The sequence below is a fragment of the Pseudomonas sp. UBA1879 genome, from assembly GCF_002338065.1.
Classification (GTDB): Bacteria; Pseudomonadota; Gammaproteobacteria; order Pseudomonadales; family Pseudomonadaceae; genus Aquipseudomonas.
Genome location: NZ_DDHJ01000023.1, coordinates 57672 through 149173 on the forward strand (window position 1 = coordinate 57672; position 91502 = coordinate 149173).

The following is a 91502-nucleotide window of genomic DNA, read 5'->3' on the forward strand; positions in this document are numbered from 1 at the left end:
ACATGATGGCCTTCGGACTCGGTTCCGGCATCGCCGGGTTGGGCGGCGTCGCGCTGAGTCAGATCGGCAACGTCGGTCCTGACCTGGGCCAGAGCTACATCATCGACTCGTTCCTGGTGGTGGTGCTCGGCGGTGTCGGTCAACTGGCCGGCAGCGTGATGGCCGCCTTCGGGCTGGGCATCGCCAACAAGATTCTCGAACCGCAAATTGGCGCAGTGCTGGGCAAGATCCTGATCCTGGCGCTGATCATTCTGTTTATCCAGAAACGTCCGCAAGGGCTGTTCGCGCTCAAAGGACGGGTGATCGACTGATGAACCAGCCAATGATGGTTACCGCCGCGCAACGCGCTGGCACCAAAGTCACGCTCGGAGTGGGCTTGGTCATCCTCGCCCTGTTGATCGCCTTGCCGCTGATGTCGCTACTGCCCGAAAGCAACCCGCTACAGGTCTCGGCCTACACCCTGACGCTGGTGGGCAAGATTCTGTGTTACGCCATCGTTGCGTTGGCCCTGGATCTGGTCTGGGGCTATGCAGGCCTGCTATCGCTGGGGCACGGCCTGTTCTTCGCCCTGGGCGGCTACGCGATGGGCATGTACCTGATGCGCGAAGCCTCGGGCGACGGCCTGCCCGCGTTCATGACCTTCCTGTCGTGGACCGAGCTGCCGTGGTACTGGGTCGGCACCCAGCATTTCCTCTGGGCGATGTGCCTGGTGGTGTTGGCGCCGGGTCTGTTGGCACTGGTGTTCGGCTTTTTCGCCTTCCGCTCGCGAATCAAGGGCGTGTATTTCTCGATCATGACCCAAGCCCTGACTTTCGCCGGGATGCTGCTGTTCTTTCGCAACGAAACGGGTTTTGGCGGCAACAACGGATTCACCAACTTCCGCAGCATTCTAGGCTTCAGCATCACTTCGCAAGGCACGCGGGCAGTGCTGTTTCTGCTCACCGTGGCGTTGCTGGTCGGCAGCCTGTTCGTCGGCTGGCGATTGGCACGCAGCAAATTCGGCCGGGTGCTGACCGCTGTGCGCGATGCGGAAAACCGCTTGATGTTCTGCGGCTACGACCCCCGTGGTTTCAAGCTGTTCGTGTGGGTACTGAGTGCGGTGTTATGCGGCTTGGCAGGGGCGCTGTACGTACCGCAAGTGGGCATCATCAACCCCAGCGAAATGTCGCCGACCAACTCCATCGAAGCCGCGGTGTGGGTCGCTTTGGGCGGTCGTGGCACGTTGATCGGCCCGTTGCTGGGCGCCGGTCTGGTCAACGGCATGAAGAGCTGGTTTACCGTGGCCTTCCCTGAATACTGGCTGTTCTTCCTCGGGGCGCTGTTCATTGTGGTGACGCTGTACCTGCCCAAAGGCGTGATTGGCCTGATGAAAAAAAGGGACGAACAATGAAAAGCACACCGACTCCCGCGTTCGATCCGTTGCTGGACCCGAACAGTGACGCTGGCACCAGCCGCGACGCCATCGGGCTGGGCCAGGTCGCAGGGAAAGGCCTGAACACTCGGCACGGCACCATTCTCACGCTGGAAAACATCAGCGTGAGTTTCGACGGTTTCAAGGCGCTGAACGACCTGAACCTGTACATCGGCGTGGGGGAATTGCGCTGCGTCATCGGCCCCAACGGTGCGGGCAAGACCACGCTGATGGACGTCATCACCGGCAAGACCCGCCCCAGCCACGGTACCGCCTGGTTCGGCGAGACGCTGGACCTGACCAGGATGAGCGAAGTGCAGATCGCTCAGGCCGGGATCGGGCGCAAATTCCAGAAGCCCACGGTGTTCGAAGCGCTGAGCGTGTTCGAGAACCTGGAGCTGGCGCAGAAGACCGACAAGTCGGTGTGGGCCAGCCTGAGGGCCAGGCTCAACGGCGAGCAGCGCGACCGCATCAGCGAAGTGCTGGAAACCATACGCCTGACCGCCTCGACGGAGCGTCCAGCCGGACTGCTTTCCCACGGACAGAAGCAGTTTCTGGAAATCGGCATGTTGCTGGTCCAGGACCCGCAGCTGTTGCTGCTCGATGAGCCCGTCGCGGGCATGACCGACGCCGAAACCGAGTTCACCGCTGAACTGTTCAAAAGCCTCGCGGGCAAGCATTCGCTGATGGTGGTCGAGCACGACATGGGCTTCGTCGGCACCATCGCCGACCACGTGACCGTGCTGCACCAAGGCAGTGTTCTGGCGGAAGGCTCACTGGAAGACGTGCAGGCGGATGAGCGGGTGATTGAGGTGTATCTCGGCAGATAACCCCGCCCCTGTAGGAGTGAGCTTGCTCGCGATGACGATTGCCTAGTCAACACATCATCGCCTGACGAACCGCTATCGCGAGCAAGCTCACTCCTACAGGTCTTGATTAATTGCATGAGAATGTAGCCATGCTCCAGGTTGAAAAGCTTCACCAATACTACGGCGGCAGCCACATCCTGCGTGGCCTGTCTTTTGACGTGAAGATCGGCGAAGTCACCTGCCTGTTGGGCCGGAACGGCGTGGGCAAGACCACGTTGCTGAAAGTGCTGATGGGCCTGCTGCCCGCCAAAGAAGGCATGGTGCAGTGGGAGGGCAAGCCGATCACCGGTTTCAAACCGCACCAGCGCGTGCACGCCGGCATCGCTTACGTGCCGCAAGGCCGCGAGATTTTCGGGCGTCTGACGGTGGAAGAAAACCTGCTGATGGGGCTGTCCCGCTTTCCTGGCTCCGAGGCCAAAGAAGTACCCGCCTTCATCTACGAGCTGTTCCCGGTGCTCCTGCAAATGAAACATCGCCGTGGCGGCGACTTGTCAGGCGGGCAACAGCAGCAACTGGCCATCGGCCGCGCCCTGGCCAGCCGGCCCCGCCTGCTGATTCTCGACGAACCCACCGAAGGCATTCAGCCCTCGGTGATCAAGGAAATCGGCGCAGTGATCAAGAAGCTCGCGGCCCGCGGCGACATGGCAATTCTGCTGGTCGAGCAGTTCTACGACTTCGCCGCCGAGCTGGCGGATCAGTACATCGTCATGTCCCGTGGCGAGATCATTCAGCACGGTCGCGGTGAAAACATGGAAGCCGAGGGCGTTCGTGGTCTGGTGACCATTTGATGCCCCGATCAGCTAAGGTAGACGCCTTCGACGTGCGATTGCGAATTCTATGAATCTTCCTGCCCACACCGCCCTGTTCACGCCCAGCTGGCACGCCGAGCTGGAGCTGGGCTATGGGCGTTTCGACGACACCACGCGCCCGACCCAACGCCGCCATAAAGGCCCCCTGCGGGTGCAAAAACACCTGTACCCCGAAGGGCCGGAAGTCTGTCAGCACATCATCGTTCACCCACCGGGCGGGATCGCCGGTGGGGATCGCCTCGACATCAGCGCCAGCGTTGGTCCCGATGCCTGGGTGCAGCTCACCAGCCCGGGCGCCGCCAAGTGGTATCGCGCCGCAGGCGCCGCTTATCAACAGCTTGAATTGAAGGTCGCCGCAGGCGCGACGCTGGAATGGCTGCCGCAGGAGACGATTGCCTTCAGCGAGGCCAAGGCCGAACTGACCACCCGCATTGATCTGGAGGGCGATGCGCGGCTGTTTTATTGGGACGTCGTCGCGCTGGGGCGCCCGGCCAGTGGCGAGCGTTTCGATCAAGGGCATTTTCAGGCGCATCTGGACATTCGACGGGACGGCAAATTGCTGTGGCATGAACGCCAGCGCCTCACGGGCAATGACGCCTTGCTGGATTCACCGGTGGGCCTGTGCGGTAAACCGGTGTTCGCGACGCTGATCGTGACCGGGGAGATTGACGCGGAGCTGATGGAGCGTTGCCGCGAACGGGCTGAACACTCGCCGGTGCGTGGGGATTTGAGCCAGTTGCCGGGTCTGATCGTGGCGCGCTGCCTGGCTGACGAAGCGCTGCATGCGCGGGCCTGGTTGATTGAATTATGGACACTGCTGCGGCCTGCTCTGCTTGGTCGCGACGCGGTCGCACCCAGAATCTGGAGTACTTAAGCACCGTGGCCCTTGTAGGAGTGAGCTTGCTCGCGATAGCGGTGAGTCAGACAGATATCCTTCTCTGAAGAACCGCTATCGCGAGCAAGCTCACTCCTACAAGATTTGCGGTGGCTTCAACTTATTTGGTTTTGAAACGGAAAAAAACATGGACCTGACGCCACGCGAAAAAGACAAGATGCTGATCTTCACCGCAGGCCTGGTGGCCGAGCGGCGACTGGCACGGGGCTTGAAGCTCAACTACCCGGAAGCCATGGCCTTCATTTCCGCCGCGCTGCTCGAGGGCGCGCGCGATGGGCAGACCGTCGCAGAACTCATGCACTACGGCACCACCCTGCTCACCCGTGAACAAGTGATGGAAGGCATCCCGGAAATGATCCCGGAGATCCAGGTCGAGGCCACCTTCCCGGACGGCACCAAGCTGGTCACCGTCCACCAGCCGATTGCCTGAAACACCCTTTTGAACAAGTGAAAACGAACATGACGTATACGATTCGTGACGCGCTGCTGACTGACATGCCTGCCGTGCTGGACATCTACAACGACGCCGTCCTCAACACCACGGCGATCTGGAACGAACAACCCGTTGACCTGGCCAATCGCGAAGCGTGGTTCGCCGCACGCCAGACCCAGGCTTATCCGATTCTGGTGGTCGTCGATGGTGCCGATCAGGTGCTGGGCTATTCCTCGTTCGGCGACTGGCGGCCCTTCGAAGGCTTCCGCCACACCGTCGAACACTCGGTCTACGTGCGCGCCGATCAGCGCGGCAATGGCCTCGGTCCCTTGTTGATGAAAGCGCTGATCGAGCGAGCCAAAACCTGTGACAAGCACATGATGGTCGCGGCCATAGAAAGTGGGAATGCAGCGTCGATTCACCTGCATGAACGACAAGGCTTCACCACCACCGGCCAAATGCCGCAAGTCGGCACCAAGTTTGGTCGCTGGCTGGACCTGACCTTCATGCAACTGGACCTGTCGCCGGGCGCCAAGGCGCCGCCTTCCCAAGCGCCAGGTCAGTAACCCGTTCGCCAACGCTATGCCCTGATTTCTTTAAAGGAAGCCAAGTCATGAATGCTGCCCAGCTGCGACGCGTCACCGGTGAAAGCTTTGCGCATTACCGTCACGGTCTGGTGGCGTTGTTGCTGGACGCCGTGCACCGAGGCGCGTCCGTGGGCTTCATGGCTGATCTGAGCGCCGATGAGGCCTACGGCTGGTGGGAAAGCGTCAAGACTGAGGTCGAGCTGGGCAAGGTGTTGATGTGGGTAGTGGTGCAGGACGAGCAGGTGCTGGCCACCGTGCAACTGGCGCTGTGCCAAAAGGCCAACGGCCTGAACCGTGCCGAAGTGCAAAAGCTGCTGGTGCTGCATCACGCCCGCCGTCGCGGGTTGGCGACGCAACTGATGCAGGCCGTCGATCAGGCCGCCGCGCAGCACAAACGCGGGCTGCTGTACCTGGACACCCTGGCCGGTTCACCGGCCGAAGATTTCTATCGCGCGCTGGGTTATGAGCTGTGCGGCCAACTGCCGGACTACGCCTGCAACCCGGACGGCGAGTACCACGCCACCGCCATTTATTACAAGTTACTGTCGAGGAAGAGCGCATGATTCCTGGTGAATACCAGATCCAGCCCGGTGACATCGAACTCAATGTCGGGCGCCGGACGATCACCCTCAGTGTCGCCAATAGCGGCGACCGGCCGATTCAGGTCGGGTCGCATTTCCATTTCTTCGAAACCAACGACGCCCTCACCTTCGACCGCGCCGCCGCCCGCGGCATGCGCTTGAACATCCCCGCAGGCACCGCCGTACGCTTCGAGCCGGGCCAGGCGCGAGAAGTCGAGCTAGTGGACCTGGCGGGGTTGCGTCGGGTGTTCGGGTTCGCCGGGCGGGTAATGGGCGACCTGTAGCAGCGCCGAGCTTCAAGCCACAAGCGGCAAGAAACAGCAGTCCGCGGCGTACACAATTCCGCTTTTACTTGAGGCTTGCAGCTTGAAGCTTGCAGCTCAAATTGATTCGAGGAACGAGAATGAAGATCAGCCGACAAGCCTACGCCGACATGTTTGGCCCTACCGTGGGTGACCGCGTGCGTCTGGCCGACACTGGGCTGTGGGTCGAAGTCGAGAAAGACTTCACTACTTACGGCGAAGAAGTGAAATTCGGCGGCGGCAAGGTCATCCGCGATGGCATGGGCCAGGGCCAGCTGTCAGCCGATGACGTGGTCGACACGCTGATCACCAACGCACTGATCATCGATCACTGGGGCATCGTCAAAGCCGACGTCGGCCTCAAGGACGGGCGCATCGCCGCCATCGGCAAAGCGGGCAACCCGGACATTCAGCCGGACGTGACCATCGCCATCGGCGCGGCCACCGAGGTCATCGCTGGTGAGGGCATGATCCTCACCGCAGGCGGCGTCGACACCCACATTCACTTCATCTGTCCGCAGCAGATCGAAGAAGCGTTGATGAGCGGCGTCACGACCATGATTGGCGGCGGCACTGGCCCCGCGACCGGGACCAATGCCACCACCGTCACTCCCGGCAAATGGCACATGATGCGCATGCTGCAGGCCGCCGAGGCGTTTCCGATGAACATCGGCTTCACCGGCAAGGGCAACGTCAGCGTGCCCGAGCCCTTGATCGAGCAGGTCAAGGCGGGCGCCATCGGCCTGAAACTCCACGAAGACTGGGGCACCACGCCGGCCGCCATCGACAACTGCCTGAGCGTCGCCGATCAGTACGACGTGCAGGTGGCGATCCACACCGACACCCTGAACGAGTCCGGCTTCGTCGAAACCACGCTCGGCGCGTTCAAGAACCGCACCATTCACACCTATCACACCGAAGGCGCCGGGGGCGGCCACGCGCCGGACATCATCAAGGCCTGCGGCTTCCCTAACGTGCTGCCGAGTTCGACCAACCCCACCCGGCCGTTCACCCGCAACACCATCGACGAGCATCTGGACATGCTGATGGTCTGTCACCACCTGGACCCGAGCATCGCCGAGGACGTGGCCTTCGCCGAAAGCCGCATCCGTCGTGAGACCATCGCCGCCGAAGACATCCTCCACGACCTGGGCGCGTTCTCGATGCTCAGCTCCGACAGTCAGGCCATGGGCCGCGTGGGTGAAGTGATCCTGCGCACCTGGCAGACCGCCGACAAGATGAAACGCCAGCGCGGCGCCCTGCCGGGTGACGGTGAGGGTAACGACAATTTCCGGGTCAAGCGTTACATCGCCAAATACACCATCAACCCGTCGATCACACACGGCATCAGCCACGAAGTCGGCTCGGTGGAAGTGGGCAAGTGGGCGGACCTGGTGCTGTGGCGCCCGGCATTCTTCGGCGTCAAACCGACGCTGATCCTCAAGGGGGGCTCCATCGCCGCCAGCCTGATGGGCGATGCCAACGCCTCGATCCCGACCCCGCAACCAGTGCACTACCGCCCGATGTTCGCCAGCTACGGCAGCTCACTGCACGCCAGCAGCCTGACCTTCATCAGCCAGGCGGCGTTCGATGCCGGCGTGCCTGAACAGTTGGGTTTGAAGAAACAGATCGGTGTAGTGAAAGGCTGCCGCAGCGTCACCAAGGCCGACCTGATTCACAACGACTACCTGCCCAAGATCGACGTCGATCCGCAAACCTACCAGGTCAAGGCCGACGGCGTGTTGCTGTGGTGCGAGCCTGCGGACGTGTTGCCGATGGCGCAGCGGTATTTCTTGTTCTGACGCGCATACCCTGTGTGAGACGTCGGAGGTTACGACGGCAGCGGACATTCACGTTTGCCCGAACCGCTGACGCCTCACAGCGAGCCCCTCAATCGTCTAACGCTTTATCGACCTTATCTTTGAGATCCTTTGCGGGATACTGCCCCACCAACTGAGGGACAACTTCTTTTCCGTCCTTGATGAACACCATGGTCGGCCCGTGATTAATCCCGTATTTCTTTGAGGTGATGGGGCTCAGGAAGTCGGACAAATTCTTGTCCAACGCAATCTCGACCCTAAAAAACGCGACCTTGCCGGTGTCGCTGTAGCCCTTCGCAACCTCATCGAAGATAGGGTCCATTCTGGCACTGGCATTAGCGGTGCCTTTCGCGGTCTTTTTTTCCCGAGTGGAAAATTCCACGACCGCCAGACGTCCTTTCGCGCCAGCCTGAGTTTCAAAGTTAGAGTCGTCAACAACAATCACGTCCATGGTGAGCTCCTTGCTTCAGTGTTTGAAGGGTTAGATGAACGTATGCCTCGCACGCGTGCACGTCTACTGTCAGAAATGACAGTAGACGTGGCGCAAACCGGTTGTTCTTCCCGTCACGACATGGCGCTAATATGGCTCGCCCTTCACTCAGCGCTTTGCCAGCAAGAGCGAGCACCCCGAGCGGTCTCGAATCCGATTGAATCTCAAGGCATGCGAATGAAAATTTCCAAACAAACCTACGCCGACATGTTTGGCCCTACCGTGGGTGACCGCGTGCGTCTGGCCGACACTGAACTGTGGTCGAAGTCGAGAAAGACTTCACCACTTACGGCGAAGAAGTGAAATCCGGCGGCGGCAAGGTCATCCGCGATGGCATGGGCCGGGGCCAGCGGTCAGCCGATGACGTGGTCGACACGCTGATCACCAACGCACTGATCATCGATCACTGGGCATCGTAAAGCCGACGTCGGCCTCAAGGACAGGCGCATCGCCGCCAGCCTCATGGGCGATGCCAACGCCTCGATCCCGACCCCGCAGCCGGTGCACTACCGCCCGATGTTCGCCAGCTACGGCAGCTCACTGCACGCCAGCAGCCTCGCTTTCATCAGCCAGGCGGCGTTCGATGCCGGCGTGCCCGAACAGTTGGGGTTGAAGAAACAGATCGGCGTAGTGAAAGGCTGCCGCAGCGTCACCAAGGCCGATCTGATTCACAACGACTATTTGCCCAAGATCGACGTCGATCCGCAAACCTACCAGGTCAAGGCCGACGGCGTGTTGTTGTGGTGCGAGCCTGCGGACGTGTTGCCGATGGCGCAGCGGTATTTTCTGTTCTGACGCTGTAGGAGCGCGCTTGCCCGCGATTGCGGTCTCCCGGTGACAGAGATGTCGCCTGACACATCTCTATCGCGGGCAAGCGCGCTACTACTGGTCTACGCCACCAATCAGGAACCTTTGCTGATCAACGCAGGCAAAGTCGTCTTGCCACTAAGCAGCCCCACTTTCTGCAAAATGTCATTGATCGCTCCGACTACACCCAACTCCTGATTGGACAGTTTCTCGTTACTCACACCCTTCTCCAACGCCTGATACACCAGCAGCTTGCCTCTGGACACGTCGTCGTTGGGATCGCTTGGAGCATGTTTGTCGTCTTCGATTTTCTCGGTGAGCAAGGCAACTTGCTCATTGGCGAATAGCACAAATTCCTCTTTCGACATGGTGTCCTCCTTGGACGCACGATTGAGCAGCGTTTTCAGAGCCACGCTAAGCTCCCCTCCGCGCCCTGTCTACTGTCAGAAATGACAGTAGCCCTTGCGTAAAACTGTTGTTCTTCCCGTCACAACATGGCGCTAAGATGGCCCCACTTTCACTCAGCGCTTCGCCAGCAAGGTTGTACCCCCATGCGTCTTTCCGATTTCATCGTTCAGAATGTGGACCGTATCGTCGATGAATGGGAAAAATTCGCCGCGACGCTGACCCCCGCGGCTGATTCGATGAACAGTGTGGAGCTGCGCGATCACGCTCAGTCCATTCTCCTGGCCGCGGCCCGGGACATGAACACGGCCCAGACCAAGGCCGAGCGGATTGCCAAGTCTCAGGGTGAAGAACTCGGCATAACGCCGACGCTGGACGAAGCGGCGGCCAGCCACGGCGAGTTGCGGCACATCGTGGGCTTTGACCTGGTGCAGATGACGTCGGAGTTTCGTCACCTGCGCGCGACAGTGATTCGGTTCTGGGTCGAAAGCCTGACGTCTCCGGAGATCGGTTACTTCACCGACATGATCCGCTTCAACGAGGCGATTGACGAAGCGCTGGCCGAATCGACGGCGGCCTATGCCGAGCGTGTGAATCGCTCGCGCGACATCTTTCTGGCCATTCTGGGCCATGACCTCCGCGCACCGCTGCAGGCCATTGGCATGTCATCCGAAATTCTGATGCGTAAAACCACCATCAGCGACGCGGACATGGCCTACATCAAGGGCATCAAAAGCAGCGGTCGATACATGGCGACCATGGTCAACGATTTACTGGAATTCGTGCGCAGTCGTCTGGGGGCGAGCTTGCCGGTGGAACGCAAGCCCATGGAAATGACCCTGGCCTGCCGCGACGCCATCGATGCAGCCATCGCCGGGCATCCCGACTGCGACCCGACGTTCATCTCCGAGGGGGACACGCAGGGTGAATGGGATCGCGCCCGAATTGACCAACTGCTGCAAAACCTGATCGGCAATGCCCTGCAGCACGGCGCAGCAACGCACAAGATCAGCGTGACGCTGACTGGCGGCGAACATCACATCAGCCTCTCGGTGCACAACGAAGGCGAGCCAATTGCCCAGGAAGCCATCGGCAGCATCTTCGACCCGATGGTTCGCGCCAACAACGAAGAAGCCGGCAACCACAACCCGTCCACCAGCCTGGGGTTGGGACTGTTCATCGTCAAGGAAGTGGTGAATGCACACGGCGGGAGCATCACCGTGACGTCAAACGTCGGCGATGGGACCACGTTTACCGTGGTGTTGCCCAAGAAGGGCTGAAGGCGGTCTGCCGATCGCCCGCCGAACTCCTATCCCCGTGGGGGCCGGCTTGCTGGCGAAAGCCTCAGGTCAGGCACTGCGAAGGTGACTATTACACAGCATTCGCCAGCAAGCCGGCTCCCACAGGGGGTAAGCGGTGTTGCACGTATCGCGATGCACGCTCAATCCTGCAAAAACCTGCCCAATCGCTGCTTGAGCATGCGATTCTCGGCCCGCACTTGCTCAAGCTCGTCCAGCAGGTTCAACGCCAGGGCAACGCCGTCCCACTCCATTGCCAGATCGTGATGCAATTTGGCCGCACGCTTGGCGATCGACAGCGAATACGTATCGAACAGCCAGTCGTCCGGCTTATGCCCCTGGGGTTCGACAATGCCGTGTTCGACAATCTCGATGACATAGGCGACCGGCACGTCGACCACCTGGCAGAACTCTTTCATGTCGATGACCAGGGTGTTGCTCATGATCAGTTACTCCATTGAGCCCTCGGATCGAAAGCGGCCTTCTCGGCCAGTTTCTCCCACAGCGCTTTGGTGGCGTCGTCAGTGGACTTGGGCATGACAATCTTCAGCTGCGCAAACAGATCGCCACGCTCGCCTTTCTTGTTCAACAGACCGTTACCTTTAACCCGCAACCGCTGCCCGCTTTGACTGTCCGGACGAATGGTCAGGTTGATCTTGCCAGTGAGCGTCGGCACCGCGACCTTCGTTCCCAGCGCAGCCTCCCACGGGGCGAGCGGGACGGTGATGATCAGGTCATGACCTTCGACGTCGAAGCGCGGATGCGGCGCCAGACGAATGGTCAGGAACAGGTCGCCGTTTTCACCGCCAGCCATGCCCGGCGCGCCCTGCCCCTTGAGACGAATGCGCTCGCCATCGGAAACGCCGGCCGGAATTTTAACGTTCAGGTTTTTGGTAATGTCCGCCATGCGTTGGCCGTTGGCACTGTGCTGCGGGACTTTGAAGCTGATCTTCTTCGACTCGGTCGAGAGGGTTTCTTCCAGGAAAATCGCCAGGTCCAGTTCCACGTCTTGCCCTCTACGCCCGGTGCTGCGCGGGCGTGCGCCCGGCTGACCGCCACGATTGCCGAAAATCGAACTGAAAAAGTCGGAGAAGTCCCCGCCCTCGAAGCCGCCGTTCCCGAAGCCTCCCCCTGCTGCACCACCGCGTCCCTGCCAGCCCGGAGGCGGCTGGAACCGGCCCTGTTGGCCGTATTTGCGGATGTCGTCGTACTCGGCGCGCTTTTCCGGGTCGCTCAACGCCTCGTAGGCTTCGGACGCCTCTTTGAATTTGTCTTCCGCGCCCGGCTCTTTGCTGACGTCGGGGTGATACTTGCGCGCAAGTTTGCGGTAGGCGGTCTTGATCGTCTTATCGTCCGCCGTCGGCTCTACGCCAAGGATCTTGTAATAGTCTTTGAAGTCCATCTAACGGTCACCCATTCCGGAGTCTTCAGCACAGTTCAGTACCGCGTTATCAGATGAGAACGTCGACCGCGCTGAATGTTGCAAGGTTGTCGGCACACGGCCTCGCGAGCTTGAAACAGGGTCCAAACCGGCCATATGCATTAAGAGTTGCCTTTGAGATTGGGGTGATATGCGCTGATTCAAGCGGCCCGCGTGAAATAGACGCATATGAAAAGAAAAACCGACATCGCGTGCTACGCATCTGTCGTCCACTCGCATACACTGCGCGGCCGTTTTTTTGACCGGAACGTACAGACCATGAGCGATTCATCCCCAGCCCGTGCCCTTGGCATCGATTTCGGCACCTCCAACTCCACGGTCGGCTGGCTGCGCCCCGGAGCGGAAACCCTGATCGCGCTGGAGGACGACAAGATCACCCTGCCATCGGTGGTCTTCTTCAACATGGAAGAGCGCCGACCGGTCTATGGCCGCCTGGCATTGCACGAGTACCTGGAAGGCTACGAGGGCCGCTTGATGCGCTCGCTCAAAAGCCTGCTGGGTTCCAAGCTGATCAAGCACGACACCAGCGTGCTAGGCACCGCAATGCCGTTCAAGGATCTACTCGGGCTGTTCATCGGAGAATTGAAGAAGCGCGCCGAAGCCGCGAGCGGTCAGCCGTTCGAGCATGTGGTACTGGGGCGGCCGGTGCATTTCGTCGATGACGACGCCGCTGCGGATCAGGAAGCCGAAGACACCCTCGCCGAGGTCGCGCGCAAGATCGGCTTCAAAGAGGTGTCGTTCCAGTTCGAACCCATCGCCGCAGCCTTCGACTACGAGTCGTCGCTAGACCGCGAAGAGTTGGTGTTGATCGTCGACATCGGCGGGGGTACGTCGGACTTTTCGCTGGTGCGCCTGTCACCGCAACGGCGTCTGGTCGATGACCGCCAACAGGACATCCTCGCCACCGGCGGCGTACACATCGGCGGCACCGACTTCGACAAACAGCTCAGTCTGCAAGGCGTGATGCCGCTGTTCGGCTATGGCAGCCGGATGAAAAGCGGCGCCTACATGCCCACCAGCACCCACATGAACCTGGCGACCTGGCACACCATCAACTCGGTCTATTCGCAGAAATCGCAATTGGCGCTGGGCAGCATGCGCTACGACATCGAGGACACCCTGGGCATCGACCGGCTGTTCAAACTGATCGAACAGCGCGCCGGGCACTGGCTGGCGATGGAAGTGGAAGAGACCAAGATTCAGCTGACTCACGCCCACAACCGCGTGGTGCCGATGGACCGTATCGAGGTCGGCTTGAACGCCGATCTCACCCGCGAACTGTTCGAATCATCGATCGATGCGTTGCTGGAACGCGTGCGTGAAAGCGTGACGAGCCTGTTAAAGGACGCAAACGTGGGCGTGACCGATGTGGACACGGTGTTTTTCACCGGCGGTTCCAGCGGCATCCCGGCCCTGCGCAACAGCGTCGCAGCGATGCTGCCGAAGGCACGTCACGTAGAAGGGAACATTTTTGGCAGCATCGGCAGCGGATTAGCCATCGAGGCGAAGAAGCGGTACGGCTGAGAACGACCAGAAATTACCGGGTTGCGCCCCCCCTGCTGAGGAGCGTGGCTTGTCCCGCGACCGGCGGGGAACCCGTCGTAAAGCCAGCGGACGCAGTGCAACTGTGACACCGCGGTCTCAGGGTTTGCTGCCGGTTCCCGGCTGGTCGCGGGACAAGCCACGCTCCAACAAGTAGAGGTCGAGCCGTCAGACGAGCTCCACCTTGCGCAATTCGCTCTTCAGATACGCATAGTAAATCGGTCCTGCCACGACCCCTGGCAATCCGAAGGCCGCTTCGAAGATCAGCATCGCCAACAGCAACTCCCACGATTTCGCGCTGATCTGCCCGCCGACGATGCGGGCGTTTAGGAAATACTCGACCTTGTGAATCACGATCAGGTAACCCAACGCCGCCAACGCGACCCAAATCGACAGCGACATGCCGACGATGAAGATCAGCGTGTTCGACATCAAATTGCCCACTACTGGTAGCAAGCCGAGCAGGAAGGTCATGACGATCAGGGTTTTGGTCAGCGGCAAATGCACGCCACATAACGGCAGGATGACGGCCAAAAATACCGAGGTGAACGCGGTATTCAGCAGCGAGATCTTGATCTGCGCGAAGACGATGTTGCGGAAGGCCTGACTCAACAGGTGCAAACGCTCGAACAGCGCGGCCGCCAAGGGCTTGCGCTTGGTAACGTCGGGAATGCGTTGCAGCGCAATGATCGCGCCCAGGACCATACCGATCAGCAGGGTCACGAACATGTGCGCCGCGCCCTTGCCCAGCAGTTGCAGTTCGCCGATGTGTTTGGTCAGCCATGCACTCAGGGAGGCCTGGAACTCAGAAGCGCTGGCTGGCAGATACCCGTCGATGAAGGGCGGCAATTGGCCTCGGGCGCGGTCCACCAGGATCATGAATTTATCCAGCGAGGCACCGGGGTTTTCGGCTTCGTGCAGGATGAAACTGATCGCGCCCGCAAACAGTAACGCCAAGACGCTGACGACCAATGTCCCGAGCAAAGCCACCGCTAACCAGCGTGCACGCTCGCCTGCGATCAGGCGTTGAAGTTGGGGGGTCAGCATGTCGACCAGTTCGTAAACCAGCAAACCTGCGAGCAGACTGGGGAGGAGCTTGAGCGGCAACACCGCCAGCAGACCACCGAACACGAGAATGCAGCTGGCGATGTACACATGACGCGGCGAAAACGTTGGCATACAGCCTCAAAACAAACGGCCTGAAAAGATGGGCAGTCTGCCAGCGTTCCCCGTCCACCACCAGCGCCGGGAGGGGGCGTTAGTCGTATCGCAATGATTTGAAACCGCGTGACTTGCCGAAGTGACGCCCACCTTGTGGGAACCACCCGCAGCAAGCCGGTTCCCACCGGTAAAGTTTGACCGGCGGGTAACGCTCTACAGGCCTATTTTTTTTTCAGGCAATCGCTCATGAACGACTTGCGCGCATCGCCTTTCAGCGCCTGGGTGCTGGCTGTCGCGTTGCAGGTTTTCATCTTTTCCTGCTGGGTTGCGGCGGGGGCTGGCGCGGCCTTCAAGCAAGTGCTCATGAAGGCTTTCCGATCATCGCCTTTCAGGGATTTGGCCGACGCATCGGCATTGCAGGTAGTCATTTTGTTTTGCTGCGCCGTGGCAGCGAAACCTTGAGCGCACATCAACATACCCATGACCAACAATGGAACACGCAGCATTTTCATCGACTCTTCTCCGGGGACGCCGCGATTCACGCAGCATTGAGAAGCAGTGTAGTCAAAGAATGTTGCGATATATTTCGGCGAAACGCCGATGTGAGGTGGACGCGCTGGCTGACAAGCCGATAATGGCGCCTCATTCTTCAACCGGTTTCCCCATGCAATACCTGTATCCCCTGCTCACAGTCATGATCTGGGCAGGCAATAACGTGATAACCAAAGCGGCCGCCGGGCGCATTTTTCCCGCCGAGATCGGCTTTTATCGTTGGCTGCTTGCCGGGTTGCTGTTCACGCCGTTTCTGCTCGGCCCGGTGTTGCGCAATCGCGCTGCCATCAAACCGATCATGGGTAAAGTCGCGATTCTGGGCGTGTTGGGCATGGCCATCTATCAAAGCCTGGCGTATTACGCAGCAAACATCACGACCGCGACCAACATGGGCATCATTCTGTCGCTGGTGCCGGTGATGACCCTGGGCATGTCGATTGCCAGTCTCGGCACCGCGCTGACGGCAGGCGCACTGGTCGGCGCACTGGTGTCATTCGCAGGCGTGCTGCTGGTGGTGTCACAAGGCAGTTGGGCGTTGCTGATCGCGCATGGCGTCAATGTCGGCGACCTGATGATGCTGATCGCGACGCTGGCCTACGCAACCTACAGCGCACTCTTGAAGAAATGGCAGCTGCGCATGCCCCCGCTGCAGTTGCTGTATCTACAGATTCTCGTAGCGATCATTGCGCTGTTTCCGTTGTTCCTGCTGTCGCCAAAAGCCGGCCTCGACGCCAGCAATATTCCACTGGTGCTCTACGCCTGCATCCCGACCTCAATGGTCGCGCCGCTGCTATGGATGAAAGCCATCAGCATCCTTGGCCCGAGCCGAACGACGCTGTTTTTCAACCTGGTACCGATTCTGACCGCCTTGGTTGCAGCCCTGGCCTTGGGCGAGCAACTGGCGTCGTATCACTTCATGGGCGGCGCGCTTACGCTAAGCGGCGTGATCCTTGCGGAACGCTGGACCACCCCGCTGCGCAAAGCCTCCCATCGATAACGCAGCCGCCTACGACGACTCACGCGTCGTCGCGACTTTCCGCGCTGTGGATCGACACGTCGGTAATGCCTGCCACATGGGGCAGACCGACGTGAGGATTACCCGCATCGAGTGGATCGTCCGCTACTGCGACATGGTGTTTGTGCGCCAACTCATGCACAACCTCAATGATCGGGACGTCCAGATTTTCAATCACATCGACGTGATGTTCCCCAGCGAGGGTGTACTCGATTTCATAAAGCTCTTTATCGCTCATCGCACTCTTTCCTTAGTGGCCCGGTTGGGTCCACTGATCACGAACTACGGCTCATAAAGTCAAAGGCCGGCGGCTTTAAGGCGCGCGGCGTGCTCAAGAAACAACCCCACGGGATTGGCCCCCTTGCCCACCAGACCCAGGTGCTGGTTGACGATGTCGAAATGGTCGAGCGGAAAGTCGTCACCGATGACCGTGCCCAGGTGAGAACTCATTCGCCCGACCATGCCATCAGATTGACCCCGCTCTTTCGTGAACGTGCGAGCGAATATTCGGCAGGTGAGATTAGTGGTATCGAAGCGGTTTTTTCCGCGGTCCGTACGCCCCGGCTGCAAGGTGCCGGACCATGAGTAATAGCGCACTCCGTTGACCAATTCTGCGCCCTGCCCGCCCCAGGTTTGCGGAAGACCTTGCGGGAACGACTGATTAAACCGGGCCACGCCGCGGGTGGTCAGTGAGTGATGGGCGGCATCGACATCCGTGGGCAGCCGCGTGCCGCGATAGCCGGTGTCCAGCATCGCGAGCAACCATGAGGTCAGCCGAATCCCGGCATTGACCAAGCGCCCTCTTAGTGTGCTCGATGGAAAATGCGCTTCCAGGTAGTCAGCCAGTTCCGAGCCATGGTTCGGACCTGCAACGGAGGTGACCGAGGCCACCAGGTCAGGGCGTACCCCGGCGACGTAGCGGATCGTCAGCGCGCCTTGGCTATGGCCGATCAGATTGACCTTGGTGGCGCCGGTTTCCTTGAGGATTTCTTCCACTCGACCCAGCAGTTGCTCGCCACGTATCTCGGTGGAGTTCACTGCCGAGACCATCACCGGGATTACCCTCGCCCCACCTCGACGCAAGGCCGGGACGATGCCGAACCAGTAGGGATAGACGATCAGCTTCACGAACCCCAACAAACCCGGCACCAGCACGATCGGATAACGCGTGGCCTGTTCTTGCGTCATGTGCGAATGAGTCCTCATGTGTGGCTGGCCACAGGATTTACATGCATCCAGGTGGTTGAGCGTCAACAGACTTAAACCCTAGCCGCAAACCGTTCAGCAATCATGACAAAACAGGTAATGCCCCATCGCCATCTTTTGATCGAACTCTTTCAATCGGCCAACGCTCATAACTGCAACGGGCCATCAATGGCCTTTCTATGGAGTGATCGGCTATGTACAAGCAATCTTTGGCAGTTCTGTTCGCAATGGCCGCGCTGGCGGGCTGCACCTCGACAACCCTGCAGAACCCGGTGGACTACGCCACCTATCGCAACGAACCGCTGGTCAAGCAAGTGGACACCGGCATGACTGAGCAGCAAGTGCTGACCATTGGCGGCGAGCCGTCCACCCGCGTACACCGCAAGGTTCACCCAGGCACCTGCAACAACTACATCCTGAACAAGGACGGCCATCAGCAGGCCTATTACGTGACTTTTGGCGCGAACGACCGCGTGGACAGCAAGGGCTTCATGACCTGCGAACAGCGTGAAGCGAACGAAAAGGCGATGTGAGCCACACGCAATCTGAACTGAAGGAGTGAGCTAGCTCGCGATGGCGGTCTGTCTCATAAATTGATACAGGCTGACACACCCTGATCGCGAGCAAGCTCACTCCTACAAGGTTTCTGTGGCCCGTGCGGACGACAACAAAACAAATAAAACTTTTCCCCGCGCCTGACACTCACACCATAAGACCCGATCTCACCGGGCATCGACCAGACAGTAACGGTCGGTGCGGCAAGAGCGAGACGGCAAAGAACCGGATTAGCCCTGGAGATGAATGATGAGCGATGTGCAGCAATTAACTGATGTCAGCACCCTGCGCGAACGTGCGCGTCACAACGTGGAAAACGGTGCAGTCACCGAAGGCTATGACGGCGACCGCGAAGAGATCATTCGCCTGCTCAATGCCTCGTTGGCCACCGAGTGGGTGTGCGTTCTGCGCTACAAGCGCCACTACTACATGGCAAAAGGCGTCAAAGCCCAGGTCGCTGCGGCAGAGTTCCTGGAACACGCCGAACAAGAGGCTGAACACGCCGACAAACTGGCCGAGCGCATCGTGCAATTGGGCGGCGAGCCGGAACTGAACCCCGACCTGCTGTCGAAAAACTCCCACGCGCAGTACGTGGCTGGCAACACGCTGAAAGAGATGGTCACCGAAGACCTGATCGCCGAGCGCATTGCAATCGATAGCTATCGGGAGATCATTCAGTACATCGGTGATAAAGACCCGACCACCCGCCGCATCTTCGAAGAGATCCTGGCCCAGGAAGAAGAGCACGCCGACGACATGGCGGACATTCTCGACGGGCTGTGATGCCGTTACGGGAACGCCAAAGCCAGGACATATGTCCTGGCTTTTTTGTGGATCATTAAAAGCAATGTGTCGGCATGTCAGGCGCCTTAGCTGGCGTCGTACCTCCAGCGCCTTCCCCAAGTTAATGCTGCGTTGCACCTACATCCAACAGGGTCCAGACAGTGGATGACTAGCGCAGATACCTGCAACGCGACGGTTCTGTAGGAGACGGCGGAGGTGACGACGGCCGAGAAGCCAGTGGTTCAGCCACATGAAAAATTGGCTAACCCGGCGCTTTCGTCGCAACGCCGCCCGCAACAGGCCGGCTCCCACACATGGAAGGTGTGGGATTCCAGCCTGCAGCGTTTATTGAACAGTCTTCGGTGCCTTGCCTGCGCGCATCTGTTCCAGCAATGGCGCGCATTGGTTCGGTTCGCCGCCACTGGGTGCGACCAATGCCAGCAGACCCGCCGCAGGTCCGACCGCCGCACCGAGCAGGACCATCCCCGCGCCACGCAACAGCAACGGGCCGGATTGCACGCCCGCGCTCGGTTTGACGAATGGCCCACGCACGTACAGCGGCGAACGCAATGAGAAGACACGGAAGCCTTTTGATTCCGGCGTGATCTTGAGGTCGAGCTGCTCGCTCTTCATGTTCGCCGTGCCGTTGATGTAAATGATCGCGTTCTCGGTATCAAAAACGGACAGGTTGCTCGTCGCCAGGCCGTCCTTGAAGCCGAAGTCAGAGGCAGCGCAGTTGATCTTCACGTTCTTGTCGCCAAACAGCGTGCCTACCACGTAGTTACCGACGTTCAGACCGGCAATCTCCATCAGGTCGCGGCTGATCGCACCGTCGTTCACCAGCAGCTTCATCTCGCCATTGGCCGTGCCCAGCAGCGCTGCTACCGAGTTGCCCTTGCCACTGATGTCGGCGTCGCCATTCAACTCGCCGAAGCTGGTTTTCATCGGCTCGAACGTCGGGAACAGTTGCTTGAGTTTGAAATTGCGCGCGCTCAACCTCGCGCGGCCTTCCAGCGGTTGGGAATGCCCATTGAGCTTGATATCGGCGTCGAGCTTACCGCCCGCCACGCCGAAGCGCAGAGGTTGAAGGCTGAGCTGACCATCGTTCAGCACCACGTGGGTGTAGAGGTCAGTGAACGGAAGCTCGGCACTCTGGACAATTTTCTTGCCGGTGAACTCGACATCCGCGTCCATCGCGCTCCAGCGGTCGGTTTTGAACTCCTCGACAGGCAGCACTTTGTCAGCGGGCTGCTTGCTCTCGCCGCCACGGGATTTCTGCTCGGCGTTGGAATCGGCACCAATCAACGGCTTGAGGTCAGCCATCAGCAGTTGATTGGACACCAACGCCCCGCTCAGCTTCGGACGCGGCTGGCTGGCGACAAAACCCAAATCCCCATGAATATCGCTGTTGCCGATCTTGCCGTTGAAGCCTTTGTACTGAAACGACGCCCCGGCCGGGTCATGCAGCTTGGCGATCAGGCGGCCATCGGTGGAATACGGCGGGGAGTCCGGCAGCGTCACCCCAGTCAGCGGATACAGGTTGCCGAGGCTGTCACCGGACAGTTTCAAACTCAGGTCCAGCTCGCCGAGATTCTGTGGATCCGTGACGGTACCCGCCACTGCCACGCGGGTGTTACCTGCACTGACGTCTGCCTGAACCGGAAAAGGCAACGCCGCATCTTTCAGCGCCAGCAACCCGCCTACTTTGCCGGTGCCGTTGAGTTTTTGCCCGTGGTATTGGCCTTTAGCTGTGAAACCAAAGGCGTAGTCCTGAGCGGAGGCGCCTTTGTCCTTGACCTTCTTTGCTTCACCACTGCCCACGATATCGCTGAACGGAATCGGCTTGCCAAGAGGGTCGATCACTACGTCGACCGAGGTGTTGATCTTCTGATCGTTGTAACTGACGAAGCCTTTGTCGAAGCCGATGGAGCCGATGTCCACGACCCAATTCGAGGGTTTTGCGTTCGGGTCACTTTTGGGCAGATCGAACACCCAGTTCGCGCGACCATCGGCCAGACGCTCGATTTTGGCGTTGGGCTCGGTCAGGTCGATGCGCGGAATGACCACCCGTTGCGCCAACAGCGGCAGCGGTGACAGGCGCATCTCTACGCGTTTGAGGGTCACCATTTGAGGTGTTTTCGACCATTCGGGGTTGCCCAGCGCGATGTCTTCGGCGGACATGTGCGGCCACGGCACCCAGGCCCGCCAGCCGCCTTCATCGGGTTCGCGACGCCAGTGCACGGCCAGATTGCCGTTGATGGCGAAAGGTCGATGCAGCTCAGCCGACACTTTTTCGTTAATGGTCGGCTTGAGCCGATTCCAGTCAAAGGTTGCGATCACGATAATCAGTACAGCCAGCAACAGCAGCAGAATGCCGACTGTCCAGGCGAAAATCTTGCGGCCTCGCGTCATTGCGTTATCTCCCCATTTACCGACGGCCCTTCCTGGACCCGTCTCGAACGTCATTACCCCCTCTGACTGACAAAAACCCTGTGGGTTTGATGAAATCGGGAAATCAAGGTCGGAAAAGTTCCGTGCTGTCCCGTCAGAGCGAGGCAAGACGCTTCCAGACAGCCTAGCGCATCATTCTGCAGGCCACGGAAATCAAGGCGTACGCGTCAGAATCAATTCCGTCGATGGTGACCATCAGCCCATTGAACTTCTTTCTGGCCTGCCCGCCAGTAAAATTGCCCTCACGTTCACAACACGCCTTTCCAAGAGCAACCACCATGAAACGCCAACTGATTGCATTGACCTTTTCCCTTCTTGCCTCGAGCGCGTTCGCCATGCCTGCCAGCGAACAACCGGCGTTGGGAGAAGCGAAAATGGCTCAGGACGCAGGTTTGCCGACGTTGGCGCAGGACGACGCGGCGCGTGTGATTCGCCAATGCCAACGCGTGGCGGCGGAAGAGAATTGCAATAACCTGTCGCGTCGTTATCAGCGCGTGGCCGATAACGGCCCTGATCGTCTGGTACGCCAGTATCAGCGCGTCTCCTGACCGGCAGCTGTGTCGCCCAAGCCCGGCCCCAGTGCCGGGCTTTTCAGTGCCTGTCGTCCCGTTCCGCAAAAGCCGGTTCGACGCCGCGCAAAAGCATTTGATAGAGTGCTGCCCATTCCTTCTTTAGATACCGTCGACCTCCATGCTGCCCCGCGCCGAACAGAAACAGCAGACCCGTCACGCCCTGCTCGACGCAGCCCGGGGCTTGATGGAGAGCGGTCGGGGCTTCGGCAGTTTGAGCCTGCGGGAAGTCGCGAAAACGGCCGGGATCGTGCCCACTGGTTTCTATCGTCATTTCGACGACATGGACCACTTGGGCCTTGCGCTGGTGAGTGAAGTCGGCCAGACCTTTCGCGAGACGATTCGCCGGGTCCGGCACAACAGCGACATCAATACCGGCATCATCGATGCATCGGTGCGGATCTTTCTCGAAGTGGTGGCGGCTAATCGCTCGCAGTTTCTGTTCCTGGCGCGCGAGCAGTACGGCGGCTCGCTGAAGGTGCGACAAGCGTTGGGGGCATTGCGGGAGGCGATCATCACCGACCTGGCCACCGACCTTGCGTCGATGCCCAAATTTCACCACCTCAATCCTGATGACCTCGCGGTGATGGCCGACCTAGTGGTGAAAAGTGTATTTGCCATGCTCCCGGAGCTTATCGACCCGCCGCCCCTTACATTGGCGGAACACATGACGCCCCGGGCGAAGATCACGCAGCAACTGCGCTTTATCTTCATCGGCGCCAAGCGCTGGCAGGGGCTTGGGAGCACCGAGTAGCCACCTGCACGTTTGGCAATCCGATGTCCTGTAGAAGTGAGCTTGCTTGCGATAAGAATGAGCCAGCCAATATCAACGACACTGACGCTTCGCTATGGCGAGTAAGCTCACTCCTACAACTCGCCACACGATAGAACCAAAACAGTGCAGCAGCCGCCATCAGGCACCAAAATAACCCACCCCAGCGCCCCACCTTGTACCGTCCGCTCCTGCCCCGCCGCCCATTCCTGACTTCATCGTCAGTTGGCAAGCCCCTTGCTCTGCCTATCCCATTCGCACATTGCTGGAAGTTTTCCAATGCTGGTCATTCATCAACGAATCGACGCTCAGGCTGAATGGGCCGCTGAGCTGCACTTGAATTTCGAAGCACGGAGCAAAAGCCGTCTGCGCTGTTTCAGTGCCGAGGGCGAAGATGTGGGCCTGTTCCTCGAGCGCGGGCAACCGCCCTTGCGGGACGGGGATTTTTTGAAAGCTGAAGACGGCCGCGTCGTGCGCGTCTGCGCCCGCCCGGAACAGCTGCTGCACGTGACCTGTGATAACGCCTTCGAGTTGACTCGCGCCGCGTATCACCTCGGCAACCGCCACGTTGCACTGCAAGTCGGCGATGGCTGGCTGCGACTGCTCGACGATTACGTGCTCAAGGCCATGCTCGATCAACTGGGCGCCACCACCGAATCCATCGAGGCCCCTTTCCAGCCAGAACATGGCGCCTACGGCGGCGGGCATCATCATTCCCGGGCGGGCGAAGAAGATTTCAACTACGCGCCACGCATTCACCAGTTCGGCGTTCGCAAATGAGCACATGCCCATGAACAAAGCATGGGCGCTGTTGCGTCTGGCCAGCCCGCAGTTGCCGATTGGCGGGTACAGCTATTCCCAAGCACTAGAGATGGCAGTAGAGCAGGCCATCGTCACTGATCCGCCCAGCGCCGCCCGCTGGATTGGCGATCAGCTGTTGCTGAATCTTTGCCGTTTCGAAGCGCCGTTGCTTTTAGCTCATTGCACTGCTGCGACCGATGAAGATTGGGCGACGTTGCGGCAACTGAGCGAAAAGCATCGTGCCAGTCGCGAGACCCGCGAGCTGCATCTGGAGAGTCGGCAGATGGGTTACTCGTTGCAGCAGTTGCTCATGGGCCTGCCAGAACTCGACCCGCCCGCACACGATTTCCTTAAGCAAATCGGCGAGCCGCACCTCGCCTTGGGCTGGGCCCTTGCCGCTCGCGCGTGGCACATCGACGCTCAGGATGCGCTCGCCGCCTGGCTCTGGAGTTGGCTGGAAAATCAGTTGGCCGTGTTGATGAAGACCCTGCCGTTAGGTCAGCAAGCCGCGCAACGCCTGACCAGCGAGCTGACACCACTGCTACAGACCGCTCAGCAACACACGACCCAGCTTGCTCCTGAACAGATAGGCAGCGCGCCGTTCGGCCTGGCGCTGGCGAGCATGGCCCATGAGCGCCAGTACAGCCGTTTATTTCGATCCTGACTGTTTTACCTGACACCTGATTCGGACAGCGGCCACCCCCGCAACCGCACAAGAAGATCAATGGAGAGCACTTTATGAACAGCCAACCTCTGCGCGTCGGTATCGGCGGCCCGGTCGGGTCCGGGAAAACCGCATTGACCCTCGCCCTGTGCCTGGCGCTGCGCGAGCGCTACAACCTCGCCGTGGTGACCAACGACATCTACACCCGCGAAGACGCCGACTTTCTGGTGCGCAATGAGGCCCTGGCGCCGGAACGCATCATCGGGGTCGAAACCGGTGGCTGCCCTCATACGGCAATCCGGGAAGACGCTTCGATCAATCTGGAAGCCGTGGATCAGCTGAATCGCCGTTTCGAGGGCCTGGACCTGATCATCGTCGAATCCGGCGGCGACAACCTGTCGGCGACCTTCAGCCCGGAATTGTCAGACCTGACCATTTATGTGATCGACGTCTCGGCGGGGGACAAACTGCCTCGCAAGGGCGGGCCGGGCATCTGTAAATCCGATCTGCTGGTCATCAACAAAATCGACCTGGCGCCGCTGGTAGGCGCGTCGCTGGAGATGATGGACCGCGACACCAAAAAGATGCGGGGCGACAAGCCGTTTGTGTTCAGCAATCAGAAAACCGGCCATGGCCTGGAGGACATCATTGCCTTCATCGAGCGCCAGGGCCTGCTGACCGCTGCCTGATTTCACTCACTAAGGAAGATCATTGATGAATCGCAAAACCTTTTCGGGGACAAACATCCTCGGCGCGCTGGCATTGTTGCTGGTTCCAGCCCTGGCGTTCGCCCATCCGGGCCACGATGAAAGCGGTCTGGTGGCAGGCATCAGCCATCCGCTGGGCGGCATCGATCACTTGCTGGCGATGATCGCCGTGGGCCTGTGGGCTGCGCAGCAGAAAGGCGTCGCCCGCTGGGCGCTGCCCTGCACGTTCGTCGGCACCATGCTGATCGGCGGGCTGCTGGGTTTCGAAGGGCTCGAACTCCCTGCGCTGGAAAGCGGGATCGCCGCGTCGGTGTTTGCGCTGGGTCTGGCCGTCGCGCTGGCGGTGCGTCCTCCGCTGTTCGTGGCAGTGGCCGCGGCCGCCCTGTTCGCGATGTTCCACGGCGTGGCCCACGGCCTTGAGCTGCCGGAGATGTCGAGCCCTTGGGGTTATGCACTGGGCTTCGTCGGCGCCACGGCTGCACTGCATGCGGCAGGTTACGCCGTGGTGCGCTATCTGCCCACCGCTGCCGCGCCCGTTGTGCGGGTTGCCGGCGCGTTGTCGGCTGCGACGGGTGTGTGGTTGTTCGCGGGGTGAAGCCCCCACCTATCTTGTGGGAGATTCTATGCTCGCTGGCAAACCGCATTCGCCAGCGAGCCGGCTCCCACAGGGGTCATGCATAGGTCATAAAATCTGCGACCAACATCGTATCCGTGGGAGCCGGCTTGCTGGCGAATGCGGTGGGTCAGTGCTACCTGAATGAGTTGACACTCCGCTTTCGCCCGACCACGGCCCTCACCAGGACGGCCCCCACAGGGGTCATGCATAGGTCATAAAATCTGCGACCAACATCCTATCCGTGGCAGCCGGCTTGCTGGCGAATGTGGTGGGTCAGTGATACCTGAACGCCCTGACACTCCGCGTTCGCCCGACCACTGCCCTCACCAGGACGGCCCCCACAGGGGTCATGCATAGGTCATAAAATCTGCGACCAACATCGTATCCGTGGGAGCCGGCTTGCTGGCGAATGTGGTGGGTCAGTGATACCTGAATGACTTGACACTCCGCGTTCGCCCGACCACGGCCCTCACCAGGACGGCCCCCACAGGGGTCATGCATAGGTCATAAAATCTGCGACCAACATCGTATCCGTGGGAGCCGGCTTGCTGGCGAATGTGGTGGGTCAGTGATACCTGAACGCCCTGACACTCCGCATTCGCCAGCGAGCCGGCTCTTACAGGGATCTGCGCTGGAAGCCCCCATTTGATCCAGCCGTTCACCCCGCCACCCCCGCCTCCTGCTACCATGTCGCGCCATTTGCCCTCTGCTGCGACGCCATCCGATGCCTGACGTTTCTCTGCCCGCCTCCAAGTCTGAACTGTCCGCTGTGTTCGCCACTGTGCAGCAGCATTTCATGGCAGTGATCGTCCCGTTGTGGCAAGGGCCGGGCTGGAACGCCGAGATGGCGCTGCCGTATGAGGCGCTTGACGCTCATCACCAACCGTTGCCCCCGCAGCGCTACCGGGCCATGGCGTGCGCGCGGCAGCTGTTTCTGTTTTCCAGCTTCATCGGCGATCCGCAGGTCCCCGACGCCGACGTGCGCGCCGCTGCGCTGTTTCGCTCGCTGCAACGGCACTTCCACGATGCCGAACACGGCGGCTGGTTTTACAGCATCGATCCTCAAGGCGCGCCGCTGGACCGTCGCAAAGACCTCTACACCCACGCTTTCATCGTTTTCGCCTGCGCGCATTACTGGGCGAAGGTCCGCGAGCCGTTGGTGGAACCGGTCCTCAATGCCGCCCTGCATGTCGTGGCCGAGCGTTTTGCCGATGGCGATGGCTTGTACGAGTCAGTGCTGGACGAGGATTGGTCATCCCTGGACGCAGGCCCCCTGCAAAACCCGTTGATGCACTTGGCTGAAGCCTTTCTGGCAACGCTTGAAGTGCGCGAAGACGCCGACACCCTTGCCGCCCTCGACGCACTGGCCGAAGCCATGCAGCGGCGATTCGTGGATGTCGAGCATGGCGTGATGCTAGAGAAACCGTTGGACGCTGTGGATAACTGGTCCGAGCCGGGGCATCAGTTCGAGTGGTTCTATTTGCTGGAATCGTCGGCGCACCTGCGCAGCACACCGCTGCATCGGTCGCTGACCACCGCTTTCGCGCATGCCGAGGCGCAGGGTGTCGACGCGCGCTCGGGGGCCGTGGTGGCGACGCTGGATGTGGAAGGCGCGATCAAAGATGGTACTCAGCGCATCTGGGCGCAGGCCGAATACCTGCGAGCGCTGACCTTGCGGCCTGACAGCGAAGCATTGCTCGCTCGCCAGTTGAATGCCCTGCAACAACGCTTCCTGCACCCGACCGGCTGGAACGAATGCCTGGACGATCAGGGTCAGATCAGCCGCCGCGACATGCCCTCGACCACGCCCTATCACTTGGCGACGTGCTACATCGGCCTGGCGGAATATTTCAAGGCCTGATGCCGAACGTGTGGGAGTGAGTTTGCTCACGAATACGTTGGCTCAATCACATCAAAAGTGACTGACGAAAAGCGTCGTGAGCAAGCTCACTCCCACAGAATCAAGAACGCCTCGACACCGCTTTCGGCGGATCGCCGCCCGCAGCAAGCCGGCTCGCGCAGGCACAATGTCGGTCGCCGATTTCACAACACATGCACGATCTTGTGGGAGCCGCCTCGGTGGCGAATGAGGAGTGTCAGGCGATTCACCTGTCACTGGCCCACCACTTTCGGCGGATCGCCGCCCGCAGCAAGCCGGCTCCTCAGGTCATCATTCCAGCCTTACTTCGTCTCACCACGCGAACGATCAATCGCGAACCCGGCCCAGGTCTGGCTGACCGGCATCAGTTCCAGGTTGTTCACGTTGACGTGCGCCGGGGTGTTCATGATCCAGAAGATGGTTTCGGCAATGTCTTGCGGCTGGATCGGCTCGGCGCCTGCGTAAGTGGCGTCGTACTTCGCCTGATCGCCACCAAAACGCACAAGGGAGAACTCGCTTTCACACAGGCCGGGCTCAAGATTGGTCACTCGCACGCCGGTGCCGATCAGGTCGTTGCGAAGGTTGAGCGAGAACTGGCCAACGAAGGCTTTGGTGCCGCCATACACGTTACCGCCCGGGTACGGGTAGTTGCCTGCCACCGAACCCAGGTTGACGATGCTCGCGCCACGGCCGTAGGCGATCAGGCGCGACAGCAATGTGCGCGTGGTGTAGACCAGCCCTTTGACGTTGGTGTCGATCATGGTGTCCCAATCGTCCAGGTCGCACTTCGGCGCAGGGTCGATACCCAATGCCAGACCGGCGTTGTTGATCAGGCCGCGAATCTTTGCAAACTCGGCAGGCAACCCTTCGACAGCCTGCTCAACGGCAGCGCGGTCGCGCACGTCCAGCGTCAAGGTGTGCACCTTGGTCTGCTTCGACAGCTCGGCGCTCAGCGCTTGCAGGCGCTCTTCACGGCGGCCGGTCAACACCAGCGACCAACCCGCTTCTGCAAAGCGTCGTGCGCAGGCTTCGCCAAACCCGGAGGTGGCACCGGTAATAAACACGGTAGATGTCATGTCGTTCTCCTGATGAGGGTTTCGGCTTAGAAAAAAACTTGAAGTGGACGCGACCCAGAGGGTGGCGTGTAGGAAAGTTCTGGAGAATGCCCGCGCAAGCGGCTTGGGATCAAGCCTGTGCGCAACAAACCTCGCATTGCGCTGCGAAAAGCGCACCTGTACAAAAAACAACCAGATCAGCCAAAGCCTTAGCCGGTATGGCCTGGACGCGGTTTTGCCCACCTTATCCACAGCCAGGCACACAAAATCCGGGGGCAACTTCCACTCGCTCAGGCCACGGCTCACGGGGCCTGTGAGCATTTTTAGAGGAATTTTCCTTGACCCGCTGAAACGTATCTGCCGCCTGTCGAGCGACGAGCCTGTCCGAGTGGACAGGACCCATCGCAGCAGGTCAGGGATTGCGCTATCTGCGGCGGTCTTTCCAAGGGTTGCGCACAGAGTTATCCACAGGCACGACGCGAGTAAAAACTGGATAAAAAACCAGCCCTTGAAGCGTTGACAAACACCTCGAAAATACCGGCCGAGATTGCTGATCAATAAATGACCAACAGCCTCAAAGCCACGTCGAATAAGGCCTGTAGCCAACTGCCACCAACTTATTCACAGCCGTCTCCACAGTAAAACTGAACAAGTCAAAAGCGTGACAAAACAACCATTTGTAGCGGCTAAATGTCGCGTTTTGGAAGGTCTTCAAAATTGTTTTCCACAATCGGCAACTTACCGAAAACGGCGCTTACCGGTGCGCTGTGATTTTGCGATGCACGATAGGTGTAGGAGACGACAGAGTCACGACGGCTGCTCCTACAGGGTGATGAGTTGAATCGCGTAGGGCGCGAAAACAAAACGCCCCGGGCGTTTCCACCCGGGGCGTCAGGCATTGCGGGTTAGCGAGCGGGATCAATGCCCGCCGAGATAGGCGTTGCGCACTTCTTCGTTGGTCAGCAGCTCTTGTCCGGTGCCTGTAAGACGAATCTCGCCGTTGACCATCACGTAGGCGCGGTCTGACAGCTTCAGGGCGTGGTTGGCGTTCTGCTCGACGAGGAAAATCGTCATGCCAGTTTGCGCCAGTTCACGCAGGGTGGAGAAGATCTGTTTAACGATGATCGGCGCCAGGCCGAGGCTCGGCTCGTCCAGCAGCAACAGCTTTGGACGGCTCATCAACGCGCGGGCGATGGCGAGCATTTGCTGCTCGCCACCGGACATGGTCATGGCGCGCTGGTTACGACGCTCCTTCAAGCGCGGGAACAGATCGAACATGCGCTGCATGTCTTCACTGGCGTACTTATCCCCAATCGGAATCGTGCCCATCATCAGGTTTTCTTCCACCGACATGTCGGGGAATACGCGACGGCCTTCAGGCGATTGCGCGATACCGTTGGACGCGATGTAGTGCGACGACTTCTGGGTGATATCGGTGCCCTGATAGAAGATCTGGCCGCGAGCCACCCGGGGTTGCCCGAAAATCGACATCAGCAGCGTGGATTTCCCCGCGCCGTTGGAGCCGATCAGGCTGACCGTTTCGCCCGCGTCGATGTGCATCGAGACTTTCTTCAGGGCCTGAATCGGCCCGTAGTACACGTCGATCTCTTTCAGTTCGAGGATCGGCTGACTCATACCAACTCCTCTTCATCAGCACCCAGGTATGCCGCGATCACTTTCGGATCGTTGCGGATCTGCTCCGGTTTGCCCTTGGCAATTACGTTGCCGTGGTCAAGCACCACGATGTCGTCGGAAATGCCCATGACCATGCCCATGTCGTGTTCGATCAGCACGATGGTCATATCGTGTTCGTCGCGCAGGTGACGGATCATGCCGCTGAGCGCTTCGGTTTCTTGTGGGTTCAAGCCTGCGGCCGGTTCGTCCAGGCAGATCACCTGTGGACGGGTGCACATGGCGCGGGCGATTTCCAGACGGCGCTGCTGGCCGTAGGACAATTCGCCGGCCAGGCGATTGGCGCAGTCCACCAGGTCCACCACTTCCAGCCAGTAGAAGGCCGTATTCAGCGCGTCTTCTTCGGCCTTGCGGTACCCCTTGGTATTGAGGATGCCTGCGATCATGTTGCGGTTGACCCACATGTGCTGGGCCACCAACAGGTTCTCGACGACGGACATTTCCTTGAACAGGCGAATGTTCTGGAACGTGCGCGCCAGGCCCGCCCGGTTCACCAGATGCGTGCCGCCGAACATCTTGTAGAACAGCCGGCTGCCAAAGCGCTTGGGCGAAGCGAAGTCGCTAACGCGGAACTGCTCGCCGAGCAGCTGGATCACGTTGGTTTTCTTGCCTCGGGCATTCAGCTCGATGCGGCCGCCGGTGGCTTTATAAAAGCCTGTCAGGCAGTTGAACACCGTGGTCTTGCCTGCGCCGTTAGGGCCGATCAGGGCGAAGATCGAATTGCGGCGCACTTCAAGGCTGACGTCGCTGAGAGCCTTGATGCCGCCGAAGTGCATCATCAGGTTCTCGACGGACAGAACGATTTCGTCGCTCATCGCGCGCCCTCCACGTTTGCCAGCACGCCTTTGCGTGGTTGTACGCCGGTGCGGCTGATGCGGATCAGGCCACGTGGGCGCCAGATCATCATCAGCACCATCAGGATGCCGAACAGCAGTACGCGGTATTCGGCAAAGCTGCGCAGCATTTCCGGAGCGACGGTCAACACGAACGCGGCAATCACCACGCCCACGGTCGACCCCATACCGCCCAGTACGACAATGGCCAGAATCAGCGCGGACTCGAAGAAGGTGAACGAGGTCGGGTTGACGAAGCCTTGGTAGCTGGCGAAGAACACCCCCGCCAGACCTGCAGTCGACGCGCCGATGGTGAACGCCGAGAGCTTGACCAACACGTGGTTCAGGCCCATGGAGCGGCAGGCGATTTCGTCTTCACGCAAGGCTTCCCACGCGCGGCCGACCGGCATACGGGTCAGACGGTGCTTGATGTACAGCACCGCCAGCACGACCAGGAACAGCACGGCGTAGATGAAGATGAATTTCAGATCCGGGTTGTATTCAAAGCCGAAATATTCGTGAATCGGGATGCCGCCATCTTTAGCGCGACGCCCGAATTCCAGGCCGAAAAACGTCGGTGAAGGCACCGGTACACCGTTCGGGCCGCCTGTGAACGACAGCCAGTTGTTGAGCACCAGGCGAATGATTTCACCGAAGCCCAATGTAACGATGGCCAAGTAATCGCCATGCATGCGCAACACCGGGAAACCGAGGATGCACCCGGCGAACGCCGCCGCGATGGCCGCAAGAGGCAGTGCTGACCAGAAACCGAGACCCAGATATTGGTAACCCAGCGCCAGACCGTAAGCACCGATGGCGTAGAACGCTACGTAGCCGAGGTCGAGCAGACCGGCCAGACCGACCACGATGTTCAGGCCGAGGCCCAGCAACACGTAGATCAGGCCGAGAATGACGACCGTCAGCACGTATTTGTCGGCGAAGACCGGGAAGATCACGGCGATCAGAATCATCAACGGAATGATGAAGCGCAGGCGCGTCTTGTAACCTGGCGGCAGCACATGAACGCCAGAGCCTGAGCTTTCGAAGCTCTGCGCGATGGCGACGCCTTTTGGCGTTTGCAGGAACAGGCTCATGAAGAATCGGCCGACGATCACCACGCCGACCAGCGCTGCAACGCGACCCGGTTGCATGTTGAAGCCGTAGCCGTCGAGTACGATCCCGACGATAGGACCGAACACGATCAGCGCCAGCAAGCCGGCGACGACCGCGTCGATCAGGCTTTGTTTGATATCGATGGGTTTGACAGGAGCAGACATGGTTACACCTTCGCCACGAGTGGGCGACCCAGCAGGCCTTGAGGACGGAAGATCAGAATCACTACCAGCAGGCCGAAACTGAACACGTCTTTATAGTCGGAGTTGATCAGACCGGAGAACTGCGATTCGGCAATCCCCAGGATCAATCCACCGAGCATGGCGCCCGGCAATGAGCCAATCCCGCCCAGTACGGCTGCGGTGAACGCTTTGATGCCGATGACGAAACCGGCGAAGAAATCGAACGTGCCGTAGTTCATGGTGATCAGCACGCCAGCGAGCGCGGCCATGGCGGCACCGATGACAAACACGTAGGAAATGATCCGGTCGGTGTTGATCCCCAGAATCGAGGCCATCTTGCGGTCCTGTTGCGTCGCGCGGCACATGCGGCCCAGCTTGGTGTACTTGATGATGTAGGTCAGTACGCCCATGCCGATGAAGGCGGCAATCAGGATGAAGATCTTGGTGTAGGTGATCTGCACGAAACCATGGCCGACTTCGAACCGCATGGCGCCTTCGAGCAGGGTCGGAACACCTTGCTGACGAGGACCCTGGGCGATCTGCGCGTAGTTTTGCAGGATCAGGGAAATACCGATGGCACTGATCAGCGGTGCCAGACGTGTCGAGTTGCGCAGAGGCTTGTAGGCCACACGCTCGATGACGAAGCCATACACACCGGTCACCACGATGGTGAAGATCAATGTGCCGAGAATCAGGAAAGGGAACGACTCGATACCAAAGAACGACAGCACGGCCAGGCCGATGGCTGCGAGGTAGGCGGAGATCATGTACACGTCGCCATGGGCGAAGTTGATCATGCCGATGATGCCGTACACCATCGTGTAACCGATGGCGATCAGGCCATAGACCGACCCGAGGGTCAGGCCGTTGACCATTTGCTGCAGGAAAATACCATCCATCACGCACGCTCACGAACTTGAAGGCCACCCTGGCGCGAACCGATTATTCCCTCGTGAGGAATAGCGGGCCGCGCACGATGGCAACAGAAGAATCCGACGCTGCACACGGCAGCATCGATTACCGGGTCAGGCCGTTTCGAGGTTCCAAGCCCGCAAAACGGCTGACTCGACTAGAAGCTCAACTTACTTCTGTTTTTCGAGTTGGTGATATTTGCCGTTGGCATCCCACTGATAGACGACATAGTCGGAGACTTTCAGGTCGCCCTTGTCGGTGAACGACTTCTCGCCCATCACGGTTTTAACCGAATGCCCTTTCAACCACTTGGCGGCATCCTCGCCCTTTGTGGACTTGGCGCCTGTGAAAGCAGCGGCCAGGGTTTGAACCGAAGCGTAGGAGTAGAGGGTGTAGCCTTCAGGCTCATAACCTTTCTTGCGGAACTCGTCGACGACGGCCTTGCTGTCCGGCAGCAAGCGCGGGTCGGCGCCGAAAGTCATGTAAACGCCATCGACGTACTGTGCCCCACCGGCAGTGGTCACCAGTTCGTCGGTCACGACGCCGTCGTCCGACACGAATTTGACGTCCTTCAGACCCTGTTCGCGCATTTGGCGGACCAGAGGACCGGCTTCCGGGTGCAGGCCGCCGAAGAACACGACTTCAGCACCGGTGGAACGAATTTTGGTGACCAGCGCGCTGTAATCTTTCTCACCGCGGGTCAGGCCTTCTTCCAGAACCGGCTTCACGCCGCGGGAATTGAGCTGCTTGGAGGTGGCGTCAGCCAGGCCTTTGCCGTAGGTGTCTTTGTCGTTGATGACCGCGACTTTCTTGGCTTTCAGCACGTCAACAATGTAATCGCCCGCGACGATGCCCTGCTGGTCATCACGGCCGCACATACGGAACATGGAGGTCAGGCCGCGCTCGGTGACGTTCGGGTTGGTGGACGCCGGGGTGATCGCGATGATGCCCGCTTCGTCATAGACTTCGGACGCAGGGATGGTCGAAGAAGAACAGAAATGGCCTACGATGCCGACCATTTTGTCAGCGGCTGCCTTGTTTGCGACAGCAACGGCCTGCTTAGGCTCACAGGCATCGTCGTATTGGGTCAGGGCAATTTTTTCGCCGTTGACGCCGCCAGCGGCGTTGATGGCCGCGGCAGCAGCCTGCGCGCCTTCCCAGAATTGCTTGCCGAACGAGGCATTTGCGCCGGTCATTGGACCTGATACGCCGATCTTGACGTCAGCCTGTGCAAAAGTAGCCGCACCCATTGCAGTAGCGACTGCGAGTGCCAGAAAGCCTTTCCTGTAAAACGTCTGCGACATGAGTTGGTGCTCCTAGGTTTTTTAATTAGCACTGCGACCACAGCGATGCTCTGAGCAAGTGGCGTGCCATCGGTTTTTTATTCTGAAAAAAGTCGTCGTTTTGTTGTTATTCGACTGTTTTGAGCCCTTTCTGACTGGGCGTGCAACCGTCTAAACCGCGCAAGGTGCAACCTTGCGACTTTTAAAGAGCAACCCTCCCGATCAAGGCGCGCAACCCCGCCAACCTGACCTGTACAACCCTGTTGTTACAGCATGCGTCACCTAACTGCACACCGCCGGTGCGATGACGCTACGTGACGCACCATTTGAGGGTAGTGGATACGCGCAAAAGCATGAATCGACAACCATCCTTTGGTCTCAGATCACCACCCTGAGACATTGCCCGGCATGGTATAGCGAAAAGCCAGCTTCGTATAAAGAGCTGCGTAAAGCAATGGCGGAGAGCGGCTGCATGGCGGTGAACGGGATTGGCAGTACGTCCGTGTTCCCGCTGCACAGGTAATCGGCGAAGGCTTTCCCGACCACGGTGCCGGTCGTGTTGCCTCGGCCGTTGTAACCGGTCATCGCGACCAGTCCTGGTGCAGGCTCATACATACGCAGCAAGTGATCGGGGGTGAAATCGATGCAGCCAGTCCAGGTGCATTCCCACTCGACCTTCTTCAAATAGGGGAAATAGTGCTGCTGAATGCGATCGGCCCACGCTTTGAGAAACCAGGTCGGCTTCTGATTGCCGTTGCCCAGACTGCCCAGCAGCAGCCGTCCGTCAGCGTCGCGACGAATGCTGCTCAACACCTGACGGGTGTCCCACGAGCCTTGCCCGCCGGGAAGGATTTGCCGTGCTGCATCCTCCGTGAGCGGTGCCGAGGCGACCTGATAGTAATAGCCAGGGAAGAAGCTGCGCCGAACGTCAGTCCACTCACCTTCGGTGTAAGCGTTCGAGGCGATGACGACTTGGTCGGCAACGACCGAGCCGGTGTCAGTGATCACGCACCAGCGTTGCCCCTGACGCTCAAGGCGTTTGACGGGAGAATGATCGAAACGCTGACCTCCCAGCGAGGTGACCGCTGCGGCCAGGCCACTGGTGTAAGCCATCGGGTTAATGGTGCCTGCGCGATGATCAAGCAGTGCAGAGGTGATTTCTTTCGTGCCGGTGGCTTCCTGGCAGGCCTTGCCGGTCAGCAATTCGATGGGCGCGCCCCGGCGTTTCCACTGCTGTTCGCGGCTGCGCAGGTCGATTTCGCCCTTGGCATTGTGCGCCATGTGCAGCGTGCCTTTGCGCGTCGCCTGGCAGTCGATGTTGTATTTTTCGATCAGACCGAACACCAGCGACGGCGCGTTGCCGAGCATGGCATTGAGCTGGCTGCCAACTTTCTCGCCGAAACCGGCTTCGATCTCGTCGGGCGGAATCCACAGCCCGGCGTTGACCAGCCCCACATTGCGCCCCGACCCGCCCTGCCCGGTGCGATGGGCTTCGACAATCGCGACCTTCTTGCCTTGCTCAAGCAGATGCAGCGCTGCCGACAACCCGGTGATGCCAGCGCCGATGACGCACACATCGACCGTCACTTCCCCTTTCAACGCTGGCGCCTCAGGCCTCTGCGGCGTCAACGTTTCCCACAGACATTCTTCGCGTAGCGGCATCGCAAAACCTCGGAAAGAGATACAGCCAAAACCCGTTACCGATCGTGCCCACGCAAAGGGTGAGCACGATGATCAAACCCTTATTCACAGCACTACTGTAGGAGCGTGGCTTGTCCCGCGACCGGCTACGCAGCAGTCGCAACCCCATCCGCGACGGCCGTGTCAGGCACATCGTGCAAACAACTTGCGGCAACTTCGTCGCCGATCGCGGGACAAGCCACGCTCCTACAGTGTCGGGGCGTTTACCTTACGCCATCAATCAAACGTAATCCCCTGCGCCAACGGCAGCTCACGGGAGTAGTTGACGGTTGCCGTCTGGCGGCGCATGTAGCCTTTCCACGAATCCGAGCCGGACTCACGGCCGCCGCCGGTTTCCTTCTCGCCGCCGAATGCGCCGCCGATCTCTGCACCACTCGGGCCAATGTTGACGTTGGCGATGCCACAGTCGCTGCCCAGCGCCGAGATGAACTGCTCGGCCTCGCGCACATCAGTGGTGAAGATGCATGACGACAGACCTTGTGGCACGTCGTTGTTCAAGCGCACGGCGTCGGTGAATTCGTCGTAACCCACCACGTACAAAATCGGCGCGAACGTCTCGCTGCGCACCACGTCACTTTGCTCCGGCATTTCGACGATAGCGGGCGACACGTAAAACGCGTTCGGGAATGTGTCGGCCAACTGACGCTTGCCGCCGAACACGGTGCCGCCTTCGCTCAGGGCCTGCTCCAACGCTTCCTGCATATTCTCGAAACTTTGCTTGTCAATCAGCGGCCCGACCAGATTGCCTTCCAGCGGGTGGCCGATGCGCACTTTCGCGTAAGCGGCTTTCAAGCGTTCGACGAATTCAGCCTTGACCGAGTTGTGCGCAATCAGACGGCGCAGGGTCGTGCAACGCTGACCGGCAGTGCCGACGGCGCTGAACAGCACGGCGCGTACAGCGAGGTCCAGATCGGCGCTGGGGGTCAGGATCATGGCGTTGTTGCCGCCCAGCTCCAGAATGCTGCGGGCGAAACGCGCGGCGATCTTCGGCGCCACTTCGCGGCCCATGCGCGTGCTGCCGGTAGCGCTGATCAGGGCGACACGCTCGTCGTCCACCAACGCTTCGCCGGCATCACGACCGCCGATCACGCATTGCGAGAGGAATTGCGGCGCATCAGCGAACTCGGCGGCGACGCGATCGAACAGCGCCTGGCACGCCAAGGCGGTCAGCGGTGTCTTCTCCGACGGTTTCCAGATCACCGAGTTGCCGCACACCAGGGCCAGCGCGGTGTTCCACGACCAGACTGCCACCGGGAAGTTGAACGCGCTGATCACGCCAACGACGCCCAGCGGGTGCCAGGTTTCACGCATGTGGTGGCCTGGACGCTCGGAAGCGATGGTCAGGCCGTACATCTGGCGGGACAGACCAACGGCGAAATCGCAGATGTCGATCATTTCCTGCACTTCACCCAGACCTTCTTGGGTGATCTTGCCTGCTTCCCATGACACCAGCTCGCCCAGGTCAGCCTTGTGCTTGCGCAGTGCTTCACCGAACAGGCGCACCAGTTCGCCACGACGCGGTGCCGGCACCTTGCGCCAGGCGTCGAAGGCATGCTCGGCGCGGGTGATGCGTTGCTCGACCTCGGCCGCCCCTTCCCAACTCACCGATGCCACTTGGCTGCCATCGATCGGCGTGTGAACAGGCTTGTCGCCCTTCTGATAAAGAGCAGGGTCGACACCGAGGCGGGTTAGCAGATCGTTGAGCATGATTTCTCCTGAATTCGGATGAGCCGTAAAACGCGATTGCGGAATACTGAAAATGAGGTGTTTCGTCAGCCTCTAGTAATAGCTGGCGTGACGTCATGCAACAAACGACGATTAAGCGAGATATCATTCCGTTTTTTCATGCTGACGCCCGAGCAGGCCTGAACATGCTGAACAGACGCCATTTGCCCTCCATCACCGCGCTGCAATGTTTCGAAGCGGTGACTCGGCACCTGAGTTTCACCCGTGCCGCCGAAGAGCTGAATCTGACCCAAAGTGCGGTCAGCAAACAGGTGGCGCAACTTGAGGAATTGGTCCAACACCTACTGTTCAGACGTGTGCGGCGTCGTCTTCAGCTGACACCGGCGGGGGCGTTGTACCTGGCAGAGGTGCGAAAAATCCTCACGCAGATGGAAATGTCCACGCACTTCCTGCGTTCCTACGGCGGCGAAACCGAGGTCCTGCGCGTGTCGACCCCCTCGACCTTCGGCGCTCGCTGGCTGGTCCCACGCCTGAAAGGCTGGCGTCTGCGGCATCCACACATTCATCTGGACCTGGTGGATGAGCAGGAAAGCGACGACCTGGCCCAGAGCCGCTGTGACCTGTCGTTCTATTTCGGTCAGGGCGCGCGCCCCGGCGCCGAAAGCGTCAGGCTGTTTGGCGAAGAGCTGGTGCCGGTCTGTTCGCCCGACAGCCTGCCCCACAAGCCCTTTACTGATCCGACCCAGCTTGCGGAATTGGTGCTGCTGCAAAACGCCCATCGCCCTCAGAGCTGGCATGAGTGGTTCGAGAGTCAGGGGTATCAAACCGAACACAGCTATCACGGCCCGCGCTTCGAGACGTTCTACATGTGCATCCGCGCCGCCCAGGTTGGCTGTGGCGTGGCGTTGCTGCCGCGCTTTCTGGTGGAAGAGGAACTGGCCGACGGCAAGCTCGTCATCCCTTGGCCGCACGCCCTGCCGAGCCACGACGCGTATTACCTGGCCTACCCGGAACATGCGGCGGAAGTGCCGAAAATACGTGTGTTCGTGGAATGGATGCTGGAGCAGCTGGATCAACCGACACCGCAGTGAAGGATCAGAATCACCCCTCCTGTGGGAGCCAGCTTGCTGGCGAATGCGGTGCGTTATCAAACATATCAGGCGCCTGACGCACCTATTCACCAGCAAGCCGGCTCCCACAATTGAAAAGCCGCGCTATCCGCCGCTGAAACATTTCTGCCCCAATCCCACGACGACTGGCATTATGTCCGTCATCGTCAATAACACGCTGGACGTAGCGGCCTGAAGCCATCAGCCACCGCTGCCACAAGGTTGTATGCGACACCGACTCGATTTCCATGAGCCGCATGTTTGCGGCCACTGCTGGCTGGAGCGACACAATGAGTGAGAGCGCTTTCGCAGATCGCATCGTTCAGAACCTGCTCGATACCGACCTCTACAAGCTGACCATGATGCAGGCAGTCCTGCACAACTACCCGAACGTCGACGTCGAATGGGAATTCCGCTGCCGCAACGGGGAAGACCTGCGGCCCTATCTGATGGAAATCCGTCACCAGATCGAGCAACTGTGCGACCTGTCCCTGAGCGTCGAAGAAATCGGCTTTCTCGAACGCATCAGCTTCATGAAGCCCGACTTCCTGCGCTTCCTCGGCCTGTTCCGTTTCAACCTGCGCTACGTGCAGACCAGCATTGAGAATGACGAGTTGTGCATCCGCCTCTGCGGCCCATGGCTGCACGTGATTCTGTTCGAAGTGCCGATTCTGGCCATCGTCAGCGAAGTGCGTAACCGCTATCGCAACCCCAACACGCTACTGAGCCAGGCCCGGGATCAGCTTTACCGCAAATTCGACTGGTTGACTGCCACGGCCACACCCGATGAGCTGGCGGAGTTGAAAGTCGCCGACTTCGGCACCCGTCGCCGCTTCTCTTTCGCGGTCCAGGAAGACGTCGTTTCAGTGCTGAAGAAGGATTTCCCAGGGCAATTCGTTGGCACCAGCAATGTGCATCTGGCGCGCAAATTCGATCTCAAGCCCCTTGGCACCATGGCCCATGAATGGATCATGGCCCACCAGCAATTGGGGCCTCGGCTGATCGACAGTCAAATCGCCGCCCTTGATTGCTGGGTCCGCGAATACCGGGGCCTGTTGGGTATTGCCTTGACCGACTGCATCACCACCGACGCCTTCCTGCGCGATTTCGACCTGTTCTTCGCCAAACTTTTCGACGGCTTGCGCCACGATTCCGGCGACCCTGTGCAGTGGGCCGAAAAATGCATCGCGCATTATCAGAAGCTCGGCATCGACCCCATGAGCAAGACGCTGGTGTTCTCCGACGGCCTGAACCTGCCCAAGGCGCTGGAAATATTCCGGGCGCTGCGGGGTCGGATCAATGTCAGCTTCGGCATCGGCACCAACTTGACCGCCGACGTGCCGGGCGTCCAGCCGATGAGCATCGTGCTTAAAATGACCGCCTGCGCCGGCCAGCCGGTCGCGAAGATTTCCGACGAGCCGGGCAAGACCCAGTGCAAGGACCCGGAATTCGTGTCTTACCTGCTCCACGTATTCAAGGTGCCAGCCTGACCCGAGCACCCATCGCCGCACTTTTTACATGCCTCTTTTTCTTCTTCATAAGGAGTCAATCATGCAAGCCGTACAGCTCGATATCGCCAAAGAGCTCAAGGTTCAGGCCCCCTTCGCCAATCAGGGTGAGCTTGAATCCGAGGTCGCGCGCCGAATCCAGTTCATCAAGGACTGCCTGCAGAACGCCCGCCTGAAAGTCCTGGTGCTGGGCATCAGTGGCGGCGTCGACTCACTGACCGCAGGCCTGCTGGCCCAGCGCGCAGTGAAGGAACTGCGCGACAGCACGGGCGATAACGCTTACCAGTTCATCGCCGTGCGCTTGCCGTATCACATCCAGCACGACGAGCACGAAGCCACGGCATCGGTGGACTTCATCAACCCGGACGAGCGCCACACCGTGGACATCGCGCCATCGGTCAAGGCGCTGGTCGAGCAGGTCAAGGCCTTCGAAGGTCAGTCCGACGCGGCTGTGGATTTCGTCAAAGGCAACGTCAAGGCGCGCACGCGGATGGTCGCGCAATACACCATCGCCGGGGTTCGCGGCGGTCTGGTGATCGGCACGGATCATGCGGCGGAAGCGGTCATGGGTTTCTTCACCAAGTTCGGCGACGGCGCCTGCGACCTCGCGCCGTTGAGTGGCTTGGTGAAAAATCAGGTCCGCGCTATCGCTCGAAGCTTTGGTGCGCCGAAGTTCCTGGTCGAGAAAATTCCGACTGCTGACCTCGAAGACCTGGTGCCGGGCAAGCCTGACGAAGCTTCTCACGGCGTGACCTACGCCGAGATCGACGCCTTCCTGCATGGCGAGCCGGTGCGCCAGGAAGCGTTCGATATCATCGTCAGCACCTACCGCAAGACCCAGCACAAGCGCGACCTGCCTTACGCGCCTTGAAAGCAGCTTGGAGTGGCAAGCTTCAAGCGGCAAGATGCGCAAGGCTTCAATCTTGTGGCTTGCCGCTTATAGCTCGCAACTGTAGCGCGGCGCAGCATTCGAAAACGGAATGAACCCGTCGTTTTTTTTCGCTTGTCCCCCCGCGCCAACGGGGCTTTCATAGCGGCCTGACTTTCTCGCTCAGAGACGCTACCCATGACTGCTTTCCAAGGCCTCTTTTCCCTTGTCGCATCCACCGTCGGTCAACCGGCTGCCGAATGGCTTGAACGCCGTGTCCACGTCCCGCAAGCACTGCATGACTTCTCGTGGTCGGAGGAAGGCGTTCATCGCGTCTGGCTCGCGGAGGCGCTGAACCTGTGCCTGTTCCACAAACTGGTACAAGCAGTGCCGGATGGCCTGCGTTATGTCGATGAGCAGTTCGAAAGCGGCCGCAAAGTGGTGTTCGATCACGGCGCCATCCGCACGGTGGACTGGGCGCAGAACGGCGAATTGCCCCGGGGTCGCCAAGCCTTTGCGCGTCTGCTGGAGCCGCTGGGATTCACTGATGTGCGCACCTACCCGCTGACCAAACTGAACATGACCGGATGGGGCTATCGTCAGATGGACCTGCCGGAAGACATCGCACAGTTTTTCGTGTCGGAGCTGCATCCAGGTCGTTTGAGCCAGGCATTTCAGGACGCAGTCACCCGCGTGGTCAGTTCGAGCCGTGACCCGCTCACGCCCAACGACTTGAGCGTTCTTCAGTGCCTGCGCACCACTCGCCATTGCAGTCTCGAAGACGCCATACGCCTGCTGCCGGCCCTCTATCGCGCATTCGATCGCCAGCATGGCGTCGTCCAAGAAGCCGATTACCGACAGCTGCTCAGCGAAAGCGCGGAAATGGCGTGGATCTCGACAGAAGGCAACAGCTTCAATCACCTGACCGATCGCGTCGAAAACCTGGAAGCCACGGTGGGGGAACAGAATCGCCTCGCGCGTCCGATGAAGGACAGCATCGAGGTGTCCACGTCAGGCCGAGTGATGCAAACCGCCTACAAGGCCTGCACCGTGACCCGCCAGTTGTTGAATGCGGAAGGTGTGCTCAAGGCCCACCAGGTGCCGGGGTCCTTCGTGGAATTCATTCAGCGCAAGACCGACCCCGAAAACGGCAAGATCGACCTGAATTTCGACAGCAGCAATGCGCAGGGCATTTTCAAGATGACGGCGTCAAAGAATTGAGGCTATAGCGTTGTAGGAGTGAGCTTGCTCGCGATAGCGGTGCGTCATTCAAAGCAGTGATGGCTGACACACCGCTATCGCGAGCAAGCTCACTCCTACAGTTTCTGGGCACCTGAAGCTGCGTTACTTCAGCGTAACAGTGCCCTTCATCATGCCAATGTGCCCTGGAAACGAGCAGAAAAAACCGTATTTTTCTGCCGGGTCGAGTTTGGATACGTCGATCTTTAGTGAGTCGGTCTCGCCTGCACCAATGATTTTGGTGTGAGCGATGACGCGCGCGTCGTCTGCTTTCAGGTATTCCTTGTCGATGCCGGCGCTCATACCATCGGTTGCGATTGGCTGCATGTCGGCCTCTTTGCTGACGACCAGGTTATGGCCCATCACGTTCTTCGGCAGGCTGCCGGAGTGCTTGAGGTTGACGGTGAATGCCTTACAGCTCTTGTCGATCTCAATGGCCTTGGTGCTGAAGGTCATTTGATCGGTAGAGTCGACGTCCACCGAGCACTCTGCGGCCAGCAAATGGCCGCTGACCAAGGTCAGCAGGGAGGCAGCAACGAGCTTGCGAATCATGGGGAGTCTCCTGAATGGGGTTGCTCGAAATTTTGTATACAAAGATTGCCTCATTTGAGAACAGTTTATCAACCAGAGATTTTCGAACCTCTCTGAGCGGCTCTATCAGGCCCATCGAGACAATCAAGCGGCTAACCCTACAGGGTCTTTCTAAGATGAGCCCGTCACTCATCAATCAGGACGATCATCATGCAACTCAACAGCCTTTTTCGCAGTTTGCTCGCCGCCTATGCGTGTGGCGCCAGTGGAAGCTATGCCGGCCTCGATGCTCAGATAGACCCATGAGCATTGCGCCGCCCGCGCAGCCTGTCGGGTGACAAGCCCCCCACAGTTCTATTCCGACAGCGGCATGACCGTGACCCGTACGTCAGGGTCGTGATTACCGCCGCCGAGAATCACCCCGCGCAGCGGTGAGACGTCGGAGAAGTCCCGTCCCCACGCCAGACTGATGTGTTCGAGTGCCGGCTGGATGTTGTTGGTGGGATCGAAATCCACCCAACCCAGCACCGGGCAGAATACCGACACCCACGCGTGGGACGCATCTGCACCGATCAGACGCGGCTGGCCGGGCGGCGGTTGAGTCAGCAGATAACCGCTGACGTAACGGGCCGCCAGCCCACGAGACCGCAGACAGGCGAGCATCAGGTGCGCGAAGTCCTGACAGACACCGCGCCGGGTTTCCAATACTTCCACCAACGGTGTCGCCACCTGCGTCGCTTCGCCATCGAAGGTGAATTCGTCGAAGATTTTTTCCATCAACGCCTGAGCGCAGAGCAATAACGGCCGCGCCGCCGGGAAGCAACCGGCCGAAAACTCGACGAAGGACTGCTTGAGGTGCACGTAAGGGGACTCGAAGCGATAGCGGCAGGCCTCCAGAATCTGCGGTGACATTTTCGACGCGCTGTAGCTCAGCGTGCTGCGAGTCAATTCCCAGGGCGCTGACTGCTGGAAGTCCAGCGCGGGACGCTGCAACACCTCGATCTGCAAACGGGCGTTGACCTGCAATTCATCATGGGGCCGCTCGAACGCCAGACGCGTCAGCGGATTGCCGAACACGTCCAGTTCGTCGCGGCGCGTGGTGGGCGGCGGGCTGATCTCCAGATGCTGCTCAAGGCAACGCTGCCAAGGGCTGCGCCGTGGCCACAAATGCGCCAGTTGTTGCGCCAGCGACACCGGGGTGTCGTACTTGTAATGGGTATCGTGAAGGATCTGGTAAAGGGCGCTGTTCATCAGACGGACACCGTGCGCTGGCTGACGTCATCGACATGGGCGAAATGGCGCAGGGCCAAGCGGTCAGACACCTGGCCGCTGGTGTCGCCAATGTGTTGCAGCAGGTCCGCCAACCCATCCAGCGCCGCTTTCACGCTGCTTTGACCAAACAAACCATTCTCCAGACAGCCCAGATCGAAGGCCGCCAGCCGTTGACGCAGCATGGCGAGGCTATTGTCCTGCGGCACGCCGAAGTCATCGTTCAAGCGCTTCACCGAACGCGTCACCAGCTTGAGCTGGAACAGCACGGCATGCGGGTTTTGTTCGTCCAGCAGCAACAGGTCGAGAACCGGGATCATCTGCGGCAACGCCAGGTAGCGCGAGCGATACGTGATGCTGCTGTTGCCCAGTTCCAGCAGCCAGTCCAGGGCGTCCTGATCGAATACCGCATCGCTGCGCAGAAACGCCGCCAGGCTGGTGCTGAGGAACTGCAAACGCTCGATGCGCCGTCCGATCATCAGGAAACGCCAGCCCTCATCGCGGGTCATGTCATCCAGCGCAAAACCGGACAAGGCCGCCAGCGACATCACCAAGCGGTTGAGGAAGTCCAGCAACTCGCCGAAGTCGGGTGTGTCGGTGTCCAGGCTCGCCGCTTCGCGCTGCAACTCCACCAACGCTTGCCAGTTTTCCCGAGACAACTTGCCGCGCACCTGAGACGCTGCCCACTGCAAACGCTGCAGATTGGAACGCAGGCTGAAGGGCCAGTCGTCGCCCAATAACGCGGCGAGCAATCGTTCGTGCAGCGCTTTCGGCTCCTTCTGATCTTCGCGCGGGACCAGATTCAGACGCTCACCCAATTCGACAGCCGCTTGCAACGCCAACGGGTCATCGCCGTCGACGTAGCGCGCCAGCATGATTCGCAGCAGGCGCGCGCTGTCATCGCAACGCTCGCAATAGCGACCGAACCAGAACAGGTTTTCCACAACACGCGACGGCAGATACGGATCGCGTCGAATCAGGTCATGCACGCCCAACGAATGACGGCCCTTCCACGGCTCGCTGCCCTGCGTGCGCTCCCCCAGAATCCATGTGTCCTTACTGGCGCCGCCACGCTGCATCGATACCACGTCGGCATCAGCATCCGCTGCCACACGCGTCAGCCCCCCCGGCAGCACGCGATAGCCATCAGCGGTCGCGACGGCATAAACCCGCATGCCAATGGCACGCGGTTGCAACTGTGCGTCGGCGCCCTGCCAGACCGGCGCGTGGGACAGCTGCGCGAGTTCCTGCGCCACATACGCGTAGGGTCGCGCCTGCATGCGGGCCGCCAAGGCCTGGCGCTGCTCGTCGTTCAGATCGCGGCCGAACACCGGCACGAAACTCTGTGAGGGAAAGGCCGGTTTGATCAGCAATTCCGGCATTTTTTCCAGCGCCTGCGCCAGGACGGGCGGCTCACCGCACCACCAGGTCGCTATGGACGGCAGCATCAGTTCATCGCCAAACAGGTGCTCATTGATCTTCGGCAGGAAACCCAGCAGCCCTGGCGACTCCAGCACGCCACTGCCCAAGGCGTTGGCGACCAATACGCGGCCCTGACGCACGGCTTCCAACAGGCCCGGGACACCCAAGGCCGAATCGGTGCGCAGTTCCAGCGGGTCGCAGAAGTCGTCGTCCAGACGCCGCATGATCGCGTGCACCCGACGCAGGCCGCTGAGGGTTTTCAGGTACACCGTGGCGTCACGAACCGTGAGGTCGCTGCCTTCCACCAACGGATAGCCGAGCTGGCCGGCGAGGTACAGATGTTCGAAATAGCTCTCGTTGAAACGCCCCGGCGTCAGCAACACCACCAGCGGCACTTCGTTGCTGCTCGGCGCCTGGCGCGCGAGGGTTTCTTGCAGCGAACGGAAGAAGCCCGAGAGGTGCTGCACTTCCAGATCACGATACAGCTCCGGAAACGCGCGGGAGACGATCAGCCGGTTTTCCAGGGCGTAACCGGCACCGGACGGTGCCTGTGTGCGGTCGGCGGTCACCCACCAGCGGCCATCGGGCGTGCGCGCCAAGTCCACGGCGTACACGTGCAGAAACGTCCCTTCCGGCGGTGTCACGCCTTGGCAGGGCCACAGAAAATTGTTGTGGCCAAAGACCAATTCGGCAGGCAAAAGACCTTCGGCGATCAGGTTCTGCGGGCCATACAGGTCGGCCAGCACGGCGTTGAGCAAACGCGCGCGCTGGGCGATGCCCGCTGCAAGCGGCTGCCATTCCTCGATCGGAATCAAATGCGGCACCAGGTCCAATTCCCATGGACGATCGGCGCCTTTCGGGTCGGCGTAGACGTTGTACGTGACGCCATTCTCTTGAATCTGCCTGGCCAGCAACGCTTGCCGCTGGATCAACTGAGCGGGGGTGCTGCGTTGCAGATGCTCATAGAAGCGCAGCCAGTGCGGCCGAACCGCGCCGCTGACGTCGAGCATCTCGTGATAAGTGCCCGCAGAGAGCGGGTATCGGTCAAGCAGGTCGGGCATGGAAGGCTCGGCAGACAACGAAAGAGGTCAGATTAGCGCAGACATCGTGACACCAGGCGGCTCGCTTCCCTGCGGCCGCTCTCTGAGCCAGTGGGTCCGATGCTTGCGATCGGACTCGCTGTCGGGGCCAGTTTATCGGTGCAAACGCAAATCCAGCGTCATGGGCATTTCATCGTTGAGGGACAGTGCAGGCACCGCGAGTTTGCCGGGCGTGTGGCCGATCCGGAAAAACCGCGACAGGCGCCGACTTTCGGCCTCGTTGGCGTTCACCGGCAAGGTTTCGTAGTTGCGCCCCCCAGGATGCGCGACATGATACTCGCAGCCGCCCAGCGAGCGATGCATCCACGTATCAAGAATGTCGAACACCAGCGGCGCATGCACTGGAATCATCGGCTGCAAGGCATTGAACGGCTGCCAGGCGCGATAACGCACGCCCGCCACAAACTCACCCACGCGACCGGTCGGCCGCAGCGGCACTGGCACACCGTTGCAGGTGAACATGTATCGCTGCGGCGGCAGCCCCGTGACTTTCAGCTGCAAACGCTCCAGCGACGAGTCCACGTAACGCACCGCACCGCCGGCCGCACCCTCCTCGCCCAGCACGTGCCAAGGCTCAAGCGCCTGCCGCAGCTCCAGCTCGATGCCGCTGACCGCGTAATCGCCGACTTTCGGAAAGCGAAACTCCAGATGCGCTGCAAACCACTCGGCGCGCAACGGGTAGCCAGCAGCGTTGAGCTCGACGATGACGTCGGCGAAATCCTGCTCGATGAAGTGCGGCAGCATGAACCGGTCGTGCAGTTCCGTGCCCCACCGCGCCAACTTGGCCGGCGCGTAAGGCTCACGCCAGAACCGCGCTACCAACGCGCGCAGCAACAATTGCTGGGCCAGACTCATCCGCGCATGGGGCGGCATCTCGAACGCGCGCAACTCCAACAGGCCCAAACGTCCCGTCGCACCATCCGGCGAATACAGTTTGTCGATGCAAAATTCGGCGCGATGGGTGTTGCCCGTGACGTCGATCAGCAGGTTGCGCAACAGGCGATCCACCAACCACGGTGGGCATTCCTCCCCCGGTGCAGGCATTTGCGAGAAAGCGATTTCCAGCTCGTACAGCGAGTCGTTGCGCGCCTCATCGACGCGCGGCGCCTGAGACGTCGGCCCGATGAACAACCCGGAAAACAGGTACGACAACGACGGGTGGTTATGCCAGTAACTGAGCAGACTGCGCAGCAGATCAGGCCTGCGCAAGAAGGGCGAATCACCCGGCGTTGCCCCTCCGAGCACGAAGTGATTGCCGCCGCCGGTACCCGTGTGGCGCCCGTCGATCATGAATTTTTCAGTGGTCAGCCGGGTAAGGCGCGCCTGCTCATAGAGAAACTCGGTGCGCTCGACCAGTTCATCCCATGTGGACGAGGGTTGCACGTTAACTTCGATGACACCCGGGTCCGGCGTGATACGGAAATTAGCCAAACGTGGATCGCTCGGCGGCTCGTAGCCTTCCAGCAAGACCGGGCAACGCAGCTCTTCCGCGGTGGCTTCGATGGCCGCGACCAGCTCGAGATACGCTTCGAGGGATTGCAGCGGCGGCATGAATAAATACAGCCGCCCGCCACGCGCTTCGGCGCTCAGCGCGGTGCGAGTCAGCCAGTCCGCCGACTCGTCGATCTTCGGCACTCGTTCGGCATCTGCGGCTACCTGCTCGGTAAGACGCCCGAGCTCGCTGTCGACGTCTGTGCGATCCGGCAAGTCAGGGAAGTCCTGATTGTGATCGGTAGGGTGGATGTAGGGGTATTCGGCGGCCTTGACCCATGGCTGCGAAGCCAGTGGCAGCCGATAGCCCAGCGGCGAATCCCCGGGCACCAGACGACAATGCTCGTCCCGCAAGAACCAGCGGCCGCTCTGCCAGCGATCATCGGCAGCGGTGCGCGCCAATGGCAGGACGTGGCCAATGACCTTGTCCAACCCTTGAGAAAACACCTTGGTCAGCCGCGCCCGTTCCAATTCATCGCTCAAACGCGAATCTTGGGCAGTGACGTTCTTCGGCAACGCCCCTTCGCGCCAGAGGTAGTAAAAATGGTCTTCATACGCCGGGAACACGTAGCGCGTCGGCAGTTTCAGGCGCTCGGCCACACTGCGCAGAAAACGTCCGGCCATCTCGCCGTCGGTGCCGTAGTCCCGGGTTTCATCAGCGATCAGCGCGTTATTGCGCCAGACCGGCTCACCGTCACGACGCCAGAAACAGTTCAACGACCAGCGCGGCAGTTGTTCGCCGGGATACCACTTGCCCTGCCCGAAATGCACGAGGCCCTGAGGCGCATAATGCGTACGCATGCGCTGATACAGCTCAGCGGACAGCACGCGCTTTTTCGGGCCAAGCGCAGCGGTGTTCCATTCATCGCCGTCGCGGTCGTCGATGGACACGAACGTCGGCTCACCGCCCATGGTCAGGCGGACGTCTTCGGCGATCAGGTCGTTGTCGATCTGTCGCCCCAGCGCCTGGATCTCCAGCCACTGCGCTTCGGTGTAGGGCTTGGTGACGCGCGGCGCTTCCCAAATGCGCTCTACGGACATGTCGTGACTGAACTCGGTGTCGCAGGGTTCGACCAGCCCGCTGATCGGCGCTGCCGAAGACGGCTCCGGGCTGCACGCCAATGGAATGTGCCCTTCACCTGCAAACAGGCCCGAGGTCGCGTCCAGTCCGACCCAGCCGGCGCCAGGCAAGTACACCTCACACCACGCGTGCAGATCCGTGAAATCCACATCAGTGCCCGAAGGCCCGTCCAGTGCTTGAACGTCGGCCTTGAGCTGAATCAGATAACCCGACACGAAGCGCGCCGCCAACCCCAAATGACGCAACAACTGCACGAGCAGCCACGCAGAATCTCGGCAAGACCCGGAGGCGCTGTCCAGCGTGAACTCGGGGGTTTGAATTCCCGGTTCCATGCGGATCAGGTAATTGATGTCGTTGGCCAGACGCTGATTGAGGTTCACCAAAAAGTCGATGGCCGGGATTGGCGTGCGGTCGATGCTGTCCAGGTACGCTTGAAATTTCGGGGTCAGCGCTAGCTTTTCCAGATACGGCAAAAGCTCGTGATGCTCCTCCTTGGCATACGTGAACGGGATCTTGTCGGCATAGGGTTCGAGGAAAAAGTCGAACGGGTTGAACACCGCCATCTCGGCGACCAGATCAACCTCGACGCGAAACTCATCGGTCTTCTCAGGAAACACCAGACGCGCCAAGTAATTGCCCTGCGGGTCCTGTTGCCAGTTGATGAAGTGGTTCTCAGGCAGCACCTTCAGCGAATAGGACAGCACGCGGGTACGGCTATGCGCCGCCGGGCGCAGACGCACGATCTGCGGACCCAACTCGACCGCTCGTTCGTAGCGGTAATGCGTGACGTGGTGCAAGGCAATGTGAATCGACACGGCGTGCCTCCTGCGAGCCTGGACGGTAGCGGAACCGCGCAAGACTTATGCCACCCTGGCAAGTCTGGTGCGTTCGGCGTTCATGATGCTCGGTGAGCTAAGCACCGCACCAACATTGCGCCAGCTTCGGCGGATGGTGCAAGGGTCGCACGGAAATGAGGCGGGTGAGCGTACTAATAACGGAAACCTCTCTGGCTGTCCGCTTAAGCGCCCAGCATCTTTACATAGCTTGTAGGATTCAATCCCGAAGAACCATCAGACCCTTCTTGATTGTCAGAGGAGGCATTTGCAGTGGCCAAGGCCATGGTAGCGTCGGTCAGACATTCGAAACCGGAGCATGGAAGCTCATTTCGCCCAACTGACCAAGGATGTCCTGCATGCGCCCCATTGTTGTCCTGAATGACGCCACCACCGCAGGGGGGCGCGTTGTCGAAGGCGCTCCCTCGACTTTTTTGCATGATATGAACGTCGCGCGTCTGGGAGATGCCGTCTTGTGCCCTCACGGCCCCTGCAGAATTTCCAGTGGCGACGGTTCGCTGCTGATTGATGACAGGCCGGTAGCGCGTGACGGCGACTCGCTCGACTGTGGTGCGACGCTGAGTGCCACTTACACCGACCTCACCATTGGCTAGAGGGCGGAATGAAAAAATCATTCCTCCAGCGCCTGACCGGCGCCCAACCGCTTCCAGAAATCCTGCAAACCTACCAGCCGGCACGCTATGGCCGGTGCATCTACGATCGCATTTCAGAAAAGCGTCTGCGCGAAGAAGACAGGGAGCGCCAAAGACAACAGTACCTGCCCCAAGGCAACTACGACACTGGAGCGGTCGCGATTCAGAACGTATGGACCTGGCTGCCGGATGGTTCGCTGAGCGGTAAAGCCTGTGCCAGCGATCTATCCAATCTGGGATGGGGTCGCACGCATGACCTGCGCTTGATCATCGGACAAGGGGTACGCCGTCCTTTGCGCCAACTCGAAACCACCTCGACAGCCAGGCCGTCGGTTGACCCCACTGAACGTGCAATCGAGTTGCTGCACGCCACTGTCCGCAACTGTGCGCTGCTTTCAGAGAACCAGGACTGGAGCAGGACCGAAGTGCATCTGCCCGTTCCCTCTGGCGTTGATGAAATGGTCTGGTTCGAAAGCGTCGTGGCCTCATGGCCCGAGGATCAGATGCCCGCGTGGGGATTCCACGTGAGTCACCACGCTCCTGGAGAGTGGCTACGGACTTGGCTCACAAAGCCAACTACTGCATCGAACGCGCTGTGCCTGAGCATTGACAGCCGGGTCAACCAGCTCATGAATGCACAGGCAACTGCAAACGAGGTATTAGGCGAGGCGGTCTCGCTGATCGCCCTGTGTCGCCTTCCGCCAGCGAATGCCCCAGCACCGCACGACCATAGCGCCGTAGTCCCGAAGGACATCCCTGGCGCTAACCCCTCTGCGCACGTGAACAGGCTCAGCGCCGACGTCAGCCCCATCGCTGGTGAATGGGTCCGCCTCGCACTGACCGTGCTGACCGCCCGTACCGAGAACGACCCTGCGTACAAGACGTTACACCTCTTCACCACAAACTCGCCCCCCGGATGGACGATCAACTGATCGCCCTATTCACATCGCTGGAGTACTCAGTTGTGAACACATCACACTCGACCATGCCAGGCGGCGTCAGCCTTCAGCAAACTGACCGCCTGCTGCAATTGTCCATACCTTCGGAGCCGCACCTTCTTGCGCTGCGCGCTCATGGTGTGGAGCGGCTAGGCCGTATCCCCCGTTACTGCGTAGATGTCATCACCGGGTCTTCAACGCTTTCCCCGAATGCGCTGATCGAACAACCCATCACGCTTTCGTTGAAACTGGCCAGCGGCGCGCTCAGCCATCGCCATGGCTTTATACAAAGCGTGCGCTATCTGGGAAGCGATGGCGCATTGCAGGACTGGCAAATCAAGTTTGTCCCTTGGTTTGGCTTACTGGAGTACCGGCGGGACTGCCGCATCTGGCAAGACATGCCGCTTCCCGAGATTATTTGTGACGTATTCCATAGGCACCCACACGCTGAAGGTCGCTACACACTGAGTCTGCGCCGTGAATACCCCAAGTTGTCCTACGTGACGCAGTACAACGAAAGCGACGCCCATTTCGTGCAGCGCTGGTGCGAACAGGAAGGCATCTACTGGTACGTCGTTCATGAAGCAGACAACCACCACATCTTCTTCGTCGACAGCGTCGATAGTCTTCCCGCACAAGCCCCTTTGCCCCTGCCATTCCATACCCAGACAGCCGCCCTGGACCACGACAGCATCACTCACTGGGCGCAAGGTTGCGAACTGGGCAACGGGCAGGTGACATGGGCCAGCAACGACTACCGAGTGCATCAGCAGCGCCAGATCGCCCAAGCAATCGCACTTGAAGCCCTCGCTGCCCCTGCATCACTCGAGCGCTATGAATATCGTGGGCAGTACGGTTGGCAGAACGAGGATCGCGGCCAGTGGCTCACGCGCGTGCAGATCGAACAGGGTGAATCGGCTGCACAAAGGATAAAGGGTCAAGGTGGCGTCAGGTCGATGCAGCCGGGTCACGGTTTCGAGCTGACCCAACATCCGTTATACGAAGGCGCATCGCCGCAAGAGCGGGCATTTCTGTTGATCGGGGTGGAGTTCTTCGCTCAGAGCAATTTGCCTGTCGCCCTCCAGCGGCGCGACTCGCCCGGCAGCTTGAAACCGCAGATGCGCAGCGTCCGAGACGAAAACGCCAAAGAAAGTGGTGAGGGCTATTACTTCAACCGCTTCGAAGCTCAGCGTCTGGATATCCCCTATCGCAGCCCGTTCGAACACCGAAAGCCCAATAATCCCGGGCCACAAACGGCCGTTGTTATTGCGCCCAGCGGGGCAGAAGTACAGACCGATGACTTGAATCGAGTCTGCGTGCGTTTTCATTGGGATCGGTTGACACCGCCCGAACGCGCACCCAGTTGCTGGATACGCATGATGCAAAACAGCAGCGGCGACGGATGGGGAAGCGTCCATGTGCCGCGAGCGGGCGAAGAGGTGGTCATCACTTTCTTGGACAACGACATAGATCGCCCGCTGATTCTCGGGCAAGTCTACGGTGGCGACAAACCGGCATGGCATTCGACCGGCCATATGAGCGGCAGCAAAAGCAAGGAAATCCAAGGGCTGGGTTACAACCAGTGGGTCATGGACGACACCACCGGCCAAGTGCGCACGCAGATTCACAGCAGCCACAGTCACAGCCAATTAAACCTGGGCTATCTGGTCGATCAACAGGGCAACGATCGAGGGGCACTGCGCGGTGACGGTTTCGAACTGCGAACAGACGCCTTCGGCGCGATCCGGGCTCAGCAAGGCCTGTACCTGAGCAGTTGGAAACGCACAAAGGGTTTGGGCGGGCAAATGGACTCCAGCGAGGCCAGGGAGCAGATACGTGATGCCGAACAGCGTATGGCCGGGCTATCGGAGAGTGCGACACAACACAATGCGCTGTCGCTGAGCGATGGTGTTGAAAGCGTCAAACAGTTGCTGGACGTCATCGACCAACCCTACCGCCAGCGTAACGCCAGCACCGAGGGCTACCAGGATTCCCTGCTGGTCGCATCGGCTCCCGCCGACATCATCAGCACCACGCCACAGAACATTCATCTGCACAGCGGCCGACAACTCAATGTCAGCACCGGAGAAGATGTCAATCTGGTCAGCGGCCGGTCGCTACTCGCCAGCGTGGCCAACAGCATCAGCCTGTTCGCCCGAAATGCAGGAGCGAAACTGTTCGCCGCCAAAGGCAAGGTCGAAATCCAGGCTCAGGACGATGCCATCGAACTGACCGCCAAGGACAGCGTGCGCATTACCTCAACCGCCCGCACCATCGAAATCGCCGCTCAGGAAGAGATCCTCTTGACCAGCGGAGCAGCATTCATCCGCATCAAAGACGGCAACATACAAATTCACGCCCCCGGCACCGTGGACATCAGGGGAACAACGAAGTCCATCAGTGGGCCCGAAAAAATCGACCACGAGATGCCCACATGGCCAAGCTCTTCCACCACTCAAAAGCTCTCGTTTCTCGCTGGGCAAAGCTACGCCGCTCGCCAGCAATCCTGGGCGGGCATGCCTTACAAACTGTTTGCCGACGGCACCCTGATCGATGAAGGGGTGATGTCACGGGAAGGTGAACTCAACATCGAGCATCCGGTAGAACGCTCGCGCTATCGACTCGAACTGGCCAATGGCGTCAGCCACGACATTCCCGTCAGCGGGGAGTATCTGGGCGATCCGGATAACGCCCAACGGGCCAATCAGGGCATACAGCGCCACACCATCCGCCGCTCCGCCAACACCTCCTCTGCGCCGTCTACGCACCAGATTCGTCAGACATACGCACACCTCAACACCCCAGACAAGGAAGCCTGATCATGCGCGCCCCCATCGTTGTGCCTATTGCCACGCGCGTCACTTCATCGGCCACCCTTACCCTGCCCTGGTTCGTGCAAAACACCGAATATTGGCCCATGGCAGCCACCTTCGAGCCACTGGTCAACGGCGAGCAGGCCTTCGGTGCTGTGTATGACGCGATCATGGCCGCCACCGACTCCGTGGAGTACATCTGTTGGGGGTTTCAGCCGTCGATGTATTTCAAGCGCGGCGCGAACTGCACCCTCAGCATCGGCGACTTGCTGTGCCTCAAGGCGTCTGAAGGCGTCAAGGTGCGCATTCTCTGCTGGTCTGACAGCGTCCACCTGACGGCCATGTTTGCCGAGAACATGACGCCGGGGCGCAACCTCGCCTCGCTGGCGTCGGCCGTTGATGACTGGCGCGATGACGATCAGCATGCTTTCGACTGGGAGTGGTACCGCCGCGCCTCGAAAACCTACATGAGTGCCGATTCGTGGACGGGCACTCACATTCCCGGTTTGAGCCCGATGGGCCGACTCAAGCTACTGGCTCACCGTATGTTCGCTCTCGGCAAGGAGGGTTTCGACAATATCGAGTTCGCCGTGCGCGACCTCAGCCTTGCCGATCGCGCCGAAATCGCCTGGCAGGTATGGAGCCGCACACGGGATCAGGGCGCTGATGCCCTCGAGGCAGCGTCGAAAGCAGCCGCCATGTCGGCCATCCCCACGCATCACCAGAAAATCGTGCTGGTGGACTACGAAAAAGCCAATCAGGCCGTGGGCTTCATCATGGGCCACAACACCCTCGATCCTTATTGGGACAAGGACGATCACCGCTACCAGCGGCTCGGCTCCCGAGAGGGCCGCAATGGCTTCACCCCAAGGCAAGACATCTCCAGCCGCCTCACCGGCCCGGTGCTTCAATGCCTGCAACACAACTTCGCCCAGGCCTGGCAACGGGAAACCGGCAAAGACCTGTTGACCCCGCGCCTGCTACTGGCCGACAACCTCAAGCCCCGCGAGGGCTTCGGCACAAAAGTCATGGCCCAGGTGCTGCGCACCCAGACCGAAGAAGGCAAGCGCGACATCCGGTCGATGTATTTGCAGGCCGTCAACAACGCCACGCAGTACATCTACATCGAGAATCAGTATTTCCGCTGGAACCCCCTGGCCGAGGCCATCACCGAAGTGGCCAAGAACCACGCTGCATGGGGCCGCGATCCGGGCGAGCACGGCAACTTGCATGTGTTCGTCGTCACCAACTCATCCAAGGAAGGCATGGGTGATGGGGCATTAGGGACCTTTCGGATGCTCAGGCAGTTGGGACGGCCCGAGGTCATGCCCAACGTGGCGCGGCTAGAACAGGAAGATGAGCACGCGGCGCGGCTAAAGGAGACGAAGAAAAAATTAGACGACGCTCGGGACCGGCTGGCCGCCTATCAGGCGAGGAGTGCGTCCGCCGAACGACTGGCAGCCCCTATCGGCCAGGTGAAGCTGGAAATCGAGACGCTGAACAGCGAATACGAATCCATGGCCCGCAATCAGAGCGCAGAGCGTCAAACACCCATATCCCCCATCGACATGCCGGGATTGAAAGTTCACATCTGCACCCTCGTTGCCCCCGACTCCCCGGCCCATGATTGGCAGGAAGTGTATATCCACAGCAAGTTGATGATTATTGATGATGTGTTTACCACGTTGGGGTCGGCGAATATCAATGAGCGGAGCATGACGGTGGATAGTGAGTTGAATGTTTGCACGGAAGATCCGGCGGTGGCGCGGCCGTTGCGGAGGCATTTGTGGGGGATGCATACGGGGGAGGAGGTTTTGGATGATATGGGAGAAACGTATAAAAACTGGGGTGATTTATTCAAAGAAAACAAGCGCCGACAATTTGATTACGACGGTAAAAAAGGTCAACAGCCACTGTCGTCGCTTATAGAGTTTTTCCGAACCAGTCCCAGCCGTAAAAATTTCGACTGAGACCCCATGAAAAAATTATTCGCCACACTGTTCACGCTTTCAATAACCGCCTGTGACTCAGGAGATAAACCGTTGAACTACTTCATTCCTGAAAAAGCTGATTACGATGCGGCATTCGAACGCCTGCAATTCGAGTGCAAACATGAAAAAGATTCTCTACCCCCGCTGGACAACGACGCTCAGCTTCTCTACCTGTATGGGCTGCACCTGACACAAGCCTCGGGTCCAAAAGACTTCGACAGCGCTGCTCGTTACTACCGCATCGCTGCTGCCTTTGGGCATCATCGTGCAGCGACGAACTTGCAGGGATTGCTGTCTCAAGGCCTGACAAAGGCGGAGCGACCGGCAAGAGAAACTATAAATCTGGTCGAAATCCTCATGAATCAAGGCATACCCGGCTCTTATTACGACATGGCCCGTTACCTTGAATCAGGATATGGAGTGAGACAGGACATTTCGGCCTCTCGTTATTACTACAGACGCGCGGCTGACCTTGGAAGTCCAGAAGCCCAATACTATATGAGCGAAATACTTGTGCGCATTAAAGGCGCTGGGCGGGTAGCACTATGGATGGTCCAGTGCGCTATGGAACAAGGGCATGCAGAAGCAGCACTAAATTACGCCATACACTCGAAACTGAACAGCAACCTGCCCGAGGCATTGCGTGCTTATAGAGTCGCAATAAAAGAAGGAGACTCTATAGCTGCGCTTAGTCTTGAAAAAGCGTTTGCAGGAAAACACCATAAAAATGACAACTTACCACTGCGAGTAAATAAAGATGCCGAGCGTTCTCGCCGATATAAACTTATTGGAAAGTTCCTCACCCGATACGAGCACCTAGGCGCCAAAGTCCCCGACATCGACCACATCGTCCCACTTCCCCCCGCCCCACTCCCTGAATGGGACGAAACCTTCGAGTGGAAGCGCAAACGTGACGCCGCCATTCCACCCCCGCCGCCGAGCGAGGAACTGATCGCAAAGATGTGCAAAGAAAAAGAACTCGACCCGGCCACCGGCTGGCCCTTGACCGGGTTGAAGTGACGCATCTACACAACGTGCTGGCGGGCTGTGGTGACACCCGCAAGAGCTAAAACGCGCTGCCGAGCAACGGCGCGCTAACTAAAGAAGGAAAAGCATGGATTTTTTATTCATTCCCGCCCTGGCATTAATGCCATTAATGGCATTAGGATACGTTTTTGTCGTGATCTACCAGGTGCTTACGTCCTCTTCTAGAGGCGGAGTTTTGAGCGTACTTACAGGTGTCACCCTGATCAAAGTAGCCCTAGCGTTTTTGGTATTGAGCGCTATGTCGGGTTTTGTTTTCCTAGGGGGGACCGCTGGTGCTATTGCCGGTTCTGGAGGAACCGTAAAGGCTCGACAAGTTTTGGAATTGATATCCAGCATCAGCGTGTTTTGCTTTTTCGTAAGTTTAGCGTTCGTTGGGACGGCGCTTATCCGGTATGCGATCGGTAAAAAAATCCCATAACTGAGCCAACCGGATCTGCTGTTCATCTTGGTCACCTGAGCACAACGCCGTCTCAATTCATGATAGAACGTCAAAACATTACAAAGACATAAGGTCTTCCAGTTGAGGAACTACACCATGGGTCTGTTCGGCTGGGTCAGGCTCATAAGCGCAGCCGCGCGTTTGCCACTGCGTAACGGTCATGTAAATAGCCAGCTCTTGGATCCATGAGCCCACAGCCTGATCTGCTGTTCAATATGGTTTTTATCGATAGGCACTGCGCCATCATCCAGATAACGTGATAACGCTCGCCCAGCGTTTCAGGTTGTAATCCAGAGTTTTACTAATGGCCGAACATTCAGGCACGAGGCCACGCTGGGCGATCATCCATGTGTGAAGTGCGTCGGTTAGCCGGATGAAGCGGCCCAAGATGACGCCAAGGAGCATACGTCTATGGAATACATACTGAAAACCACAATAAATCATCTGAAGCCGCACGAGCCTATACGGCCGCCGCAAAGGAAGGAGAAACTATTGCTGCGCGCAACTTAGAAAAGATATTTGCAGGAAAGTATCCCGATGGATCCGCTGAATAACTTGGAATGAAAAAAGACCCTGAGCGTGCAAACGGTATGAATCAATTCGCAAGTTCCTGACCCGATACGAACACCTCGGCGCAAAAGTCCCCGACATCGACCACATCGTCCCACTTCCCCCCGCTCCACTTCCTGAATGGGACGAAACCTTCGAGTGGAAGCGCAAACGTGACGCCGCCATTCCACCCTCGCCGCCGAGCGAGGAACTGATCGCAAAGATGTGCAAAGAAAAAGAACTCGACCCGGCCACCGGCTGGCCCTTAAGCAGGTCGATATATCAACCCGCGCCCTTCAGAAATGCATCAGACGCTCTGAGGGCAATACAACTTCTTGGAGAGCGCACTAAATGAAACGCCAGCTCGTAAGCTGGCGTTTTTATTTGTAGCGGTATCAAGAATCAGCGTGGAAACACTGGCTGCCGCGATGGCTTTTTCTTACCGCCGTTTTTCCCGCCTTTGGCTGCATCAGCCCTATCTTTGGCTGCTTGTTTATTACGCGCAGCCGCTGCCGCTTTCGCCTCCTCACGCTTGTCCCAAGGCTTGCTGCCATCACTGCCCCGTTGTGGCAGGCCGGTGTGCTGCGTAAGGATCTTCGTGGTTTTCGCCACTTTGTGGCTGCCAGCGGGTGTCGAGTTCTTGCGACGGGCGCTTTGGTAGCTGTCGGTTTCCGGCTGATGCAGCGGTATCAACTGGTTCTTGCCCGAACCGATGAGGTCCGAACGGCCCATGCGCTCCAGCGCTTCACGCAGCATCGGCCAGCCTTTCGGGTCGTGGTAGCGCAGGAACGCCTTATGCAGACGGCGCTGTTCTTCGCTCTTGACGATGGTGACCGCGTCGCTCTTGTACGTGACCTTGCGCAGCGGGTTCTTGCCCGAGTGATACATGGCCGTCGCACTGGCCATCGGCGAGGGGTAGAACGCCTGCACCTGGTCCGCACGGAAGCCGTTGCCCTTGAGCCACAGCGCTAGGTTCATCATGTCTTCATCGGTTGTACCGGGGTGGGCGGCAATGAAGTACGGGATCAGGTATTGCTCCTTGCCCGCCTCTTTCGAGTACTTCTCGAACATGCGCTTGAACCTGTCATAGCTGCCAATGCCCGGCTTCATCATCTGATTGAGCGGACCTTCCTCGGTGTGTTCCGGGGCGATCTTCAGGTAGCCACCCACGTGGTGGGTGACCAACTCCTTAACGTACTCGGGCGACTCGACCGCGAGGTCGTAGCGCAGGCCGGAAGCGATCAGGATCTTCTTCACGCCCGGCAGATCACGCGCACTGCGGTACAGCTGAATCAGCGCTGAGTGGTCGGTGTTCAGGTTCGGGCAGATGCCAGGGAACACGCATGACGGCTTGCGGCAGGCGGATTCGATTTCCGGGCTTTTGCAGGCAATGCGGTACATGTTGGCGGTCGGACCACCGAGGTCAGAAATGACACCGGTAAAGCCTGGCACTTTGTCGCGAATCTCTTCGATTTCACGAATGATCGAATCGTGGGAGCGGTTCTGGATGATGCGGCCTTCGTGCTCGGTGATCGAGCAGAAGGTGCAGCCGCCAAAGCAGCCACGCATGATGTTGACCGAGAAACGGATCATGTCGTAGGCCGGAATCTTTTCCTTGCCGTAGGCAGGGTGCGGGATACGCGCGTACGGCATGCCGAACACGTAGTCCATTTCTTCAGTGGTCATCGGAATCGGAGGCGCGTTGAACCAGACATCGACGTCGCCATGCTTCTGAACCAGCGCACGGGCGTTGCCGGGGTTGGTTTCCAGGTGCAGCACCCGGTTGGCATGGGCGTACAACACCGGGTCGTTACGCACTTTTTCCATGGACGGCAGGCGAATGACGGTCTTGTCGCGGGTCATGCGCGGGCTGGCCAGAATCTGCACCACCTTGGCTTCGTTCGGATCCTCAACCGGACCTTTTTCCTGCTCGATGGCGCAGGCCTGGGTGTCCTGAGTGTTCACGTACGGGTTGATGATCTTGTCGACCTTGCCCGGGCGGTCGATACGCGTGGAATCGACTTCGTACCAGCCCTCAGGTGTGTCGCGCCGAATGAACGCGGTGCCGCGAACGTCGGTGATGCTTTCAATGGTTTCGCCGCAGGACAGACGATTGGCGACTTCAACGATGGCGCGCTCGGCATTGCCATACAGCAGAATGTCGGCGCAGGCGTCGATGAGGATCGAGTTGCGAACCTTGTCCTGCCAGTAGTCGTAATGCGCGATGCGGCGCAGTGAAGCTTCAATCCCGCCCAGCACGATAGGGACGTTCTTGTAGGCTTCCTTGCAACGCTGGCTGTAGACCAGGCTCGCGCGATCCGGGCGTTTGCCCGCCATGCCGCCGGGGGTATAGGCGTCGTCGGAGCGGATTTTCTTGTCCGCGGTGTAGCGGTTAATCATCGAGTCCATGTTGCCCGCCGCGACGCCGAAGAACAGATTCGGCTCGCCAAGCTTCATGAAGTCGTCTTTGGATTTCCAGTCCGGCTGAGCAATGATCCCGACGCGAAAGCCTTGCGACTCCAGCAGCCGGCCGATGATCGCCATGCCGAACGACGGGTGATCAACATACGCATCGCCGGTCACGATGATGATGTCGCAGGAATCCCAGCCGAGCTGATCCATTTCTTCCCGGCTCATCGGCAGGAAAGGCGCTGGTCCGAAACATTCGGCCCAGTACTTCGGATAGTCAAATAACGGCTTGGCTGCTTGCATGTCGATGACCAGTGTTCGTAATCGGGGAGGCGAGCTTCTCAGCGAAATTCGCGGGCGCGGAGGATAGCACAAATTTTGATCAAATCCGACTGTAATAGTCGGCCTTGCCAGCGGTTTTCGATCGATCGCACTGTCACTTCTGACAGTATCCACCCCCTTGACGCGAGGTTAGAGTAAACGCAGCACTGGTCATTGCAGGATGCAGGCATCATGTCCGACTCCATGCACCGAAACACTCCTTCCGTAACGGTTTACGACAGCCGGGGCCTGACAGTGCGGCAAGTGACCTACTACCGAGCCGAGGTCGAGGAGGAGGCGAAACCCCGAATCACCGCCCAGACTTACGACTGCCAAGGTCGCACCGTGGCGGCTTGGGACCCGCGCCTCTTTGAGCGACAGTCGCGGGACCCCGACGTGCATCCCAACGTCGCAACCCTGTACAGCCTTTCGAACACCGTATTGTCCAGCCGCAGCGTGGATGCCGGTGAAACGGTCTCCCTTTCAGCAGAATCAGGCGTCGTTCTGGAGCAATGGGATGCCCGCTCGACGCACTGGCAGACCGACTATGATGCGCTTCTGCGACCGGCTGCGGTTCATGAGCGCATGGCAGGGCAGCCGCAACGGACCTGCGAGCGGTTCACCTATGCAGGAAGCGACGCGGATTCAGCCTCCCATAATCGGTGCGGGCTATTGGTCCGAATCGACGACAGCGCGGGCACTGCGATAACCACAGAGTACGGCCTGTCGGGCGGGACGCTGAAGGAAGAACGCCGCATGCTCAGGCTGATCGAGCCCCCTGACTGGCCGCCGTTAGTCGCAGAACGTGACGCCTTACTGGAACCCGGTGCTGGCGCCGTTACCCGCAGACATTTCGACGCCACCGGCACCGCCATCAGCACGACGGATGCGCGGGACCATCGGCAAAGCATCGGGTTGAACATCGCCGGCCAGTTGGCACAGGTCATCCTCACGTTGAAGGGCGGCGCGCAGCAATCATTGCTGCAAGACGTGCGGTACAACGCCCGAGGGCAGGTCGAGTCGCAAACCGCGGGCAACGGTGTGATCAGTCAATACGACTATCGCTCGGCGGACGGCCGCTTGCAGACGCTGAAAACCCTTCGGCCTGCCAATGACCCGCTGCAATCATTGACCTACACCTACGATCCGGTGGGTAACGTCGTGAGCATCGCTGACAATGCCCAAGCGGCTCGCCATTTCGCCAATCAACGCATCGAACCGGTCAACCTCTATCGCTACGACAGCGCGTATCAGTTAATCGAGGCGCAAGGCAGGGAAACAGCACATTCTTCAACCCGCCCGCAGCTGCCTGATCTGGCGACATTGCCGATAGACACCAGTCAATGGCTCAACTTTACCGAACGTTACCGCTATGACTCGGCGGGCAATCTGATTCAGCTGAGGCATGAAGGCCGTCAGCCCTACACCCGCGATTTTGATGTGGATGCGACCAGCAACCGCGCCCTGATCAAGACCGAGGGCAGCGCACCGCCGGACTTCGCCAGCGGTTTCGATGCCAGCGGCAACCTGCAATACCTGCTCCCCGGCCAGAAAATGCTCTGGGATGCGCGCAATCGCTTAACGAAAATCACGCCTGTAAGTCGCAACGGCGCCGAGGACGATGCTGAGCATTACGCTTACGACAGCAGCGGGCAGCGCGCTCGCAAGGTCGGCATAAGCGCCGCACGAGCGGCTTCACATACGCGGGAGGTCCGCTACCTTCCGGGCCTGGAATTGCGCAGCGACACTGCCAACGATGAGCAGCTGGAAGTCATCGTGATCCAGGCCGGTCGATGCACCGTGCGCTGTCTGCATTGGTTGAGCGGACGTCCTGCCGGCATCGAAAACGATCAATTGCGGTATTCGGTGGACGACCACCTGGGCTCCAGCGTGCTGGAATTGGACGCCCACGCACACCTTATTAGCTACGAGGGCTACTACCCTTTCGGCGGAACGGCTTGGTGGGCGGCGCGCTCGGCGGTCGAAGCGAAGTACAAGGTGGCGCGGTATTCGGGGAAAGAGCGGGATGCCAGCGGGCTGTATTACTACGGGCTAAGGTATTACGCGCCGTGGTTGATGCGCTGGGTGAGTTCGGATCCGGAAGGATTTGTGGATGGGCTCAATCTGTATTGCATGGTCAGGAATAACCCGATTAATCAGGTGGACGTGCAGGGAGGTCAGAGTTCGGATTTTGATGAAGTGCCCGGAGAAGTGCAGCTTGCGATTATCGTACTTGTGATGCTGGCATCCGCAGGGCTTATTTTCTTGCGATTGCGAGACTTCTACGTGAGCGCCGCCACTGCTTACCAAGCTGAAACTAAGGCCAATCTGGCAGCTCGCGCCCAGAGCTACGAAGAACGGACTCAAAATATCCAGCGGGCGGTAAAGGGGGCCACCTCCAACTACTCACTCACTTCTGATGAAGCTGATTTGCTTAATGGACGGTATCTGAAGACGCGCAATCCGGTTAGCTGGCTGCATATTACACGGGACAGCAAGGGCGCCATCAACCTGTATCAAGCAAATAATGTTGACCAGCACAATGAGCTGACTAACGCGAGGCATATGCCGTCCAGAGCCCAAAAGCTGGGAATAAAACCCTATCTGTTAAGGAAAGCCCGTGATCCGAGGCCACCGCTCACTCTCGGCGACGACTCCTCTGCCAGCGCTAGCGCCAATTCGACACCGCGCGCGTCAATTGACGCCGCGGTGCCGAGTACGAGTGCAGAGCTCAGAACTTTTCAAGAGCGGTTCCGGAAAAAACGAGGCTCTACCGTGTCGAACACAAGCCTTGATTTAGACAACGAAAGCGCCGCTCCAGCGCCCTCCAGCAGCGCAGCCAGACAAATGTTCATCATGGACCCCAGCGGCTTTTTCGAGGATGCAAATATTGTCGACTGGCTTGGCCGCCGCCCTGGTATGGAAGAAAATCTGAGAGCGGCATTGGAGAGGTTCGACCCTAATCGCAAAGGACATACCGGATTACGCGGAATGAAAACGACGGATATCCACAGTGGCACCGCAGGTGGCAGGGGAGACTTGCGTCTGGGCTTTGCCGTCCGGGGTAACGTTTTTTACCCGCAAGCCATCCTGTCACATAAAGGCAACGGTACGATCCTCGCCCAACGCAGGGCATAGTCGAACAACTCACAAAGACTCTGCGCAGAACGCACTACTCATCATCATCAAAGTTGTAACTGCCCGGCGCCAGGTTTTCGAAACGGGTGTACTTGCCGATAAACGCCAGACGCACGAAGCCAATTGGGCCGTTCCGCTGTTTACCGATGATGATTTCAGCGATGCCTTTGTGCTCGGTTTCCGGGTGGTACACCTCGTCCCGGTACACGAACATGATGACGTCGGCGTCCTGCTCGATCGCTCCGGATTCCCGCAGGTCGGAGTTCACAGGGCGCTTGTTGGGACGCTGCTCCAGCGAGCGGTTGAGCTGCGACAGCGCGACCACGGGGCAGTTGAATTCCTTGGCCAGCGCTTTCAGGGACCGGGAAATTTCGGAAATTTCGTTGGTCCGGTTGTCGCCGCTGGAGCCCGGAATCTGCATCAACTGCAAGTAGTCGATCATGATCAATCCGATTTCCCCATGCTCTCGCACGAGACGCCGCGTGCGCGCGCGCATCTCCGACGGGCTGATACCGGCCGTGTCGTCGATAAACAGTTTGCGATCGTTGAGCAGATTGACAGCAGAAGTCAGGCGTGGCCAGTCATCATCGTCCAACTGGCCGGAACGGACCTTGGTCTGATCAATGCGTCCGAGGGACGACAGCATACGCATGATCAGCGATTCGCCTGGCATCTCCAGCGAGAACACCAGCACCGCTTTTTCGCTGCGCAGTACCGCGTTTTCTACGAGGTTCATCGCGAAGGTGGTCTTACCCATCGACGGACGACCCGCGACAATGATCAGGTCAGCAGGCTGCAGTCCGCTGGTCTTGTCATCGAGGTCGGTGTATCCGGTAGACAAACCTGTGATCCCTTCACCCAGGTTAAATAAGGTGTCGATGCGGTCGATTGCCTTGGTCAACAGGTCGTTGACGCCAACCGGCCCACCCGTTTTAGGACGCGCCTCGGCAATCTGAAAGATCTGCCGTTCGGCTTCATCGAGAATTTCCTCAGCGGTCCGCCCTTCCGGATTGAAAGCGCTGTCTGCGATTTCGTTACTGATACCGATCAACTGGCGCAAGGTCGCGCGCTGCCGGACGATCTGGGCATAGGCCTTGATGTTGGCGACGGATGGGATGTTCTTCGCCAGCTCGGAGAGGTAACCGAGGCCGCCGACCTGCGACGTCTGGCCTTCCTTGTCCAACTGCTCGGACAGGGTGACGACGTCGATCGGCAAGTTCTGATCGGCCAGTTTGGCAATGGCGCGGAAAATCAGGCGGTGGTCATGGCGATAGAAGTCGCCGTCCGAAACTTGATCCAGCACGCGCTCCCAGGCGTTGTTGTCCAGCATCAGACCACCAAGCACAGCCTGTTCGGCCTCGATGGAATGCGGCGGCACCTTCAGGGCAGCAGTTTGCAGATCGTATTGCTCGGGAGCGGAAATATCGTTCATGGCCACACGGAATCAGGGGTTTGAATCAAACGTTGATCAACAATACCTAGAAATGACAAAGGGCACGACCCGTTGAACAGGAACGCACCCTTTGTTGATCGGCCGACAAACACATCGCCAACCAATCGGATGCCAGCGCCAAAGCACCGGCATCAAGCAGCTTAGGCAGCTACGACAACCACGCGAACGGTGGCTTCAACGTCGCTGTGCAGGTGCACGGCTACGTCGTATTCGCCGACGTTACGGATGGTGCCGTTCGGCAGACGAACTTCAGCTTTAGCCACTTCAACGCCAGAGGCGGTCAGAGCGTCAGCGATGTCGTGAGTACCGATCGAACCGAACAGCTTGCCTTCGTCGCCAGCGGTGGCAGTGATAGTCACTTCCAGCTCGGCCAATTGGGCAGCGCGGCTTTCAGCCGATGCTTTACGGTCTGCTGCAGCTTTTTCCAGCTCAGCGCGACGCTCTTCAAACGCAGCCAGGTTGGCAGCGGTTGCAGCAGTGGCTTTGCCGAAAGGCAGCAGGTAGTTACGGCCGTAACCAGCCTTAACGTTTACTTTGTCGCCCAGGTTGCCCAGGTTGGCGATTTTTTCCAGCAGGATGAGTTCCATTTGGTAATAACCTCTTAACTTTAACCTTCACCGTTCGCAGAACCGTTGTCGGCATCTTTCGACGCCAGGCGGCCGCGAAAATCAATCAGGCTGTCGACAATGGCAAACACCACCAGCAACGGATAAATCAGCTGCATGAACAGCACCAGCGTGACGTACAAACCCACCAGCCAGAACCGGGTCAGGCGCTTCGTAGCCACCAGACCGTGAATCAGAGCCAGTCCCGCGAACATGAGCGGTACACTGCACAACGGTGTCAGCATCGCCAGTTGCGGACCGAAATTCGGCCCCACCAACATGCACACCAGCAGCACCAGCATCGGTGCCCGCGGGAGTCTCAAACTGCGAAATTCGCGTCCGAAACCGCCCGGGTTATACAACAACGCCTGCCAGTACCGCCCAAGGATCAGGCATACCACGCTGACGATCTGCAACACCGCTGCTATCAGGCCGTTCAGGACCGGAGTAATCAGTGCCCCCAGACGCGCTCGCTCTTCTACCGACATCTGTTGGTAGACATCACCGAAGACGTGGGGCAAGAGTTTCTGCAACTCCCCCGCCATGGCTTCGATGGGCTCGCGGAAAACCGCCCCCAGGATCACGCCATACAACAATCCCAGTCCGACGCTGACCAGCAGCACACGGACCCACGACTCGCTGGCGCGCAACACGGCCGCCAACCCCCATGAACCCAGCAACACCATCAGGGTGCGGGGATCACCGAAATACCACCAGACCAACGCTGGCAGCAGAGCCCAGGCAAGCACGCTCATCGCGCCACTCAACCCGCGCCGCAGGAGCACAAGGCAACCTGCAGCGGCACTCAACCAGAACAACAACGGCAACGCCGCACATCCAACCACTACGAGAGTGGCCTGCACGCGGCCGCGCATGATGAAGTCAGCCATGGCGCGCATGCGATTTATCCTTTACTGCGTTTTTGTCGACTGAACCTGGTCTCAGCGGCCGTGGCTGTCGGTGTAGGCCAGCAGGGCCAGGAAGCGGGCGCGCTTGATAGCGGTAGCCAGCTGACGCTGATAACGAGCTTTGGTACCGGTAATGCGGCTAGGAACGATCTTGCCGGTTTCGGATACGTAGGCTTTCAGGGTGTTGAGATCTTTGTAATCGATCTCCTTCACATTTTCAGCTGTGAAGCGGCAGAATTTACGACGACGGAAGAAACGTGCCATGTAATAGGCTCCTCAAAAGGTCCGTGGATTACTCGTCAGCGTTATCGCTGTTGTCGCTGTCATCACTGTCAACGCCTTCAGCGTCAGAGTGCTCAGGACGGTCGCGACGCTCACGGCGCTCACTGCGGTTCTCTTCAGCCTTGAGCATTTCGGATTGGCCAGTAACGGCTTCGTCGCGACGAATGACAAGGTTACGGATCACGGCATCGTTGTAGCGGAAGTTGTCTTCCAGCTCAGCCAGGGCTTTGCCAGTGCACTCAACGTTCAGCATCACGTAGTGAGCCTTGTGAACATTGTTGATTGCGTAGGCCAGTTGACGACGGCCCCAATCTTCCAGACGGTGGATCTTGCCGCCGTCTTCTTCGATCAGCTTGGTGTAACGCTCAACCATGCCGCCGACTTGCTCGCTCTGGTCCGGGTGAACCAGAAAGATGATTTCGTAATGACGCATGAATGCTCCTTACGGGTTGTAGCCTGCCACCGAAGCGGTCAGACAAGGAGTGAATAACACGGGTTTATCTTGCACAGGAACAGGCACGTGAGCGCCTGCCATGACAGCAAGGGGCGCAATTGTAGAGAAGGGTCAGGGACGGCGCAAGGCAATTGGTGATTATTTGAACAGGAGCAGCTTCAAGCCGTAAGCTGCGAGCTACAAGCCGTCCGTTGACTGGCTTGAGCCTGCAGCTTACAGATCGTTACTTCCGCGAAGCAGCAGCCTTCGCGCTGCGTTGGCGCATCGCCTCGAACAGGCAAACACCTGTTGCCACCGAGACGTTCAAGCTGCTGACGCTACCTGCCATGGGCAGGCGAACCAAGTAGTCGCAGTGTTCACGAGTGAGGCGGCGCATGCCCTTGCCTTCAGCCCCCATGATCAAGATGGTCGGGCCAGTCAGGTCCTGCTGATACAGCTCTTGCTCGGCCTCACCCGCCGTACCGACGACCCACAGACCGCGCTGCTGAAGCTTTTCCAGCGTACGAGCCAAGTTGGTGACTGCGACGAGAGGAATCACTTCCGCCGCGCCGCAGGCGACTTTTCGCACGGTCGGCGTCAAGGTCGCAGACTTGTCTTTCGGCACGATCACAGCCAACGCACCCGCAGCATCGGCGGTACGCAGACAGGCACCAAGGTTGTGCGGGTCTGTCACGCCATCTAGCACCAGAATCAGCGGCGCGCCTTCGGTCCGATCCAGAAGCTCGTCGAGCATCGCTTCGCCCCAGACCTGGCTCGGGCTGACGTCTGCCACAACACCCTGATGGACGCCCTCAACCCACGCGTCCATTTCACGACGCTCGGCCTGCCCCACCTGCACACGGTTCTGCGCGGCGAGGTCGATCAATACTTGAACCCGAGGGTCGCTGCGACCCTCAGCCAGCCAGATCTGCTTGACCCGCTTGGGGTGATGCCGCAACAACGCTTCTACCGCGTGAACGCCGTAGATTTTTTCCAGCTGACTCATGACTTCGCCTTAGGTTTACGCACACTGCCGCCCTTCGGCGCTGAAGCGGAGCCCGATTTCGAAGGGCCCTTGCGGTGTTTACTCGGTTTTGCGGCCTTGCCGGAAGGCGCGGAATCACTCCGCGACGACTTTCCCGACGATGCCTTGCTACCACCCTTCGCTTCTGCCAACAGCGCTTTTTTCATCTCCCGGCTTTTACGGACTTCAGCGTTTTTAGCGGCGGCATCGCTGGGGCGATAAGCTTCGACAACCGGCTCTTTGGTAGCACTACGACGGCTTGGACGGGAGGCGGTGGCCTTGTCCTGCTCTTTATCCTTCGTCTTGCTCGCAGCTGCAGGCTCAGCGACCTTGCGTTTGCGCCCCACTGGCGCGCTGGTGGTTTTCTCAGACATTTCAAAGTCGATCTTGCGCTCATCAAGGTCGACGCGCATGACCCGCACTTCAACGGTGTCGCCCAGGCGGAAGCTACGGCCCGTGCGCTCGCCCGCCAAACGGTGATGAACCGGATCGAAGTGGTAGTAATCGCCTGGCAGCGCGGTCACGTGGACAAGGCCTTCGACATAGATGTCGGTCAGCTCGACGAACAGCCCGAAACCGGTCACCGCCGTGATGACGCCCGGGAACGACTCACCCACGCGATCTTTCATGAACTCGCACTTGAGCCAGTTCACCACGTCGCGGGTGGCTTCGTCGGCACGGCGTTCGCTCATCGAGCATTGCTCGCCCAATTGCTCCAGCGCCGCTTCGTCGTAGGGATAGATACGCGCCTTCGGAATCGAAGCCGCCCCCGCGCGCCGCACATGAGGCGTGTCTTGCTTGGAGCGGATGACGCTGCGAATGGCGCGGTGCGTCAGCAGGTCCGGGTAACGACGAATCGGCGAGGTGAAGTGCGTGTAGGCCTCATAATTCAGACCGAAGTGGCCGTTATTATCCGAGCTGTACACCGCTTGGCTCAACGAACGCAGCATGACGGTCTGGATCAGGTGGTAATCCGGACGATCCTTGATGGTTTCCAACAGCGCCTGATAATCCTTCGGCGTCGGGCCGTCCTTGCCCTTGTGCAGGGAAAGGCCCAGCTCGCCCAGGAAGGCGCGCAGCTTTTCCAGGCGCTCAGGCGGCGGGCCGTCGTGGACGCGATACAGCGCAGGGATTTCATGCTTCTTGAGGAATTCGGCAGTGGCCACGTTGGCGGCCAGCATGCATTCCTCGATCAGCTTGTGCGCATCGTTGCGGGTCGTCGGACGAATCTCGGCGATCTTGCGTTCCGAACCGAAGATGATGCGGGTTTCTTGCGTCTCGAAATCGATGGCGCCACGGGTGTGGCGGGCCGCCAGCAGCACTTTGTACAGCGCATAGAGCTGCTTTAGGTCAGGGATGACTTCTTTGTACTCGCCACGCAATTGGCGGGCTTCGCTGGTTTTCGGGTGCTCCAGAATCGAACTGACCTTGTTGTAAGTCAGGCGCGCGTGGGAGTGGATCACCGCTTCGTAGAACACATAGTCCGTCATTTCGCCGGATTTGGAGATGGTCATCTCGCACACCATCGCCAGACGGTCCACCAGTGGGTTCAGCGAACAAAGGCCGTTGGACAACTGCTCTGGCAGCATCGGCACGACGCGCTCCGGGAAATACACCGAGTTGCCACGCACTTGAGATTCGGCGTCGAGCGCGGAACCGATCTTCACGTAGCTGGAGACGTCCGCAATGGCGACGTACAGCTTCCAACCACCTGAAAACAGGCGCAGCTTGCCAGGTTTGGCTTCGCAATACACCGCATCATCGAAATCGCGAGCGTCTTCGCCATCAATGGTTACGAATGGCAAGTGGCGCAGATCGACGCGGTTTTCCTTGTCCTTTTCTTCGACTTCCGGCTTGAGCTTGGCAGCCTCTTTAAGCACCGCTTCAGGCCAGACATGGGGAATATCGTACGTGCGCAATGCGACGTCGATTTCCATGCCCGGCGCCATGTAGTTGCCTACGACCTCGACCACATCGCCCTGCGGCTGGAAGCGTGGGGTCGGCCAGTGGGTGATCTTCACTTCCACGAACTGCCCAACGCGGGCGTCGGCATTGCGACCTGGGGTGATCAGCACTTCTTGCTGAATCTTCGGATTGTCGGGAACGACGAAGCCAATGCCGCTCTCCTCGAAGTAGCGGCCAACCACGGTTTCGTGGGCCCGGGAAACGACTTCGACGATCACCCCTTCGCGACGACCGCGACGGTCCAGACCCGAAACGCGCGCCAGAGCGCGGTCGCCATCGAACACCAACCGCATCTGAGCGGGGCTCATGAACAGGTCATCAGAGCCGTCGTCAGGCACCAGGAAACCAAAGCCGTCGCGGTGACCGCTGATGCGACCGAGGATCAGGTCCAGCTTGTCGACCGGCGCATAGGTGCCGCGGCGGGTGTAGATCAATTGAGCGTCGCGCTCCATCGCCCTCAGGCGGCGGCGCAAGGCTTCGATCTGATCTTCCGTCGTCAGGCCAAACTCTGCGACCAGCTCTTCACGGGCAGCGGGCGACCCGCGCTCGGAGAGATGCGCCAGAATCAGCTCACGGCTAGGGATGGGGTTTTCGTATTTTTCCGCTTCACGAGCGGCCTCGGGATCGAGGGACTGCCAATCGGCCATTAGAATGAATTCACCTTATCTGTATGCAATTAGTTTGGCATATACCCGATTGAAACGCGAAGACAGCGTTTGTTGAGGCTTTTCGCTATTTCAAAAAAAATTCACGTCCAGGGGTTTACAGCCCCGATTGTCATCCGTAAGATGCGCCCCACAACGACGGCGCTGCCACGTTGCAGTTGAAATCACACGGCTTTTTAAACAATTAGCCAAGTGAAATCAACGCATTGCCCAGATGGTGAAATTGGTAGACACGCCAGCTTCAGGTGCTGGTGACCTTACGGTCGTGGAAGTTCGAGTCTTCTTCTGGGCACCAATTCAACGAAACCGAGCCCAGTGCTCGGCTTTGTGCATTCTGGGGTTTGTAAATTCCTGCTCGAGCAGCCATGAGGGTAGATCAGTTCCCCTGCCCTGTCCTTCCGGCCATCAACAAAGCGTCGAACTTTGCGCGCTCGCGTTCAAAACCTCATTCCGCGCTAAATTTTCTCAAAATTAAGTTGCACAAATACGAAAAATCTAATTAAATCAGCGCCATGCCCAGGTGGTGAAATTGGTAGACACGCCAGCTTCAGGTGCTGGTGACCTTACGGTCGTGGAAGTTCGAGTCTTCTCCTGGGCACCAAACAAAACAAAACCGAGCCAAGCGCTCGGTTTTGTGCTTTTCGGGGTTTGGTAAATCTTCCCCTCCTCGGACAAAGCCCGGCATGCCGGAAACGGCAATCTCTCGATTGCCGCCATCGCCAGGCCGGGCCGCTGCAGCTTATAACGCGGTTAAGCGCGGAATTGCCCCAGGCTCGCCTTCAACTGCGCGGCCAGCTTATCCAACGTCTTGCCACTGGCGGTCGTCTCGACAACGGCCTGCGCCGCCTTCTCGGCCTGGGCGTGAATCACTTCCACGCGCCCACGCACCGCCTGCGCACCTTGCGCCTGATGTTCGGCTGCACGGGTGGCCAAGCCGATTGCCGCATGGACCTGCTCGACCGAGTCTTGCACCGTTTTCTGCAAACGGGCGCTGTCGCGCAAGACTTCCAGCCCTTCCTTGGCTTTGCGCCCCGCCAGTCCGATGGTGGCTACCGCCTCTTTTGCACCGGATTGCAGCTTGGTGATGTGTTCCTGAATGTCGCCTGTCGAGCTTTGGGTTTTGCTCGCCAGCGCACGCACTTCATCGGCTACGACCGCGAACCCGCGCCCCGTCTCACCCGCACGCGCCGCTTCAATGGCGGCGTTGAGGGCGAGCAGGTTGGTCTGCTCGGCGATGCCGTGAATCACTTCCAGCACCACTTCGATCTGCTCACTTTGCTGCGCCAGGCGCTCGATGACCTGCGCACCAGTCTCAACCTGCCCCGCCAGCGCCTCGATCAGATTGCCGACTTGTGCCGAAGTCCGCGTGTTTTCATCCGTGGCCTGACGGATGTCGACGACTTGTCGCAACGCCGCCTGCATGGCCTGACTCTCGGCCTGGGCCTCGTCGGCCATCTGCGCCAGCGCCTGAAGACTCGCAGCAACTTCATCGCGCTGCAACTCGGCCGCCGCGTCGGCACCCGCGTTGCGTTTGCTCATAGCACCGATTTCAACGCCGGTCTGTCGCGCCACATCGCCCGCCTCACGGACGATGGGTTGCAGCTTGTCGACGAAACGATTGACCGCCGCCGCCATATCACCAATTTCATCATTGCTGTTGAGCTTGACCCGCTTAGTCAAGTCGCCCTCGCCCGCTGCCAGGTCATCCAATGCGCGATTGAGCAGTTGCAGGCGGAGTACGACGCGACGTCCCAGCACCACTGCCAAGGCCAGCAAAACCCCTAATCCGACCAAGACCAGGCCTACACCGATCCTCCAGCGCAGGGTTTCGGCCGCTGCCTGAACCGTAGAGCTGGTATTGGTCACCATCGCTGACGCTGCGCCTTGAGCGGCCTGCAAACGGGAACGCAACGCTGCGGAACTCTCTGCCGCCGCCCCGCCGAGGCTATCGGAAACCAGCTGCTCACCATTTCCGATGAGGGCCGCGAAACGCTTGTCGAGCGCTGCCAGGTTGGCCTCGACGGCTGCAGTTGACACCCCCATTCTCACCCTGCCGATTTCCACGCCATTCGGACTGATAACAGCCTCGACGTAGTACACCGACGGATCTTTTTGTGCAGCGTTCAGCACCTTATCCATCGCCCGCTCGCCTTCGCCCTTGGCGAGCAACGACTTGATCGACTCATTCTCACGGTTGAGGTAACGCGTCAGATGTTCGCCCTGCGCATCGTCATAGACGACAAACAGAACGTTCGGATTGCGCTGAGCACGGCGTGCGAATTCGGAAAGGGTCGGCGTGTCGCCATCCCACATGGCGCGCGGGGCAACAGCTGCGAGAAGCTCCGCCATGTCGGTAGCCGAATCTCTAAGATCAGCTTCCAGCGTTGCGCGCAGCTGCTTCTGCTCATCCTTCAGACGGGTCGAAAGCCCAGCACTCAAACGCTGACGGGTATTCTGCGAAAGGCTGTCAAGATTCGATGTCACGTCACGGCTCGCCTGCTCCAGCTCGCCAGACAAGTGTTGCGAATCTACACCGAGTCGTGTCGCCAGGTCGGCCTCGAGCGCGGTCACCGTGCTTCGGGTCAGGGCGACCGCCACCAGCACTTGCACCAATAAGGCGATACCGAGAGCGATGAATACGGGCCGCAACAAGCGGCTACGGAGAAGCGAAAGGACGGCTGACACTGGAAATTCCCCCACCACAAACGCCATTAAAATGATGGCATTTCTTTTGATGATATTTCCAGCAAGGGTCGTGCCGTTCTTACTCCCTTTATCAGTCGGGCAAAAGAAAGGGCCGCCCAAGCGACCCTTCTTCTTTTATTTCAATGCCTTATCAGCCAAACGGATGACGCAATACGATGGTTTCGTTGCGATCCGGACCTGTCGAAATAATGTCAATCGGCGCGCCGACCAGCTCTTCGAGGCGCTTGATGTACGCACGCGCATTGGCTGGCAATTCTTCCAGGGTTTTAGCACCCAGCGTCGACTCCGACCAACCCGGGACTTGCTCGTAAACCGGCTCCAGGCCGATATAGCTATCGGCGTCGGTCGGCGCTTCAATCACGGCACCGTTTTCGTTCTTGTAACCCACACAGATGTTGATGGTTTCAAGACCGTCCAGCACGTCCAGCTTGGTCAGGCAGATGCCCGAAATGCTGTTGACGTCGATGGCACGACGCAGGATAACGGCGTCGAACCAGCCGCAACGACGGGCACGGCCAGTGGTGGCGCCGAACTCATGACCCCGCTTGGCCAGAAAGGCGCCCACGTCGTCGAACAGTTCGGTCGGGAACGGACCTGAGCCAACACGGGTGGTGTAAGCCTTGGTGATGCCCAGAATGTAGTCGATGAACATCGGCCCAACACCCGAACCGGTGGCAATGCCGCCGGCAGTGGTATTGGAGCTGGTCACGTACGGGTAGGTGCCATGATCGATGTCCAGTAGCGATCCTTGGGCGCCTTCGAACATGATGTCTTTGCCAGCGCGACGCATTTCATGCAGGGCAGCGGTGACATCGAGCATCATTGGCTTGAGCTGCTCGGCGTATTCCATGCACTCGTCGAGCGTCTTCTGGAAGTCGATCGCGGGCTCTTTGTAGTAATTGACCAGCACGAAGTTGTGGTAATCCAGCAACTCGCCCAGCTTGGCGGCGAAACGCTCGCGGTGGAACAGGTCACCGATGCGCAGGCCGCGACGCGCGACCTTGTCTTCGTAGGCAGGGCCGATGCCACGGCCGGTCGTACCGATCTTGAGCTCGCCGCGGGCCTTTTCACGGGCCTGGTCCAGCGCCACATGGTAGGACAGGATCAGCGGGCAGGACGGGCTGATGCGCAGACGCTCGCGCACTGGAATGCCCTTCTCTTCCAGCTTGGTGATTTCACGCATGAGCGCATCAGGAGCCACGACCACCCCATTACCGATCAGGCACTGCACGCCTTCGCGCAGCACACCGGACGGAATCAGGTGCAAAACGGTTTTCTCGCCATCGATCACCAGGGTGTGACCGGCGTTGTGGCCGCCTTGATAGCGCACTACCGCGGTAGCATGTTCGGTCAGCAGATCTACGATCTTGCCTTTGCCCTCATCACCCCATTGGGTGCCCAGGACTACGACATTCTTACCCATAACACTTGTCCTCATTCACGCAAACTGGGTGCCGGCTGCCGCCGACTGGAAAACTCAAGAGGCCAGCGGCATAACCTGCCAACGCTCGCCGTGCTGAATCAAATGCCGATCGCAGTCGGCTTCTTTCGCTGCCGAGACCGACTGGCCCGGCAACGCCTGAACCACGCGCTCACCATCGGCACGCAACTGGCAGACAGCCTGCCAGAGCGCCCAATCGGTACTGTCAGGCATCCAGATACCGCCAGACGGTAGCTCGATCTGCGCCTGCCCCAGCGTAACCAGGGTTTTCAAATCGGTGGAAAAACCTGTTGCTGGACGCGCGCGCCCAAAATCCGCACCGATATCATCGTAACGACCACCTTGAGCGATCGACTGACCGACACCGGGCACGAACACCGCGAACACTACGCCCGTATGGTAGTGATAGCCGCGAAGCTCGCCGAGGTCGAAATACAACGGCAAATCCGGGAAACGAGCCGACAGACGCTCTGCAATTTCAATCAGATCATCCAGGGCGTCGATGACCGGAGCAGGCGCCCTGGCCAGACGTTCGCGCGCAGCGGCCAGCACGTCGCGGCCTCCGCACAGATCCACCAACGCTCGCAGCATGGCGGCCAGATCCGCTGGCAGGTTCTCGGTCAGCGTAATAACCTCATCGATGGCCTTGCGTTGTAGCGCATCAAACAGCTGCTGCTCGACCTCACCCGACAAGCCTGCGGCACGGGCGAGCCCACGATAGATGCCGACATGGCCCAGATCCATATGCACGTCAGGCACATCGGCGAGTTTAAGCATAGCCAGCATCAGGCTGATCACTTCGACGTCGCTGCTCGGGCTGGCGTCGCCGTACAATTCGGCGCCCAGTTGGATCGGGCTGCGCGAGGACGATAGAGCGCGAGGCTGAGCATGCAGCACGCTGCCGGCGTAGCACAGACGGCTCGGGCCTTCGCGGCGCAGGGTATGCGCGTCGATACGAGCGACCTGAGGCGTGATGTCCGCCCGGAAACCCATTTGCCGACCCGATTGTGGGTCGACCACCTTGAAGGTGCGCAGGTCCAGATCCTGGCCCGCTCCCGTGAGCAGGGACTCAAGATATTCGATGTGCGGGGTGACGACGAACTCATAGCCCCAGCTCTGAAACAGATCCAACACCTGACGACGCGCAACTTCTATGCGCGCAGCTTCCGGCGGCAGTACTTCTTCGATGCCATCCGGCAGCAGCCAGCGGTCAACCGTTGCCATTACGCCTTTCCCCTATGATCCGGGCGGCCAACCCTTGGGCAAGCCTTGAGTGAAGCAGACAGCGCCTGCGACCCTGTCCGAGGATGCAGCATCCCCGGACAAATCGAGCCGCCACTTGAGCGGCACTGTCCTCGAAAAAACTGCCGCGCACGAAATACGCCACGGCCAATCAATCGTGTAGACGCAAAAAAGCCGGGAATTTCCCGGCTGCCGCATCATACACACGTTTTACCGTGCGATCACCCCGCCAAGCCGTTTTGCCGCCCGGCGGAGTGATCGATCAGGGTTTGGATTACGGTTTTGCTTTCTCCAGATAGCGAAAGAATTCGCTGCCCGGATCAAGGACCATCACGTCACTTTTGTTGGCGAAGCTTTCGCGGTAAGCACGCAGGCTGCGGTAGAACGCATAGAACTCCTGATCCTGACCGTACGCCTTGGAGTAAATGGCAGCGGCTTGAGCATCGCCATCACCGCGGGCCTCTTCAGACTCACGATAGGCTTCGGCCAGCAGCACGCGGCGTTGACGATCGGCGTCGGCACGAATGCCTTCTGCCAACTCGTTACCCTTGGCGCGGTGCTCACGAGCCTCACGCTCACGCTCGGTGCTCATGCGCTCGAACACGCTGCGGTTCACTTCCTTCGGCAGATCAATGGCTTTGACGCGAACGTCGATCACTTCGATGCCCAGCTCTTTTTCAGCCATCTTGTTCAGTGAGGCCGTGATATCCGCCATCAATGCATCACGCTCGCCCGACACGGCTTCGTGCAGGGTGCGCTTACCGAACTGGTCACGCAGGCCCGACTCCAGACGACGAGACAAGCGCTCATCGGCGATCTGCTTAAGGCCCGATGTTGCGGTGTAGAAACGCTCAGCGTCCTTCACGCGCCATTTGGCATAGGCATCGACCATGACTGCTTTCTTTTCCAGCGTCAGGAAACGCTGAGTCGGTGCATCCAGCGTCAACAGACGGCCATCGAACTTGCGCACCTGGTTCACGTAAGGAACCTTCACATGCAGACCCGGCGGAACATCGGCCTGAACCACACGACCGAATTGCAGGAGCACCGCACGCTCAGTCTGAGCGACGATGTAAAAGCTGTTCCAGGCCACGACGGCCAGTACGACACAGACAATCAAAGCGACCAGAGATTTATTGCTCATCAGCGAGTCTCCCTAGTACGCGTGTCACGTTGCTGTTGCAGGTCCGCAGCTCGGGAGCCGGGATCCACCGCGGTGGCCGAAGCCCCGCTCGACGACGATGTCGAACCGCTACGACTGCTCTCGATCATTTTGTCCAATGGCAGGTAAAGCAGGTTGTTCTGACCTTTGTCGCCGGTCACGAGCACCTTGCTGGTGTTGCTGAACACTTCTTGCATCGTGTCCAGATACAAACGCTCCCGGGTGACTTCCGGCGCCTTGCGGTATTCAGCGACGAGTTTGGTGAAGCGATCGGCCTCACCTTTGGCGCGCGACACCACTTCGTCGCGGTAGCCGTTGGCATCTTCGACGATGCGTTGGGCCTGCCCACGGGCTTCTGGAATCACACCATTGGCGTAGGTTTCGGCCTGGTTGCGCGACCGCTGCTCGTCTTCACGGGCGCGGATCACGTCGTCGAACGCTTCCTGAACTTCACGCGGCGCGGCTGCGCTCTGGACGTTCACCTGGGTCACGGTAATACCGGTGCGGTAGGTATCGAGGAAACGCTGAAGGCGGTCCTTGATCTCGCTTGCCATCAGCTCACGGCCTTCGGTCAGCACCTGATCCATGGCAGTCGAACCCACCACATGGCGCAAGGCACTTTCCGTAGCGTGCTGCAGGCTGACTTCAGGCTGATCGACGTTCAGCACGAAATCCTGCAGGTTGGTGATTTTGTACTGCACGGTCAGCGGCACTTCGACAATGTTTTCGTCTTCAGTAAGCATCTGGCCCTGCTTGCTATACGCACGCTCGCGGGTCACGTTTTCAAGATACTTACGATCGAACGGCGGGAAATAGATGTTCAGACCCGAACCGACCGTTTCATAGTATTTCCCGAAACGCAGGACGACTGCCTGCTCTTGCTCGTCGACCACGTAAATAGCGTTGTAAAGCCAAATGGCGAGCAGCACGACAAGTCCGATACCGAGCAGGCCAAAACCGCCGCCCTTGCTCGAACCGCCACCACTGCCACCGCCGTCGCCACCACTGCGTTTTTTACCACCACCGAACAACCCATTCAGGCTTTCCTGCAGCTTTCGGAAGGCCTCGTCGAGATCCGGTGGCCCCTTGCGGTCGCCGCCCTTGCGCTTACCACCCCAAGGATCCTGATTATTCGAGTTGCCACCCGGCTCATTCCAAGCCATAGCGCTCTCCATCTGATAAAGCAAAGACGCGCCCGCGGCGCGCCGACCAATGCTACAGAATGCCCGTCGAAGCAGCACAACCGCTTCTTCAGGCTTTTATTGCAAAGTGTGTTGCTCGATGAATTCCAGCGGCTGCAGTCCTTCGCGACTCACCAGGCGATTGAATTCAACTCGGGGTAAACGTACTGCCAACAGGCTCTGACCTTCATCATCGTGTTCTTCGCTCTGCACCGCACCCAGCTGGAAAAACTGGGCCCGGAGCCGGGCGAAGCGTTGCGACAGACACAGTGTGCCGACGAACAAATCGTTGCCCAAGAGCTCGGCGATAGCCTGTTTGAGCAAGTCCAGACCGCGACCGTCATGGGCGGAAACCCAGACCCGCTGCGGTTTGCCATCGGGATCGCGCTGTATCTGCGGCTCGACGCCCTCAAGCAAATCGAGTTTGTTATAGACCTCCAGTATCGGCAAGTCCTGGGCTCCGATCTCGCCCAGCACCGCCATGACCTGTTCGATCTGCTCCATGCGATCAGGCTCGTGAGCGTCGATCACATGCAGCAGAAGGTCGGAGTTGCTCGACTCTTCGAGGGTTGCCCGGAAGGCCTCAACCAGTTTGTGCGGCAGGTGGCGGATGAATCCCACCGTGTCTGCCAGTACGATCGGTCCCAAATCGTCGAGTTCGAGACGACGCAGCGTCGGGTCCAGCGTGGCGAACAGTTGATCAGCAGCGTAGACGTCGGAATTCGTCACCGCATTGAACAGCGTCGATTTGCCGGCGTTGGTGTATCCGACGATGGAAACGGTCGGGATGTCAGCGCGGGAACGACCACGGCGGGCCTGATCGCGTTGACTGCGGACCTTTTCCAGACGGCTCTTGATTTGACGCAGGCGAACCCTTAGCAAGCGACGGTCCGTCTCCAGCTGGGTTTCGCCCGGACCGCGCAGACCGATACCTCCGCCCTGACGCTCAAGGTGTGTCCATCCCCGGACCAGACGCGTACTCATGTGTTCGAGCTGTGCCAGCTCGACCTGCAACTTACCTTCATGAGTCCGCGCGCGCTGAGCAAAGATGTCGAGAATCAGGCCCGTACGGTCAAGCACGCGACACTCGAAAACGCGTTCGAGGTTACGTTCCTGACTGGGTGTAAGGACATGATTGAAGATGACGATATCGGTCTTTTCGGCGTGAACCAGGTCGCGCAATTCCTCGACCTTGCCACTGCCTACCAGATATTTGGCCGTTGGCCGATGCCGTGGCACGTTGATGAATGCAACGATATCGGCACCTGCCGAAAGAGCCAACTCTCGGAACTCCTGCGGATCTTCGCGCGCCTCAGGGTCCTGACCATCCAAATGAACGAGGATTGCCCGCTCACCACCACCGTGGCGCTCAAAGAACAAGGCAGACTCCTATCAGGCGTTACCTGGCTCGGCGTCAGCCTGGTCGGATTCGGTCGCGCTTGGCAGACGAATAGGACGAACCGGAACGACGGTCGAGATGGCGTGCTTGTAAACCATTTGGCTGACAGTGTTTTTCAGCAAAATAACGAACTGGTCGAAAGACTCGATCGTGCCTTGCAGCTTGATACCGTTGACCAGATAAATCGAAACCCCAACCTTTTCTTTACGCAAAGTGTTCAGGTAAGGGTCTTGTAGCGAATGCCCTTTTGACATGTGCCGCACTCCTTTAAGGATCAATAGAATAAATTCAAAAATAATGGCTTGGGCCGTTACCCCCCAAGGATAGACGGCTATTGCAAGGACTCAGCTCAATATGGAGACCGATCCCAGGTATTTCAAGGTGCGTGGCAGATTGTCGCAAGCCAGGCTGTCCAACCAGTTTAAATTTTCCCAGCTTCGCAACCAGGTGAACTGTCTTTTGGCCAACTGGCGGGTGGCGATGATGCCGCGTTCCTGCATCTCGTCCCTGGTCAGCTTGCCGTCGAGATGGTCCCAGACCTGGCGATACCCTACAGCTCTTATAGACGGTAAATTCGAGTGCAGGTCACCCCTCGAACGTAACGCCACCACTTCTTCAACGAATCCTTCATCAAGCATTTGCCTGAAACGCAACGCGATTCGATCGTGCAGTACCTTGCGATCCTGAGGAGCGATCGCGAGATTTGCGACAGTATAGGGCAATTGATGCCGCCCCGAACCGCCAGCTTGAGCAGTTTGCGCAGTTTGTTGCTCACGGTGTGCCGTCATGCTCATCCCGCTGACCCGGTAAACCTCGAGCGCCCTCACCAGCCGCTGCGGGTCGTTGGGATGAATTCTGGCCGCTGATACCGGATCGACACGCCCCAGCTCATCGTGCAACGCCTGCCAGCCGTGGCTGAGGGCTTCTGCTTCCAGTTGCGCACGCACCTCGGCGTCAGCCGCTGGCATGTCGGCCAGCCCCTCTAATAGAGCTTTGAAATACAACATGGTGCCACCGACCAGCAGGGGAATTTTTCCTTTGCCAGTGATTTCAGCCATCGCCTGCAATGCGTCGGTACGAAAATCCGCGGCAGAGTAGCTATCCGACGGCTCGAGGATATCGATCAACCGGTGCGGATACTGGTCCAAAAGCGCTTTCGAAGGCTTGGCGGTGCCAATGTCCATACCGCGATACACCAGCGCTGAATCGACGCTGATCAGCTCGCAAGGCAGCACTTTGGTCAGTTCGATGGCCAGATCAGTCTTGCCGGCGGCGGTAGGCCCCATCAGGAAGATGGCAGGAGGAAACGCACTCATCAGCGACCGCGCAGGAACAGTTTGTCGAGGTCGTCCAGACCCAGTTGGGTCCAGGTCGGTCGGCCGTGGTTGCATTGACCGCTGCGCTCGGTATTTTCCATGTCACGCAGCAGGCCGTTCATTTCCGGAATTGCCAGACGCCGATTCGCTCGCACAGCCCCGTGACAGGCCATCGTGCCGAGCAATTCGTTCATGTGCGCCTGCACTCGGTCGCTGGTGCCGTACTCCATCAGATCGGCCAGCACGTCGTGCACCAGCCGATTGGCCTCGGCCTGTTTGAGCAAGGCTGGAATCTGACGGATCGCCAGGCTTTCAGGACCCAGACGCTGCAACTCGAACCCCAGTTGCTGAAAGGTCGCCAGGTGCTCTTCAGCACAGTCGGCTTCACGCTGACTGACCGCAATCGATTCCGGCACCAGCAGCGGCTGGCCACTCAGGCCCTCACTGGCCATGGCAACCTTCAACCGCTCATACATGATCCGCTCGTGGGCGGCGTGCATGTCCACCAACACCAGGCCGTGGGCGTTTTCGGCCAGGATATAAATACCTTTGAGCTGAGCCAGTGCGTAGCCCAGCGGCGGAATGTCCCCCTGAGATTCAGGCAGGGAAACGGCAACCGTCGCGGAAGGATTCGCCTGCGCGCCCGGAAGCGGAGCAAAAAACGCGCTGTATGCCGCCCGCGCTTCTTCTGCGGGCAGCACCGAGGAAGGACGTGGCGTGTACTGATATTGATACCCCGCGCCACTGCCAGAGCCCGCCGCCGGGCTCGCGCCTGCGTCAGGCGAATTCCACGCCGAGCCTTGCGGAGTTTCCAGCACATTGTTGGCCAGGCGCATTTCGCCTTGCGGCCCGAACTCGCCTGCTTCGGGCCCTGTCGGACGCACCAATGCGGTGACCGAGGTCGTACCAGCCACTTGGTCTTCGGGGCGCACATCGCCAAGCGCGCGATGCAACGTGCCATAAAGGAAGTCGTGCACCATGCGTCCGTCGCGGAAGCGGACTTCGTGCTTGGTCGGGTGCACGTTGACGTCGACCACAGCAGGATCGACCTCGAAAAACAGCACGAAGGTCGGATGACGACCATTGAACAGCACGTCTCGGTAGGCCTGGCGGACCGCGTGGGCGACCAGCTTGTCGCGGACCGCCCGGCCGTTGACGAAGAAATATTGCAAGTCGGCCTGACTGCGAGAAAACGTCGGCAACCCGACCCACCCCCAAAGCTTCAAGCCATTACGTTCGACTTCGATCGGCAGCGCCTGCTCGAGAAAGCCCGGACCGCAGACCGCGGAAACGCGCCGCGCTCGGGCCACGTCATCGCGGGCTTCGTGAAGGCTAAGAATGGTTTTGCCGTTGTGGCGCAGATGAAAAGCAACGTCAAAACGCGCCAACGCCATGCGCTTGATCACTTCCTGGAGGTGATCGAACTCGGTTTTTTCGGCCTTGAGGAATTTGCGCCGGGCAGGCGTATTGAAGAACAGGTCACGCACTTCTACCGACGTGCCCACCGGGTGCGCAGCCGGTTGAACGCGAGACGCCATGTCACGGCCCTCGGTTTCCACTTGCCAGGCCTGTTCAGCATCCCGAGTGCGAGAGGTCAGGGTCAAACGGGCCACGGAGCTGATCGAGGCCAGAGCTTCGCCCCGAAACCCAAGACTCATGACCCGCTCGAGGTCTTCCAGCTCACGAATCTTGCTGGTGGCGTGACGTGCCAGCGCCAGTGGCAGGTCATCGGAAGAAATGCCGCCGCCATCGTCGCGAACGCGCAGTAATTTGATGCCCGCCTGTTCGACGTCGACATCAATGCGACGAGCGCCGGAATCAAGGCTGTTTTCCAGCAACTCTTTGATAACCGACGCCGGGCGCTCGACCACTTCCCCCGCCGCAATCTGGTTTGCCAGTCGCGGGCTCAGCAGCTGAATGCGCGCAGCGTCGGCAGTCGGGAGGACAGCACCGGGGCTAACGTCGAAACCCTGCTCATCGAGCAACAGATCCGTCACGGCTCACCTGCCAATTCCGTACTCGGAATCTTCAGTTGCTGGCCGACCTTCAATTCATCGGACTTCAGGTGATTGGCCGAACGCAGCGTCGCCATGCTCATGTCGTAGCGGGCAGAGATCATGCTCAGTGACTCACCCGGCCGCACCATGTGTTCACGCGGCCCCATGGCCAGCTTGCCGTTGTCCCGCAACCAGGCGATGTAAGTGCCCTGCGGCGGGTTTTGCTGGAAGAACTGTTTCACGCCCGCCGTGATCGAGCGCGCCAAGGCCTGTTGATGGCTGGCGCCCTGGAGCTTGTTGGCCTCGGCAGCGTTGGAGATGAAGCCGGTTTCCACCAGGATCGACGGGATGTCAGGCGACTTGAGCACCATGAAGCCCGCCTGCTCGACCCGTGCCTTGTGCAGCGACGTCACGCGGCCGATGTTGGTCAGGACTTTCTGCCCGACATTGAGGCTTGAGGTCAGCGACGCGGTCATCGACAAATCGAGCAAGACGCCTGCGAGCATGCGGTCTTTGTCGTCAAGACTCACAGCGCCTGCGCCGCCGATCAAGTCGGAACGGTTTTCGCTGTCCGCGAGCCAGCGCGCAGTTTCGGAGGTGGCACCCCGTTCGGACAACGCGAACACCGATGCGCCGAACGCCGCCGAGGACGGTGCAGCGTCAGCGTGAATGGACACGAACAGGTCAGCCCCCTTTGCTCGGGCGATTTCCGTCCGCTTGCGCAGAGGGATGAAGTAATCGCCCGTACGGGTCAGCTCAGCGCGGTAGCCTTTCTCGGCATTGACTTGACGCTGCAACTCCTTGGCGATGGACAGTACCACGTTCTTTTCTTTCTCCCCGCGACTGCCCGACGCCCCCGGATCTTCACCGCCGTGTCCGGCATCGATGACCACAACGATGTCGCGCTTACCGTTAGGCACGGGCGGGAGCTTGATTTCAGGTTTAGACGGGCTGACCGGCACCGCAGGCGCAGCGGGCGCCACCGTGGCAGGGGTGTCGGCCACTGACGGGGGCGGATTGGCGTCGGAGGGGTTGTCATAAAGGTCGACCACCAGCCGGTTGCCGTACTGCTGGTTCGGCGCCAGCGTGAAGCTCTTTGGGGTCACAGCCTTTTTCAGGTCAATGACCACACGCAGGTCGTCCGGCGTGCGCTGTGCCGAACGCATGCTGGTAATCGGCGTATTGGCCGTCGGGATGTTCAGCGCGCCGCCCAGCGTCGCGCCATTGATGTCAATGACCAGACGGTCCGGAGACTGAAGGGTGAAGACGCTGTGCTGAACCGGGCCAGACAGGTCGAACACCAGTCGGGTGTTATCCGGAGCACGCCATAAGCGGACACTTCGTACCTGTGAAGCGGCCAACGCATCGACGGCCAGGGTCGTCAGCAGCAGTCCAATCACAGTAACCAGCGCGCGCATGCGCATACCTAACCCCATATCTATTTGAATTCCAAAGCCAAAGCGGCACACCATTTCTCACCGCGCGAGCTTTCAGGGCTCAGAGTCAGCGCTCGACCTTCCGCGTGCGGCCTAATGGTAATGATCAGGTCAGGCTTTGGCAAAAAGCCCGCACCGAGAGTGGGCCACTCGATCAGGCAAAGGGCCTCCCCTTCGAAGTAATCCCGTATGCCGAGGAATTCTAGCTCTTCTGGATCTACAAGTCGGTAAAGATCAAAGTGATACGCGCGATTTCTCCCAATCTCGTAAGGTTCTACGAGGGTGAACGTCGGGCTTTTTACTGCGCCTGCATGGCCCAATCCACGGATGATTCCTCGCGACAAGGTGGTCTTGCCTGCACCTAAATCACCTTCAAGAAAAATAATCCCATTGCTTTCAGTGACTTGGGCAATTCGCGCACCAAAGTCGGTCATTGCTTCTTCACCCGCCAGGTGCAGGGTTAACTCAGACACGGTTGTTGTTCCTCTAAGAGCGTGCGAATGACAGGAATCAGATCAGTGGCAGCCATCCCCCGACCGCTGGCGCCGCATTGCTCTCCGGCCACTGCATGCAACCAAACCCCAAGACAGGCGGCCTCGAACGGCGGCATCTTTTGCGCCAGCAACGCGCCAATGACGCCCGCCAGCACGTCACCCAAACCGCCGGTCGCCATGGCCGGATGGCCATGATCAACCAGCGCCAGGTCGCCTGCGGGATCGGCGATCAGACTGCCGCTGCCTTTCAGCACACACACGGCGTTGAATTTTTGCGCCAGCGCCCTGGCCGCCGAAGGGCGGTCGGCCTGGACGTCTTGAGTACTCACGTCCAGCAGACGCGCCGCCTCGCCAGGGTGTGGGGTGATCACGCAGCCCGTAGGTAACTCCACCCACCCGGCCGCCAGCTGGTTCAGCGCGTCAGCGTCCCAGACTTGAGGCCGGTCAGCATTGGCCGCTGCGGACAACAGACTCCGCCCCCAGCTGTGCTGTCCTAGCCCCGGTCCAACGACCAAGACTGTGGCGGGTTCGATCAAGGCCATGAGTTGATTGGCCGAGCTGATGCCAGCGCTCATGACTTCCGGAAAGCGCGTTAAGGCAGCGCTGATGTGTTCCGGCCGGGTCGCCAGCGTGACCATGCCCGCACCGCTGCGTAAGGTGCTTTCAGTGGACAGCAGCGCTGCGCCACCAAAACCGAGGTCGCCCCCTATGACCAATACGCGGCCAAACATGCCTTTATGGGCGGTGCGCGGACGCGATTTAAGGGTTGGCAAATTAAAGGTATCAAGACGCTTAACGCTGACAGGGGCCTGCTCGACAATGCTGGTATCAGCCTGCAGGTCGTCAAACACCAACTCGCCGACGAGGTCCGGCGCATCGCCCGTGAACAGGCCGACTTTGAGGCCGATGAACGTCACGGTCAGGTCAGCACGTACCGCTACCCCAAGGCTCCGGCCGGTGTCCGCGCACAGCCCCGACGGGATATCGACCGCCACCACCGGCAGGCCGCTGTCGTTGACGGCCTGGATGACCGACGCATAAGGGTCGCGAATATCGCCGCGCAGTCCGGTTCCGAGCAGGGCATCCACCACAATCCCACCCAGCGCCTGTGGCTGCCACGGCCGAATGTCCACCTGATCGCTCGATGCTTCTTGATAAGCAGCTTGGGCATCACCCCTCAGCGCCGAGCAATCGCCTACGGCCAATACGGTTACCTGCCAGCCTGCGCGTTTGGCCAAGGCCGCAATCAAATAGCCATCGCCCGCGTTGTTGCCATGGCCTACCAGTACAGTGAGTTGCCGGCCATCAGGCCAGTGGCGACGTATCGCGCGCCAGGCGGCGTGTGCGGCACGGTGCATGAGCTCGAAGCCGGGCGTGCCGGCGGCGATCAGGCGAGCGTCAAGGTCGCGGACCTGTGCGGCGCTGTACAGTGCGTCGGGAAATGGCGGTTTGCTGTGCAACATGCGTCTTTGGGCTCCGATGTCTGGCAGAATTATACGCACCTGCGCCCCGGTGTCCTCCTTGCATGTCCGCGATTACTGTAGATCCAGCCACACATTCCGCGCCCTTGTCGGCCGCGGCGTTGTCCGAACTTGCCCAATCGATCAAGGAATGGGGGCGCGAACTCGGCTTTCAACAAGTGGGCATCTCGGGGCTGGATCTGGCGGAACATGAGCAGCATCTGGAGCGCTGGCTCGAAGCCGGGTATCACGGCGAGATGGACTATATGGCAGCGCACGGCAGCAAACGTTCGCATCCGGACGAACTGGTGCCGGGCACGCTGCGGGTTGTCTCGCTGCGCATGGATTATCTGCCGGGCGATACGCAAATGGCGCAGTTACTCGCTCAGCCGGAAAAGGCCTACGTGTCGCGCTATGCGTTAGGCCGCGATTATCACAAACTCATCCGCAAACGCGTGCAACAACTCGCCGAGCGCATTCAGCAGGTGATCGGAGCCTTTGGTTTTCGGGCGTTCGTCGACAGCGCACCGGTCCTGGAAAAGGCGATTGCCGAACAAGCCGGGCTCGGCTGGATTGGCAAAAACACGCTGGTGCTCAATCGTAAAGCCGGGAGTTACTTTTTCCTGAGCGAGTTGTTCGTCGATCTCCCCCTGCCGACCGACGCCCCCCATGTGTCCGAACATTGCGGTCGTTGCACGGCCTGCCTGGACGTGTGCCCGACCAACGCCTTCATTGGGCCATACGTGCTGGACGCCCGGCGCTGCATCTCCTACCTGACCATCGAGCTGAAGACGTCGATTCCCGAGGAACTGCGTTCAATGATCGGCAATCGGGTATTTGGCTGTGACGACTGCCAGATCGTTTGCCCCTGGAACCGCTTTGCCCGCCCCACAGATCAGAACGATTTCAAACCACGCCATGGCCTCGACAACGCCGAACTGACGACGCTGTTTTTGTGGGACGAAGACACTTTCCTCAGCAACACCGAAGGTTCGCCACTGCGACGCGCGGGGTATGAGCGTTGGCTGAGAAACCTGGCCGTCGGGCTCGGCAATGCACCTTCGTCAATTCCGGTTATTGAGGCTTTGAAAGCGCGACGCGAGCACCCGTCAGAGATGGTGCGCGAGCATGTAGAGTGGGCGTTGCGACAGCACGGCATCTGTCAGCCAACGTAAAGCCTGTAGGAGTGAGCGTGCTCGCGATAGGGTCCTTTCATACGCTGCATCTTTGAATGTGTCGAAGCATCGCGAGCGAGCTCACTCGTACGGACGTCTGCACTCAGTCTCAAACTCAATGCCCGTCCTTGTACACAAACTTGGGCATTTCCCATCGATATCGAATCGCCAACAGACGCAGCAGCAACCCACCCGACAGCGTAATCAGCGTGCCTTGTTCGATGGGCAAACCCTGCCACTGACACAGCAAAAAGCACCAGGCCGCTGCGAACGAGACACTGGCATACAGCTCGCGTCGGAAGATCAGCGGGATATCGTTACAGAAGATATCGCGCAGGATGCCGCCAAAGGTTCCGGTGATCACGCCGCTGACTGCCGCGACCATCATGCCCAATCCCATGTCCAGGGCCGTGGTGCAGCCGATGATCGTGAATGCCACCAGACCTAGGGCGTCAAGCACCAGGAACAGCGAGCGCAGATGGCGCATGAGCGGCGCGATCAAGATCGTCAACAGCGCCGCGACCGTCGTGAGAATCAAGTATTCAGGATGTTTAACCCACGTCAGCGGGTAGTGCCCCAGCAGCACGTCGCGCACCGAACCGCCACCCAGCGCCGTAATGCAGGCGATCAGCACCACACCGAACCAATCCATGCCCCGACGGCCAGCTGACAGCGCGCCGGTCATGGCTTCGGCAGTGATAGCGATCAGATAAAGCATCAGCAGCATGGTGGCGATCCGTGCGAAAAAGGCGGCGTAACGAGAACGCTTCAGGCGCTTGCTTGCCCGCGATAGCTTGTTACCGGCCAAGTATTGGTTAACCGGGACGCTGTTATCACGGCAAGCGAGCGCCTACAGGACGAGTCAGACCTTGATGAAATGCTCGCGATAGAACCGCAGCTCGGCGATGGATTCACGAATGTCGTCCAATGCGAGGTGGGTGCTGCCTTTCTTGAATTTCAGCTCCGGCGACCAGCGCGCGGCCAGCTCCTTGAGCGTCGAGACGTCGAGGTTGCGGTAGTGGAAATAGTTTTCCAGAATCGGCATGCGCTTATAAAGGAAGCGCCGATCCTGACAGATGCTGTTGCCGCAGATCGGCGAGCTGCGCTCGGGCACCCATTGTTTGATGAAGTCCAATGTCAGGGCTTCGGCTTCGGCAGTGGAAATCGTGCTCTCGCGCACGCGTTGGGTCAGGCCCGAACCGCCGTGCTGACGGGTGTTCCACTCGTCCATGCCATTGAGCAGCTCATCGCTTTGATGCACGGCGATGACCGGGCCTTCGGCCAGCGTGTTCAATTCGCTGTCGGTGATGATGGTCGCCATTTCGATGATGACGTCGGTATCAGGGTCCAGACCGGTCATTTCCAGGTCGATCCAGATCAGATTCTGCTTGTTCTGCATATGTCGGCTCCTAAGCGTAGGCGCGCAGTTTAGCGTAGGTAGGCGTGTTAGACTCCCGGCGTTTCACTCAATCAGCAGCTTTACGTTTCATAAAACGGATCACTGAACACCCATGGCCAAACGCCAACTCAACCGCCGCCAGAACTGGCGCATCGAAAAGATTCAAGGCGAGCGCGCTGCCCGTGCCGCCAAACGTGAATCGCAAGCCCTTGAAACGCTGGAAGGCGGTGACCTGGGTCCCGAGCAGACGGGACTGGTCATCGCGCATTTCGGTGTTCAGGTGGAAGTCGAGGCGCAAGAAGGTGAGCTCAGCGGTCAGGTGTTTCGGTGTCACTTGCGCGCCAATCTGCCGGCCCTGGTGACAGGGGACAAGGTCGTCTGGCGTGCGGGCAATCAGGGCATTGGCGTGATCGTCGCCCAGTTGCCGCGCAACACCGAGCTGTGCCGCCCTGATACGCGCGGCCAGCTCAAGCCGGTGGCCGCCAACGTCGACATGATCGTTATCGTATTCGCGCCCGCGCCCGAGCCTCACGCCAACCTGATCGACCGCTATCTGGTGGCCGCAGAGCATGCAGGCATTCGCCCGTTGTTGCTGCTGAACAAATTCGACCTGATCAATGACGAGAACGCCCCGGCGTTAAACGCACTGCTGGCGGTGTATCGGACATTGGGCTACCCAGTGCTGGAAGTGTCGGCCCATCACGGCGACGGCATGCAACAGTTGCAAGACCTGCTCGACAGTCACATCAGCGTGTTCGTCGGTCAATCGGGGGTGGGCAAATCGTCGCTGGTCAATAGTCTCCTGCCGGAAGTCGGCACGCGGGTCGGGCCGTTGTCGGAATATTCCGGGCAAGGCACGCACACCACAACCACCGCCCGCCTGTTCCACTTCCCCCGAGGCGGCGACCTGATCGACTCCCCCGGCATCCGCGAATTCGGCTTGGGTCATGTGAGTCGTGCCGACGTCGAAGCCGGGTTCATCGAATTCAACGACCTGATCGGCCGCTGCCGCTTCCGCGACTGCAAACATGACCGCGAACCCGGCTGTGCCCTGCTCAAAGGCCTGGAAGATGGCACCGTGCAGCAGCAACGGATGAACAGCTACCGCTCGATCATCGCGAGTTTGCCGGAT

The 91502-nt window shown here is 59.5% G+C and carries 78 protein-coding genes, 2 tRNA genes and 3 pseudogenes (1 of these 83 only partly in view); 39 read left to right on the forward strand and 44 right to left on the reverse strand.

Annotated features, from left to right (window positions below):
- The 10 genes from urtB to ureC form a co-directional block, all read left to right on the forward strand.
- Nucleotides 1-311: the 3' end of an urea ABC transporter permease subunit UrtB gene (gene urtB / locus B3N48_RS24795; protein WP_296188184.1), read on the forward strand. 1279 nt of this gene lie to the left of the window's left edge; 311 of the gene's 1590 nt are visible here — the last part of the coding sequence; the start codon falls outside the window, past its left edge; its stop codon occupies nucleotides 309-311.
- Nucleotides 311-1390, forward strand: a complete 1080-nt coding sequence (urtC, locus tag B3N48_RS24800) for an urea ABC transporter permease subunit UrtC (RefSeq protein ID WP_296188187.1) — start codon at nucleotides 311-313, stop codon at nucleotides 1388-1390. Before urtB ends, urtC begins: the two co-directional genes overlap by 1 nt.
- The gene (gene urtD, locus B3N48_RS24805) at nucleotides 1387-2241 is read left to right on the forward strand and encodes an urea ABC transporter ATP-binding protein UrtD (RefSeq protein ID WP_296188189.1); all 855 of its coding nucleotides are present in this window, start codon (nucleotides 1387-1389) and stop codon (nucleotides 2239-2241) included. The genes urtC and urtD overlap by 4 nt, the downstream gene beginning before the upstream one ends.
- Before the next feature lie 128 nt (nucleotides 2242-2369).
- Complete coding sequence (urtE, locus tag B3N48_RS24810) at nucleotides 2370-3068, forward strand: urea ABC transporter ATP-binding subunit UrtE (protein WP_296188192.1); 699 nt, start codon at nucleotides 2370-2372, stop codon at nucleotides 3066-3068.
- Between the two features lie 49 nt (nucleotides 3069-3117).
- The gene (locus B3N48_RS24815; RefSeq protein ID WP_296188193.1) at nucleotides 3118-3963 is read left to right on the forward strand and encodes an urease accessory protein UreD; all 846 of its coding nucleotides are present in this window, start codon (nucleotides 3118-3120) and stop codon (nucleotides 3961-3963) included.
- Between the two features lie 148 nt (nucleotides 3964-4111).
- On the forward strand, nucleotides 4112-4414 hold the full coding sequence (locus B3N48_RS24820) for an urease subunit gamma (protein ID WP_081563993.1): 303 nt from the start codon (nucleotides 4112-4114) through the stop codon (nucleotides 4412-4414).
- 29 nt (nucleotides 4415-4443) lie between these two features.
- The gene (locus tag B3N48_RS24825; protein ID WP_296188195.1) at nucleotides 4444-4983 is read left to right on the forward strand and encodes a GNAT family N-acetyltransferase; all 540 of its coding nucleotides are present in this window, start codon (nucleotides 4444-4446) and stop codon (nucleotides 4981-4983) included.
- Between the two features lie 47 nt (nucleotides 4984-5030).
- A complete protein-coding gene (locus tag B3N48_RS24830; protein ID WP_296188197.1) occupies nucleotides 5031-5567 on the forward strand; it encodes a GNAT family N-acetyltransferase in 537 nt (178 codons plus the stop codon).
- Nucleotides 5564-5869 (forward strand): urease subunit beta, encoded by a 306-nt coding sequence (locus tag B3N48_RS24835; protein ID WP_296188200.1) that lies wholly within the window; start codon nucleotides 5564-5566, stop codon nucleotides 5867-5869. The genes B3N48_RS24830 and B3N48_RS24835 overlap by 4 nt, the downstream gene beginning before the upstream one ends.
- Nucleotides 5870-5988: 119 nt before the next feature.
- Nucleotides 5989-7689, forward strand: a complete 1701-nt coding sequence (gene ureC, locus B3N48_RS24840) for an urease subunit alpha (RefSeq protein WP_296188201.1) — start codon at nucleotides 5989-5991, stop codon at nucleotides 7687-7689.
- A gap of 88 nt (nucleotides 7690-7777) precedes the next feature.
- Here ureC and B3N48_RS24845 read toward each other — a convergent pair whose 3' ends face one another.
- Nucleotides 7778-8158 (reverse strand): thioredoxin family protein, encoded by a 381-nt coding sequence (locus B3N48_RS24845; RefSeq protein ID WP_296188204.1) that lies wholly within the window; start codon nucleotides 8156-8158, stop codon nucleotides 7778-7780.
- Between the two features lie 210 nt (nucleotides 8159-8368).
- Between B3N48_RS24845 and B3N48_RS27010 the strand changes: the two are divergent.
- Nucleotides 8369-8992 (forward strand): annotated as a pseudogene (locus B3N48_RS27010) (hypothetical protein).
- Nucleotides 8993-9099: 107 nt separating this feature from the next.
- On the opposite strand, the gene B3N48_RS24860 reads toward B3N48_RS27010, so the two are convergent.
- Nucleotides 9100-9372, reverse strand: coding sequence for a hypothetical protein (locus B3N48_RS24860; protein WP_296188206.1), 273 nt, complete (start codon nucleotides 9370-9372; stop codon nucleotides 9100-9102).
- 183 nt (nucleotides 9373-9555) lie between these two features.
- Here B3N48_RS24860 and B3N48_RS24865 point away from each other — a divergent pair, with 183 nt between their 5' ends.
- On the forward strand, nucleotides 9556-10689 hold the full coding sequence (locus tag B3N48_RS24865) for a sensor histidine kinase (RefSeq protein WP_296188208.1): 1134 nt from the start codon (nucleotides 9556-9558) through the stop codon (nucleotides 10687-10689).
- 161 nt (nucleotides 10690-10850) lie between these two features.
- Here the strand turns inward: B3N48_RS24865 and B3N48_RS24870 are convergent, their stop codons facing one another.
- Nucleotides 10851-11150: a chaperone modulator CbpM gene (locus B3N48_RS24870; protein WP_296188210.1), complete on the reverse strand. Its 300-nt coding sequence runs from the start codon at nucleotides 11148-11150 to the stop codon at nucleotides 10851-10853.
- A 2-nt stretch (nucleotides 11151-11152) separates the two neighbouring features.
- Nucleotides 11153-12109 (reverse strand): curved DNA-binding protein, encoded by a 957-nt coding sequence (gene cbpA / locus B3N48_RS24875; protein ID WP_296188213.1) that lies wholly within the window; start codon nucleotides 12107-12109, stop codon nucleotides 11153-11155.
- Between the two features lie 297 nt (nucleotides 12110-12406).
- Between cbpA and B3N48_RS24880 the strand changes: the two genes are divergently transcribed.
- Nucleotides 12407-13672: an Hsp70 family protein gene (locus tag B3N48_RS24880; protein ID WP_296188215.1), complete on the forward strand. Its 1266-nt coding sequence runs from the start codon at nucleotides 12407-12409 to the stop codon at nucleotides 13670-13672.
- A gap of 186 nt (nucleotides 13673-13858) precedes the next feature.
- Here B3N48_RS24880 and B3N48_RS24885 read toward each other — a convergent pair whose 3' ends face one another.
- Both B3N48_RS24885 and B3N48_RS24890 read right to left on the reverse strand, forming a co-directional pair.
- Entirely contained in the window at nucleotides 13859-14869 is a 1011-nt protein-coding gene (locus B3N48_RS24885; protein WP_296188217.1) for an AI-2E family transporter, read from the reverse strand.
- A 203-nt stretch (nucleotides 14870-15072) separates the two neighbouring features.
- Nucleotides 15073-15363, reverse strand: a complete 291-nt coding sequence (locus tag B3N48_RS24890; protein ID WP_296188339.1) for a PsiF family protein — start codon at nucleotides 15361-15363, stop codon at nucleotides 15073-15075.
- Nucleotides 15364-15515: 152 nt separating this feature from the next.
- On the opposite strand from B3N48_RS24890, the gene B3N48_RS24895 reads away from it, so the two are divergent.
- Nucleotides 15516-16400: a DMT family transporter gene (locus B3N48_RS24895; protein WP_296188220.1), complete on the forward strand. Its 885-nt coding sequence runs from the start codon at nucleotides 15516-15518 to the stop codon at nucleotides 16398-16400.
- Nucleotides 16401-16419: 19 nt separating this feature from the next.
- Here the strand turns inward: B3N48_RS24895 and B3N48_RS24900 are convergent, their stop codons facing one another.
- On the reverse strand, nucleotides 16420-16656 hold the full coding sequence (locus tag B3N48_RS24900; RefSeq protein ID WP_296188222.1) for a hypothetical protein: 237 nt from the start codon (nucleotides 16654-16656) through the stop codon (nucleotides 16420-16422).
- Nucleotides 16657-16715: 59 nt separating this feature from the next.
- A complete protein-coding gene (locus B3N48_RS24905; RefSeq protein WP_296188224.1) occupies nucleotides 16716-17606 on the reverse strand; it encodes an esterase/lipase family protein in 891 nt (296 codons plus the stop codon).
- 212 nt (nucleotides 17607-17818) lie between these two features.
- On the opposite strand from B3N48_RS24905, the gene osmE reads away from it, so the two are divergent.
- Nucleotides 17819-18157: an osmotically-inducible lipoprotein OsmE gene (gene osmE / locus B3N48_RS24910; RefSeq protein ID WP_296188225.1), complete on the forward strand. Its 339-nt coding sequence runs from the start codon at nucleotides 17819-17821 to the stop codon at nucleotides 18155-18157.
- 271 nt (nucleotides 18158-18428) lie between these two features.
- Nucleotides 18429-18962, forward strand: a complete 534-nt coding sequence (locus B3N48_RS24915) for a ferritin-like domain-containing protein (RefSeq protein WP_166595978.1) — start codon at nucleotides 18429-18431, stop codon at nucleotides 18960-18962.
- Between the two features lie 345 nt (nucleotides 18963-19307).
- Here B3N48_RS24915 and B3N48_RS24920 read toward each other — a convergent pair whose 3' ends face one another.
- Nucleotides 19308-21374 carry an AsmA family protein gene (locus tag B3N48_RS24920; protein ID WP_296188228.1) on the reverse strand — a complete coding sequence of 689 codons (2067 nt, stop codon included), beginning with the start codon at nucleotides 21372-21374 and terminating at the stop codon, nucleotides 19308-19310.
- A 317-nt stretch (nucleotides 21375-21691) separates the two neighbouring features.
- Here B3N48_RS24920 and B3N48_RS24925 point away from each other — a divergent pair, with 317 nt between their 5' ends.
- The 7 genes from B3N48_RS24925 (at nucleotide 21692) to B3N48_RS24955 (ending at nucleotide 27403) form a co-directional block, all read left to right on the forward strand.
- Nucleotides 21692-21961 (forward strand): hypothetical protein, encoded by a 270-nt coding sequence (locus B3N48_RS24925; RefSeq protein WP_296188230.1) that lies wholly within the window; start codon nucleotides 21692-21694, stop codon nucleotides 21959-21961.
- Nucleotides 21962-22103: 142 nt separating this feature from the next.
- Nucleotides 22104-22736: a TetR family transcriptional regulator gene (locus B3N48_RS24930; RefSeq protein WP_296188231.1), complete on the forward strand. Its 633-nt coding sequence runs from the start codon at nucleotides 22104-22106 to the stop codon at nucleotides 22734-22736.
- Between the two features lie 297 nt (nucleotides 22737-23033).
- Complete coding sequence (gene ureE / locus B3N48_RS24935; RefSeq protein WP_296188233.1) at nucleotides 23034-23534, forward strand: urease accessory protein UreE; 501 nt, start codon at nucleotides 23034-23036, stop codon at nucleotides 23532-23534.
- Between the two features lie 10 nt (nucleotides 23535-23544).
- Entirely contained in the window at nucleotides 23545-24219 is a 675-nt protein-coding gene (locus B3N48_RS24940) for an urease accessory protein UreF (RefSeq protein ID WP_296188236.1), read from the forward strand.
- A gap of 74 nt (nucleotides 24220-24293) precedes the next feature.
- Complete coding sequence (ureG, locus tag B3N48_RS24945) at nucleotides 24294-24908, forward strand: urease accessory protein UreG (protein WP_062378949.1); 615 nt, start codon at nucleotides 24294-24296, stop codon at nucleotides 24906-24908.
- A gap of 25 nt (nucleotides 24909-24933) precedes the next feature.
- Entirely contained in the window at nucleotides 24934-25521 is a 588-nt protein-coding gene (locus B3N48_RS24950; RefSeq protein WP_296188241.1) for a HupE/UreJ family protein, read from the forward strand.
- A gap of 745 nt (nucleotides 25522-26266) precedes the next feature.
- Entirely contained in the window at nucleotides 26267-27403 is a 1137-nt protein-coding gene (locus tag B3N48_RS24955) for an AGE family epimerase/isomerase (RefSeq protein WP_296188243.1), read from the forward strand.
- A 320-nt stretch (nucleotides 27404-27723) separates the two neighbouring features.
- Here B3N48_RS24955 and B3N48_RS24960 read toward each other — a convergent pair whose 3' ends face one another.
- The 8 genes from B3N48_RS24960 to B3N48_RS24995 form a co-directional block, all read right to left on the reverse strand.
- Nucleotides 27724-28497, reverse strand: coding sequence for an SDR family oxidoreductase (locus B3N48_RS24960; RefSeq protein ID WP_296188244.1), 774 nt, complete (start codon nucleotides 28495-28497; stop codon nucleotides 27724-27726).
- A gap of 897 nt (nucleotides 28498-29394) precedes the next feature.
- The gene (locus B3N48_RS24965; RefSeq protein ID WP_296188246.1) at nucleotides 29395-30111 is read right to left on the reverse strand and encodes an ABC transporter ATP-binding protein; all 717 of its coding nucleotides are present in this window, start codon (nucleotides 30109-30111) and stop codon (nucleotides 29395-29397) included.
- Nucleotides 30108-30983 (reverse strand): ABC transporter ATP-binding protein, encoded by an 876-nt coding sequence (locus tag B3N48_RS24970; protein ID WP_296188247.1) that lies wholly within the window; start codon nucleotides 30981-30983, stop codon nucleotides 30108-30110. Before B3N48_RS24970 ends, B3N48_RS24965 begins: the two co-directional genes overlap by 4 nt.
- Entirely contained in the window at nucleotides 30980-32278 is a 1299-nt protein-coding gene (gene livM, locus B3N48_RS24975) for a high-affinity branched-chain amino acid ABC transporter permease LivM (protein ID WP_296188248.1), read from the reverse strand. The genes B3N48_RS24970 and livM overlap by 4 nt, the downstream gene beginning before the upstream one ends.
- Before the next feature lie 2 nt (nucleotides 32279-32280).
- The gene (locus B3N48_RS24980; RefSeq protein WP_296188250.1) at nucleotides 32281-33195 is read right to left on the reverse strand and encodes an ABC transporter permease subunit; all 915 of its coding nucleotides are present in this window, start codon (nucleotides 33193-33195) and stop codon (nucleotides 32281-32283) included.
- Between the two features lie 183 nt (nucleotides 33196-33378).
- Complete coding sequence (locus B3N48_RS24985; protein ID WP_296188251.1) at nucleotides 33379-34512, reverse strand: branched-chain amino acid ABC transporter substrate-binding protein; 1134 nt, start codon at nucleotides 34510-34512, stop codon at nucleotides 33379-33381.
- A 357-nt stretch (nucleotides 34513-34869) separates the two neighbouring features.
- Nucleotides 34870-36153 carry an NAD(P)/FAD-dependent oxidoreductase gene (locus B3N48_RS24990; RefSeq protein ID WP_296188253.1) on the reverse strand — a complete coding sequence of 428 codons (1284 nt, stop codon included), beginning with the start codon at nucleotides 36151-36153 and terminating at the stop codon, nucleotides 34870-34872.
- A 255-nt stretch (nucleotides 36154-36408) separates the two neighbouring features.
- Complete coding sequence (locus tag B3N48_RS24995; protein ID WP_296188254.1) at nucleotides 36409-37899, reverse strand: aldehyde dehydrogenase family protein; 1491 nt, start codon at nucleotides 37897-37899, stop codon at nucleotides 36409-36411.
- A 164-nt stretch (nucleotides 37900-38063) separates the two neighbouring features.
- Here B3N48_RS24995 and B3N48_RS25000 point away from each other — a divergent pair, with 164 nt between their 5' ends.
- From B3N48_RS25000 to B3N48_RS25015, 4 genes are all read left to right on the forward strand, one after another.
- Nucleotides 38064-38969, forward strand: coding sequence for a LysR family transcriptional regulator (locus B3N48_RS25000; RefSeq protein WP_296188256.1), 906 nt, complete (start codon nucleotides 38064-38066; stop codon nucleotides 38967-38969).
- 308 nt (nucleotides 38970-39277) lie between these two features.
- Entirely contained in the window at nucleotides 39278-40477 is a 1200-nt protein-coding gene (gene pncB / locus B3N48_RS25005; RefSeq protein ID WP_296188258.1) for a nicotinate phosphoribosyltransferase, read from the forward strand.
- 61 nt (nucleotides 40478-40538) lie between these two features.
- Nucleotides 40539-41366: an ammonia-dependent NAD(+) synthetase gene (gene nadE, locus B3N48_RS25010; RefSeq protein WP_296188260.1), complete on the forward strand. Its 828-nt coding sequence runs from the start codon at nucleotides 40539-40541 to the stop codon at nucleotides 41364-41366.
- A 195-nt stretch (nucleotides 41367-41561) separates the two neighbouring features.
- Nucleotides 41562-42584, forward strand: a complete 1023-nt coding sequence (locus B3N48_RS25015; protein ID WP_296188262.1) for a DUF1338 domain-containing protein — start codon at nucleotides 41562-41564, stop codon at nucleotides 42582-42584.
- Nucleotides 42585-42707: 123 nt separating this feature from the next.
- Here the strand turns inward: B3N48_RS25015 and azu are convergent, their stop codons facing one another.
- The 4 genes from azu to B3N48_RS25035 all read right to left on the reverse strand — a co-directional run bounded on the left by azu (nucleotide 42708) and on the right by B3N48_RS25035 (nucleotide 50311).
- On the reverse strand, nucleotides 42708-43154 hold the full coding sequence (azu, locus tag B3N48_RS25020) for an azurin (RefSeq protein ID WP_296188264.1): 447 nt from the start codon (nucleotides 43152-43154) through the stop codon (nucleotides 42708-42710).
- Nucleotides 43155-43487: 333 nt separating this feature from the next.
- Nucleotides 43488-44384 (reverse strand): transglutaminase family protein, encoded by an 897-nt coding sequence (locus tag B3N48_RS25025; RefSeq protein WP_296188266.1) that lies wholly within the window; start codon nucleotides 44382-44384, stop codon nucleotides 43488-43490.
- Nucleotides 44384-46885 carry a circularly permuted type 2 ATP-grasp protein gene (locus B3N48_RS25030; RefSeq protein ID WP_296188267.1) on the reverse strand — a complete coding sequence of 834 codons (2502 nt, stop codon included), beginning with the start codon at nucleotides 46883-46885 and terminating at the stop codon, nucleotides 44384-44386. Before B3N48_RS25030 ends, B3N48_RS25025 begins: the two co-directional genes overlap by 1 nt.
- Before the next feature lie 132 nt (nucleotides 46886-47017).
- Nucleotides 47018-50311, reverse strand: a complete 3294-nt coding sequence (locus B3N48_RS25035; RefSeq protein ID WP_296188270.1) for a DUF2126 domain-containing protein — start codon at nucleotides 50309-50311, stop codon at nucleotides 47018-47020.
- Between the two features lie 377 nt (nucleotides 50312-50688).
- Here B3N48_RS25035 and B3N48_RS25040 point away from each other — a divergent pair, with 377 nt between their 5' ends.
- The 6 genes from B3N48_RS25040 (at nucleotide 50689) to B3N48_RS25065 (ending at nucleotide 58189) form a co-directional block, all read left to right on the forward strand.
- Nucleotides 50689-50943, forward strand: coding sequence for a PAAR domain-containing protein (locus B3N48_RS25040; protein WP_296188272.1), 255 nt, complete (start codon nucleotides 50689-50691; stop codon nucleotides 50941-50943).
- 8 nt (nucleotides 50944-50951) lie between these two features.
- Nucleotides 50952-51914 carry a hypothetical protein gene (locus B3N48_RS25045; protein ID WP_296188275.1) on the forward strand — a complete coding sequence of 321 codons (963 nt, stop codon included), beginning with the start codon at nucleotides 50952-50954 and terminating at the stop codon, nucleotides 51912-51914.
- Nucleotides 51915-51967: 53 nt separating this feature from the next.
- Nucleotides 51968-54739, forward strand: a complete 2772-nt coding sequence (locus B3N48_RS25050; RefSeq protein WP_296188340.1) for a type VI secretion system Vgr family protein — start codon at nucleotides 51968-51970, stop codon at nucleotides 54737-54739.
- A gap of 2 nt (nucleotides 54740-54741) precedes the next feature.
- Nucleotides 54742-56703, forward strand: coding sequence for a phospholipase D-like domain-containing protein (locus B3N48_RS25055; RefSeq protein ID WP_296188276.1), 1962 nt, complete (start codon nucleotides 54742-54744; stop codon nucleotides 56701-56703).
- A 6-nt stretch (nucleotides 56704-56709) separates the two neighbouring features.
- Nucleotides 56710-57744 carry an SEL1-like repeat protein gene (locus tag B3N48_RS25060; protein WP_296188278.1) on the forward strand — a complete coding sequence of 345 codons (1035 nt, stop codon included), beginning with the start codon at nucleotides 56710-56712 and terminating at the stop codon, nucleotides 57742-57744.
- A 94-nt stretch (nucleotides 57745-57838) separates the two neighbouring features.
- Entirely contained in the window at nucleotides 57839-58189 is a 351-nt protein-coding gene (locus tag B3N48_RS25065; protein WP_296188279.1) for a hypothetical protein, read from the forward strand.
- A gap of 182 nt (nucleotides 58190-58371) precedes the next feature.
- Here the strand turns inward: B3N48_RS25065 and B3N48_RS25070 are convergent.
- Nucleotides 58372-58573: pseudogene (locus B3N48_RS25070) on the reverse strand (IS66 family transposase); the annotation flags it as partial.
- Nucleotides 58574-58805: 232 nt separating this feature from the next.
- On the opposite strand from B3N48_RS25070, the pseudogene B3N48_RS25075 reads away from it, so the two are divergent.
- A pseudogene (locus tag B3N48_RS25075) lies at nucleotides 58806-59114 on the forward strand (DUF6396 domain-containing protein); the annotation flags it as partial.
- Between the two features lie 47 nt (nucleotides 59115-59161).
- On the opposite strand, the gene B3N48_RS25080 reads toward B3N48_RS25075, so the two are convergent.
- Nucleotides 59162-61471 carry a YgiQ family radical SAM protein gene (locus B3N48_RS25080; RefSeq protein ID WP_296188281.1) on the reverse strand — a complete coding sequence of 770 codons (2310 nt, stop codon included), beginning with the start codon at nucleotides 61469-61471 and terminating at the stop codon, nucleotides 59162-59164.
- A 210-nt stretch (nucleotides 61472-61681) separates the two neighbouring features.
- Between B3N48_RS25080 and B3N48_RS25085 the strand changes: the two genes are divergently transcribed.
- Nucleotides 61682-64627, forward strand: a complete 2946-nt coding sequence (locus B3N48_RS25085; protein ID WP_296188282.1) for an RHS repeat domain-containing protein — start codon at nucleotides 61682-61684, stop codon at nucleotides 64625-64627.
- A gap of 34 nt (nucleotides 64628-64661) precedes the next feature.
- On the opposite strand, the gene dnaB is transcribed toward B3N48_RS25085, so the two are convergent.
- The 7 genes from dnaB to rnr all read right to left on the reverse strand — a co-directional run bounded on the left by dnaB (nucleotide 64662) and on the right by rnr (nucleotide 71944).
- Nucleotides 64662-66059: a replicative DNA helicase gene (gene dnaB / locus B3N48_RS25090; RefSeq protein WP_296188283.1), complete on the reverse strand. Its 1398-nt coding sequence runs from the start codon at nucleotides 66057-66059 to the stop codon at nucleotides 64662-64664.
- Between the two features lie 161 nt (nucleotides 66060-66220).
- The gene (gene rplI, locus B3N48_RS25095; RefSeq protein WP_296188284.1) at nucleotides 66221-66667 is read right to left on the reverse strand and encodes a 50S ribosomal protein L9; all 447 of its coding nucleotides are present in this window, start codon (nucleotides 66665-66667) and stop codon (nucleotides 66221-66223) included.
- 20 nt (nucleotides 66668-66687) lie between these two features.
- Entirely contained in the window at nucleotides 66688-67584 is an 897-nt protein-coding gene (locus B3N48_RS25100) for a hypothetical protein (protein WP_296188287.1), read from the reverse strand.
- Nucleotides 67585-67626: 42 nt separating this feature from the next.
- A complete protein-coding gene (rpsR, locus tag B3N48_RS25105) occupies nucleotides 67627-67857 on the reverse strand; it encodes a 30S ribosomal protein S18 (protein WP_037015707.1) in 231 nt (76 codons plus the stop codon).
- Between the two features lie 28 nt (nucleotides 67858-67885).
- A complete protein-coding gene (rpsF, locus tag B3N48_RS25110; RefSeq protein WP_062379020.1) occupies nucleotides 67886-68308 on the reverse strand; it encodes a 30S ribosomal protein S6 in 423 nt (140 codons plus the stop codon).
- A gap of 244 nt (nucleotides 68309-68552) precedes the next feature.
- Nucleotides 68553-69314, reverse strand: coding sequence for a 23S rRNA (guanosine(2251)-2'-O)-methyltransferase RlmB (gene rlmB / locus B3N48_RS25115; protein WP_296188298.1), 762 nt, complete (start codon nucleotides 69312-69314; stop codon nucleotides 68553-68555).
- A complete protein-coding gene (gene rnr / locus B3N48_RS25120) occupies nucleotides 69311-71944 on the reverse strand; it encodes a ribonuclease R (RefSeq protein WP_296188300.1) in 2634 nt (877 codons plus the stop codon). The genes rlmB and rnr overlap by 4 nt, the downstream gene beginning before the upstream one ends.
- 226 nt (nucleotides 71945-72170) lie before the next feature.
- Between rnr and B3N48_RS25125 the strand changes: the two genes are divergently transcribed.
- Together B3N48_RS25125 and B3N48_RS25130 are read left to right on the forward strand one after the other, a co-directional pair.
- Nucleotides 72171-72257 (forward strand) — tRNA-Leu (locus B3N48_RS25125).
- Between the two features lie 219 nt (nucleotides 72258-72476).
- Nucleotides 72477-72563: transfer RNA gene (locus B3N48_RS25130), tRNA-Leu, on the forward strand.
- A 149-nt stretch (nucleotides 72564-72712) separates the two neighbouring features.
- On the opposite strand, the gene B3N48_RS25135 is transcribed toward B3N48_RS25130, so the two are convergent.
- The 12 genes from B3N48_RS25135 to B3N48_RS25190 all read right to left on the reverse strand — a co-directional run bounded on the left by B3N48_RS25135 (nucleotide 72713) and on the right by B3N48_RS25190 (nucleotide 87799).
- Nucleotides 72713-74647, reverse strand: coding sequence for a methyl-accepting chemotaxis protein (locus B3N48_RS25135; RefSeq protein WP_296188302.1), 1935 nt, complete (start codon nucleotides 74645-74647; stop codon nucleotides 72713-72715).
- Between the two features lie 151 nt (nucleotides 74648-74798).
- Nucleotides 74799-76091, reverse strand: coding sequence for an adenylosuccinate synthase (locus B3N48_RS25140; protein ID WP_296188304.1), 1293 nt, complete (start codon nucleotides 76089-76091; stop codon nucleotides 74799-74801).
- 54 nt (nucleotides 76092-76145) lie between these two features.
- Nucleotides 76146-77333: an ATP phosphoribosyltransferase regulatory subunit gene (locus tag B3N48_RS25145; RefSeq protein WP_296188306.1), complete on the reverse strand. Its 1188-nt coding sequence runs from the start codon at nucleotides 77331-77333 to the stop codon at nucleotides 76146-76148.
- Between the two features lie 292 nt (nucleotides 77334-77625).
- Nucleotides 77626-78495 (reverse strand): protease modulator HflC, encoded by an 870-nt coding sequence (gene hflC, locus B3N48_RS25150; protein WP_296188307.1) that lies wholly within the window; start codon nucleotides 78493-78495, stop codon nucleotides 77626-77628.
- On the reverse strand, nucleotides 78495-79676 hold the full coding sequence (hflK, locus tag B3N48_RS25155; protein WP_296188309.1) for an FtsH protease activity modulator HflK: 1182 nt from the start codon (nucleotides 79674-79676) through the stop codon (nucleotides 78495-78497). The genes hflC and hflK overlap by 1 nt, the downstream gene beginning before the upstream one ends.
- Before the next feature lie 96 nt (nucleotides 79677-79772).
- A complete protein-coding gene (hflX, locus tag B3N48_RS25160; protein ID WP_296188312.1) occupies nucleotides 79773-81074 on the reverse strand; it encodes a ribosome rescue GTPase HflX in 1302 nt (433 codons plus the stop codon).
- Between the two features lie 12 nt (nucleotides 81075-81086).
- Nucleotides 81087-81347, reverse strand: coding sequence for an RNA chaperone Hfq (gene hfq / locus B3N48_RS25165; protein ID WP_062379035.1), 261 nt, complete (start codon nucleotides 81345-81347; stop codon nucleotides 81087-81089).
- 90 nt (nucleotides 81348-81437) lie between these two features.
- Nucleotides 81438-82409, reverse strand: coding sequence for a tRNA (adenosine(37)-N6)-dimethylallyltransferase MiaA (miaA, locus tag B3N48_RS25170; RefSeq protein WP_296188315.1), 972 nt, complete (start codon nucleotides 82407-82409; stop codon nucleotides 81438-81440).
- On the reverse strand, nucleotides 82409-84394 hold the full coding sequence (gene mutL / locus B3N48_RS25175) for a DNA mismatch repair endonuclease MutL (protein ID WP_296188343.1): 1986 nt from the start codon (nucleotides 84392-84394) through the stop codon (nucleotides 82409-82411). The genes miaA and mutL overlap by 1 nt, the downstream gene beginning before the upstream one ends.
- 8 nt (nucleotides 84395-84402) lie before the next feature.
- Complete coding sequence (locus B3N48_RS25180; RefSeq protein ID WP_296188317.1) at nucleotides 84403-85842, reverse strand: N-acetylmuramoyl-L-alanine amidase; 1440 nt, start codon at nucleotides 85840-85842, stop codon at nucleotides 84403-84405.
- 2 nt (nucleotides 85843-85844) lie between these two features.
- Nucleotides 85845-86315, reverse strand: coding sequence for a tRNA (adenosine(37)-N6)-threonylcarbamoyltransferase complex ATPase subunit type 1 TsaE (gene tsaE, locus B3N48_RS25185; RefSeq protein ID WP_296188319.1), 471 nt, complete (start codon nucleotides 86313-86315; stop codon nucleotides 85845-85847).
- A complete protein-coding gene (locus B3N48_RS25190) occupies nucleotides 86303-87799 on the reverse strand; it encodes an NAD(P)H-hydrate dehydratase (RefSeq protein WP_296188321.1) in 1497 nt (498 codons plus the stop codon). The genes tsaE and B3N48_RS25190 overlap by 13 nt, the downstream gene beginning before the upstream one ends.
- A gap of 62 nt (nucleotides 87800-87861) precedes the next feature.
- On the opposite strand from B3N48_RS25190, the gene queG reads away from it, so the two are divergent.
- Nucleotides 87862-88971, forward strand: a complete 1110-nt coding sequence (gene queG / locus B3N48_RS25195; protein ID WP_296188322.1) for a tRNA epoxyqueuosine(34) reductase QueG — start codon at nucleotides 87862-87864, stop codon at nucleotides 88969-88971.
- Nucleotides 88972-89086: 115 nt separating this feature from the next.
- Here the strand turns inward: queG and B3N48_RS25200 are convergent, their stop codons facing one another.
- Together B3N48_RS25200 and orn are read right to left on the reverse strand one after the other, a co-directional pair.
- Nucleotides 89087-89698 (reverse strand): trimeric intracellular cation channel family protein, encoded by a 612-nt coding sequence (locus tag B3N48_RS25200; protein ID WP_296188324.1) that lies wholly within the window; start codon nucleotides 89696-89698, stop codon nucleotides 89087-89089.
- A 135-nt stretch (nucleotides 89699-89833) separates the two neighbouring features.
- The gene (gene orn, locus B3N48_RS25205; protein WP_296188327.1) at nucleotides 89834-90370 is read right to left on the reverse strand and encodes an oligoribonuclease; all 537 of its coding nucleotides are present in this window, start codon (nucleotides 90368-90370) and stop codon (nucleotides 89834-89836) included.
- A 112-nt stretch (nucleotides 90371-90482) separates the two neighbouring features.
- On the opposite strand from orn, the gene rsgA reads away from it, so the two are divergent.
- Nucleotides 90483-91502, forward strand: a 1020-nt coding sequence (gene rsgA, locus B3N48_RS25210) for a small ribosomal subunit biogenesis GTPase RsgA (RefSeq protein WP_296188328.1), incomplete at its 3' end; no start/stop codon positions are given.

What these genes read in the sequence shown, in the direction of transcription:
- cbpA (WP_296188213.1), bottom strand. Translation starts at nt 12,109, where the DNA reads ATGGACTTCAAAGACTATTACAAGATCCTTGGCGTAGAGCCGACGGCG.
- B3N48_RS24925 (WP_296188230.1), top strand. Translation starts at nt 21,692, where the DNA reads ATGAAACGCCAACTGATTGCATTGACCTTTTCCCTTCTTGCCTCGAGC.
- B3N48_RS24825 (WP_296188195.1), top strand. Translation starts at nt 4,444, where the DNA reads ATGACGTATACGATTCGTGACGCGCTGCTGACTGACATGCCTGCCGTG.
- B3N48_RS24990 (WP_296188253.1), bottom strand. Translation starts at nt 36,153, where the DNA reads ATGCCGCTACGCGAAGAATGTCTGTGGGAAACGTTGACGCCGCAGAGG.
- B3N48_RS24845 (WP_296188204.1), bottom strand. Translation starts at nt 8,158, where the DNA reads ATGGACGTGATTGTTGTTGACGACTCTAACTTTGAAACTCAGGCTGGC.
- B3N48_RS24830 (WP_296188197.1), top strand. Translation starts at nt 5,031, where the DNA reads ATGAATGCTGCCCAGCTGCGACGCGTCACCGGTGAAAGCTTTGCGCAT.
- B3N48_RS24870 (WP_296188210.1), bottom strand. Translation starts at nt 11,150, where the DNA reads ATGAGCAACACCCTGGTCATCGACATGAAAGAGTTCTGCCAGGTGGTC.
- B3N48_RS24920 (WP_296188228.1), bottom strand. Translation starts at nt 21,374, where the DNA reads ATGACGCGAGGCCGCAAGATTTTCGCCTGGACAGTCGGCATTCTGCTG.
- B3N48_RS24985 (WP_296188251.1), bottom strand. Translation starts at nt 34,512, where the DNA reads ATGTCGCAGACGTTTTACAGGAAAGGCTTTCTGGCACTCGCAGTCGCT.
- rpsF (WP_062379020.1), bottom strand. Translation starts at nt 68,308, where the DNA reads ATGCGTCATTACGAAATCATCTTTCTGGTTCACCCGGACCAGAGCGAG.
- rnr (WP_296188300.1), bottom strand. Translation starts at nt 71,944, where the DNA reads ATGGCCGATTGGCAGTCCCTCGATCCCGAGGCCGCTCGTGAAGCGGAA.
- B3N48_RS25000 (WP_296188256.1), top strand. Translation starts at nt 38,064, where the DNA reads ATGCTGAACAGACGCCATTTGCCCTCCATCACCGCGCTGCAATGTTTC.
- B3N48_RS25065 (WP_296188279.1), top strand. Translation starts at nt 57,839, where the DNA reads ATGGATTTTTTATTCATTCCCGCCCTGGCATTAATGCCATTAATGGCA.
- hflC (WP_296188307.1), bottom strand. Translation starts at nt 78,495, where the DNA reads ATGAGCAATAAATCTCTGGTCGCTTTGATTGTCTGTGTCGTACTGGCC.
- rpsR (WP_037015707.1), bottom strand. Translation starts at nt 67,857, where the DNA reads ATGGCACGTTTCTTCCGTCGTCGTAAATTCTGCCGCTTCACAGCTGAA.
- miaA (WP_296188315.1), bottom strand. Translation starts at nt 82,409, where the DNA reads ATGAGTGCGTTTCCTCCTGCCATCTTCCTGATGGGGCCTACCGCCGCC.
- B3N48_RS24915 (WP_166595978.1), top strand. Translation starts at nt 18,429, where the DNA reads ATGAGCGATGTGCAGCAATTAACTGATGTCAGCACCCTGCGCGAACGT.
- B3N48_RS24815 (WP_296188193.1), top strand. Translation starts at nt 3,118, where the DNA reads ATGAATCTTCCTGCCCACACCGCCCTGTTCACGCCCAGCTGGCACGCC.
- B3N48_RS25140 (WP_296188304.1), bottom strand. Translation starts at nt 76,091, where the DNA reads ATGGGTAAGAATGTCGTAGTCCTGGGCACCCAATGGGGTGATGAGGGC.
- B3N48_RS25030 (WP_296188267.1), bottom strand. Translation starts at nt 46,885, where the DNA reads ATGCCCGACCTGCTTGACCGATACCCGCTCTCTGCGGGCACTTATCAC.
- osmE (WP_296188225.1), top strand. Translation starts at nt 17,819, where the DNA reads ATGTACAAGCAATCTTTGGCAGTTCTGTTCGCAATGGCCGCGCTGGCG.
- ureC (WP_296188201.1), top strand. Translation starts at nt 5,989, where the DNA reads ATGAAGATCAGCCGACAAGCCTACGCCGACATGTTTGGCCCTACCGTG.
- B3N48_RS24885 (WP_296188217.1), bottom strand. Translation starts at nt 14,869, where the DNA reads ATGCCAACGTTTTCGCCGCGTCATGTGTACATCGCCAGCTGCATTCTC.
- hfq (WP_062379035.1), bottom strand. Translation starts at nt 81,347, where the DNA reads ATGTCAAAAGGGCATTCGCTACAAGACCCTTACCTGAACACTTTGCGT.
- orn (WP_296188327.1), bottom strand. Translation starts at nt 90,370, where the DNA reads ATGCAGAACAAGCAGAATCTGATCTGGATCGACCTGGAAATGACCGGT.
- livM (WP_296188248.1), bottom strand. Translation starts at nt 32,278, where the DNA reads ATGTCTGCTCCTGTCAAACCCATCGATATCAAACAAAGCCTGATCGAC.
- nadE (WP_296188260.1), top strand. Translation starts at nt 40,539, where the DNA reads ATGCAAGCCGTACAGCTCGATATCGCCAAAGAGCTCAAGGTTCAGGCC.
- queG (WP_296188322.1), top strand. Translation starts at nt 87,862, where the DNA reads ATGTCCGCGATTACTGTAGATCCAGCCACACATTCCGCGCCCTTGTCG.
- B3N48_RS24900 (WP_296188222.1), bottom strand. Translation starts at nt 16,656, where the DNA reads ATGAGCGATAAAGAGCTTTATGAAATCGAGTACACCCTCGCTGGGGAA.
- B3N48_RS25045 (WP_296188275.1), top strand. Translation starts at nt 50,952, where the DNA reads ATGAAAAAATCATTCCTCCAGCGCCTGACCGGCGCCCAACCGCTTCCA.
- dnaB (WP_296188283.1), bottom strand. Translation starts at nt 66,059, where the DNA reads ATGAACGATATTTCCGCTCCCGAGCAATACGATCTGCAAACTGCTGCC.
- urtC (WP_296188187.1), top strand. Translation starts at nt 311, where the DNA reads ATGAACCAGCCAATGATGGTTACCGCCGCGCAACGCGCTGGCACCAAA.
- B3N48_RS25050 (WP_296188340.1), top strand. Translation starts at nt 51,968, where the DNA reads ATGCCAGGCGGCGTCAGCCTTCAGCAAACTGACCGCCTGCTGCAATTG.
- B3N48_RS24820 (WP_081563993.1), top strand. Translation starts at nt 4,112, where the DNA reads ATGGACCTGACGCCACGCGAAAAAGACAAGATGCTGATCTTCACCGCA.
- B3N48_RS25085 (WP_296188282.1), top strand. Translation starts at nt 61,682, where the DNA reads ATGTCCGACTCCATGCACCGAAACACTCCTTCCGTAACGGTTTACGAC.
- B3N48_RS25060 (WP_296188278.1), top strand. Translation starts at nt 56,710, where the DNA reads ATGAAAAAATTATTCGCCACACTGTTCACGCTTTCAATAACCGCCTGT.
- B3N48_RS25180 (WP_296188317.1), bottom strand. Translation starts at nt 85,842, where the DNA reads ATGGGGTTAGGTATGCGCATGCGCGCGCTGGTTACTGTGATTGGACTG.
- B3N48_RS24995 (WP_296188254.1), bottom strand. Translation starts at nt 37,899, where the DNA reads ATGCTCAACGATCTGCTAACCCGCCTCGGTGTCGACCCTGCTCTTTAT.
- B3N48_RS25080 (WP_296188281.1), bottom strand. Translation starts at nt 61,471, where the DNA reads ATGCAAGCAGCCAAGCCGTTATTTGACTATCCGAAGTACTGGGCCGAA.
- urtE (WP_296188192.1), top strand. Translation starts at nt 2,370, where the DNA reads ATGCTCCAGGTTGAAAAGCTTCACCAATACTACGGCGGCAGCCACATC.
- B3N48_RS24880 (WP_296188215.1), top strand. Translation starts at nt 12,407, where the DNA reads ATGAGCGATTCATCCCCAGCCCGTGCCCTTGGCATCGATTTCGGCACC.
- rlmB (WP_296188298.1), bottom strand. Translation starts at nt 69,314, where the DNA reads ATGAGTCAGCTGGAAAAAATCTACGGCGTTCACGCGGTAGAAGCGTTG.
- ureG (WP_062378949.1), top strand. Translation starts at nt 24,294, where the DNA reads ATGAACAGCCAACCTCTGCGCGTCGGTATCGGCGGCCCGGTCGGGTCC.
- B3N48_RS25200 (WP_296188324.1), bottom strand. Translation starts at nt 89,698, where the DNA reads ATGCTGCTGATGCTTTATCTGATCGCTATCACTGCCGAAGCCATGACC.
- ureE (WP_296188233.1), top strand. Translation starts at nt 23,034, where the DNA reads ATGCTGGTCATTCATCAACGAATCGACGCTCAGGCTGAATGGGCCGCT.
- B3N48_RS24980 (WP_296188250.1), bottom strand. Translation starts at nt 33,195, where the DNA reads ATGGATGGTATTTTCCTGCAGCAAATGGTCAACGGCCTGACCCTCGGG.
- B3N48_RS24890 (WP_296188339.1), bottom strand. Translation starts at nt 15,363, where the DNA reads ATGAAAATGCTGCGTGTTCCATTGTTGGTCATGGGTATGTTGATGTGC.
- urtD (WP_296188189.1), top strand. Translation starts at nt 1,387, where the DNA reads ATGAAAAGCACACCGACTCCCGCGTTCGATCCGTTGCTGGACCCGAAC.
- B3N48_RS24905 (WP_296188224.1), bottom strand. Translation starts at nt 17,606, where the DNA reads ATGACGCAAGAACAGGCCACGCGTTATCCGATCGTGCTGGTGCCGGGT.
- B3N48_RS24940 (WP_296188236.1), top strand. Translation starts at nt 23,545, where the DNA reads ATGAACAAAGCATGGGCGCTGTTGCGTCTGGCCAGCCCGCAGTTGCCG.
- B3N48_RS24865 (WP_296188208.1), top strand. Translation starts at nt 9,556, where the DNA reads ATGCGTCTTTCCGATTTCATCGTTCAGAATGTGGACCGTATCGTCGAT.
- B3N48_RS25145 (WP_296188306.1), bottom strand. Translation starts at nt 77,333, where the DNA reads ATGGCAACGGTTGACCGCTGGCTGCTGCCGGATGGCATCGAAGAAGTA.
- B3N48_RS24930 (WP_296188231.1), top strand. Translation starts at nt 22,104, where the DNA reads ATGCTGCCCCGCGCCGAACAGAAACAGCAGACCCGTCACGCCCTGCTC.
- B3N48_RS25015 (WP_296188262.1), top strand. Translation starts at nt 41,562, where the DNA reads ATGACTGCTTTCCAAGGCCTCTTTTCCCTTGTCGCATCCACCGTCGGT.
- B3N48_RS24965 (WP_296188246.1), bottom strand. Translation starts at nt 30,111, where the DNA reads ATGAGTCAGCCGATCCTCGAACTGAAAGAGATCGACGTGTACTACGGG.
- B3N48_RS24970 (WP_296188247.1), bottom strand. Translation starts at nt 30,983, where the DNA reads ATGAGCGACGAAATCGTTCTGTCCGTCGAGAACCTGATGATGCACTTC.
- B3N48_RS24955 (WP_296188243.1), top strand. Translation starts at nt 26,267, where the DNA reads ATGCCTGACGTTTCTCTGCCCGCCTCCAAGTCTGAACTGTCCGCTGTG.
- hflK (WP_296188309.1), bottom strand. Translation starts at nt 79,676, where the DNA reads ATGGCTTGGAATGAGCCGGGTGGCAACTCGAATAATCAGGATCCTTGG.
- B3N48_RS24895 (WP_296188220.1), top strand. Translation starts at nt 15,516, where the DNA reads ATGCAATACCTGTATCCCCTGCTCACAGTCATGATCTGGGCAGGCAAT.
- B3N48_RS24860 (WP_296188206.1), bottom strand. Translation starts at nt 9,372, where the DNA reads ATGTCGAAAGAGGAATTTGTGCTATTCGCCAATGAGCAAGTTGCCTTG.
- B3N48_RS25190 (WP_296188321.1), bottom strand. Translation starts at nt 87,799, where the DNA reads ATGTTGCACAGCAAACCGCCATTTCCCGACGCACTGTACAGCGCCGCA.
- azu (WP_296188264.1), bottom strand. Translation starts at nt 43,154, where the DNA reads ATGATTCGCAAGCTCGTTGCTGCCTCCCTGCTGACCTTGGTCAGCGGC.
- rplI (WP_296188284.1), bottom strand. Translation starts at nt 66,667, where the DNA reads ATGGAACTCATCCTGCTGGAAAAAATCGCCAACCTGGGCAACCTGGGC.
- B3N48_RS25100 (WP_296188287.1), bottom strand. Translation starts at nt 67,584, where the DNA reads ATGCGCGCCATGGCTGACTTCATCATGCGCGGCCGCGTGCAGGCCACT.
- B3N48_RS24950 (WP_296188241.1), top strand. Translation starts at nt 24,934, where the DNA reads ATGAATCGCAAAACCTTTTCGGGGACAAACATCCTCGGCGCGCTGGCA.
- B3N48_RS25025 (WP_296188266.1), bottom strand. Translation starts at nt 44,384, where the DNA reads ATGAACAGCGCCCTTTACCAGATCCTTCACGATACCCATTACAAGTAC.
- B3N48_RS25055 (WP_296188276.1), top strand. Translation starts at nt 54,742, where the DNA reads ATGCGCGCCCCCATCGTTGTGCCTATTGCCACGCGCGTCACTTCATCG.
- pncB (WP_296188258.1), top strand. Translation starts at nt 39,278, where the DNA reads ATGAGTGAGAGCGCTTTCGCAGATCGCATCGTTCAGAACCTGCTCGAT.
- B3N48_RS25040 (WP_296188272.1), top strand. Translation starts at nt 50,689, where the DNA reads ATGCGCCCCATTGTTGTCCTGAATGACGCCACCACCGCAGGGGGGCGC.
- B3N48_RS24960 (WP_296188244.1), bottom strand. Translation starts at nt 28,497, where the DNA reads ATGACATCTACCGTGTTTATTACCGGTGCCACCTCCGGGTTTGGCGAA.
- B3N48_RS24835 (WP_296188200.1), top strand. Translation starts at nt 5,564, where the DNA reads ATGATTCCTGGTGAATACCAGATCCAGCCCGGTGACATCGAACTCAAT.